This window comes from Pseudomonas sp. PS02290, from assembly GCF_029960075.1.
In the GTDB taxonomy this organism is placed as follows: domain Bacteria; phylum Pseudomonadota; class Gammaproteobacteria; order Pseudomonadales; family Pseudomonadaceae; genus Aquipseudomonas.
Genome location: NZ_JASCOY010000005.1, coordinates 57179 through 147965, shown reverse-complemented (window position 1 = coordinate 147965; position 90787 = coordinate 57179). Strand labels below are relative to the sequence as shown.

The following is a 90787-nucleotide window of genomic DNA, read 5'->3' as shown; positions in this document are numbered from 1 at the left end:
TCACTCCGGTCTCGCTCCGTGGGCCCGCGCCGAACGGACATCCATGTCCTGACGGCGCTCTCGCCGCATCCATGCGGCTCGGCCCACTGCGCGAGACCTGCGTTCAGCCTGCACCCAAGTCGCGATTGGCAGTGAGTGGGCTTTCTGTGTACGAAGATCAAAAACTGATCAAGGGCTTCCCGGCTGAAGCCGGTCCTACAGTCGGAGCCGATTCTAAGGGGGGCTGATCGTTCCCGCGCTCTGCATGGGCATGCATCCCGTGACGCTCCGCGTCACCTGAGCCCGGTCCCGCTGAATGCACCCGCTGCTTTTAGTGGGACCGGCTTTAGCCGGGAAGGGGCCGGTCGGCGCGCTGACGGAGTGTGAGCCGATCACTGCCTCTCGATCCCCACCCCATAAAAAACCGGCCACTTGGGCCGGTTCTTCAATCGCGCAGCAGCATCGACTTAGTCGTTGAAGTCGTGCCAGCCGCCCATTTCTTTCCACCGGTTGACGATGCCGCAGAACAGCTCGGCAGTCTTCTCGGTGTCGTAACGGGCCGAATGGGCTTCGCGGCCATCGAAATCGATGTCCGCCGACTGGCAGGCTTTCGCCAGGACAGTCTGACCGTACGCCAGGCCCGCCAGGGTCGCGGTGTCAAAGCTGGAGAACGGGTGGAACGGATTACGCTTCATGTCGAGCCGCGCAACCGCTGCGTTGAGAAAGCCCAGGTCGAAGCTGGCATTGTGGCCCACCAGAATCGCGCGCTTGCAGCCATTGGCCTTTAGCGCTTTGCGGATGCCGCGGAAGATGTCGGTCAGCGCCGTTTCTTCGCTCACGGCCATGCGCAGCGGGTGATCCAGTTTGATGCCGGTGAACTCCAGCGCCGCGGCTTCAACGTTGGCACCTTCGAAGGGTTCGACGCGGAAGAAATAGGTGTGGTCCGGAAAGACAAAGCCTTTCTCGTCCATGCCAATCGTCGTGGCGGCGATTTCCAGCAATGCATCGGTGGCGCAATTGAAACCGCCAGTTTCTACGTCAACGACAACGGGCAGGTAACCGCGAAAACGGGCAGCCATCGGGTGCCGGGACCCTGTACCGCCACCGGAGCCTTCTTGCTCGTCTTCGTAATGTTCTTCACTCACGCGTGTTCCTCCAGCAGGCGCCAGCGCAGTTTTTCACCGGCGCGCAGCGGGATAACAGAAAGCTCGCCAAACGGCAGGCTGGCGGGGGCCGTCCACTCGTCACGAACCAGGGTAATGGTGTCGGTGTTGGCCGGCAGGCCATAAAAGGCCGGGCCGTGGAGACTGGCGAAACCTTCCAGCTTGTCCAGCGCATTGCGTGACTCGAATGCCTCGGCATAAAGCTCGATGGCGGCGAACGCGGTGTAGCAGCCGGCACAACCGCATGCCGCTTCTTTGGCGTGCTGCGCGTGGGGCGCGGAGTCCGTTCCGAGGAAGAACTTGCTGCTGCCGCTGGTGGCCGCATCGAGCAGGGCGACCTGGTGGGTGTTGCGCTTGAGGATCGGCAGGCAATAGAAGTGGGGACGGATGCCGCCCACCAGCATGTGATTGCGGTTGTACAGCAAATGGTGCGCAGTGATGGTCGCGCCGACATTGGCTGACGCTTCAGTGACGAACTGCACGGCGTCGGTGGTGGTGATGTGTTCGAACACCACTTTCAACGTCGGGAAACGCTCGACGACACGGCGCATATGTTCATCGATGAAAATTTTCTCGCGGTCGAACACGTCGATGTCGCCGCGGGTCACCTCGCCGTGGATCAACAGCGGCAGTCCCACTTCGGCCATCGCCTCGAGCACCGGGAAGATCTTGTCGACGCTGGTCACGCCCGAATCGGAGTTGGTGGTGGCGCCTGCCGGGTACAACTTGGCGGCGTAGACGAAACCACTGGCCTTCGCGGCGCGAATCTCTTCGGGCTGCGTCAGGTCGGTCAGGTAAAGCACCATCAGCGGCTCGAAGCGACTGCCTTGCGGGCGCGCAGCGAGGATGCGCTGACGATAAGCGTCCGCTTGCTCGGCGTTGCGTACCGGCGGCACGAGGTTCGGCATGATGATCGCGCGGCCAAAAGTGCGCGCTACGTCGGCGACGGTGTGGGGCAAAACAGCGCCATCTCGAAGATGGATGTGCCAGTCGTCGGGGCGCAGGAGGGTCAGGCGTTCGGACATTGGGGATTCCAGGCGGGTCAAACTCGCTGGGAATGCTACCGGAAAAGACTCCTCCAGGCACTCGCTATCAAGTTTTGCGGGAAGTTACCGATAGCCACGTGTAAGTCATAAATCCTGTTACACGTAAATTCAGTGGAGCCTCCCGTGCGCCAGCGATATCTAGCTCTGCTCAGCGCGTTTGCCAGCCTGCCGGCCATGGCGCTCACCTTCCAGACCCGTCTGGAGAATATTGAGTGGAAGGTGGAAGGCGACCAGTTCGAGTGCAGGCTGACGCAGCCGATCACCGATTTCGGTGCCGGAGAGTTCGTGCGTCGCGCGGGTGAGCAGCCGACGTTTCGCTTGAAAGCCAATGGCTACAGTCTGGCGTCCGGTTCGGCCATGTTGATTGCCGCCGCGGCGCCGTGGCAGCCGGGTCGCAGTGACCTCAATCTTGGCGCGGTGAGAGTCAGCGGCGGCGAGATTCCTTTCAATACCAACCAGGCCCAGGCCACACGCCTGATCGCGGGCTTGATGGAAGGGCGCAGCCCGGTGTTTCGTCATTCTCTGCGCGATGGCGGCGGCGCGATGGAAGTCCGTCTGTTGCCAGTCAAATTCAGCAAGGCCTACGGCGAGTTTCAAGTGTGTACGGCGAAGCTGTTGCCGATGAATTTCGAGCAAGTGCGTCAGTCCGAGATCGGCTTCCCTGGCGGCGGCATCGAGCTGGACGCCAAGGCCAAACGCCAGCTGGACACCGTGCTGGCTTATATGAAGGCTGATCCGACGGTCAATCACGTCGAACTCGATGGTCACTCTGACAACAGTGGTAACCGATTGACCAACCGCGATCTGTCGCGGCGTCGTGCGCTGTCGGTCATGGACTACCTTAAAGCCCAAGGCATCCCGGAAGAGCAGATAACCCTGCGCTTCCACGGCGAACAGTACCCACTGGCGCCCAACACCAACAACGCCAATCGCGCGCGCAACCGCCGGGTCAACATTCACCTGGAGCGTGTGGCGCAGCAGACTCCGGCCATACCGCCCGCTGCTGCACCCGCTCCGACGCCGGCTCCATTGCCCGGGCCTGCCGCAACGCCAACGCCGGGCGCCGCGCCTGTTACAGCAGCCGGTGCGACCCCCGCCAAGGCGTCTTGATGATGCGCGCCCAGGTCGTCTGACTGACAGAATCTGTCGCTTTGTCGTCAGAAGCTGTCGCGACACTGTAAATTCCTGCGCGTGATCGGTAAACTCGTCGGTTTTCCGTACAACGCGTTGGAGTGATGGCATGGCGGACGTAAACAAGGTAGTTCTCGCGTATTCCGGTGGCCTGGATACTTCGGTAATCCTCAAGTGGCTGCAAGATACGTACAACTGCGAAGTGGTGACCTTTACCGCTGACCTGGGTCAGGGCGAAGAAGTCGAGCCGGCACGCGCCAAGGCACAAGCCATGGGCGTCAAAGAAATCTACATCGACGATCTGCGCGAAGAATTCGTGCGTGATTTTGTGTTCCCGATGTTCCGCGCCAACACCGTCTATGAAGGCGAGTACCTGCTGGGTACTTCCATCGCGCGCCCCCTGATCGCCAAGCGCCTCATCGAAATCGCCAACGAAACCGGCGCCGACGCCATTTCCCACGGCGCTACCGGTAAAGGCAACGACCAGGTCCGCTTTGAACTGGGCGCCTATGCGCTCAAGCCTGGTGTAAAAGTCATTGCGCCATGGCGCGAGTGGGACCTGCTGTCCCGCGAGAAGCTCATGGACTATGCCGAGAAGCACGCGATCCCGATCGAGCGCCACGGCAAGAAAAAATCCCCGTACTCGATGGACGCCAACCTGTTGCACATCTCCTATGAAGGCGGCGTGCTGGAAGACACCTGGACCGAGCACGAAGAAGACATGTGGCGGTGGACAGTGTCCCCGGAAAACGCGCCGGACAAGCCGCAGTACCTGGAGCTGACCTACCGCAATGGCGACATCGTGGCACTGGACGGCGTTGAAATGACTCCGGCCACCGTCCTTGCCACCTTGAACCGCATTGGCGGCGAGCACGGCATCGGTCGTCTGGACATCGTCGAAAACCGCTATGTCGGCATGAAGTCCCGCGGCTGCTACGAGACCCCGGGCGGCACCATCATGCTGCGCGCTCACCGTGCGATCGAGTCGATCACCCTGGACCGCGAAGTCGCTCACCTTAAAGACGAGCTGATGCCGAAATACGCCAGCCTGATCTACACCGGCTACTGGTGGAGCCCTGAGCGTCTTATGCTGCAGCAGATGATCGATGCGTCGCAGGCCCACGTGAATGGTGTCGTGCGCCTGAAGCTGTATAAAGGCAACGTCATCGTGACCGGTCGCAAGTCCGACGAGTCGCTGTTCGATGCCAACATCGCGACGTTTGAAGAAGACGGCGGCGCCTACAACCAGGCAGACGCTGCGGGCTTTATCAAGCTCAATGCATTGCGCATGCGGATTGCAGCGAACAAAGGCCGCAAGTTGTTCTGATCGTTGTCGTGATTGATGTGCAGCCCTTGTTCAGGGCTGCACTCATTACACCTGTCCTCCGTATGCCGCTGCCGCTTCACCTGCAACCTTTACTGATCCGACACCGGCCGGTTGTTGCCGTCGTTCAAGAGCAGTAATAGAAGCTCTTGCGCTGTGCGTTATCTCCTGCCTCAATCTGGCAAATCTGTCTCTCCGCCAGCGGCTTTCTCAGCCGTACCCCCCTGCGAAGTTGTACGAAACTCAAAACGATAGGCTTTGCCGATGTCCCAGATATCGCGTACGCCGACACCCAGTAGTTGAGCGATCTCCGGAACGGTGTAACCCAGCGCCGAGTAATGCATGGCATGCCCGGCAATGGCGTCGTCCAGGGTAACCGGCTCTCGTTGCCGGGATGCGCGTGACCGGCGAACAGGCTGGCAGTAGCGGATTTTCAGGCCGTTCTCGCTGGCCAAACGCTTGATGTCCTTTTGGTTCATGCGCAGCGAGTATTGCAGCGCGGCGACACCAGCTCCCTTGGCCACAAGGCCCTTGAGCAGGTCGACCTTGGTGCACAGCTCGGCTTCCGGATCGGCCTCTCGGGTTTGCCTCGACGCTTCCGTCTCCCGCGACTCTCCTTCTGCAATGACGTTAATGACGCCGCCCTGAGAAACATAGCGCTCTACCGCCTCCGCCAGTTTGATAGGGTCACTGATTGCGCCAATGGAGTATTTTATTTTCTTGGTCATGGTAGGTTCCTTTGAACATATCAACTAAACAGCCTTCACCGCCGGGACGTTCACGCTTAAGAGCGTTTAAACACTGAATGGCTTATTCAAGCCGAAGAGCGGCCTGCGCACGGATTACTGTCATATAGAAGCGCCAGTATTTATGTGTGCAATAATCTTATATTGTGATAAGAGCCACTAACTATTAGTGGGCTGAACCATTCGCTCATCAAAAAGTAACGACTGGTAATAGGTTTGGCAAGTAAAAAGCCAAAAAATAGGGGGTTTGTTTTTTAATTCCTTTCGGTGAAGTTCTTTGCGGTAATAATAATCCGTTAGTTATGTAGTATTTTTCTGGAATGGCCTGAGGGTGCTGGATGTTATCGTCTGAATGGTATTACGTGAGAGGCGGGCCAGCCCCTCGTTTTAATAGGGGGTGATGTGAGGCGGTCGTTATAAGTTGGGTAACCCGGTTCGAGGGGTAACTATCTGGCCCCCTCCCGGTACCCCGTATCAAGGCGGGACCAGTTGAAAGTTAATCCGGACTGTTCAGAAATTTCTGAACACGCTGTAGGTCCTTTCGAGTATTTAAGATGTAATCAAACTCTTCGAGTTTGCCTGTGTCATTTAACCAAATGTGTGCGGTCGCATACGGTTCCCATGGCCCGCAATATTTTATGATTTTTGTTTGCTGGCGGCCCGGCAATATGGGCATATGCTGAAGCCATACGCCCAAGGTGAATGGGCTTAAACCCATTGGCCTGAGCCAGTCCTCACAGAGATAACCATTTTTCCCGAGCGTCCAGGAAAGCCCTGGATTTCCGCGTATTCAAACCCGTCGGCGGAGCAGGCGGTTCGCCGACCTGCCTTAGGACAAATCGCGCTATCAACCCGGATTCATATAGTGAGAACTGCTCAGCGTATTCAGGATTCAAAAATTACCACTTGCGGTCTCGGACATTATGCGGTCACGTACTGAGACGGGATTGAACATCGTAAAAAATAGAGCGGATAGGGCAGGTTTTGTAGGATTTTTCTGTTGGTTGAGTGAGAAAGGTCTTTGCCTGCTGATCTGCAGGGAGGAGCGCCATGCAAAGCACTAAACGACTAAGCTATTGTGCGGGCTCTGAAAATTCGAACAGCGAAGAATGGACTGCTCATGAATAAAGTGTTGATCGTGGATGATCACCCTGTCATCAGGCTCGCCGTACGCATGTTGATGGAACGCCATGGCTACGAAGTCATTGCCGAGACGGATAACGGCGTGGATGCGTTACAACTGGCGCGCGAGCACTTGCCGGACATTGTCATTCTGGACATCGGTATCCCCAAGCTCGATGGCCTTGAGGTTATCGCCCGATTGTCGGCGATGACGCTGGCCTTCAAGGTGCTGATCCTGACTTCCCAGGCACCGGGGCATTTTTCAATGCGCTGCATGCAGGCGGGTGCTGCAGGTTATGTCTGCAAGCAGCAGGATCTGACCGAGTTGCTCAGCGCCATCAAGGCGGTGTTGTCCGGCTACAGTTATTTCCCCAACCAGGCGTTGCACACAGTGCGCTCCAGTCTCGGCAATGCCAGTGAGGCGGAGATGGTGGATCGTCTGTCGGGAAGGGAAATGATGGTGTTGCAGCAGTTGGCCCGTGGCAAGACCAACAAGGAAATCGCCGACGGCATGTTCCTGAGCAACAAAACCGTCAGCACGTACAAGACGCGCCTGCTGCTCAAGCTCAATGCGCATTCGCTGGTCGACTTGATCGAGCTCGCGCAACGAAACGGGTTGGTCTGATGGCCGTGAGAGGACGGTGTTTGAGGGCGGCGTCATCAGCTGATGCCGCCAAGCCTCTCTGTCGGGAGAGGCCTGCTGCTCGAGTGCCGTCCAGGCCGGCTCAGAAATCGAAGTCGTAATCCGCAAGCTGACGTTGCAGGCGACGCTCTTCCAGAAGGTTGTCGATCGTGCGGCGCTTGCTGAGGTTGGTCTTGGCGGTTTCTACCGGCGCGGGCGGGACTTCGTCCGGGTCCTCGATCACGAAGTCGTCGTCAACTTCGACTTCGATGGTGTCTTTTTCATCGCTCATGATTCAGCCTCAGGCGTGAACGGTCGTTGGCGCTCCTTATAACGACAAACCCTGCGCGGGTAAAAAAGATTTTTTTAATCGATCAAAGCCTTGAGACGCTATTGTTCAATCGTCAGAGGTCTTGGCCTTGTACTCGCACAGGTCTTCGATCCGACAACTGCCACACCGGGGCTTGCGCGCAATACACACGTAACGCCCGTGAAGGATCAGCCAATGGTGCGCATCCATGAGGTAATCCCTTGGCACGAATTTCATCAGCTTGTTTTCAACTTCCACCACGTTCTTCCCTGGCGCGATGCCGGTACGGTTGCTGACGCGGAAGATGTGCGTGTCGACTGCCATCGCCAACTGGCGGAACGCGGTGTTCAGGACCACATTCGCGGTCTTGCGGCCCACGCCGGGAAGGGCTTCGAGTGCCTCTCGGGTCTGCGGCACCTCGCCGCCGTGCAATTCAATCAGCAAACGGCACGTTTCGATCACGTTTCGGGCCTTGCTGTTGTACAGGCCAATGGTCCTGATATAGGCAGACAAACCCTCGACACCCAGCGCGTAAATCGCCTCAGGCGTATTGGCGACCGGGTAGAGACGCGCCGTGGCCTTGTTGACGCTGACATCGGTGGCCTGTGCCGAGAGAATCACGGCGATCAGCAGCTCGAACGGCGTGGTGTAGGCCAGTTCGGTTTTGGGATCGGGATTGTCTTCGTGCAAGCGACGAAAGATCTCAAGGCGTTTGGCGGCGTTCATGGGGTGGGCTTTTCCTGAAAAGACGGTGCTGCGGGCGCCGGGTTCTGCAATTGGGCCAGCGCATGCTCTGCCTCGTCGAGGCCACGCTGCAGTTGCACGAGTTGCGCAGCTTGTTCGGCAATCGGCGGGTGACCAAAGGCTTTCAACGACTTCAGCAGTTGAGCTCTGCTCATGGCGACCTGGGCGCGTGCCTGTTTCAACGCCGCGTCACTGCCTGTCGACGGTTTTGAGCGAATCCGCGCCAGGGCGGCTTGCGCCGGATCTGGCTGGAGAACGGCCGGCGTGACGGTCCGTAACGGGCGAGCCTGGCGTCGCTGCTCATCGCGCTGCAGGCGGGCCGAGCGCGCATCAAAGCGTTGCCGCGCACGACTGCGTTTGACGGCCCTGACGGATCGCTGCTCTTCATCCATCGGGCAATCACCAATGAACGGCACGGAGGTCACTGGCAACGGCAGCATGTCGATGCAGTCGACCGGGCAGGGCGCAACGCACAGATCACAGCCGGTGCATTCCTGAACGATGACGGTGTGCATCAGCTTGGCGGCGCCAACGATGGCGTCCACGGGGCAGGCTTGAATGCATTTGGTGCAACCGATGCATTCGGCCTCGCGAATGAACGCGACTTGCGCCGGCGCGCGGCCTCGTTCGATGTCCAGTTGCAGCACCGGCACTTTCAGCAGTCGAGCCAGTGCTGCGATGGTCTCGTCGCCGCCGGGTGGACATTTGTTGATGGCTTCGCCGCTCGCAATGCCTTCGGCGTAGGGCTGGCAGCCTGGATGGCCGCACTTCCCACACTGGGTTTGCGGCAGCAAGGCGTCGATGCGCTGAATCAGGCTCATGCTTGGACCAGATCGACGACCCGAGCGGGCCGTCGATAACGTGCAGAATGTTACGGTTCGGGTCGGGTTACTTGATGCGCTGACCGGGCTTGGCGCCGCTGTCAGGGCTCAGCAGGTAAATCTCTTCACCGCCAGGACCCGCTGCCATCACCATTCCTTCCGAGATACCAAAGCGCATTTTTCGCGGCTTCAGGTTGGCGATCATCATGGTCAACCGACCCTCCAGCTCCGCCGGGTTCGGGTAGGCACTCTTGATGCCGGAGAAGACGTTGCGCTTCTCGTCGCCTATATCCAGCGTCAGGCGCAGCAGCTTGTCGGCGCCTTCGACGTGCTCGGCTTTCTCGATGAGCGCGACGCGAAGGTCAATCGCCGCAAAGGCGTCGAAGTCGATCTCCGGAGAGAGCGGGTCTTTCGTCAGCTCGCCATTGCCCTGCGGTGCCGCACCTGTGTCGGTGGCGCTGGCGGCCAGGTCTTCTTTCGATGCGTCGGTCATGGCTTCCACTTTTACGGGGTCGATGCGGGTCATCAGCGGCTGGAACGGGTTGAGCTGATGATTGCTCAGCAGCGTCTGGTGGTCGTTCCAGGTCAGTGGCGCGACGTTGAGGAACTGCTCGGCGTCTGCGGCCAGATTCGGCAGCACAGGCTTGAGGAAGATCACCAACTGACGGAACAGATTGATGCCCAGGGCGCAGATCGCCTGAACCTCGTCCTGTTTGCCTTCCTGCTTGGCCAGCGACCACGGCGCCTTTTCGGCAATCCAGGCGTTGGCGCGGTCGGCCAGCGCCATGATTTCGCGCATCGCGCGGGCAAAGTCACGCGCCTCGTAGGCGTCGGCAATGCTCGGCGCTGCGGTGCGGAAAGCGTCCGTCAACTCGGGCTCGGCATTGCCGGCCACCAGCAGACCTGCGTTGCCTTTCTGAATGAATCCCGCGCAACGGCTGGCAATGTTCACCACCTTGCCGATCAGGTCAGAGTTGACCTTCTGCACGAAGTCTTCAAGGTTCAGGTCGAGATCATCGACGCCACGGCCCAGCTTGGCCGCGTAGTAGTAACGCAGGTATTCCGGCGACAAATGTTCGAGGTAGGTGCGTGCCTTGATGAAGGTACCGCGGGATTTCGACATCTTCTGGCCATTGACGGTCAGGTAGCCGTGGACGTTGATGCCGGTAGGCTTGCGGAATCCCGAACCCTCGAGCATTGCTGGCCAGAACAGCGCGTGGAAGTTGACGATGTCTTTGCCGATGAAGTGGTAAAGCTCGGTGGTCGAATCCTTGCGCCAGAACGCGTCGAAGTCCAGCTCCGGACGGCGCGCGCACAGATTCTTGAAGCTCGCCATGTAGCCGATCGGCGCATCCAGCCATACGTAGAAATATTTGCCCGGCTCGTCGGGGATCTCGAAACCGAAATACGGCGCATCGCGGGAGATGTCCCACTGCTGCAGGCCGGAATCCAGCCACTCGGCGATCTTGTTCGCCACGGCGTCCTGCAACGTGCCGCTTCGCGTCCAGCTCTTGAGCATGGCGTCAAACGCAGGCAGGTCGAAGAAGAAATGCTTGGAGTCTCGGAGCACCGGGGTTGCACCGGAAATCGCGGACTTGGGGTCTTTCAGGTCAGTCGGGGCGTAGGTGGCACCGCACTTCTCGCAGTTGTCACCGTACTGGTCTTCAGTGCCGCATTTCGGGCAGGTGCCTTTGATGAAGCGGTCGGCCAGGAACATTTTCTTTTCCGGGTCGAAATACTGCGTCACGGAGCGCGTGGCAATGTGGCCGGCGTCGCGAAGACGTTTGTAGATCTCGCTCGACAGCTCGCGGTTTTCTTCGGCGTGGGTCGAGTGGAAGTTGTCGAAATCCACCAGGAAGTCAGCGAAGTCGGCGCTGTGCTCGGCCTGCACGTTGGCGATCAGTTGCTCGGGCGTGATGCCTTCTTTTTCGGCGCGCAGCATGATGGCCGAACCATGGGCGTCGTCCGCGCACACATAAATGCACTGGTTGCCGCGGTGCTTTTGAAAGCGCACCCACATGTCGGTCTGGATGTACTCGAGCATGTGGCCAAGGTGAATGGAACCATTGGCATAGGGCAGGGCGCTGGTGACGAGAATCTTGCGTGGCTCGGACATTGGGCTCGGCTACTTGAAGTGAAACGGAGGTCGGCCACTATAAAGGCCTGAGCGTTTTTTTTCATCCCGCGCTGCATGTGGGAATCTGCCGATGTGCTTGAAAGAAAAACGTCGCTGCGCTCTTTATCGGGCATACAAGGTAGGATGGCCGCCTGTTTTACTCAGTCTTTAAGGAGTCACCCATGAGCGCTGTCAATCGCGCAACGGTGGAAGCCGTCCTTCGCCAGTACATCGATCCGTACTTGAATCAGGACCCGGTCAGTGCCGGGTGTGTCCGCGCCATCGAGATCGACGGGAGTCGCGTGAGCGTCCAGCTGGAGTTGGGGTACGCGGCCGCGCTGTTCAAGAACGGCTGGGCGCAGATGCTGCAGATGGCGATTGAAGGGCTGGATGGCGTCGCCTCGGCGAGCGTCCAGATCACGTCGGTGATTCACCCTCACAAAGCCCTCGGCCAGATCCCTGGCCTGGCCAGCGTGAAGAACATCGTGGCGGTTGCGTCGGGAAAAGGCGGCGTCGGTAAATCCACGACCGCGGCCAACCTGGCGTTGGCGCTGTCCCGGGAAGGTGCGCGTGTGGGCATTCTCGATGCCGATATTTACGGCCCGAGCCAGGGCGTCATGTTTGGCATTGCCGAAGGCACCCGTCCGAAGATCAAGGATCAGAAGTGGTTCGTGCCCATTGAGGCCCACGGCATTGAAGTGATGTCCATGGCGTTTCTGACCGATGACAACACACCGATGGTCTGGAGAGGGCCGATGGTTTCGGGAGCGCTGCTGCAGCTGGTGACCCAGACCGCCTGGAATGACCTGGATTATCTGGTCATCGACATGCCGCCTGGCACCGGCGATATCCAGCTGACCCTCGCGCAGAAGGTGCCGGTCGCTGGCGCCGTCATTGTCACGACCCCGCAGGACCTTGCATTGCTGGACGCGAAGAAAGGCGTGGAGATGTTCCGCAAGGTCAACATCCCGGTGCTGGGTGTCGTTGAAAACATGGCCGTTCACATCTGTTCGAACTGCGGCCATGCCGAGCATTTGTTCGGCGAAGGCGGAGGGGAGAAGCTGGCGACCCAGTATGGCGTCGAGCTGCTGGCCTCGCTGCCACTGTCCATGTTGATTCGAGAACAGGCCGATGGCGGCAAGCCCACGGCGATTGCCGAGCCTGAGAGTCAGATCGCAATGGTGTATCAGGAGCTGGCGCGTCATGTGGGCGCGCGGATCGTGCTGCAGGAAGCTGCCACGGCGGAGATGCCGAGCATTTCTGTCAGCGACGATTGAGGCATTAAGCCGGTAGGCGAGATGCGCGATGTGTCGGATGCTCGGCATGTCGCGCTGATGGGGTTTCAGGTGGAGGTTGCAGGCGGGATGGGCAGAAGTGCTTTTTTGACAGGCATAAAAAAACCCCGCTTTTGAGGGCGGGGTCTTTTAAGCGAATCAGTACAAGTTAGATAACTTGAACTTCTTCAGCTTGCATGCCTTTCTGACCGCGGGTAGCGATGAAAGAGACCTGTTGGCCTTCTTTCAGGCTTTTGAAGCCGTCGGATTGGATAGCTTTGAAGTGAACGAACAGGTCGTCACCGGATTGTGGAGTGATGAAGCCGAAGCCTTTTTCATCGTTGAACCACTTAACGGTACCAGTTTGGCGATTAGACATGGTGTATCTCCTTGGACAAAGTTAACTGCGACTCAGGAAATGCCCTGGCCGAGACTGAGTGCAAAGAGCAGGAAAAATTCTTGGAGATGGTTGGATCGAAATTCAACATCGTGTAGATATTCTCAGTGACACAAGCAACACAGTGGAGCCACCTTACCCCACTTTTTCAGATGTGCAAAGGGGCTGTCTGCGATTTTTTCTTGAGGTGGCTCAACGCCCTTAATGCACACGGCGCGCAATCTTTGAACCCGGAGCGTTCGACCGGTAAGATGCCGGACATCTTTTTCACCTCGCTATTCAGGACACCGCCATGAGCATCAAATCGGACAAGTGGATTCGCCGCATGGCGCAGGAACACGGCATGATCGAGCCGTTTGTGGAGCGTCAGGTGCGCGGCGAAGGCGCTGATCGAGTGATCTCTTTCGGTGTCTCCAGCTACGGCTACGACGTGCGCTGCGCCGACGAATTCAAGGTGTTCACCAACATCAATTCGGCGACGGTGGACCCGAAAAATTTCGATGAAAAAAGTTTTGTCGATATTAAAAGCGATGTCTGCATCATCCCGCCTAACTCGTTTGCACTGGCGCGCACCGTCGAATATTTCCGCATTCCGCGTAACGTGCTGACCATCTGTCTGGGCAAAAGCACTTACGCGCGCTGCGGCATCATCGTCAACGTGACCCCCCTTGAGCCTGAATGGGAAGGCCACGTGACGCTGGAGTTCTCCAACACCACCACGCTGCCGGCGAAGATTTACGCCAATGAAGGCGTCGCACAGATGCTTTTCCTGGAATCCGACGAAGAGTGTGAAGTCTCCTACAAGGACCGTGGCGGCAAGTACCAGGGCCAGCGCGGTGTGACGCTGCCGCGTACCTGATAGCGCCATTTGTCAGCCAGTCAGTGAATTTGTCTCGGAATTCGCACTCTATTGACTGAACTGTTCCCATCCGCACCATGCGAATGGGACCAACGCTCAGGAGTGCCCTATGAAGAGACACATCAACACCAGCAGCAAGGAACCCGACCCGAGTGCCAATCAGGTTGGTTTGCTGGCTTGGTCGCTGTTAGCGCATCCACACCTCAATAATATGGTCGCCGGGGGCATTCCCGGGCAGCCAGATCCGGACAGTCCAAACGAGTACCCCCAGCCTGACGAAGGCGGCGTGCCGACAATCCCGGACGAGCCGCCACCCGCGCCGGTTGCCTGATTCATGTCCCGTCGGTGCCGCGGCATCGGCGGGCATAATTTGTCCCCGGTTTGGTCGTCAGCTAATGACCAGTGGTGGCTCGACGCACGTCGACCCGCGATCTCGAACTGCCCGCTTTTCTCAAACCGCCTCCCACACCGCGCCATCTCCTACCACATAGATCTTGCTGTTCTCAGCCCGATCAATATTCATTCCCCCCGTGAACGCGCCGAATGCTGGCAGCAGGCTCACCCGTGGCAGCACGTAGAAGCACGGCAGCCGCAATCGCTGGCGTCCCCGTCCATATAGCCTGTACGCCGGGTGAACATGGCCCGCCAGTACGTGAAAGTCAGGGTGTGGGTCAGGTTCATGCTGTAGCGCGTATGGTCCCAGAAACATCGGCTCCTCGACGACGTCCATGCGCAACGCCGGTGGCGGGTCCCCTGCACGCTTGTCATGGTTCCCCCGAATCAGGGTGATTGCCAGATCGTGGTGTTTGTCGCGCCATGCCTGAATGGCCGCCAGCGTGCCAGCCGCATGGGACTCCGGAGCATGAAGAAAATCCCCCAGAAAGATCAACCGATCGCAGTCGTAGCTCGCCAGCAGTGCATCCAGGCGCTGAAGGTTATCGTCGGTGGTGCCATGGGGCACTGGCTGGCCCAGCCTTCGGTAGGCAGCGGCCTTGCCAAAGTGGGCGTCGGCGATCAATAGCGCGCGCTCCGCCGGGTAATAAATGGCTTTGTCCGCCAGTAACCACAACTCCGCACCTGCCAGTTGAATCGAAAGATACGGCCTCACGTCATGACCTCAGGTCCGGCGGCTTTTTCCAGATCGCTGACCATGCGTGCGATGCGGTCGGAGAGTTTTTCGGTGCTGAGGCTTTCGCGCATGCGTTCGACCAGCAGCGGAAAGGCCATCGGGGTGGGGCGTTTGATCACGTGCAAATCCAGGGTCCGGTTGTTGATGCGGCTGAGGGTTTGTTCGAGACGGGCCACGTCCAGCTCCTGTCGCAGTACTTCCTCCTGCGCTTGGGTCAGCAGCAGGTTGCTGGCGTCGTACTGTTTGAACACTTCGAAAAACAAGCCGCTGGAGGCCTGCAGTTGTCGGTTGCTTTTGGGGGCGCCGGGGTAGCCGGAGAACACCAGCCCGGCGATGCGGGCAATCTCGCGGAAGCGGCGCAAGGCCAGTTCACCGGCGTTCAGGCTGGCAATGATATCGGCGAGAAGCTCGTCTTCGGAAAACAGCTGAGTCGTCAGACGCTCGTTCCAGTCGATCGGGGTGGCGCTGAGCAGCTCGAAGCCATAGTCATTCACGGCGATGGAAAAAGTCAGTGGCGTGTCCCGGCTCAGCCGCCACGCCAGCAAGCTTGCCAGTCCCAGGTGAACATGCCGTCCGGCGAAGGGATACAGAAACAAATGCCAGCCTTCCCGGGACTTCAGGACTTCCGCGAGCAGCGTGTCCTTGCGCGGCAACGCTGACCATTGCCGCTGCACCTCGAGCAACGGGCTGACGATGTGCATCTCGGGACTGCTGAAATCACCCCGGGCAGCCGCATCGAATTTCTCGACAACGGCATCGGCTAATTCGTTTGAGAGCGGCATCCGTCCGCCATTCCAGCGTGGGACGGCGGCTTTTTTGCTCGTCGCCTTTTTCACGTACGCGGTCATGTTCTCAACGCGCACCAGTTCCAGCAGGCGACCGCTGAACAAAAAGCCGTCTCCGGGTTTCAATCGGGCGATGAAGCCTTCTTCGACGCTCCCTAGGGATCCGCCTCCGCCGCCCTTGCTCCAATACTTCACATTGATGCTGGCGTCGCTGACGATGGTGCCCACGCTCATGCGGTGGCGGCGGGCAAGGCGCGCATCGGGGACGCGCCAGATGCCGTCTTCGTCCGGCTCGACGCGTCGATAATCAGGGTAGGCCGTCAGCGACAAGCCGCCGTAGCGCACGAACGCCAGCGCCCATTCCCATTCTTCGTCGGTCAGGTCCCGGTAGGCCCATGCGGTGCGAACTTCGGCGAGTAACGCGTCGGGGGTAAAGCCGCCACCGAGGGCCATGCTCACTAAATGTTGTACGAGGACATCCAGCGGTTTGTGGGGTGATTCGCGGGGTTCGATCAGGCGGGCGTCGACGGCGGCGCGGGCAGCGGCGGCCTCCACCAGCTCCAGGCTATGAGTCGGCACCAGCGTGACCCGTGACGGGCGGCCTGGCGCGTGGCCCGAGCGTCCTGCACGCTGCATCAACCGCGCGACGCCTTTGGCCGAGCCGATCTGCAGCACCCGCTCGACTGGCAGAAAGTCCACGCCCAAATCGAGGCTGGAGGTGCAGACCACGGCTTTCAGGTGGCCTTCTTTAAGGGCGCGTTCAACCCAGTCACGAACCTCGCGGGACAGCGAGCCGTGGTGCAGCGCGATCAGCCCGGCCCAGTCAGGACGCGCTTCCAGCAGCGCCTGATACCAGACTTCCGACTGCGCCCGGGTATTGGTGAACAGCAGGCAACTGGAACTGCTGTCCACTTCGGCCAGCACCTGCGGGAGCATGCGCAAGCCCATGTGCCCGGCCCAGGGGAAGCGCTCGATGGAGGGCGGCAGCAGCGTGTCGACGATCAGTTCCTTGACCACTTTGCCGTGAACGGTGGTGCCGTGGTCGCCCACCAGCACCTGTTGCGCATGATCTTGATTGCCGAGGGTTGCGGAAAGGCCCCAGATGACCAGCTCGGGATTCCACTGGCGCAGCCTGGCCAGCGCCAGTTGCAACTGGATGCCGCGCTTGTTGCCAATCAGCTCGTGCCATTCATCGACGACGACCATCTTCAGCGTCGACATCGTCGCCTGAGCATCGGCGCGGGTCAGCAGCAGTGTCAGGCTCTCCGGCGTGGTGATCAGCGCGGAGGGCAGGCGCCGGCCCTGTTTGGCGCGTTCGCTGCTGCTGGTGTCGCCGGTGCGCAGGCCGACGCTCCAGGGAATCTGCAAATCCTGCAGCGGGCCTTCCAGCGCGCGGGCGGTGTCAGCGGCGAGGGCACGCATGGGCGTGATCCACAGCACGCTGAGGGGCGCGGCGACCGGCTTGCGTTTGCGCGGCTTCTGCTCCGTGGGCTCGGGCGCAGGTCTGGCGAACTGGTTGAGTGCGGCAAACCACACAGAGTAGGTTTTGCCCGCGCCGGTGCTGGCGTGCAGCAGCCCCGACTCGCCGCGAGCGACGGCGGCCCAGACTTCCTTCTGGAAGGGGAATGGTTTCCAGCCACGCTCGGCAAACCAGCGCTTGGCGAAATTGACGGCTTTTGGCATGCGCAGGCTCTGGGAGGGGTTAAGTCAGAGACCGCTGGGAGGGTGGATTAGTTTGATGGAATATCCGTTTGGATCGATTGTTGTCGGGCAGAGATGTACCGGCTGTATCGGGCATTGTGGGAGCGAGCTTGCTCGCGAATTCGGCGGGTCAGCAACAGGTAGGCTGACTGACAGAATGCCTTCGCGAGCAAGGTGGAACGCCACCCCGGTCGCTCCCACAGGTTACGCGTGCGCTGAACCAGAGTGGGGTGTCAGCCCCGTATCTCTACAGCAAGTGACTATTTCAAATTTCCACTCAAAAACTGCTGCAAGCGCTCGCTCTTCGGGCTGCCCAGCACGTCGTCCGGGTGGCCCATTTCTTCGATCTGGCCTTGGTGCAGGAACACCACCTGATTGGCAACCTTGCGGGCGAAACCCATTTCGTGGGTCACCAGAATCATGGTCCGGCCTTCTTCTGCGAGGCCTTGAATCACCTTCAACACTTCGCCGACCAATTCAGGGTCGAGCGCCGATGTAGGCTCGTCGAACAGCATGATTTCCGGTTCCATCGCCAGGGCGCGGGCGATGGCCACACGCTGCTGCTGGCCGCCGGACAGAAACGCCGGGTATTGATCGGCGACGCGCGCGGGCAGCCCGACCTTGTCCAGGTATTTATGCGCGCGGGCCTCGGCCTCGGCTTTTGACACCCCCAGCACCCGGCGCGGGGCCATGGTGATGTTTTCCAGCACCGTCATGTGGCTCCACAGGTTGAAATGCTGGAACACCATCGCCAGCCGCGTACGAATCCGCTGCAGCTCGGCCGGATCGGCAACGCGCATACCGCCGGCGTCGCTGACCATGCGCACGGGCTGGCCGTCCAGGCTCATGGCGCCGTCATTGGGTTGTTCGAGAAAATTGATGCAGCGCAGGAAGGTGCTCTTGCCCGAGCCGCTGGCGCCGATCAGGCAAATCACGTCGCCAACGCTGGCCTTGAGCGACACCCCTTTGAGCACCTCGTGGTCACCGTAGCTTTTGTGCAGGCCATCGATGGTCAGTTTGTACATGAAGGGCAGTCCTCAAGGAGAAAGTAAGTAGCCGCTGCGGTAGGCTTCGGTGCCGGCGACATGGGCGATGACCATGCCGGCGGTCGCCATGCGTCGCAATGAGCGGGCGTACATAAGGCCAGCGTTGGCCGTGTGGATCGGGGTCACCGTGTCGCTGATCGGGTCGATGACCTCAGCGATCAGTTGCCCCGCCTCGACGTATTCGCCGGGCAGTGTGCAGAACACCAGCAGACCGCCGACCGGCGTGGCAACAGGTTCGACGCCCGCCAGCGGAGTCGCCGGGTAAATCAGTTCAGGGGGCGCAACCGGCTCGCCGGCAATGGCGCCATGGTGCATCAGGTAGCTGATGATCGCCTGACAGTCGCGGCTGGCGAGAGCGTGATTGACATCCCCCTGGCCGCGCAACTCCAGGGTCACGGAAAAACTGCCCAGCGGGATCGGGAAGCGCTTGGCAAACCGCTGCTGCAGTTGCCACCAGACCAGCGTGAAACATTCGTCGAATGACTGCCCGCCAGAGTCGGTCGCCAGCAGGCTCGCCTGGGCGCCGAGATAACGCGACAGCGCTTCGACCTGCGGCCAGGCCTCGGGCGTGGTGTACAGGTGCTCGACGGATTCGAAATCACAATGCAGGTCCAGCACCACATCAGCGTCACAGGCCAGCCGTTGCAACGTCAGGCGCTGGGACTCCAGTTGGGTGCTGCCGACGCAGTTATTCAGTGCGGCCAGCAGGGTTTTGCGAATCAGCGTGACGTTGCCCTTGGGGTCATCGGTCAGCAGCGCTTCGACTTCATCCCCCACTTGCTGGCCGAGGTCGACGAAGCGGCGATTGAAATTCTGCCCGCTCTCAAGCTCGTAACGGCCCAGCGGCATGTCCATCAGGACCTGTTCCAGGCCGACCGGGTTGGCCACCGGAACGACCACCACCTCGCCGAGCAACTGGCCGGCGTTTTCAAGCTCGGCCAGTCGCTGCTTCAAGTACCAGGACACCAGCATGCCCGGCAGTTCGTCGGCGTGCAGGGACGACTGGATGTAAACCTTGCAGGCGCCGTTTTCCGGGCCGTAGTGAAAGCTGTGGATCTGCCGCGCGGTGCCGGGCACCGGGGCCAGCAGATCATGGGTCTGGTGTCGCATGCAGGGTTCCTAGTGAGTCGGGCCGAGGAAGGCCAGCCAGCGGCGTTCAGCCAGTCGGAACAGGCCTACCAGAATGAACGTGACCGTGAGGTAGATCAGCGCCGCGATGCCAAACGACTGGAACGTCAGGAAGGTGGCCGAGTTGGCGTCACGTGCGACCTTGAGGATGTCCGGCACGGTGGCGGTGAAAGCCACGGTGGTCGAGTGCAGCATCAGGATCACTTCGTTGCTGTAATAAGGCAGCGAACGGCGCAGCGCCGACGGCATGATCACGTAGGCGTACAAGCGCCAGCCGGTCAGGCCATAAGCTTTGGCCGCCTCGACTTCACCGTGGTTCATGCTGCGAATGGCGCCAGCGAAGATTTCGGTGGTGTAGGCGCAGGTGTTCAGCGCGAAGGCGAGGATGGTGCAGTTCATCGCGTCACGGAAGAACGCGCCGAGCATTGGCTGCTCCCTTACGGCGGCGATGCTGTAGATCCCGGTGTAGCAAATCAGCAACTGGATATACAGCGGCGTTCCGCGGAACAGGTAGGTGTAGAACTGCACCGGCCAGCGCACCAGCGGATTGCGCGATACGCGGGCGATGGACAGAGGAATCGAAACGACAAAGCCAATGGCGATGGAGGCACTGAGCAGCCACATCGTCATGGCCAGGCCGGTGATGTTCTGACCGTCCGTATAAAGGAAGGCGCGCCAGTATTCCTGCAGCAACTCGATCATCGTTGAGCCTCCCGGCTGCCAGCGGCATAACGCCGTTCGGCCCAGCGCAGGGCGAAGTTGGACACGCTGGTGATGACCAGATAGATCAGCGCGGCGAGTACCAGGAAGTAAAACAGCTGATACGTGCTTTTACCCGCGTCCTGCGCGGCCTTGACCAGATCGGCCAGACCGATGATCGACACCAGCGCCGTGGCCTTGAGCACCACTTGCCAGTTGTTGCCGATGCCGGGCAGGGCGAAGCGCATCATCTGCGGGAACACCACCATGCGAAACCGTTGCGAACGGCTGAGCCCGTAAGCCGTAGCGGCTTCGACCTGACCGCGCGGTACGGCGAGGATCGCGCCGCGGAAGGTCTCGGTGAAATACGCGCCATAGATGAAGCCCAACGTGATGACGCCGGCAGAGAAAGGGTCGATCTCGATGTAATCCCATTCCATCGCTTCGGTAAGCGTGGTCAGCCAGGTTTGCAGGCTGTAGAAGATCAGCAGCATCAGCACCAGGTCCGGTATACCCCGGATCAGCGTGGTGTAGATCTGGGCCGGAACCCGCAGCACGGCGGCTTTTGACAGTTTGGCACTGGCGCCCAGCAGGCCGAGCACAATGGCCAGCAGCAGCGACATTACCGATAATTTGACGGTCATCCAGGTGCCTTGCAGCAACAGCGGGCCGAAGCCTTTCAGGCTGAATGCTGACAGTCCCAGGTTTTGCAGGAGAGTTTCGAACATGTGCAACCTATACAGTCAATAAAAACGCCCGTTAACTTCAGCAGCGGATTCTGGCTGAAATCAACGGGCGTCTGTTGGCTTATTTACCGCTGTACAGATTCAGATCGCCGAAGTGCTTCTTCTGGATCTCGGCGTACTTGCCGTCATCGTGTAACGCTTTGATACCTTTGTCCAAAAGCGCTTTCAGGTCCTTGTTACCTTTCGAGATGCCGACGGCCGTTTTGGCTGGCAGCAGGGGATCGTCGATTGGCTTGCTGACTTCGTAGTCAGCGCCTTGTGGCGACTTCAGGAAGCCCAGCTCGGCTTGCAGCATGTCTTGAACCGAGGCGTCCAGACGACCCGAAACGAGGTCGGCATACACCTGATCCTGGTTGGCATAGGCCTGGGTTTTCACGCCCGCCTTGTCCAGAACGGCCTTGGCGTAGGCTTCCTGGATGGTGCCCTGCTCGTAACCCACGGTTTTGCCTTTGAGCGACGCAGTGTCAGCGGTCAGGCCGGAACCTTTTTTGTAGACCAGCGAGGTAGGGCCGGAGAACAGTTCGCTGGAGAAGTCGATGACTTTCTCGCGGGCCGGGGTCACGGTCATGGAGGAGATCACACCGTCGAACTTGTTGGCTTTCAGGCCCGGGATCATGCCGTCGAAATCGCTTTCGACCCACTTGCACTTGACCTTCAGTTCAGCACAGATCGCGTTGCCCAGATCGATATCGAAGCCCACCAGGCTGCCATCGGCGGCTTTGGATTCGAATGGCGCGTAGGAAGGATCGACGCCGAAACGCAGCTCCTTGTATTCCTTGGCCATTGCGTTACCGGCGGCCAGACAGATGGCGAGTGCGGAAAGGGTCAGCCATGCTTTTTTCATCGTTCAGTCCTTAAAACCAAATTGAGCGTTGGGAACACGCGAAGGCTTGCTACCGGCAAAAGCCAGACCGTAAATAGACAGCAATTTCCGAACCAAACAAACGAACGCGCGTTTTAAATGTACGGAGTTGTCGCAATGATGACTTAGAGCCATCTTTTGTCTTTTTTTGAGGCCCCGCAGGCACCGGCAGAGTAGCCGCATCCCGTTGAGAGTGGGCGAAAAAGTTGCAGCCTCAAAGGTCTGCAGCGGTGCTTTTAACAGCTGAGGGGAGATTCGAAACGCCTTGTGGGGCGTGCCGTTGAGAGACTGGGGCTTGCAGTGCGCCCTATTTCAGCGCATTCGACACGGGCGCGAGCCGGCCTCGCGCACCGCGACGGTGCTCAGGCCAGCAGGTCCTGAAGCGTCGCCAGGCTGTCGGCTTCGGCAACGGGTTTGTCGAGGCGCCACCGCAGCATCCTCGGGAACCTGACGGCGATGCCGCTTTTGTGCCGTTTCGACAGGGCGATGCCTTCGAAGCCCAGCTCGAATACCAGGGTCGGGGTAACACTTCGGACCGGGCCGAACTTGTCGACGGTGGTCTTGCGGATGATCGCATCGACTTTGCGCATCTCTTCGTCGGTCAGGCCTGAATACGCTTTGGCGAAGGGCACCAATGTCCGTTCGCTGGATTCCGGCGGGCCGTCCCAGACCGCAAATGTGTAGTCGCTATACAGACTGGCGCGGCGGCCGTGCCCGCGTTGGGCGTAGATCAGCACGGCGTCGACGCTGAACGGGTCCATTTTCCACTTCCACCATACGCCCATGTCCTTGGTGCGCCCGACGCCGTACAGCGAATCCCGCGCCTTGAGCATCATGCCTTCCACGCCAAGACTGCGTGACGCCTCTCGCTGGCGGCCGAGGTCGAGCCAGTCTGTGCCGGTCAACACCGGGGATGGCATCAGCACCGGGCTCTGGGCAGTGGCGATGACCTTTTCCAGTTGCGTCCGCCGTTCGTGTTGCGGGCGACTGCGCCAGTCATGGCCTTCCCATTCCAGCAGGTCGTAAGCCAGCACGACGACCGGCACGTCTTCCAGAATCTTCTTGCCGAGGGTTTTGCGGCCGATCCGCTGTTGCAGCAGGGCGAAGGGCTGCACCGACGGCGTCGCTTCGCCGGGCGTGCCTGGGGCAGGGGTGTCCAGAGCGAATTCGCCTTCCTCGGCCTTCTCCGGAGCCGCGGCTTTCCAGACCACGATCTCGCCGTCGATCACCGTGCCGTCGGGCAGGCATTGGGTCAGGCTGTGCAGTTCGGGGAAGCGATCCGTGACCAGTTCTTCGCCCCGCGACCAGATCCACAGTCGACCTTCGCGCTTGACCACCTGGGCGCGAATGCCGTCCCACTTCCATTCCACCTGCCAGTTTTCGGCGGCGCCCAGCAGGTTCTCGAACTGATCGACCGGTTGCTGCAGCGCGTGGGCGAGGAAGAAGGGGTAGGGCTGGCCACCTCGTTGTGCGTGTTCGTCGGCCGATTCTTCGGCGATAAGCTTTAGATAGCCCTCGGCGCTGGGGCGATGGGAAAGATCGGTGTAACCCACCAGCCGCTGGGCAACGCGCTTGCTGTCGATATCGGCCAGCGCGGCGAGGGCGCGGGTCACCAGCAGCTTCGAAACACCGACGCGGAAACTGCCGGTGATCAGCTTCAGGCAGACCATCAGGCTTTGCGGGTCCAGTTGCGACCAGAACGTCGGCAGGCGCTCGAGCAATTCTTCCGGAGGCAGGCCTCGTAGAGGCAGCAGATGGTTTTCCATCCAGCTGGCCAGGCCTTCCTCTGAGCTGTGCTCGGCTTTAGGGAGCAACAGCGACAGGGTTTCCGCCAGATCGCCTACCGCCTGGTAACTCTCCTCGAACAGCCATTCCGGCAGTCCGGACAGCAACAGCGCCTGCTGACGCAACATGCGCGTCGGCACCAGTTGCCGTGGGCGTCCGCCGGACAGGAAGTACACCGCCCACGCGGCGTCTTCGGGGGCGGCATTGCTGAAATAAGCTTTCATGGCCGCCAGTTTGGCGTTGCTGGAGGTGGTGGCGTCCAGGTCGGAATACAGCTCGGCGAAGGCCTTCATGACGAGGCCTCGCCTGTCGATGCAGGTTCGGGTGCGGGTTCGGTCTTGGCCGCTGCGCCGTCCTCTTCGTCGCCGTATTCGGTGGAAAAGCCTTGGGCGTCGAGGCCCAGTTCCCGCAGGTAGCGCACCAGCACGGCCACCGAGCCGTGGGTGACCATCACTCGCTCAGCGCCGGTGTTTTCGATGGCCCAGAGCAAGCCGGGCCAGTCGGCATGGTCCGAGAGGGCGAAGCCGCGATCGACGCCGCGCCGACGTCGGGTGCCGCGCAGCATCATCCAGCCGCTGGCGAAGGCGTCGCTGAATTCGCCGAATCGGCGCATCCAGGTGCTGCCGCCGGCGGATGGCGGTGCGACGATCAGGGCGCTGCGCAAGGCGGGATCGGTTTTTTTGAAGTCACCGGCGTAGTGGGTTTCCGGGATGCGCACGCCGGCTTCGCGGTAGACGCGGTTCAGCGGTTCGACGGCGCCATGGACGAGGATCGGGCCGATGCTGGGGTCGATGCCGTGGAGGATGCGTTGGGCTTTGCCGAATGAATAGGCGAAGAGGACGCTGGCTTTGCCGGCGGCGGCGTTGGCGCGCCACCATTCGTTGATGCCGGCGAAGATTTCCGATTGGGGCTGCCAGCGGTAGATCGGCAGGCCGAATGTGGATTCGGTGATGAAGGTGTGGCAGCGCACGGGTTCGAAGGGTTCGCAGGTGCCGTCGGGTTCGACTTTGTAGTCGCCTGAGGCGACCCAGATTTCGCCCTGGTATTCGAGGCGGACCTGGGCGGAACCGAGGACGTGGCCGGCCGGGTGAAAGCTGAGTTTGACGCCGTGGTGGGTGATGCTTTCGCCGTAGGCGAGGGTCTGAAGGTTGATGTCCTGGCCCAGTCGGGAGCGCAGTATGCCTTCGCCGGGTGCGGCGGCGAGGTAGTGTTCATTGCCGGTGCGGGCGTGGTCGCCGTGGGCGTGGGTGATGACGGAGCGTTCGACCGGGCGCCACGGATCGATGTAGAAATCACCGGGCGGGCAGTAGAGGCCTTCGGGGCGGGCAATGACGAGATCCATGGTTTGACCGGGTTTGGGGACTTGTCAGGTAGAGCGGTGGCGGGGCGCAGAAGTTCGGGGTTTTGAAGCAAGATCAGGATCAAGATCAAGATCAAGAGCGTCGGCCTAACGGCTCGACTGTTTCGCCTTCGGCGAGTTACTTGGAAAAGCACCCCAAGTAACCAAGGGTGCTTGCTCTCGGTTTGGCCCTTCGTTCCTCAGGGTTCCTTCACTCCGGTCTCGCTCCGTGGGCCCGCCGTCATCCGCCATCCATGGCGGGGGGCGGCTCTCGCGGCATCCATGCCGCTCGGCCCACTCCGCGAGACCTGCGTTCAGCCTGCACCAAAGTCGCGATTTGTGGTGTCTGGACTTTTTGCGTACGAAGATCAAAAGCGGATCAAAAGCAGATCAAAAGCTTCCCGGCTGAAGCCGGTCCTACGGCGCCGCAGGTCCTGCTGACCACACGTGCTGCTTTTCGTAGGACCGGCTTTAGCCGGGAAGGGGCCATTTCAGGCGCCACTTCTTTGATCGTTCCCACGCTCTGCGTGGGAATGCATCCCGAGACGCTCCGCGTCATCCCGGATCGCTCGACCATTTACTTTCCGGGCGTCAGCGTCAGGCGTTGTTTGCCGTAGGCTTTTTCGAAGTTTTCCGGTTGCATCGGCACGGACATGTACAGGCCTTTCATCCAGGGGGCGATGCCGTTGGCGTTGTATGGGCTCGCGGGGTTGCCGGATTGGCCCGCGGCGTTTTGCGCCATCATCGGTTCTTGTTGGGCGAAGTCGACGATGATGCGCATGGCCGGGACAACAGCGGCGTTGAAGTCCTGGCCCCAGTGGAAGCCCGAGGCGTTGAGCGTGGTGTGGTCGCCGCCGGTGGCGATCGGGCCTTTGGTCACGCTTGCCTTGCTGCCGCCCAGCGCAGCGCTGAGTTGGGCGCTTTGGGCGGTCCAGGTGGTCTGGTGCAACTTGCCCCACTGCCAGGCCTTGTGATCGGCGCCCAGCTGGCTTTCGCCAACGGTGATGGCGGCGGCCAGGCTGCGGGCGAGGATGGCGGGTTTGTCTTCTTTTTGCGGCGTTTTGACGTCGTCCCAATACGGACTGTCTTCGCGGCCCAGCAGGTGATCGGCCTGGGGCGAGTAGGACAGGTCCGCGCTTTGCACCAGCGCTTTCCAGGCAGGGCTGGTTTCCGGGCCGAGTTCATCGAGGAAGGTCTGGCGTGCGCTTTCTTGCAGGAACAGTTCGTAAATCGCCGCATCTGCCGAACCGGGCGACAGTCTGCCGTCGAACGCCATCAGGCGGTTCAACGCTTCGCGGGCTTTGTCGCGCTCTGGCGCGGGCAGGGCGTCGATGGCCTGTTTCAGCGGCGCTGACATGCCGGGCTCGGAGAACATTTTCTTCAGTTTGGCGGCGAAGGTCGTGGTCTGGTCGTATTGCATGGCGACGGTGCTGCGGGTGTCCTGCTTGCCGGCATTGGCCAGTTCGGCGATGCGTTCGGCGCGCTCCGGGTAGTCCCAGGAATTGGACAGCTGCATGCCATAGCCTTTTGGCACGGTGCGCTGGTTGGCAGTGACGATCCAGCCTTGCTGCGAATCCTGATCGTACGGGTGCAGCATCGCGTCGGCATAGCCGTCCCAGTCGAACCGGCCATCCCAGCCCGGCGAAGGAATCAGACCGAGTCCGTCGCGGCGGTTCGGGTATTTGCCGGTCACTTGCCAACCGGTGTTCGACGCATCGGCGAACACCATGTTCAGGGTGATGGCGCGGATTTCCCGAGTGGTGTCGAAGGCTCGCTGCACGTTTTGCGCCCGGGTCAGATCGAAGAGGGCGTCGAGGGTTTTGTCGTCCTTGGCATCCGGCGTCTGCAGTGCGATGCCCAGGCCGCTGGCCAGTTGCGCGGAACTCGCGTTGAGCAGCGGGCCATGACGGGTTTCGTAGGCGGGCTCGCGCACCGGGCTCTGGCCTTTGACGAAGTAGGTTTCCTCATGGGCGCCCGCCGCGACCCATTTGCCGTCGGCCATGACCATCAGGCGATTGTTTTCGCGCTTGAGCTTCTCCAGAAACAGGTCCTGGTTGTCGCCCATCGCCGGGCCCATGCCCCAGGCCAGTTTGCTGTTGAAGCCGGACAAAACCAGCGGCAAGCCCGCAACGGTCGCGCCTGCAGCCTGGTATTTCGGCGAGCGGATCTGCACGAAACTCCACATCGACGGCAGTGTCGGCGCCAACTGGCTGTCGGTGGCCAGCAGGCTCTTGCCGGCGCGGGCGCGCTGAGGCGAGATCACCCAGTTGTTCGACGCCGAAACGCCCAGCAGGTTGAGGTCCGAAAGCTGCAGCGCCGCTTTGTCCAGATCGCTCAGCCCCGGCAGTTGGCTGCCCAGGTTCAGGCCTTTGAGCTTGTCGGCTTCAGCGAACGGCAACGCTTCGTCGGGGTAGGTCGGCAGCAGCCAGGCCAGCTTGTCCGCGCCGACTTTCTGCGCCAGCACCAGCGAGGAAATCTCCTCCTGCAGGTTCACCGACAGGCTGAAGTTGAGCAGGCTGAAGATCAGCGCCGAGTCTTCGGGCTTCCAGTATTCAGGCTTGTAACCCGAATCAGCGAGGTCAGTCGGCAGTTTGTCGCGGTAGCGGAACAGGTAAGCGTTGACGCCGCGCGCGTACACCTCGAAGAAGCGTTTCAGGCGCGGCGACGAAGCGGCATACAACTGGCCGGCGGTCTGCTTGAGGCTGGCGGCGCGCATCATGCGGTCGAGATCGAGGGCGCCCGGCCCTGCGATTTCCGACAGTCGGCCCTGGGCGAGCAGGCGCATTTGCATCATTTGCGTAATCCGATCGCTGGCGTGGACATACCCGAGGGTAAACAGCGCGTCATGGAACGTACTGCTTTCTATCAGCGGCATGCCCAGATTGTTGCGGCGAATGGAAACGTTCTGCGCAAGCCCTTTAATGGCAAACACCCCGCTGGCAGGCGGCAGGCTGTCGCGGTCTTCACCGCCCAGCTGGCAACCGGCCAGGCTCAAAAGTCCAATCATGGCAGCGGCCGCGCTCATGCGCGTCTTCAAAGTTGAAAGGGCTGGCGAGGCCATGATGGAGCTCCTGCGGGGGTGGACGTAGAAAAGGCGCTACGTTAGAGAGCAGGCGGGCGTCACGCAAGCAGGGGGAGGGAGTTTATTTTCGGGTTTCAGAGGGGACATCAGCGCGTCCCCCTGAACACTGTCGACCCTGGGATTACGGCTTCGGGGGATTGATCTTGTCCACCAGTGCGTAGGCCCGCTTCACCGCATCGCGATTGGCCACCGCGTCAAACCAGCGCTTCAAGTGCGGGAAGTCATCCAGGTTCTGCTCCTGAAACGTATGAGGCACGATCCACGGGTAAATCGCCATGTCTGCGATGCCGTAGTCCTCGCCCGCAACGAATGTGCGATCGGCCAGACGCTCGTTCAACACGCCGTACAAGCGCGCGGTTTCGTCGACGTAGCGCTTGATCGCGTACGGAATCTTCTCTTTAGCGAACCGGTTGAAATGGTGATTCTGGCCGGCCATCGGTCCCAGGCCACCCATTTGCCAGAACAGCCATTGCAGGGTTTCCTGCCGGCCGCGCAGGTCTGTCGCAATGAACCGGCCGGTCTTCTCGGCCAGGTACAGCAGGATCGCGCCGGACTCGAACAGGCTCAGCGGTCCGCCGCCGTCAGCAGGCTGGTGGTCGACGATGGCTGGAATTTTGTTGTTGGGGGATATCTTCAGAAAATCGGATTCGAACTGCTCGTTCGCGCCGATGTTGACCGGGAAAATGGTGTACGGCAGGCCCGCTTCTTCGAGGAAAATCGAAACTTTGTGGCCGTTGGGGGTGGTCCAGTAGTGCAGATCGATCATTGCGCGCTCCAGGTGAAGTCATCACGACTGCCATTAAGGCTGCACCTGTTTTACGCCTTCAAACGTCCGCCGCACAAATGAAAACGGCCTGAAGATCAGGCCGTGGAAGGAGCCGGGTGCGTTACGCGCCGTGGCACTTCTTGAATTTTTTCTCGCTGCCGCACGGGCAAGGGTCGTTGCGGCCGACATCCTTGAGCGTGTTGCGGACCGGCTCTTGAGGTGCGTGGCCGCAATGCGGGCCGTGCACGTGGCCATGGTCATGATGGTGATCGTGATGGTCGTGATCGTGGTCACAATCGGGACCGTGCACGTGGGCTTGCTGGTTCATGGGGTTACTCCGGAATCAAATCGCCGGGGATTATGTCGCCATTGCGCCCGATGCGCACGCTGTGTCCGAATAAAAATCCGGTCTTGAGCTTGCCTTCCAACCGGTAATGCACCGGCTGATTGGCTTTGCCGAGCACCTTGGAGATGTCCTTGAGGTGCTCCCACAGATTGGTGCGGATCGGCACGGAGAAGTTTTTGTGGCTGTTAGCTTTGACGATGAACCAGTCGCTGTAGACGCCTTCGCTGAGCAACATGTCGTTGAGCAGGATCTTGTAGCGCAGGCCGCGGACCAGCAGGCTGGAATCGTTGGGGTTGTCGACCCGAAAGCGCAGCTTGAAGTCCTGACGCAGCAACTTGGCCTTGACCACCTCAACTTTGAGCAGCTTGACGTCGGGGTCTTCGAAGCCGCCGGTTATCCAGGTTGAGCAGCCCGACAGCGCCAGGAGCGCGAAGAGGCCTGCGATTCTGAGGACGTGTGCTGCAAACATCATGGGTCGCTCCCTTTGTGTCCGGTCTGATAGGCCCGGTCTGACCGCCACTGCACGTGACTCGCCGTTCTCCACAGCCTGCGCCATACTCGCGCCATGTGTCGAAGGAGTATTGACCATGAAACTCTACGAAATCGTGTTTTCCGGCCAACTGGTGCCCGGCGCGCAGCCGGATCTGGTCAAGGCCAACCTGGCAAAGCTGTTCCAGGCGGACGCTCAGCGCATCGCGTTATTGTTCTCCGGCCGTCGGCTGGTCCTGAAAAACAACCTCGATGAGACGGCCGCCGAAAAGTACCGCTCGACCCTCGAACGTGCCGGAGCCATGGCCCAGGTCGTGCCCATGGCGCACGTCGTGGAGGCCCCTGTTGCAGAAGCGCCGGCCCAGGTTGAAGTAGAAGAGGTCGAACTGGCTCCGCCGCCGGACGAGCCGAGCTGGACCCGCAAGCCCTCAAGCCTGACGGCTCCGCCCAACGACGCCACGCCGACGCGCAAAGCCAGTGTCAAGCCGCGTGATGTTTACATGGCTGCGTTTGTGGACGTCGAGGCGCCTGACTACACGCTCTCCGAGCCGGGCGAGGACGTGCAGGATCCGAGAATGCCGACGCGTGCGCCGCAGTTGGACCTGTCCGGCTTGAGCCTGGCCCCGGCGGGCGCTGATCTGTGTCAGGACAAGCCGGTTGAGCACGTGCTGGTGCCGGACGTTTCCCACATCCGCCTGGCCTGAGGACTGCCTGTCACAGAGGTTACTGGCGTTGCCGCTGACAGGTCAGGCGAGATAAGCCGAACAGCACTTCTTGAATTTTTGCCGGCTGCCGCAGGGGCAGGCGTCGTTACGACCGGCTTTGAGCGAGACCGTCGGGTCGATGAAATACCAGCGTCCCTCATGCTGCACGAACGCCGAGCGCTCGCGATGACAATGCTCGCCCTCGGCATCGTGCCAGCGGGCGCTAAAGGTCACGAACGCGTGTTCTGGCTGGCCGCCGATCAACTCGGCGCCTTCCACTTCCAGGCCCAGCCAAGTGCTCTGGGCGCTCCACTGGCTGATGGCATCTCGGTTCAGCCCGGGCTGCTGCGCCGGCAATGTGGTGTCCAACAGATAGTCCACCAATCCCAGCACATAAGCGCTGTAGCGCGAACGCATCAGCGCTTCGGCGCAAGGGGCAGGCTGACCGGCGTGATAGCGGCCGCAGCAACCGTCGAGAAGATTGCCGCTGCCGCAGGGGCAAATTGCGCTGCTCATGATGCGTCTCTCACCACCAGTACTTGCCGTAATTCTCCGGATTGGCCCAGAACTTCGCGTTCAGCCAGTCCGGCACCTGTTTGTATTCCCGCAGATCGTAGGTGAACAGCGTGAGCACTTGTTCATCCCGGGAAAACCGTTCACTGGCCTGGAGTGCCAGCGAGTAGAAATCAGTGGATTGCCAGCCGCAGGCATCAAGGTCGGCCAGCACGGCGATCCGGCTGGCATTGAGGTTGCGGATTCCGCCTAACAGCTCCAGCCCCGCACGCTTGGGTATGTGCTCCAGACAGTCCACCACCAGCGCCAGATCAAAACGCTGCCCGGCCAGATCGGCGGGCAAAAGGCCCGGTGCCGCCTGGGCCAGTTCGGTTTGCGGATGCGCTTCGCGAAAAGCCTGCAACGCCGGAAATTCCCCGGCGCCCACCAGCAGCAAACGCTTCGGCGCATAAAGGTCGAGCAGGGCGGCGAGGGCCTGTTGCGGCGTGCGGCTGGAGAAGCGATCAGTCATTGGAGTTCCTCGGTCAGGCGGGCAAGGGTAGCGCGCTGAACTTCGATGGCCTAGTGCTTGAACTTTTTCATTTCGCGATATGACAAAGCGTACGGAGTGAAGGCAAAAGGCTATTCCCCAAAGAAGAGTCCGAATTGTGCGGTGAAATCCCGTAAACCCCTGAAATGGGGGTGGCGAACGGCCCCACACGCGTCTTTACTGCATTTCAGTCGGTTTTAGCCGATACCAAAGGAGAAGAACTGTATGAGCATGATTCGGACAGCGTTACCTCTGATTTTGGTTACCAGTGTATTGACGGGCTGTGCGGGCCTGCAAAAGACCGACTGGCCACTGTGTGCGGCCGGCGGCGCGCTGACTGGCGCGGCGATCGGCGCCTTCCAGACCGCCTCGGTGGCGGCAGGCTTCGGTGGTGCGGTGGGCGTGATGGCCGGCGCGTATTGCTGGGCTCACGGGGATGGTGATGATGACGGCGACGGCGTCCTCAACAGCAAGGACAAATGCCCGAACACGCCGAAAGGCACCCCGGTCGATGCGACCGGTTGCCTGATCGTGACACCTGCGCCTGAGCCAGTTGCTGCTCCGGTGGTGCTGCCGAAAGAAGAAATCATCACCATTCGTGACGTGCACTTCGAGTTCAACAAAGCCACGCTGACACCGGGTGACAAACAGCAGCTGGACATGGTTGCGACCAAACTCAAAACCGAAGCCCCGAACGTGCAACTCCACGTCAGCGGCCACACCGACAGCGTAGGCAGCGATGCGTACAACCAGAAACTGTCGCAAAAACGCGCGCAATCGGTGACCGACTACCTCGTCAGCGCCGGCATCCCGCGTGCCTCGTTCGTGTCCGTTGAAGGTGATGGCGAAGCGCGCCCTGTGGCCGACAACAAAACCGCCGACGGCCGAGCGCTGAACCGCCGCGTCGAGATCAAAATCAACCGTTGAGACAAGGTTGATGCTTCGAAGGAAGCCCCGGTGTGAAAGCCGGGGCTTTTCTATTTCTTGAATTCGGTTTCATGTTCAAAAAAACATTGTCCAGACCGGCCCCTTCCCGGCTAAAGCCGGTCCCACTAACAGCCGCGCGTGCATTCAGTGGGACCGGCTTCAGCCGGGAAGCCTTTGATCCGCTCTTGATCTGCTTTTTGATCTTCATACACAAAAGGCTCAAACACTGCAGAACGCGACTTGGGTGCAGGCTGAACGCGAGCAACTTTTGAAACCTGCCTCTGGCATAGTCCCCCGCCTCACCGTACTGTGCGCAAACCGTTTTCACCGCACAAAACCAAAAACAGCAGAGGCACCACATGAGTGTGATTTGGGGAACAGGGAAAGTACTGACAACAGCATTCTGGCTACTGATAATCACCAGCCTCACCATCGCCATGCCACACCCCTTCGACCTGCTGTTCAAACTGGCTGGCGGCCTATTGCTGCTCACCCACATCATCGAACTGATCAGCTACAACGCCAGCCTGCGCGGCCGCCCCCATCCCTGGCGCGATCGCCTCCAGATTCTGCTCTTCGGCCTATTTCACCTGAACACATTCAAACGCCCACGGGCGGAGGTACACCATGCGTAACGCGATGCTGATGACGGCAGGCCTGCTGTCCGCCCTGACCAGCCCCTGGATCATGGCCCAGACCATCTCCGTCGAAACCCACTCGCTCATGCGCCTGCCCTCCAAAACCAGCGTATTGCAACTGGACCGACTCGAAGTCGCCGACTACGGCACCCTGCTGATCCCGGCCGGCCTTACCGAAGTCAACGTCGGCCAACTTGTCATGGGCCATGAATCACGCATCGCCATCGTCCCGAGCGGCGAGGCGTTCAGCCTGCAGGTCAAACAGGCCGACCTCGGCAGCGGCGCCGAAATCACCGCGCGGGGCGCCCCGGGCACCTTCGAAAAACCGCCGACCCCAGGCCGCAACCTCAACCTGCGGATCGAACAACTCAACGCTGACCAGCTCTTCGTCGACGCACGCGGTGGTGCGGGCTCGCCCGGTTACGTCGGCCTTGACGGCGGCAACGGCATCGATCCGGGCTGCACATGGGGTTCCGCCAGTCGCGGGATCGACGGCGACAATGGCGGCAACGGCCGTGACGGCGCGCCGGGTGCGCTCGTTCGTCTAGAGCTGCCAGCGACCTTCGGCAATGACCGCATCAAGGTCAACGTCCAGGGCGGTGCCGGTGGTATCGGCGGAGACGGCGGTCGCGGCGGTAAAGGCGGCGCGTCCAAAGGCTGCGTGGTCTATCGCGCTGACGGCGCCAAGTCCGGCAAGAACGGCGACAAGGGCCAGTCCGGCGCAGCAGGGCCAACGGGCGCTATCGTGGTTCGTAACTTATAAGCCCAATAGCCCACAGGCGTTATATACCGTCCAGACGGCTCTCTTTCGTGGAGCCGACACGGTTCATGTGGGAGTGAGCTTGCTCACGAAGACGGCCTTTCAGCCGCCGGATATCCAGCGGGTGGACCGCCTTTTCGCGAGCAGCTCTTCCCCAACTCTCAAAGCATTGGCCTGATGGCAGCGATCGCCACAACGGCCACCCCCACCATCAGATTGATCCCCATCAGACGCCGCATCCCGCCCAGCGCAGCGGCACCCTCAGCCCATTGCTCGGCGAGCACAGCCTTGCGCAACTGCGGCAGGTTCAGCGTCGAAACGCGCAGAAACAGCGCCACCATCACCACATACAGACCCATCATCACCTGCACATAGCGTGGCGCGGTCTGAAAGCCGCTGAAGTTGACGTTGATCATGCCAATGCCGGTCACCGCAAGCATGATCACCGCGCACCAGACCCATACGAAGAATCGCGGCAGCACCTGCAGCCACAGCTTCAACCGGGCCGGGCCTTCAAGGGCCGCGATGACCGCCGGTCGAAGAATCATCCAGGCGAAAAACATGCCTCCTACCCACACAATCGCTGCTAACACATGCAAGGCGTAGACAAAGGCTACAGGTGACATCGAGAACTCCGATCTGCGCAGAAAGAATTAGCGCGGTATGATAGCCGCCCGCTGCGACTACTGAAGATATATCCAGCGGTTTTCGTGTTTTCATTCAGCACCCGTGACGCCGAGCCAACGACCCAGCCCATGATCAGCACCGAACTCAAATCCCAGATTCAGGGCGCCTACTCGCGTTTCCTCGAAGCCAAGAGCCTCAAGCCTCGTTACGGCCAGCGCCTGATGATCGCTGAAGTGGCGAAGGTGCTGGGCGACGTCGACACCGACGAAGAAGGCCGCCGTTCGGGTGATCCCGCCGTGGTAGCGGTCGAGGCGGGGACGGGCACCGGCAAGACCGTGGCCTACGCCATCGCGGCCATTCCGACCGCCAAGGCCGCTGGCAAGCGCCTGGTCATCGCCACCGCGACCGTCGCGCTGCAAGAACAGATCGTCTACAAAGACCTGCCCGACCTGATGCGCAACAGCGGCTTGAACTTCACGTTCGCGCTGGCCAAGGGCCGTGGCCGCTACATGTGCCTGTCCAAGCTCGACATGCTGCTGCAGGAAGGCGACGCCCAGAGCGCGACCGCGCAGCTGTTCGAAGAAGAAGGCTTCAAGATCGAAGTGGATGAGGCCAGCCAGAAGCTCTTCACGACCATGATCGAAAAGCTCGCCGGCAACAAATGGGACGGCGACCGCGACAGCTGGCCCCAGGAACTGGCCGATCAGGACTGGGCGCGCCTGACCACCGATCACAGCCAGTGCACCAACCGCCATTGCCCGAACTTCCAGCAGTGCGCCTTTTACAAAGCCCGCGAGGGCATGGGCAAAGTCGACGTCATCGTCACCAACCACGACATGGTCCTGGCCGACCTGGCGCTGGGCGGCGGTGCGGTCCTGCCCGATCCTCGCGACACTCTGTATGTCTTCGACGAAGGCCATCACCTGCCAGACAAGGCGATCGGCCACTTTGCCCATTTCAGTCGCCTGCGCTCCACCGCTGACTGGCTGGAGCAAACCGCCAAGAACCTCACCAAATTGCTCGCCCAGCACCCGCTGCCGGGCGACTTGGGCAAACTGATCGAACAGGTCCCCGAGCTGGCCCGGGAGATCAAGACCCAGCAGCAATTCATGTTCACCGCGTGCGAGCAACTGGCCGACTTCAAGCAAGGCGAAGACATGGAAGGCCGCGAGCGTCCGCGCCATCGCTTCGTCGGCGGCGTGGTCCCCGAACACATGCGCGAGATGGGCATCGAGCTGAAAAAAGGCTTCGCCCGGCTCGACGACTTGTTCACGCGCCTGACCGAGCTGCTTAAAGAGGGCATGGACGGCGAGGTCAACATCGGCATCGCCAGCCATCAGGCGGAAGAGTGGTACCCGCTGTTCGGCAGCTTGCTGGCCCGCGCCCATGGCAACTGGGAATTGTGGACCGCCTTCACCGCTGAAGACCCGGAAAACAGCCCGCCCATGGCGCGCTGGCTGACCCTGGCCGACAGCGGCTCGCTGTTCGACATCGAGGTCAACGCCAGCCCGATCCTCGCCGCCGAAATGTTGCGCCGCAACCTGTGGAATGTGGCCTACGGCGCGCTGGTGACCTCGGCCACCCTGACCGCGCTGGGCAAGTTCGACCGTTTCCGCATGCGCGCCGGGTTGCCAAAAGACGCCGTTACTGCGGTGGTGCCGAGTCCGTTCCACCATGCCGACGCCGGCGTGTTGCGCGTGCCGGACCTCAAGGCCGACCCTCGCAACGCGGCCGAACATACGGCGGCCATCATCCGTGAACTGCCGAATCTCGTCGAAGGCTCCAAAGGCACGCTGGTGCTGTTCTCGTCGCGCAAACAGATGCAGGAAGTGTTCGACGGGCTGGAGCGGGACTGGCGCAAGCGGGTGTTCATCCAGGGCAACCTGTCCAAGCAGGAAACCCTGAACAAGCACAAGGCGCGGGTCGACGGTGGCGATGAAAGCGTTCTGTTCGGGCTGGCCAGCTTCGCTGAAGGGGTCGACCTTCCCGGCGCTTACTGCGAGCACGTCGTCATCGCCAAAATTCCCTTCGCCGTGCCGGATGATCCGGTCGAAGCCGCACTGGCGGAGTGGATCGAAGCGCGAGGCGGCAATCCGTTCATGGAAATCGCCGTTCCCGACGCCTCGCTGCGCCTGATCCAGGCCTGCGGTCGTCTGCTGCGCACCGAACAGGACCGCGGCATCATCACGCTGCTGGATCGCCGGGTCGTAACCCAGCGCTATGGCAAAGCCATCCTCAATGCACTGCCGCCATTCCGGCGCGAAATTTCCTGAACCCGTGTTGCAAATGAAACACGGTTGACCGGGTCTTATTCCTGGTCCGTCCGGATGCGCGCGACCTCTGTCGTGCTCCGGGCCTCAGATGATCAAGGAGCTTCCGATCACATGATTCGCCGTTCACTGTCCGCCATCATTGCCACGCTGTGCGCCGGCATGGCCCACGCCGCGCCTGACGTGCAGCAGACGCTGTTCAATTTCGTGCGGCCCGCCGACGTGGTGAAGGTCACGACCCAGGATGCCGGGTTTCCCCAGGCGAACGCCGAACAGACCGCCGAAGGCGAAGTGCTGCGCCGGGTGGTCTTCAATCCGGTCGCAAAACCCAGCCTGCAACTGACCCCGCAGACCGGCGTCTGGGACTGGAGCCACGACAGCGCCATGACCTTGCGCCTGCAAAGCGCGATGGATTGGGCGTTGACGGTGTACGTGCAGATCGAAAGCCGCGACGGCAAAATCCTCACCAGCCGCATCGACCTGCCGGCCGGCCCGGCGCAAACCCTGGTGCTGCCGCTCAAGGCCAGTTCGCCGATGACCCAGGGTATGCGCGCCGGCCCACCGATGCCATGGATGTACGAAGGGCAGCGCGTGTTGCTGGCCAACACCGAAGGTGAGCTGAACAGCGCTGAAGTTTCGTCGGTCACCGTGTCGATGTCTCAACCCAATGTTGCCCAGTCCGTCTTGATCGAGAAGTTCGGCGTGCAAGAGGGCGACGCGCTGCAAACCGCGGCCTACAGCAACCTGGTCGACGGCTACGGTCAGTTCACCCGGGGCAAGTGGCCGGAGAAGGTCACCAGCGACGACCAGCTCAAGACATTGGCGGCCAAGGAACAGCAACAGCTGCAAACCTGGCTGAAAGACCGCCCGGCCCACGACAAATACGGTGGTTTGCTCAGCGGCCCGTCCTTCGAAGCGAAGGGCTTTTTCCGCACCGAGAAGCGCGACGATCGCTGGTATCTGGTGACGCCGGAAGGCCATCCGTTCTACTCGCTGGGGGTAAACGCCGTCTCCGCTGACGACAGCCAGACCTACGTCGAAGGCCGCGAAGCCATGTTCACCGGCCTGCCCGGCAGTGACGATCCGCTCGCCGTGTTCTACGGCAAGGGCGATGACAACCGCGAGACGGGGGCCAACCGCAACCGTCAATTCGATCAGGGCCGCTGGTTCGATTTCTATGGCGCCAACCTGCAACGCACGTACGGCGTGCCCAAGTGCGTGGAAGTCTCAAAGCCGGTCGAGCCGGCTGACGACGAAGACGAAAGCCCGGCTGCCACTCCTGCAACGACCGTATCCACTGGCGACAGCTCTGCCGAGCAGAGCGCGCCGGCGCCTCAGCCGGAAAAGCCCGCTACGCCCGCGCCTGCCATTGAATGCAAGCCGGTGATCGTGGACAGCAAACGCTGGGTTGATCACACCCTGCAACGCTTGCAGGCCTGGGGCTTCAACACCGTTGGCAACTGGAGCGATTCGTCGCTGCAGAACCTGGAAAGCAGTAAAAAAGACCGCGTGCCCTACACGCTGCCGCTGTCCATCGTGGGCGACTACGTGAGCATCAGCACCGGTCTGGATTGGTGGGGCGGCATGCCTGACCCGTTCGATCCGCGCTTCGCCATGGCCACCGAACGGGCCGTTGCCATCGCTGCACGCGACCATCGCGATGATCCGTACCTGATCGGTTACTTCGCGGATAACGAATTGGCCTGGGCGGCGCCGGGCAACGATCCGAAGGATCGCTACGCATTGGCCTACGGCACGCTGAAGTTGACCACCGATGTGCCAGCCAAGCGCGCGTTTCTCAAGCAGTTGCGCGACAAGTACCGCAACGAAGAAGGGCTGTCCAAGGCGTGGGGCATCCATCTTGCCGCGTGGGAGTTGATGGAAGACCCGGGGTTCGAGCCGCCGGTGCCCAGCGCAGAGCACCCGGAGATCGAAAACGACTTCCGGTATTTCCAGCGCGTGTTCGCCGAGACCTATTTCAAGACCATTTCCGACGCGCTCAAGTGGCATGCGCCCAACCATCTGCTGCTTGGTGGCCGCTTTGGCGTCACCAGTCCCGAGGCGGTTGAAGCCTGCGCCAAGTTCTGCGACGTGCTGAGCTTCAACGTCTACACCCTTAAACCCCAGGACGGCGTGGACTTCGCGAAACTGCGCGTGCTCGACAAGCCTGTGATGGTCACCGAGTTTCACTTCGGCTCCCGTGATCGCGGGCCGTTCTGGGGCGGGGTGCTCGAAGTGCCCCGTGAGGAAGATCGCGGCCCGGCGTACGCCAATTTCCTGAAGAGCGCGCTGGCCGAGCCGTCCACCATCGGCGTGCACTGGTTCCAGTATCTGGATCAGCCTGTCACCGGCCGCTTGCTCGATGGCGAGAACGGCCATCTCGGGCTGGTGGGCATCACCGACGTGCCGTACCAGGGCTTTGTCGACGCGGTGCGCAAGGCCAACGGACAGGTCGTGGATGTGATCGGCAAGCGCCCTTAACCGGGCGGTTCCCAAAGCGTTCAATCGCTGGAACAATGTTCGCCATTTTTGCAGCCCGACCGGAGAGCCAGACCGTGCAGATTCAAGGCCATTTCGAGCTTCAGTTTGAGGCCGTACGCGAGGCGTTCGCCGCGCTGTTCGACGACCCGCAGGAGCGTGGTTCAGCGCTGTGCGTGCAGATTGGCGGCGAGACGGTGCTGGATCTGTGGGCGGGCACGGCAGACAAGGATGGCAGCGAAGTCTGGCACAGCGACACCATTGCCAATCTCTTCTCCTGCACCAAGACTTTTACGGCGGTCACGGCCTTGCAGTTGGTGGGCGAGGGCAAGCTGAATCTGGATGAGCCTGTCGCCCGTCTCTGGCCCGAGTTTGCGGCCAACGGCAAACAGTCCGTCACGCTGCGCCAGTTGCTGTGTCATCAGGCCGGGCTCCCGGCGATCCGTGAAATATTGCCGGCCGAAGCACTTTACGACTGGCAGGCCATGACTCGCGTACTGGCTGCCGAGGAACCCTGGTGGACACCGGGTCAGGGCCATGGGTATGCCGCGATCACTTACGGCTGGCTGGTGGGCGAGATGATTCGTCGCGCCGACGGACGCGGGCCGGGTGAGTCCATCGCTGCGCGTATTTCACGTCCGCTGGGCCTGGACTTCCACGTCGGTCTTGCCGACGAGGAGTTTCACCGCGTCGCCCACATTGCCAGAGGCAAGGGCAATGCCGGTGATGAGGCCGCGCAGCGACTGCTGCAGACCACGATGCGCGAACCTGCGTCCATGACGGCGAGGGCGTTCACCAACCCGCCGTCGATCATGACCAGCACCAACAAGCCGGAATGGCGGCGCATGCAGCAACCTGCCGCCAATGGCCATGGCAACGCACGCAGTCTGGCCGGCTTCTATAGCGGCTTGCTCGACGGCAGCCTGCTGGACGGCGACATGCTCAACGAGCTCACGCGCGAGCACAGCATCGGCCAAGACAAGACGCTGCTGACCCAGACCCGCTTCGGGCTGGGTTGCATGCTCGATCAACCCGCGGTGCCTAACGCGACGTTCGGGCTGGGTGCCAAGTCATTTGGCCATCCCGGCGCAGGTGGCTCGGTTGGCTTCGCCGATCCCAAGCGCGATGTAGCGTTTGGGTTCGTGACGAACACCCTTGGTCCTTACGTGCTGATGGATCCGCGGGCTCAGGGTCTGGTGCGCGTGCTTGGTGAGTGTTTGCAATAACTATCGCCGTTAAGTGCTTGTTCTACCGACTGTCAGTTAAATCTGGATAACCGAGCCGTAGGGCGGTTTCTTTTTCCAAAACGGTCTTTATGCGTGTTATATGAGCGCTGCTTCGTTCATTTTCTGATCAATTATTCATGTGGGTCACCCATGTCAGCTAACAAAAGCCTCGCATTCGCCATCTGCATCGCCGTCACCGGCTGTGCGCAAACCCCTCAGGATCAGTCGGCCAGCAATGACCACTGGTGGTCGTTCGGTTCAGGCAAGGGCGCTGATGCAGCGCCTGCAGCCCCAGCGCCAAACCCGGCGGCTGCCCAAGTGGCAAAGGTCCAGGCCGAGACCGGTACACGTTGGTACTGGCCGTTTGGTTCTGACCACGGCGAAACCGAGAAGAAGCCAGAAGTAGCCGCCACTCAACCGGCGGCTGCGCCGGCGGTTGCCCAGGCCGGCGACGCCAACAAGTGGTGGTGGCCGTTCGGCGCAACCGAAGCCAAAAAAGACGCCGCGCCGGCTGTTCCCAAAGTCGACCCGAAGGTGACCCAGGCCTGGCTGGATCTGAACGAGCCAAAAATTCGCGAAGCGATCAAGGACAGCCAGTTCCAGCTCGAGCGCCGTGACGACATCCTCGTGGTCACCGCGCCGGTCGACAGCACCTTCAACCCGAAGCGTCCGGAAATGCTCCTGCCGACCAACCTCGGCCCGATCAGCCGCATGGCCAAGATCGTTGAAGTCGACCAGCGCGCCGCCGTTCTGGTGTTGGGCCACAGCGACGTCTCCAGTGATGCCGATCTCAAGATCAGCCAGCAGCGCGCCCAATCGGTTGCGGCGATCTTCCGCCTCAGCGGCCTGCAGCGTAACCGTCTGAACCTGCGTGGCATGGGCGCCGACATGCCCCGTGCGGCCGGTGACAGCGCGCCGGGTCGCGCACTCAACCGTCGCGTGGAAATCATCCTGACGCCGCAGGACACAATGGTTGCCGAAATGGCCAAGTACAACCTGCCACCAGCGCCGACCCTGCTGGCCGTGCAAACCGCCAACGCGCCGGCGCCGGCACCGGTTGCTGCGCCGACCAAGGCTGCTGCGCCTGCCAAATCGGCTGCACCGGCCAAGAAAGCCGTTGCTACCAAGGCTTCCGCAGCCAAGGCGCCTGCGGCCAAGAAAGCACCTGTGAAGAAAGCAGCGCCGGTGAAAGCCAAGGCAGCGCCTGCGAAAGCAGCGGCCAAAAAACCTGCCCCGGATGCTCAAGCCAGCAACTGAGGTTAAGATCGGGATTCTGTTCACGAATCTCGATTAAGGAAGGCAGTGATGAGCCAGCGTCTGGCCGATATGCGTCGCAACTATGCCCGCGAAGGGTTGACCGAAGCCCAGGCTCCGGGAGAGCCCTTCGCACTGTTCCATCGCTGGTTCAACGAAGCGGTCGAAACCGAGCAAGCGCCGGTCGAGGCCAACGCCATGACGCTGGCGACCGTCGACGCTGACGGTCGCCCCCACTGCCGCGTCCTGCTGCTCAAAGGCCTGGACGCTCAGGGCTTCACGTTTTTTTCCAACTACGAGAGCGCCAAAGGCCAGCAGCTGAGCGCCCGTCCTTTTGCCGCCATGACGTTTTTCTGGCCCTCGCTGGAACGTCAGGTGCGCATCGAAGGCCGCGTATCCAGGGTCAGCCACGAAGAATCCGACGCCTATTTTCAGCTACGCCCCCTCGGCAGCCGCCTGGGTGCCTGGGCATCCCCGCAAAGTCGGGTGATCGCCAACCGTGAAGAGCTCGAAGGTTTGCTCAAAGCCACCGAGGCGCGTTTCATGGACACCCAGCCTGACTGTCCTAATCACTGGGGCGGCTATCGTCTGGTGCCGGATCGCATCGAATTCTGGCAGGGGCGTCCAAGCCGTCTGCATGACCGCCTGAACTATCGTCTGCTGGAAGATGAGTGGCAGCGCGAGCGCCTCGCGCCCTGAGTGCGGGTCTTCGGACCTCCGTGCTGCCAGCACCAGGGTCTCTGTCACACTTTTCTTTGAATCAATTTCCGGCGCCGTCGTCCACTGAAGTAGACGTCGGCGGGTTGCTGTATCACGCCTGAATAAACGTAAATTATCGGTACAGGACCGTGACATCGATTGGCGTCGCAGAGTCTAATGGCTACCTGTACCTCTGGAGATAACTGTTATGCGTAAGTCTGTTCTGTTGGTTGCTTCGTTCACCGCCATGGCGCTGACGCTGGGCGGCTGTACTTCAAGCCTCACCGGCGACTCGTACTCGCGCGACGAAGCTCGTCAGGTGCAGACCGTACGGCTGGGCACGATCGAATCGTTGCGTCCGGTGAAGATTGAAGGCACCAAAACCCCGATCGGCGCAGGCGCCGGTGCCATTGTCGGTGGTGTGGGTGGCAGCGCCATCGGTGGCGGTCGCGGCAGCATCGTGACGGCCGTGATCGGTGCGGTCGCTGGTGGTCTGCTGGGTTCGGCAGCGGAAGGCGGCCTGACCCGTGCTCAAGGCGTCGAGATCACCGTGCGTGAAGACGACGGCACCATGCGTGCTTATGTGCAGGAAGTTCAGGAAAACGAGATCTTCCGTGTGGGTGAGCGCGTTCGCATCATGACCGTCAACGGCACCAGTCGCGTCAGCCACTAAGCCGCGCGGCATGTCTCGAAGCTGGGCGTAAAATGTCCGCTTGCGAAAACGCCCCGATCATTCGGGGCGTTTTGCATTTCAGCGTTTCATTTCAACGCTGCTGAGCGCGTGCTGCGACTGGCCATTGCGGTGATGCCGTAGCCGATCAGCGCGGCAAGAACAGACCCCGTCAAAATCCCCATTCGATCCATCCCGGCAAACTCGCTTTGTCCCGGCACGAACGCCAGTGAGCCGACAAACAGGCTCATGGTGAAGCCGATCCCGCACAGCATCGAAACCCCCAGCACCTGCCCCCAGTTTGCGCCGGTCGGCAGTGATGCGAGACCCGTCTTGATGGCCAGCCACGTCAGGCCAAACACACCGATGACTTTGCCCAGCAGCAGACTAAGGGCGATGCCGAGTGGTACGGGATGGGTGAAGCTCTCCAGCGTCACGCCGGCCAAAGGGACGCCGGCGTTGGCGAACGCGAACAGCGGCAGAATGAAATACGCCACCCAGGGATGCAGGGCGTGTTCGAGTTGCTGCAGGGGGGAGGCGACGTCTTTGGGCGTCCGCAGCGGAATGCAGAACGCCAGCACAACGCCGGCCAGCGTGGCGTGGACGCCGCTCTTCAGCACGCAGACCCACAAGACGGTGCCGATCAGCAAGTAGGGCGCGAGTCTGGTCACGCCCAGGCGGTTCATGGTGATCAGCCCGGCAATCGACGCGGCTGCCAGCGCCAATGCCAGGCTGGACAGTTCGCCGGAGTAGAACAGCGCGATGACAATGATCGCGCCCAGATCATCGATGATCGCCAGGGTCATGAGAAACAGCTTGAGCGACACCGGCACCCGTTTGCCCAGCAACGCCAGCACGCCGAGGGCGAAGGCGATGTCGGTGGCCATGGGAATCGCCCAGCCACTCACGGCGGCGGGATTGTCTGAGTTAAGCGCCCGGAAGAGCAGGGCAGGGATGAGCATGCCGCCGATGGCCGCCGCGCCCGGCAGGACAATTTGGGAGGGCCGCGAGAGGTGTCCTTGCAGGACCTCGCGCTTGACCTCCAGCCCGATCAGCAGGAAGAACAACGCCATCAGGCCGTCGTTGATCCACAGCAGCAACGGTTTGGCGATGTGCAACGCGCCGATCTGGGCAACGACCGGCGTTTCCAGCCAGCCGTTATACAGCCAGGACAGGGGAGAATTGTTGATGATCATGGCGAGGGCCGCGGCGGCGATCAGCAGCAAGCCACCGGCGGCTTCCAGCTGGAAGAAACGTCTGAATGTATTGCGTACGGGCAAGGTGACGCTCCAAGGGCAGCCTGAAAAGGAGCGCCACCCTAACGCGCGTTCTGGTGTCTGAAAACAGGATCTGAAGCCGAATTTGTAATCAAAAATAACGCCCTACAGACACCGCTCACGAATCCTATGGATTCGTTTCGGAGTGCTGTAGGGCGATGCCTTTAAGTGGTTTATTCAGTGATGCCCAGGATATTTCGGGCCAACGCTTCGGCGATGCGGATCCCGTCGACGCCGGCCGACAGGATGCCGCCGGCATAGCCTGCGCCTTCGCCTGCCGGGAACAGGCCTTTGACGTTGAGGCTCTGCAGGTCCTCGCCACGGGTGATGCGCAGGGGCGAGGAGGTACGCGTTTCAATGCCGGTGAGGATCGCGTCGTGCTGCGAAAATCCTCTGATCTGCTTCTCGAACGCCGGCAGCGCCTCACGAATGGCTTCGATGGCGAAGGCGGGCAATGCGTCGGCAAGGTCGGTCAGCTTGACGCCCGGCTTGTAGGAAGGTTCTACGCCGCCCAACGCCGTTGACGCCTTGCCCGCGATGAAATCGCCTACCAGTTGCGCCGGAGCCTCGTAGGTTTCGCCGCCCATGATGTAGGCGTGGGACTCCAGTCGCTCCTGCAGTTCGATGCCGGCCAGCGGGCTGCCCGGATAATCCTGCTCAGGGGTGATGCCGACGACGATGCCGGAGTTGGCGTTGCGCTCGTTGCGCGAGTACTGGCTCATGCCGTTGGTGACCACGCGGTTGGGCTCAGAGGTTGCCGCCACCACGGTGCCGCCGGGGCACATGCAGAAGCTGTACACCGAACGGCCGTTCTTGGCGTGGTGCACCAGCTTGTAATCGGCAGCGCCAAGCTTGGGGTGACCGGCGTACTTGCCCAGGCGCGCGCGGTCGATCAGACCTTGCGGGTGTTCGATGCGGAAGCCGACCGAAAACGGCTTGGCCTCCATGAACACGCCGCGCCCGTGGAGCATGCGGAAGGTGTCCCGGGCGCTGTGGCCCAGCGCCAGAATGACGTGCCGCGAGTCGATGCGCTCGCCGCTATCGAGCACGACGCCCTGCATCTGGCCGTCTTCGATCAGTACATCGGTGACCCGCTGCTGGAAACGCACTTCGCCGCCCAGCGCTTCGATCTGATGACGCATGTTCTCGACCACGCCGGTCAACCGGAAGGTGCCGATGTGTGGCTTGCTGACGTAGAGAATCTCTTCCGGCGCACCGGCTTTGACGAATTCGTGCAAGACCTTGCGACCGATGAATTTCGGGTCTTTGATCTGACTGTAGAGCTTGCCGTCGGAGAACGTCCCCGCGCCGCCCTCACCGAACTGCACGTTGGACTCCGGGTTGAGCACGTTCTTGCGCCACAGCCCCCAGGTGTCCTTGGTGCGCTGACGGACTTCGGTGCCGCGTTCGAGGATGATTGGCTTGAAGCCCATCTGCGCCAGCAACAGGCCGGCGAAAATCCCGCACGGGCCGAAGCCGACTACCAACGGACGCTGGCTCAGATCGGCAGGGGCGTGGCCGACCACTTTGTAACTGACGTCTGGCGCCGGGCCGATGTGTTTGTCGTGGCTCAGGCGCTGGAGCAGGGCGGCTTCGTCGCGCACCTGGAAGTCGATGGTGTAAATGAACTGCAGCTCGGTGGATTTCTTGCGCGCATCATAGCTGCGCTTGAACAGGGTGAAATCCAGAAGCTCATCGCTGCCGATGGCCAGGCGTTGCAGAAGTGCAGGGCGCAGTTCGTCGTCCGCGTGGTCCAGCGGCAGTTTGAATTCGGTGATTCGTAACATTGAAAGATCCGGTTTCGGGCCGCAGGATCGGCCCGGCAGCACTACAAGAGCGCGCGATTATAAGCCACATTGAGCAGGGAGCGGTGGCCCGAGCGACGACATCCGCCACGCAGCCGCCGTTTAGCTTTGCACCGAGTCAGCTGGGAAAACTTGATCTCAAGGCTAATGGGGAATATGTGGGAGCGAGCTTGCTCGCGAAAGCGTCTTATCAGACAGCGCTGTGAGCGCCTGACCTACCGCATTCGCGAGCAAGCTCACTCCCACCAGTGTTGCGCCTGTACAGATTCAGGTTTGAGGTTTCAGCTTCAGCGTAAGGCTATCAATCGTTACGCATCGCCCCGAAGTACGCGCAACCGCGCTGAACCTGGCCGTTGACCCGGAGTTCGGCGGTCAGGTGCTGCACCGAGCCGTTCGACGGGTCCACACAGCGCAGCGGCGCGACGTAGAGCTCGACGTGCTGATTGTTGGCGTCGGTGATCAGGTTGAAGCGGCCCTCGGGCATCTGCTCTTCCATGTACGGCACGGCGAACGGCTCCTGGCCTTCGCGCTCAAGCACCAGACCCTTGCCGCTGGCGTTGAGGTTCCATTTCGGGCCGTTGCCGCTGGCATGAATCGTCAGGCGCTTGAAATTGGGGTCCTCGCAGGCACCGCTCGGGCGCTCGACGCGGTAGAGCTGGTAGATGTCGGCCTGACCGTCACTGCCCTGTGCCTTGCTCGCGACGAAGTTGCCACGTACATCGGCGAACGCCTTGCCGTTCTTGTCCACCACCGAAGCGGCTTCCTGCAGGACGCCGGTGTTGCCCTTGTCGGTCACTGCATAGCGGCGCTGTTCGTTGCACGGGGCGAAGAACAGCTTGCCGCCGTCACCGCTGAGGGTGCCCTGCATGCGGATCATGCCAGCGGTCGACACCTTGCTGTCACTGGACGACATGGGCATCAACTGGCAGCCGGCAAACAGGGGCAACAAGGCGAACATCAGAGCGGAACGAGCAGCGGACATGGGGCGGTCTCCAGACAAGTGCCGCCACGTTACTCAGCCTGCTCGCTCATCACAAGGGGCGATTAGCCAACGCGATACGTCTGTCCGGTTTGTAGCCCTTCGACACTTTTTGCGTACGCCAATGCTACATCCGCTGCGGGGACCGGCTTGAAGCCGCGAAAGTACGGCGCGTAGCTGCCCATGGCTTCGACCAGCACGTTGGGGCTGACCGAATTGACCCGCATGCCCCGCGGCATCTCGATGGCGGCGGCGCGCACGAAGGCGTCGATGGCGCCGTTGACCAAACTGGCTGACGCTCCGGTGCGAATCGGATCGACGCTGGTAATGCCGGTGGTGAAGGTGAAGGACGCACCGTCGTTGGCGAATTCCCGACCGATCAGCAGCAGATTGACCTGACCCATCAGCTTGTCCCGAAGGCCCAGGGCGAAAGAGTCGGCGGTCATCTCGCCCAGCGGCGCGAAGGTGACATTGCCGGCCGCGCAAATCAATGCGTCGAAAGGGCCTGTCCGTTCGAATAGTTTGCGGATCGAGTCGCTGTCACTAATATCGACGTGCTCGTCTGCGCCGGTTCTGCCGATGCGAACGATCTCGTGGCGTGGCGCCAACTCTTTCTCGATCGCCGAGCCAATGGTGCCACTGGCGCCAATCAATAGAATTTTCATGATGCGATTTTCCCCTGGTATGGATCAGGCGCTCAGTGTGAGTTGCCTTTTCCCACCGAAACAGGGGCTAAACGGCAATCCCGGTTTGTCAGAAAGGAAACAATCATGAGCGAAATGGACGACCTGGCCGCGTTCGCGATGCTGGTGGAGGCCAACAGCTTCACCCTGGCCGCGCAATGGCTGGACACCAGTACCAGCCAACTGTCCAAGCGCATCAGCAAACTGGAAAAGAATTTCGGCGTTACGCTGCTCCATCGCACCACCCGCAGCCTGACGCTGACCTCGGCGGGCGCCATTCTCCTGCCCGAAGCCCGCGCGCTACTGGCCCAACGCGACCGCGTTCGCGACGCCATGGCCTACCTGAGCGAAAGCCTGATCGGCACCGTACGCCTGACCGTGCCGGTGTCGTTGGGCGAAACCTTCTTCGAAGGCCTGCTCACCGAATTCGCCCACACCTACCCCGACGTTCAGGTGGAACTCGACCTCAACAACCACTTCCGCGACATGCGCCGTGATGGCTTCGACCTGGGCATACGTTCCAGCGTGGGGATCGACGAACGCCTGGTGGCCAAGCCGTTGCTGTCGCTACAGGAGCTGACCTGCGCCAGCCCGGACTACCTCGCCAGACACGGCACCCCGCAAACCCCGGAAGAACTGCGCGTCCATCGATGCCTGCTCAACAGCCATCACGCCGGCCGCGAATCCTGGGGCTACCACCAGAAACATGAACTGACCCGCGTCAACGTCCGCGGCACCTTCGCCAGCAACCACTACGGCCTCCTGAAAAAAGCCGCCCTCGTCGGCGCCGGCATCGCCCGCCTGCCGTCGTACATGGTCCATGAGGAACTGAAAGAAGGACGGTTGCACTGGTTGCTGCGTGATTACCAGACGCCGGTTTCGTCCCTTTACCTAGTCCACCCCTTTGAAGGACGGCTGCCGAGGCGGGTGCAAGTCATGGCGGATTATTTGAGTGAATGGTTCGAGCGCAGCACTGCGGCGCTGGAACAGCTCTGACTTCTGGGGTTATCAAATCGAGCGGGGACAGATTAATTTACGGTGAAGCGCTGTAAATAAATCAGTCCCTTGTAAACAGAAATCAAAATTGATGTCGCAGCCACTGGCCTATTCCCGGCTAAAGCCGGTCCTACAAAAAGCAACGCGTGCAGCCAGTGGCACCGACGGCGACTCCTGTAGGACCGGCTTCAGCCGGGAAGCCTTTGACCTGCTTTTGATCTTCAAACGCAAAAAGCCCAAACACCGCCAATCGCGACTTGGGTGCAGGCTGAACGCAGGTCTCGTGGAGTGGGCCGAGCCGCAGGGATGCGGCGAGAGCGCCGTCAGGACATGGATGTCCGTTCGGCGCGGGCCCACGGAGCGAGACCGGAGTGAAGGAACCCTGACGAAGGAAGGGCCCAACCAGGAGCACTAAGCCCTTGGTTACTTGGGGCTTTATCAAGTAACTCGCCGAAGGCGAAACGTCTGCCCTCAGGCAGACGCTCTTGATCTTCAGGCTTTCCAAGGACAACCCGCCGAAGGCGAGCAGCTATCCGCCTAAATAAGCATCCCGCACTTTCGGATCGACCAGCAACTCCGCCCCCGACCCCTGCATCACCACCCGGCCATTCTCCAGAACATACGCACGATCAGCGATCTTCAACGCCTGATTCGCATTCTGCTCCACCAGAAACACCGTCACCCCATCCCGCCGCAACTGCTCAACAATCTCGAAAATCTGCTGAATAATTATCGGCGCCAGACCCAGCGAAGGCTCATCCAGCAACAACAGCTTCGGCTTGCTCATCAACGCACGCCCGATCGCCAGCATCTGCTGCTCACCGCCGGACATCGTGCCGCCGCGCTGATTGAAGCGCTCCTTCAGACGCGGGAACAACTCAAGCACCTTCTCCATCTGCACCTGATAATCGGCCTTGTCCGTGAAGAACCCGCCCATCGCCAGATTCTCCTCCACCGTCAGACGGGCGAACACACGACGGCCCTCCGGCACCACCGCAATACTCTTGCGCATGATCACCGACGACTCCAGACCGACCAGTTCCTCACCCATATAGCGGATGCTGCCACTGTGCGCGCGCGGCGAACCGCACAGCGTCATCAACAGCGTCGACTTGCCCGCGCCATTGGCGCCGATCAACGTGACAATCTCGCCCTGCTGCACATCGATGCTGACACCGTGCAATGCCTGGATCTTGCCGTAGAACGTGGAAACGTTATCAAACTGCAGCATTTACGCTTCCCCCAGATAGGCTTTGATCACTTCAGGATTGTCACGGATCTGCTCGGGCGTGCCATCGGCCAGCGGCGTGCCCTGATTGATCACCACGATATGGTCGGAAATGCTCATGACCAGCTTCATGTCGTGCTCGATCAGCAACACCGTCGCGTTGTGCTCGTTACGCAACACGCCGATCAACGCTTTCAGGTCTTCGGTTTCTTTCGGGTTCAGACCGGCCGCCGGCTCGTCGAGCATCAGAATGCGCGGGCGCGTCATCATGCAGCGGGCAATTTCCAGACGGCGTTGCTGACCGTAGGCCAGCGTGCCGGCAGGACGGTTGGCGAATTCCTTCAGGTCAACCGCTTCGAGCCAATGCTCGGCATATTCCATCGCCTCGCGCTCGCTTTTGCGATACGCCGGGGTCTTGAACAGGCCGGACAGGAAATTCGTGTTGAGGTGGCGATGCTGGGCCACCAGCAGGTTTTCCACCGCGGTCATTTCCTTGAACAGGCGCACGTTCTGGAACGTTCGCACCACGCCTTTACGGGCGATCTCATGGCCGGCCAGGCCCTGAATCGGCTCGCCATCCAGCAGAATCGTGCCGGAGGTGGGTTTGTAGAAGCCGGTCAGGCAGTTGAAAACGGTGGTCTTGCCGGCGCCGTTCGGGCCGATCATCGACACGACCTGCTTCTCGTTGACGGTCAGACCGACGCCGTTGACGGCCAACAGACCGCCAAAGCGCATGCACAAGCCGGACGCTTGCAGAAGTGGACGGCTCATCAGCGCTCCCCCTTGAGTTTCATGACGGGACGCTGCATCGGCAGGAAGCCCTGAGGACGCCAGATCATCATCAGCACCATCAAGGCGCCGAAGCCGAGCATCCGGTATTCGCTGAATTCGCGAAGCAGTTCAGGCAACAGAATCATCACGACCGCGGCGAGGATCACGCCCAGCTGCGAGCCCATGCCGCCCAGGACCACGATGGCGAGGATGATCGCCGACTCCAGAAAGGTGAACGACTCCGGGGTGATCAACCCCTGACGCGCGGCGAAGAAACTGCCGGCGAAACCGGCGAATGCAGCGCCGAGGGTAAAGGCCGACAGCTTGATGATGGTCGGATTCAGGCCCAGCGCGCGGCAGGCGATTTCGTCTTCACGCAGGGCTTCCCAGGCGCGGCCGATGGGCATGCGCAACAGCCGGTTGATCACGAACAGCGCCAACAGCGCCAGCAGCAGGGCGATCAGGTAGAGAAAGATCACCTTGTTGATGGAGTTGTATTCCAGACCGAAGTATTCGTGGAACGTCTGCATGCCTTCTGCAGCCTTGCGCTCGAACGTCAGGCCGAACAGCGTCGGTTTTTCGATGTTGCTGATGCCGTTCGGGCCGCCGGTGATGTCGGTCAGGTTACGCAGGAACAGGCGAATGATTTCACCGAAACCCAGCGTCACGATGGCCAGATAGTCGCCACGCAAACGCAGGACCGGGAAGCCCAGCAGGAAGCCGAACGTCGCCGACGCCAGGCCGGCCAGCGGCAGGCAGATCCAGAAACCGAAGCCGAAGTAGTGCTGCAGCAGGGCGTAGGTGTACGCGCCCACGGCGTAAAAGCCGACGTAACCGAGGTCAAGCAGACCCGCCAGACCGACGACGATGTTCAGGCCCAGGCCGAGCATCACGTAGATCAGGATCAAGGTCGCGATGTCCACCGCGCCGCGCGAGCCGAAGAATGGCCACACCAGCGCAGCAATCACCAGCGCGCCGAGGAACCAGCGTTGGGTCGACGGCAGGGTCAGAAAGTTGCTGGTCTTGTCCGACATCAGCTGTTTCTGCGGACGCGAACGCCACATCGCGCTGATCTGTTCGTTGAACAGCACGCGCAGGAACATCAGCAACGCCGCGGCAAAAATCAGCAGCACGGTGGTGGTGCTGGCGCCGACCACCGCGAGATTGATCCCGACGATGTCCAGTTTGAGCCCGAGGATCGGGTAAGCGACGGCCAGCACCAGCACTGCGCTGAAGAGGGCCGATTTGAGATTCCTGGTCATACTTTTTCAACCTCCGGACGGCCGAGCAGGCCGGTTGGCCGGAACAACAACACCAATACGAGAAGACCGAACGCCACCACATCCTTGTACTGGTCGCCAAAGATGTCGGCGCCAAAGGCTTCGGCGATGCCCAGCACCAGACCGCCGAGCATCGCGCCCGGGATACTGCCGATACCGCCCAGTACTGCGGCGGTAAAGGCTTTGATGCCGACGAGGAACCCTGCGTTGGGGTTGATCACGCCGTACTGCATGCTCAGCAGCACCGCAGCGACCGCCGCCAGGGCGGCACCGATGACGAAGGTCAGGGCGATGATGTTGTTGGTGTTGATCCCCAGCAGGTTGGCCATCTTGATGTCTTCGGCGCAGGCACGGCAGGCGCGACCCAGGCGAGAGCGGGAGATGAACCATGTCAGACCGAGCATGGCCACCAGCGTGACGATGAAGATGAGGATCTGCATGTAGGAGATCACCACTTCATGGGTGCTGCCGGGGCCGAAAACGAAGTTGCCGGGAATGAGGTTAGGGATCGATTTGTCTTTCGAGTCCTGCGACAACAGCACGGTGTTCTGCAGGAAAATCGACATGCCGATGGCGGAAATCAGAGGGATCAAACGGTTGCTGCCGCGCAACGGGCGATAGGCAACTCGCTCGATGGCGTAACCGTAGGCGCTGGTCACCACAATACTGGCGACGAAAGCTGCGGTAATCAGCAGGGGCAGGCTGTCCAGGCCAAGCATGGTCAGACCGGCCAGGGCGATAAACGCCACATACGAGCCGATCATGTACACCTCGCCGTGGGCGAAGTTGATCATGCCGATGATGCCGTAAACCATGGTGTAGCCAATGGCAATCAAGGCGTAAGTGCTGCCAATGGTCATCCCATTAACCAGCTGTTGAAGAAAGTGATAGAGATCTATCGGCATTGCTGAGTGCTCCTAAAAACCTGCCTGGTGTTTCACTGGTGGTGTCTTTTTCCCGCTCGCGCGTCGTGATCTACGTCCGCGTCCGGCACGAGCCCAGTGGTTCACTGGTGCGGTTTCAAGATGTTCAGGGATCGGAATTCTTGTGAAATTCGCTGCCCAGCTAAAACAAAGCCCACTGCGGTTGCAGTGGGCTTCGGGTAAGCATGAAGGCTGCGTTATTTCACAGGGGCTTCAGTCTTGGTGCCATCTTTGTGCCAGGTGTAAACGACGAATTTGAAGTCTTTCAAGTCACCCTTGGCGTCGAAGCTCAGATCGCCGGTAGGGGTCTTGAACGTACCGGCGTGAATGGCGGCTGCCACTTTCGCGGTGTCTTCGGACTTGGCGGTCTTGATCGCTTCAGCAATCACTTCCACAGCCGCGTAGGCCGGGAACACGAACGGACCGCTTGGGTCTTCTTTCTTCGCCTTGAACGCGGCGACCAGTTCATTGTTGGCCGGGTCCTGATCGAAGGATTTCGGCAGGGTCACCAGCAGACCTTCGGACGCGTCCTGAGCGATCTGCGAGATGGAGGCGTTGCCCACGCCTTCCGGACCCATGAAGCCGGCTTTCAGGCCTTTTTCCTGTGCCTGACGCAGGATCAGACCCAGCTCAGGGTGGTAGCCGCCGTAGTAGACGAAGTCGACGTTGGCTTGCTTCATCTTGGCGATCAGCGAGGAGAAGTCCTTGTCGCCGGCATTGATACCTTCGAACAGGGCGACTTTCACGCCGTCTTTTTCAAGGGTCTGCTTGACGGCAGTAGCGATGCCTTCACCGTATTGCTGTTTGTCGTGGATGACCGCAACGATCTTCGGCTTGATCTGCTTGGCGATGTAGTCGCCGGCAGCCGGGCCCTGTGCACTGTCCAGGCCGATGGTGCGGAAGATCATTTTGTAACCGCGGGCGGTGATTTCCGGGCTTGTGGCCGCCGGGGTCACCATGATGATGCCTTCGTCTTCGTAGATGTCCGAAGCAGGCTGAGTGGAGCTGGAGCAGAGGTGACCGACCACGAACTTGACGCCGTCGTTGACCACTTTGTTGGCGATGGCGACCGCTTGTTTAGGGTCACAGGCATCATCGTAATCAACCGCTTCAAGCTTCTTGCCGTCGATGCCGCCTTTGGCGTTGATCTGGTCGATGGCCATCTTGGCGCCGCTGAACTGCATGTCGCCGTACTGGGCCACAGCACCGGTTTTAGGGCCGGCAATGCCGATCTTGATTGTGTCAGCTGCGAACGAGTGACTGGCAACCCCCGCCAGAACCAGTGCGGCAAACAGCTTGGAAATCTGATTAATACCCTTAGTCATGATGCTCCACTCTTGCGTTGTCGTTTTTATAATCCTGACGGCCAAAGCTGCAGGACCGGATTGAATTTCCAGGCCGCACCCCCAGCAACTGTACCGGAACAGTTTAGAGCGCCGGTCGATCGCTTGAATAGCTGGCTGCGGGGGACAAAACCTGTGGATGTCGCTTAATCGACAGAAAGATACACAATCAAGCCGGCTCTATAACCCTGTCGGGCAACGAACCGGTCGGCTTGGGCGAACTTCCCTGCAATCAATCACTTGAATCCGGGTTTGTCGGTACGGAGGGCGGCGCTATCATTGCGCCGATTTTCCAATACGGTGAAAACCCATGACGCAAGAACCTAGCACCCTCTATGCCAAACTGCTTGGCGAAACGGCTTCGATTACGTGGAATGAATTGCAACCATTTTTTGCGAAGGGTGCCCTGTTGTGGGTCGAGCCCAGCCTGGATTTGATCGCCGTGGCCCAGGCATTTGCCGAGAACAGTGAGGCGCAAGTGGCGGCGTGGCTCAAGAGTGGGGACGTCGGCAAGGTCTCTGAATCAAAGGCTCTGGATCTTTTCGAGCGCAATCCGCCCCTCTGGGCAGTGGTTGTCGCGCCGTGGGTGTTGATCCACGAAAGGGCGTGACGCTGGTCACTGCTCAAAAATGGTGCGTCGGATGATGGCAAAGTGGGTAATGCGGTAACTGCCGGTGTGTCGTCGGTAGCGGAATGTCTCACCGGATCGATGCTTCATTTTGGGAAAACCATCAGGGTCGCTCCGGGATTTCTGGCGGACGTTCAATGGATGGGTATCAGCGGGGCGAATGTTCACAGACAGAGTGCCAAGGCGTGACTAGATTTCAGGCAAACCGGAGGCGTCAGCCGGGATAGCCTCCTATAACAAGAAAGAGAGCGCCCCATGGATCAATCGACTCAGGCAAGGAACGCTTGGCGCGTTCTGTTTCTGCTGTTTCTGGCCAACCTGTTCAATTTCTTCGACCGCACGATTCCCGCGATCATCATCGAGCCCATCCGCAAGGAATGGTCGCTGAGCGACTTTCAGCTCGGCATCATCGGCACCGCCTTCACCCTGGTGTACGCAGTGGCGGGTCTGCCGTTGGGGCGCATGGCCGACAACGGTTCGCGTCGCAAGTTGATGGGCTGGGGCCTGGCGGTGTGGAGCGGGCTGACGGCAGTGAACGGTCTGGTCGGCAACTTCTGGGCGTTTCTGCTGGTGCGCATGGGCGTCGGGATCGGAGAGGCGAGCTATGCGCCAGCGGCCAATTCATTGATCGGCGACCTGTTCCCCGCCCACCGCCGCGCCCGGGCCATGGGCATCTTTATGCTGGGATTGCCCCTGGGGCTGCTGCTGGCGTTCTTTACCATCGGCGCGATGGTGCAGGCGTTCGGCAGCTGGCGCGCGCCGTTCTTCATCGCCGCGGTGCCGGGGCTGGTGCTGGCGGTGTTCATGTTCTTCATTCGCGAGCCGGCCCGGGGCGCCGCTGAAAGCGTGGCCATTTCCCAGGAGAAAATCGACCGGCCGATCCGCCGCGTGCTGTCGATTCCTACGTTCCGCTGGCTGGTGCTCGCCGGTCTGGCGTTCAACTTCGCCACCTACGCGTGCAACTCGTTCATGGTGTCGATGCTGCAGCGCTACTTCTTACTGCCCTTGCAGGAAGCCGCGATGGCCACCGGCATGATCGTCGGCGTGACCGGTCTCATTGGCCTGACCGTCGGCGGCTGGGTGGCGGACAAGCTGCATCAACGCTGGAGCAACGGCCGCCTGATGTTTGCCGCGATCAGCATGGTGGTTGCGACGCTGTGCACCGGTTATGCGCTGCACGCCGGGCGCATCGAGATCGGCGTGTTCGTTGGCGTCTTCAGCTTGGGCTGGCTGTTTTCCTACAACTTCTACACCTGCGTTTACACCGCGATTCAGGACGTGGTGCAGCCCCGGCTGCGCGCCACGGCCATGGCGCTGTTCTTTGCCGGTCTGTATCTGCTGGGCGGCGGGTTGGGGCCGGTGGTGGTGGGGCTGTTGTCGGACCATTTCGCTCACTCGGCCATGTACGCCGCGCAGGTCGAGCAGATGACCGAACCGTTCAAGGCGGTGGGGCTGCACGATGCGATGTATTTGATACCGGTGGCGTTGTTTTTCGTGTTGGTGTTTCTGGTGCGCGCGTCGAAGTGCTTCAGCGCCGACGCGCAGCGGATGCGCGAGGGGATGGTGGCGGATGAGCCGGTGGGGCAGGGGGTGAAGCCGTCGGTGGCGTAAATGTCCCGGTCACTCCCACACCACAGCGGCCTACTTTAAAGTAAGTGCACATGCGCTCTGTGGGGTCTAGAAGATCCCGAGCCGAGCGCTATCCCGTGGGAGCGAGCTTGCTCGCGAAGGCTTAAGTTCAGTCAGTAAAGAAAATGGCTGAACGTCCCGGCCCCTTCGTGAGCAAGCTCACTCCCACATTTCCTGCGGCGAACCTGATTAGCCCGCCACCAACACCCGAATCGCTTCCAGGCGCAGCGCGGCTTTTTCCAGCATGGCCAGGCCTTGCTCACGTTGTTCACGCAATGCCGCCAGTTCGCTGTCGCGCACGGTCGGGTTGACCGCTTGCAACGCGGTCAAACGCGCCAGCTCTTCTTCGGTGTCTGCCGCGAGACGTCGCTGGGCTTCCGCGACACGTTCAGCGTGCTTCGGCGCGATCTTGCTCTCGGCGGCGTTGATCTGCGGGTTGAGCACGTCGCGCTGTGCCTGAATGAACTTGTTGGCGCTGGCCCGGGGCACGCTCTCCAGCTGATCGTTCAGGGTGGTGAAGGACACGCGGCCCGACAGGTCGTTGCCGTTGCCGTCCAGCAGGCAACGCAGCGCGGCCGGCGGCAGGTAGCGGCCCAGTTGCAGCGAGCGCGGCGCGACCACCTCACTGACGTAGAGCAATTCCAGCAACACGGTGCCGGGTTTCAGCGCCTTGTTCTTGATGAGTGCCACGGCGGTGTTGCCCATCGAGCCGGACAGCACCAGATCCATGCCGCCCTGCACCATCGGGTGTTCCCAGGTAATGAACTGCATGTCCTCGCGGGCCAGCGCCTGATTACGGTCGTAGGTGATGGTCACGCCCTCGTCGTCGCCCAGCGGGAAGCTGGCGTCGAGCATCTTCTCGCTCGGCCGCAGGATCAGCGCGTTCTCCGAGTGATCTTCACTGTCGATGCCGAACGCGTCGAACAGGGTTTCCATGTAAATCGGCAGGGTGAACTGATCGTCCTGCTCAAGGATGGCTTCCACCAGCGCTTCGCCTTCGCCCGCGCCGCCGGAATTCAGCTCCAGCAGACGGTCGCGGCCGGTGTGCAGTTCGCTTTCCAGACGCACGCGCTCGTTGCGCGCCTCGGTCACCAGGGCCTGCCAGTCGTCCTCGTCGCCGCCTTCCAGCTGCGGCAACAGGCGCGGACCGAACGTATGTTGCAGTGCGTTGCCGGTCGGGCAAGTGTTGAGGAATGCGTTGAGCGCCTCGTGATACCACTGGAACAGCCGCTCTTGCGGGCTGGTTTCCAGATACGGCACGTGCAGCTCGATGATGTGCTTCTGGCCGATCCGGTCCAGACGGCCGATCCGCTGCTCCAGCAGGTCCGGGTGCGCAGGCAGGTCGAACAGCACCAGGTGGTGTGAAAACTGGAAGTTGCGGCCTTCACTGCCGATTTCCGAACAGATCAGCACCTGGGCGCCGAACTCTTCGTCGGCGAAGTACGCCGCCGCGCGGTCACGCTCGAGGATGTTCATGCCTTCGTGGAAGACCGTGGCCGGGATGCCGGAGCGCACGCGCAGGGCGTCTTCCAGGTCCATCGCGGTTTCGGCGTGGGCGCAGATGACCAGCACCTTCACGCGCTTGAGCATTTTCAGGGTGTCGATCAGCCAGTCAACGCGCGGATCGAAACGCCACCAGCGCTCTTCTTCGCTGAGCTCGCTTTGGGCCTGGAAGCTGACTTCCGGGTACAGGTCGGCGTGTTCGCCAATCGGCAGTTCCAGGTATTCAGCCGGGCAGGGCAGGGGATACGGGTGCAGCTTGCGTTCCGGGAACCCTTGCACGGCGGCGCGGGTGTTGCGGAACAGCACGCGGCCGGTGCCGTGACGGTCAAGCAGTTCGCGGATCAGGCGGGCACTGGCTTCGGCGTCGCCGGCGGCAACAGCGGTCAGCAGCGCTTCGGCTTCGGCGCCGAGGAAACCGCGAATGGTCTCGTTGGCCTTGGGCGACAGCGTGCCTTTGTCCAGCAGCTCCTGAACGGCTTCGGCGACCGGGCGATAGTTTTCGCTCTCGGCGCGGAAGGCGTGCAGGTCATGGAAACGGTTCGGGTCCAACAGGCGCAGGCGGGCGAAGTGGCTGTCCTGACCGAGCTGCTCGGGGGTTGCGGTCAGCAGCAGCACGCCGGGAATGACCTCGGCCAGTTGCTCGACCAGCGAGTATTCACGGCTGGCCTTTTCTTCGTGCCAGACCAGGTGGTGGGCCTCGTCGACGACCAGTAGGTCCCAGCCCGCCGCGAACAGCGCATCCTGGGCCTTCTCGTCCTCAACCAGCCATTCCAGCGACACCAGCGCCAGTTGCGTGTCTTCGAACGGGTTGCTGGCATCGCTTTCGATGAAGCGTTCGGCGTCGAACAGCGCGACCTGCAGGTTGAAGCGACGGCGCATTTCCACCAGCCACTGGTGCTGCAGGTTTTCCGGTACCAGGATCAGCACCCGGTTAGCGCGGCCCGAGAGCAACTGGCGGTGGATGACCAGACCGGCTTCGATGGTTTTACCCAGCCCCACTTCGTCCGCCAGCAAAACCCGCGGCGCGATACGGTCGGCGACTTCACGGGCGATGTGCAACTGGTGAGCGATCGGTTGTGCGCGCACGCCGCCCAGGCCCCACAGCGAGGATTGCAGCTGGCGGCTGGTGTGTTCGAGGGTGTGATAACGCAGGGAGAACCACGGGAGTGGGTCGATCTGCCCGGCAAACAGGCGGTCAGTGGCCAGACGGAACTGGATGAAGTTCGACAGCTGGGTTTCCGGCAGGGTCACGGGCTGGTTCTGCGCGTTGAGGCCGTGGTAGACCAGCAGGCCGTCGACGTCGTCGACTTCGCGGACGGTCATCTTCCAGTTTTCGAAGTGGGTGATGGTGTCACCCGGCGAGAAGCGCACCCGCGTCAGCGGCGCATTGCGCAAAGCATACTGGCGCGTGTCGCCAGTGGCCGGATAGAGCACGGTCAGCAAGCGGCCGTCCTGAGCCAGAACGGTGCCCAAACCCAGCTCGGCTTCGCTGTCGCTAATCCAGCGTTGCCCCGGTTGATACTGCTGCGACATGCTGCCTGACTCCCGCCTTGAAAAAGCCGACTATGTTAACGGAACAAGGCGCCCAGGCCAAAGCCACATTGTAAAAACGCCCGGATATATTGGGTGGCGCGCCTGAGGCGGGCACTTGCTGCGAAAAACATAGTCGAAACTCGCGCTTGAATCGGCTCAAGTCGACGAAACGGCAGCCGACAGCTTGATAACAGGAGACCATTACCATGCTGCCACCGCTGATCCCACTGAGCGCGGCCCCCGTGACTTCGCAGCTGGACCCGGTCAAACCCACCCCGGACATCCCGCCGGTAACGCCGATTCAAAAGAGTTCGAGCGAAACCAACATCGACCTGGGCGAACGTGACCGCGAGCAGGCCGAATTGCTGCTGCGCGAAGAACAACGTCGCCACCAACGCCGCCGCAGCGACCGGCGCGTGGCCGACCGTCACCCTGATCTTCAAGAAGGCCCGGCCATTCCCGGGGATTTCCTCAATGCCGACGACACCGTGCCGGTGGTGCCGATCATTGACGACGAGCCGCGCCAGGGCCTGTGGGTCGACCTGAAGGTCTGAGGCGCTGGTCAGCGCCGCCTCGATTGCGCATTATTGGCGGCAACAGCTATTCACGAGCGATACGCCATGAGCGATGACGGAAAACTGGTAGACCTGAGCGCCGAGCGCGCCAAGCGTGTTCACGACCTCAATGACAAACGCCTGAACGAAGTCCGCAGCGCTTTCGAGCAGGCTATGCCGCTGGGCAAGGGCAAGAAGAAAGCCAAGAGCAAACCAAAAAAACGCTGACCCGCCTTCCGTTCGTCCCCCGTCTGCCGGCTGCTGTTTGTGATTCACGCCGGCATTGACCTGAGTCAATTCCTCTCGTCACCCCACTGATTACTCTGCGCCCATCAAACAGCCTCGGGCAGAAGGAGTGCGCATGTTTCTTGACCACGCAGTGATAGCCGGCGTCATGACGGTGGGGCTGGCGATGGTGATTTATTCAAGCGTCGGACTGTTCATCTGGAAAGACTCACCCCGGCGCGGAAGACGCTGAGTCTTCTACACAAAGAGCACGCAAGGCATTTTGGGCAACTTCGGTTGCCCATTTTTTTTGCGTTATGGCTGTGCGTGCTGATTGCTATGCCGGGAGGATGCTGGCGTCGGCTCAGCCCACGGTGATAGGCGGCAGGTCAGCCAGGGTCACGGTCTGCAGCTTGCGTGGCGCGAGGATTTCGGCCTCGCCATCCACCACCAGTTCATCGTTCTGGTTGAACACGCGAGTGGCGATGCGCACGCGGAATTTCGGCAGTTTCTCGAGGATTTCCAGGCGCACGGTCAGGGTGTCGCCGATCTTCACCGGCTTCTGGAAGGTCATCTGCTGACCCAGGTAAATCGTGCCCGGGCCAGGCAGTTCGCAAGCCACCGCCGCGCTGATCAATGCGCCGCTGAACATGCCGTGGGCGATGCGATCCTTGAACATGCTTTTGGCCGCAAATTCAGCGTCCAGGTGCACCGGGTTGCGGTCGCCGGACATCTCGGCAAACAGCTGGATATGACGCTCTTCAACGGTTTTGCTGTAGCTGGCAGTCTGACCGACTTCAAGGGCTTCGTACGGCGTGTTGGTGACTTGGGTCATGGGGTGTCCTGTGACAAATAAGAAAGATGAACCACTGACGTCATTCGCTGCGGCGCGGCCTTGGCTGCTGCAGCGCCTGTTCAAGCCAGGCGAGCAGATCCCGGGTGACTTCTTCGCGATTGGTCTCGATGAGGATCTCGTGACGCGCCTGCGGATAGACCTTCAGCGTAACAAACGGGTGGTCGGTGCCGCTCAGAGCGTCGGCCAGATGCGTGAGACGCTTGCCATCGCTCACCGGATCACATTCGCCACCGATAATCAGGATCGGCAGTCCGGGATCGATCTGCGCCAGGTTCGAACGCTTGCTGATCTGCTGCAGGCCCCCGAGCAGGTCCATCCACAGTTGATTGGTGCAGCGGAAGCCGCACAGCGGGTCGTTGCTGTAGGCGTCAACCTCGGCCGGGTCGCGATTGAGCCAGTCATAGCAGGTGCGCGCAGGCTTGAAGCGTTTGTTGAAGGAGCCGAACGACAAGTGTTCGATCAGCGCACTGCGCCCGGTCGGGCCTTTCCGCCAGCGTTCAACACGGGCTACCAGCGCCGCCGAGCGATAGAAGGTGACGGGATGGTAATTCGAACCGCTGAGAATCACGCCCTGCAAACTGGCGCTGTGGTGCAGCAAATAACCTTGGGCGATGTAACTGCCCATGCTGTGACCCAGCAGGAACACCGGCACCCCCGGATGACGCACCGCAATCGACGCTTTCAGCGTGGCGAGGTCGCCGACCACTTTGTTCCAGCCGTCCTGATCGGCGTAATGGCCCAGGGTGCCATAGGTGGCCGAATGGCCGTGGCCACGCTGATCGGCGCCATACAGGGCGAAACCTGCCCGCATCAATGCCTTGCCCAATCTGTCATAGCGCCCGGCGTGCTCAGCCATGCCGTGGGAAAAAAGGACCACCGCCCGGGCATTGCCCATCGGTCTCCAGGCATGCACATAGAGGCGACTGTGATCTTGAGCGTCCAGCCAAAAAGCTTCGTGTTCCATCGCGGTTCCCTGGCCCCTGTAAAAAGTTGTCTCAAAAAACGCAGTGGCGAGCGCTTCGCTTGAGTGTATAGCGGTAGCCGGATGGCAGGCTGGTTACCCGCAAGATTCACACCGGTGATGACGCGGCGACGACTATTTGCCTTCTATGCCATAGCTGCTAACGTCCGGCAAACGCCCGTTTAAATTCCACGGGGCCAGCACACTCAGGTAAGAGGATAAAAACAACATGCAACCTGACTTCTGGAACGACAAGCGCCCCGCTGGCGTTCTTTCTGAGGTGGACCTTCAGGCGTATAACTCGGTGGTCGAGGTCTTCGAGCGCAGTTGCCGCAAATACGCCGATCGCCCAGCCTACAGCAACATGGGTGTCACCCTGAGCTACGCAGAGCTTGAACGCCAATCGGCGGCGTTCGCCGGTTACCTGCAACAGCAGACCGACCTCAAACCCGGCGACCGCATCGCCGTGCAGATGCCCAACCTGATCCAGTACCCCATCGCCGTGTTCGGTGCCATGCGCGCCGGCCTGATCGTCGTCAACACCAACCCGCTGTACACCGCCCGGGAGATGCGCCACCAGTTCAAGGATTCCGGCGCGCGCGCACTGGTCTACCTCAACGTCTTCGGCAAGAACGTGCAGGAAGTGCTGCCGGACACCGATATTCAGTACCTCATCGAAGTGAAAATGGGCGACATGCAGTCGGCGGCCAAAGGCTGGCTGATCAACACGGTGGTCGAGAAGGTCAAGAAGCTGGTGCCGGCGTATCATTTGCCCCAGGCGATCCCGTTCAAACGTGTGCTCAAGCTCGGCAAGGGCGATCGTCTGCAGCAAGTGCCGCTGGCGCTGAAAGACGTTGCTGTATTGCAGTACACCGGCGGCACCACCGGTTCGCCGAAAGGCGCGATGCTGACCCACGGCAATCTGGTCGCCAACATGCAGCAGGTCTATGCCTGCATGCAGCAGCATGGGCCGGACGGGCAGCCGATCTTCAAGCAGGGCAGCGAGATCATGGTGGCGCCGCTGCCGCTTTATCACATCTATGCATTCACCTGTAATTGCATGTGCATGATGGTCAGCGGCAATCAAAACCTGCTGATCACCAACCCGCGGGACATCGGCGGCTTCATCAAGGAACTGAAGAAGTCGAAGTTCTCGGCGATGCTCGGCCTGAACACGCTGTTCGTGGCGCTGATGGACCATCCCGAATTCAAGAACCTCGATTTTTCCACCCTGCGCCTGACCAACTCCGGTGGCACCGCGTTGGTTAAAGCCACCGCCGAGCGCTGGCTGCAGCTGACCGGCTGCCCGATCGTCGAAGGCTACGGCCTGACTGAAACCTCTCCCGTCGCCACCGCCAATCCTTATGGCAATCAGTCCAGGCTAGGGACGGTAGGCATGCCGGTGCCGGGCACTACGGCGAAGGTCATCAGCGACGACGGGATCGAAATGCCCGTCGGTGAGCGCGGCGAGCTGTGCCTCAAGGGGCCGCAGATCATGCGCGGTTACTGGAACAAACCGGAGGCGACCGCCGAGGTGCTGGACAGCGAAGGCTGGCTGAAAACCGGCGATGTCGCGGTGATCGACCCGGACGGTTTCATCCGCATCGTCGATCGCAAGAAGGACCTGATCATCGTTTCGGGCTTCAATGTCTACCCGAACGAGATCGAGGACGTGGTTTCGCGGCATCCGAAAGTGGCGAACTGTGCGGTGATCGGCGTTCCCGACGACCGTTCGGGCGAAGCTGTGAAGCTGTTCGTGGTGCCGAGGGATGCAACGCTGACCAGCGAGGAGTTGAAGGCATACTGCAAGGAGAACTTCACCGGCTACAAGATCCCCAAGCAGATCGTGCTGCGTGAGTCGTTGCCGATGACGCCGGTGGGGAAAATTCTGCGGCGGGAGTTGCGGGATATCGCCTGAGGTTGCGGCGATTGCTCATCAGCTTCTAACCCAGGAAAAACGGCGTGTTGATCACGCCGTTTTTTTTGCCTGGTACTTTCCTGCTGAGTTTAATCGGAGTGCGTAAATGAACATCGACGTAGGACATTTCCGACATTTAGGTTCATTGCTCTAAACGTGACCGTCGCATATTCAAGAGTCAGATATGTGACTGGAGAGCCCGCTTTTGGCTCTAGGCGGCCTCTGGCAAAGCTGATACGCTCGCCCCGCTTTTTGTGCCATCGGTCAACAAAAAGCGGTGACTACAAAATTCCAAACACAAGAAATCATCGCATCAAGCGGTGTGTAGAAACGCTGTCGCTGAGGAGTCGGCTTTTATGCTCGAAAACTTCTGGAAGGATAAATATCCGACAGGTATCGCCGCCGATATCGATCCGGATCAGTATCCGAACGTACAGGCCGTATTGAAACAGTCCTGCGAGCGTTTCGCCAACAAACCTGCGTTCAGCAATCTGGGCAAGACCCTCACCTACGGCGAAATGTACACGCTGTCCGGTGCCTTCGCTGCGTATCTGCAACAGCACACCGACCTGCAACCCGGCGACCGCATCGCCGTGCAGTTGCCCAATGTGCTGCAGTACCCGGTCGCGGTGTTCGGCGCTATTCGTGCCGGGCTCATCGTGGTCAACACCAACCCGCTGTACACCGCGCGGGAAATGGAACACCAATTCAACGACTCCGGCGCCAAGGCGCTGATCTGCCTGGCGAACATGGCGCACTTGGCCGAGAAGGTCGTGCCCAAGACCGGCGTCAAGCACATCATCGTCACCGAAGTTGCCGACCTGCTGCCGCCGCTCAAGCGCCTGCTGGTGAACAGCGTCATCAAGTACGTGAAGAAGATGGTCCCGCCGTTCCACTTGCCCAAGGCGGTCAAGTTCAACGACGTGCTGGCCAAGGGTCACGGCCAGCCGGTGCAGGATGTTTCGCCGAACGGTAACGACGTCGCGGTGCTGCAATACACAGGCGGCACCACCGGCGTGGCCAAGGGCGCGATGCTCACCCACCGCAACCTGATCGCCAACATGCTGCAATGCCGGGCGCTGATGGCGGCCAATCTCAACGAAGGCACGGAGATTCTGATCACGCCGTTGCCGCTGTACCACATCTATGCGTTCACCTTTCACTGCATGGCCATGATGCTGAGCGGCAACCACAACGTGCTGATCAGCAATCCGCGTGATCTGTCGGCGATGGTGAAAGAGCTGTCGAAGTGGAAGTTTTCCGGCTTCGTCGGGCTCAACACGCTGTTCGTTGCGCTGTGCAACAACGCCGACTTCCGCCACCTGGATTTCTCCTCTCTGAAGCTCACCCTTTCGGGCGGCATGGCCCTGCAAACCGCTGCGGCCGAGCGCTGGAAAGAAGTGACCGGTTGCTCGATCTGCGAAGGTTACGGCATGACCGAAACCAGCCCGGTGGCGTCGGTCAACCCGTTCCAGAAAATCCAGATGGGCACCATCGGCATCCCCGTGCCCTCGACCCTGTGCAAGACCATCAATGACGCTGGCGAAGAGCTGCCGTTGGGCGAAGTGGGCGAGTTGTGCATCAAGGGCCCGCAGGTCATGAAAGGCTACTGGCAGCGTCAGGACGCCACCGACGAGATGCTGGATGCCGACGGTTGGTTGAAGACCGGCGACATCGCGATCATTCAGCCGGACGGCTACATGCGCATCGTTGATCGCAAGAAAGACATGATTCTGGTCTCCGGCTTCAACGTGTACCCGAATGAACTGGAAGACGTGCTGGCGACCCTGCCGGGTGTTCTGCAGTGCGCGGCCATCGGTATTCCGGACGAGAAATCCGGCGAGGCGATCAAGCTGTTCGTGGTGTGCAAACCGGGCACGACCCTGAGCAAGGATCAGGTCATGGAGCACATGCGCGCCAACGTCACCGCTTATAAAGTGCCGCGCAGCGTGGAATTCCGCGACGCCCTGCCGACCACCAACGTCGGCAAGATCCTGCGCCGCGAACTGCGTGACGAAGAGCTGAAAAAGCTGGCGCTGAAGAAGCCGGCGTAAGTCAGCCGTTACACCCACAGACCCCGCCAGCGTGCGGGGTTTGTTGTTTAAGGCGGGCATGGATTGTCACGGCGGTATCGCTGAATGCCCTGGCCCCTTCGTGAGCAAGCTCACTCCCACAGGTCCAGCGGCCTTCCCGAGGCTGAGTCCATCCCCATCCTGTGGGTTGGTAAAAGACCTCGAATTGGCTGCGATCCTGTGGGAGCGGGCTTGCTCGCGAAGGCTTAGTTTCATTCACTAGAGAAAGTGGCTGAACGCCCCCGGCCCCTTCGTGAGCTCACTCCCACAAGGTTCGCGTTGTCCCACATTGGGTGGCCTGCCACATGATCTATGAGGGCGTAGATATGCAGACCTGCCTCCACCCCACCAAATCTGCGACAATCCGCGCCCTGCATTCAGATAGAAAGATTCCGCGCCCTGATGACCGACGATTCGACTTCCATCGACCAACTCTTCAAAAACCTCGACCACGCGATGATCAGCGATCGTCATCGCTTGCGCCGGCAATTGCATGAGCTGCGCAAGAAACCGGACGAGACGAAGCGGGCGCAATGGGTCGAGCGCGTGCAGGCATCGTGCGCCCGTGTGCTGAGTCGCGCCCAAAGCGTGCCGACGATGCGCTACGACGAAAACCTGCCCATCGCCGCCAAGCGCGACGAGATCAAGAAAGCGATTCTTGAACATCAGGTGTTGATCATCGCAGGCGAAACCGGCTCGGGCAAAACCACTCAGTTGCCGAAAATCTGCCTGGAAATCGGTCGCGGTCAGCACGGCCTTATCGGCCATACCCAGCCGCGTCGAATCGCAGCCCGCAGCGTTGGCAGCCGGGTCGCCGAAGAAATCGGCACGCCGCTGGGCGGTCTGGTGGGTTATCAGGTGCGCTTCGAAGATCAGAGCGATGAAAACACCCTGATCAAGCTGATGACCGACGGCATCCTGCTCGCCGAAACCCAGCACGACCGCTATCTTGAGCGCTACGACACGATCATCGTCGACGAAGCCCACGAACGCAGTCTGAACATCGACTTCCTCCTCGGTTACCTGAAAACCCTGCTGCCCCGTCGCCCGGACCTGAAAGTCATCATCACCTCGGCGACCATCGACCTCGAACGCTTCTCCGAGCATTTCGACAAGGCGCCGGTCATCGAAGTCTCGGGTCGGACCTTTCCGGTGGAGACCTGGTACCGGCCGATGACCGCCCAGCAGGATGAAGAGGGCAACAGCATCGAGGAGGACCTGACCGTCGATCAGGCGATTCTCGCCGCGCTGGACGAGCTGGCCGCCTTCGAACGCAGCGAGCGCAAGTCCCCTGGCGATGTGCTGGTGTTTCTGCCCGGCGAGCGGGAAATCCGTGACGCCGCCGAGATGCTGCGCAAGGCGCAACTCAAGCACACCGAAATCCTGCCGCTGTACGCGCGCCTGTCGCCGGCCGAACAGCAGCGTATTTTCCAGTCTCACCCGGGCCGTCGCGTGGTCCTGGCTACAAACGTTGCCGAAACCTCGCTGACCGTACCGGGTATTCGCTACGTCATCGACACCGGCACCGCGCGCATCAGCCGCTACAGCTACCGCGCCAAAGTGCAGCGCCTGCCCATCGAAGCGATTTCCCAGGCCAGCGCCAACCAGCGCAAGGGCCGTTGCGGTCGGGTCGAGCCGGGCCTGTGCGTGCGCCTGTACAGCGAAGAAGATTTCCTCTCGCGGCCTGAATTCACCGATCCGGAAATCCTGCGCACCAACCTCGCGGCGGTCATCCTGCAGATGCTGCATCTGCGACTGGGCCAGATCACCGATTTCCCCTTCATCGAGCCACCGGACGGCAAGGCAATCAGCGACGGTTTCAACCTGTTGCAGGAGCTGTCGGCGGTCGACCGCGAGAACAACCTGACGCCGATGGGCCGACAACTGGCGCGCCTGCCGGTGGACCCACGCATGGGCCGCATGTTGCTGGAAGCGGCGAAGCAAGGCAGCTTGCAGGAAGTGTTGATTGTCGCCAGCGCGATGTCGATTCAGGACCCGCGCGAGCGTCCGCCGGAGCGTCAGCAGGCCGCCGATCAAGCCCACGCGCAATGGAAAGATCAAGACTCCGACTTTGCCGGGCTGGTCAATCTGTGGCGTGGCTTCGAAGAACAGCGCCAGGCCCTGACCGCCAGTCCGCTGCGTAACTGGTGTCGCCGCAACTTCCTCAACTACCTGCGTCTGCGGGAATGGCGTGACTCCCATCGTCAATTGAGCCTGATCTGTCGCGACCTGCAGCTGACCGTCAACAAAGAGCCCGCCGATTTTCCGAAATTCCACAAGGCGGTGCTGTCGGGCCTGCTCAGCCAGATCGGTCAGAAGACCGAAGACGGCGATTACATGGGCGCCCGCCAGCGGCGGTTCTGGGTGCATCCGTCGTCGGGGCTGGGCCGCAAGCGCCCGCAATGGATCATGGCTGCCGAGCTGGTGGAAACCACCAAGCTGTATGCGCGCATGGTGGCGAAGATCGAGCCTGACTGGATCGAACCCCTCGCCGGGCACCTGATCAAGAAAAACCACTTCGAACCCCATTGGGAAAAGAAGCGCGGCCAGGTCGTCGCCTTCGAGCAGATCACGCTGTTCGGCCTCATCGTCGTGGGGCGTCGGCCGGTGCATTTCGGGCCGATCGACCCGGTGGTGTCCCGCGAGTTCTTCATTCGCGAAGGGCTGGTGCGCGGCGAGATCCAGTCCCGGGCCAAATGCCTCACGGCCAACACCAAGCTGCTGGAGCAGCTCGACGAACTGGAAGCCAAGGCGCGGCGCCGCGACATCCTGGCTGACGAAGAAACCCTGTATCGGTATTACGACGAACGCCTGCCGGCGGAGATTCACCAGACCGCGACGTTCGACGCCTGGTACCGGATGGAAAGCCAGAAGAACCCGCAGCTGCTGATCATGCGCGAGGAAGATGTGCTCGCCCGTGAAGCCAGCGAGGTCACGGCCAATCAGTACCCGGACACCTTGCGTCTCGGCGAACTGACCTTGCCGCTGACTTACCATTTCGAGCCGAACCATCCGCGCGACGGCGTGACCCTGCGCGTGCCGGCGCCGCTGTTGCTGTCGTTGCCGGCCGAGCGCCTGGAATGGCTGGTGCCGGGGCTGCTGGAAACCAAATGCGTGGCGCTGGTGCGCAATCTGCCCAAGGCGCTGCGCAAGAATTTCGTGCCGGTGCCTGACTTCGTCAAAGCCGCGTTGCAACGGATGGTCTTCGCCGAAGGCTCGTTGCCCCAGGCGTTGGGCCGTGAGCTGTTGCGCATGACCGGCGTGCGAGTGACCGACGAAGCCTGGGCCGAAGCGGCACAACAGGTGGAAAGCCACCTGAAAATGAACCTTGAAGTGGTCGACGCCAACGGCAAGTTCCTCGGTGAAGGCCGTGAGCTGGATGAGCTGACCGCCCGTTTCGCCGAGGCCGGACAAGCCGCGTTGGCGGTGCCTCAATCGGCGAAAGGTCAGCAGCCGGTCGAGGCCAAGGGCTTTGCGGCAGTGGCCGAGAAGACGCAACAGCAGATTGCCGGGCTGTCGATGACGGTGTATCCGGCGCTGGTGGAAGAGGGCGGCACGGTCAAGGAAGGGCGTTTCTCGACTCAGGCCGAAGCCGAATATCAACACCGTCGAGCCCTGCAGCGGCTGTTGTTGCAGCAACTGGCTGAGCCGACCAAGTTCCTGCGCAGCAAGTTGCCGGGACAGACCGAGCTGGCCTTGCTGTACCGCGACCTGGGTCGGGTCGATGCATTGATCGAAGACATCCTGCTGGCGAGCCTCGACAGCTGCATTCTTGAAGGCGAAACGACGTTGCCCCGAGACGGCGCCGGCCTGCTGTCCCTGGCCGAGCGCAAGCGTGGCGGTCTGACCGAGCATGCCGAGCGGCTGGCGAGGCTGACGCTGGAAATCCTCAAGCTCTGGCACGGCCTGCAAAAGCGCTTCAAGGGCAAGATCGATCTGGCCCAGGCCGTGGCGCTGAATGACATCAAAGGTCAGCTGAGCAAGCTGGTCTACCCCAGTTTCGTCCGCGAGACGCCGGCGGTGTGGCTCAAGGAACTGCCGCGTTACCTCAAGGCCATAGAAATCCGTCTTGAGAAGCTCGGCAGCCAGGCGCAGAAGGACCGGGTATGGAGCATCGAACTGGGCAATCTCTGGGCGCAGTACCAGACCCGCGCCGACAAACACGCTCAGGAAGGCAAGCGCGACCCGGAACTGGTGGTGTATCGCTGGTGGCTGGAGGAATACCGCGTGTCGCTGTTTGCCCAGCAACTGGGGACCAAAGTACCGATCTCGGACAAGCGCCTGAACAAGCAATGGACCCAGGTCGAGGGTTGATCCCCTCGGCCCGCAGTCCCGATTACATTACCCGATAGCGCGAAATGGCAGCCGTTATGGCAAACTTCGCGGCTAAACTTCATAGCGTCACAAACATCCGTCGTCCGCCAAGCGGGTTGCTGCCTCGTTGCATTGGGACTTTCGTCCCAGAACCACCGACGCCCCGCTTGTGCTGGCTGTTCAGCTGCTGCCGTCAATGAGCTGCTTTTATCTCGAGAGGAACGACCGTGTACGAAGTCGTGATCAGTGGCACCGGGCTTTTCACCCCCGCCAACAGTATTTCCAACGATGAGCTGGTGCAGTCTTTCAACACCTACGTTGCCCAGTTCAACGCCGAAAATGCCGCCGCGATCGAAGCGGGAGAGGTTCAGGCACTGACGGAATCCAACGCGGCGTTCATCGAAAAAGCCAGCGGCATCAAAAGCCGTTACGTGATGGACAAGGACGGCATTCTCGACCCCCTGCGCATGAAGCCGCGTCTGCCCGAGCGCTCCAATGACGAATGGTCGATTCTCTGCGAGATGGGCGTTGCCGCGGCCAGGCAGGCCCTGCAGCGTGCCGGCAAGACCGCCGCTGACATCGACGGCGTGATCGTCGCCTGTTCCAACCTGCAACGCGCGTACCCGGCGATCTCCATCGAAATCCAGGCGGCGCTGGGCATTCAGGGCTTCGGCTTTGACATGAACGTGGCGTGCTCATCGGCCACCTTCGGCATTCAGACCGCCTGCAACAGCGTCAAGCTGGGCCAGGCCCGGGCGCTGTTGGTCATCAGCCCGGAAATCTGCACCGCGCACCTCAACTTCCGCGACCGCGACAGCCACTTCATCTTTGGCGATGCGGCCACGGCGGTGGTGGTCGAGTGCGCTGACCTGGCGACCTCCGAGCACCAGTTCGACATCGTCGGCACCAAGCTGCTGACCACGTTCTCCAATAACATCCGCAACAATTTTGGTTTCCTCAACCGCACGGCGGAAGAGGGCGAGGGCAAGGCGGACAAACTGTTCGTGCAGGAAGGCCGCAAGGTGTTCCGCGACGTCTGCCCGATGGTCGCCGAACTGGTGGCTGCGCACCTGGACGAGAACCAGCTGAACGTCGGCGACGTGCAGCGTTTCTGGCTGCATCAGGCCAACCTGAGCATGAACCACCTGATCGTGAAGAAACTGCTCGGCCGCGACGCCACGGTCGAGGAAGCCCCGGTGATCCTCGACCGCTACGCCAACACCAGCTCCGCCGGTTCGGTCATCGCATTTCACGAACACCAGGACGACCTGCCAAGCGGCGCGCTGGGCGTGCTCAGTTCGTTCGGCGCGGGGTATTCGATTGGTAGCGTGATTCTGCGCAAGAAGTGATGCGTGCGGGATGACTGCCGGCTAAACATGTGGGAGTGAGCTTGCTCACGAAGAGGCCATGACATCCGCTAAATCTTCAGCGGCTGAAATGCCGCTCTCGTGAGCAAGCTCACTCCCACAAGGACTGTGCCAGCTGCGCGAGAGGGAATCTCTCGTAAAGTTGTAGGATCCGCAGAAGATCCTAGAGTCCACAAAAAAAGCCCGGCGCTGCTCTGTCGGAACGGATGATGGGGATCCGACAGAGCAACGGCGGGCTTGAGGTCTGTAGCGGCTTCAAACGGCAAGAAAACGCCGCTTGAAGCTTTCAGCTTGTCACTTGCAGCTTATAGCTCGTAGCTGCCTTTCTTAGAACTTCGCCAGCACGTCCAGTTGCAGCGTGTTCGCATCCTGATCACGCGGCAGCGCAGAAGTCGCGAAGTCCGCTTTGGTCAGGAAGTACGTCGCGCCGACCGCGAAGTTCTTGTCGATGTCGTAGGAAATGGCCAGCTTGTGACCGCGCGAACCGGTAGTGCCGTTGGCGAAATCGGAATCGGTGAAAGCACCCACTACAGCGTTACGCTGTGTATCGCGGTAGTTGTAGTCCAGACCGAAACCGAACACCTTGGTTTTCACGCCGGCCAGCCAGGCGGTGTCTTCGTCGCTGTTGGTGGCGCTGTTGACCACGTACTGACCGTAAAGGCCGACCGGCACGACAAAGCCGGTCAGGTCCAGTTGACCGAAGCCTTCATACAGACGGAAGTCAGTGGTGTTGTTGCCGTTGATGCTCAAGCCACAGAACGTCGTGCTGGTGCTGGCAGCGGCCGGATTACAGTCGTTGGAGTTCTCGTAGTTGTAGACCGAACCGCCGACCGTCATCTTCACGTTGTCGGTGATGGCGATCCGCGTACCCAACTGAGCGGCGTTCAGGCGCAGGTCGTTCTTGAACTGCGTCCCTTCGCCGCTGATGTTGTCTTTGAGGGTGTAGGTACCGGCGCTGCCGAACAGCTCGAAGCTCTTGTTGATCGGCAGGCTGTAAGTCGCGGCCAGACCTTCAGGGTTGATGTCGTTGTCCCAGATCACGTCGCCTTCGCTGACCCATGGCTGAGCCATCTTGCCGCCGATGACGTGCAGGTTCTGGATCGCGGTTGGGTGGTAGTCGATGAAGCCTTGATCCAGCCACAGGTCTTTCTTGGTGAAGTAGTCGTTCTGGTCAACGTTGGTGGAGTTGGCCTTGTTGTCGCCACCGGTGGCGATACGGATACCGGTGCTGACTTGCGGGTTGATCTCGCTGTAGGCGCCGAGACGCACACGGATGCGCTGACGGTTTTTGTCCTGGCTGTTGTTCTGGTCGTCGATCTTGACCGTCTCTTGCCGAACGCGAACGTCGCCCTTGAATTGAGTCTTCGCTGCCCATGCCACTTTCTGCTCGAAGGCAGACAGTTCGGAGGACTTGGCAGCGGTGGCAGCGGCGATCTGGTCGGAGGTCGCTTTCTGGGCCTGTTGCTGGGCCAGTTGGTCTTTGGTCAGCTCGGTTTGCAGTTCGGCGTACTGGGCAGGTGAGATCGAGCCGTTGGCCTTGAGCATGTCGAGCAGTTTCGCGTCGACTGCGGCGCTGGCCGGAACGCTCATGGCCAGCAGCACACCACCACACAGGGCTGCCGCAGTTTTCGTGGAAGCAAGACGCATATCAATCTCCGTAACTGAGAAGGGATGACCGAATCATCCAGGGATCAACCGACCATTGGCGGGCGGGGAAAGGTCAGAGCGCTTAGAACCTGATGCTCTAAAAACAGGCGCCAGTATTGCGGCCGTTTATGACGAAAGAGTGGCAAGGTGATGGCATGTGGATGACATGTGAAAATTTTGTTGAAGCCGCAGGCTAGAGCGTTCTGTCGACTAAATTCACGTGCAGGCCCTGTGAATAAGTGATACTGCGCAGACGTTAGCGCGACCACACGACTGCACCAGGAGTGGCGAAATGTCGTTACACCGTTTGGATAAATTGTCGGACCTTGCCCCTGAACAGTGGGACGCCCTGATACCTGGCGACTCACCCTTTCTGCGCCATGCCTTTCTCAGTTCGCTGGAAGACAGCGGCAGCCTCGGGCCGCGTTCCGGCTGGCGCGCCGAGCACTTGCTGCACTACGAGGGCGAGCAACTTATTGCTGCGCTGCCGGCCTACCGCAAGTGGCACTCTTACGGCGAGTACGTCTTCGATCACGCCTGGGCGGACGCTTGCCGGCGCGCCGGTCTGGCCTATTACCCCAAGCTGCTGGTGGCTGTGCCGTTCAGTCCGGTCAGCGGGCCGCGCCTATTGGCAAAGACCCCCGAAGATGGCCGCGAACTGCTCGCCTGCCTGCCGGGCTATGCCCAGGGCGAGGAGCTGTCCAGCGTTCACGTCAACTTCACCGACCCGGTCGCCGACGCATTGCTTGCCGAACAGCCCGGCTGGCTGCAACGCATCGGCTGCCAGTACCACTGGCAGAACCGCGGCTATCGGGATTTTCAGGATTTCCTCGATGTCTTGAGCTCACGCAAGCGCAAGCAGATGCGCAAAGAGCGCGAGCAAGTGGCGGGGCAGGGCTTTGATTTCGACTGGCTGGAAGGGCACGAGCTGAGCGAGGCGCACTGGGATTTTGTCTACGCCTGCTATTCCAATACCTACGAAGTGCGTGGGCAAACGCCGTACCTCACGCGGGAATTCTTCAGCCTGGTGGCCGAGCGCATGCCCGACGCGATTCGTGTGGTGCTGGCGCGACAGGGTTCGCGGCCGGTGGCGATGGCGTTCAGCCTGATCGGCGGCGACAGCTTTTACGGCCGCTACTGGGGCTGCCTGGCCGAGTTCGACCGGCTGCACTTCGAGACGTGTTTCTATCAGGGCATGGATTACGCGATCGCTAATGGCTTCAAGCGCTTCGACGCTGGCGCCCAAGGGGAGCACAAGTTGATTCGCGGTTTCGAGCCGGTCATCACCCACTCATGGCACTACCTGGCGCACCCGGGACTGCGAGAAGCGGTGGCGGATTTTCTGACCCAGGAGCGGGCAGGGATTCTGGCGTACGCCGAAGAAGCGCGCGGGGCCTTGCCGTATCGGCAGGTGTAGCTCGATCTGTCTGGGTCCGATCAAGCGTGAACAGCTTTGTTGGCTTCGCCCTGACACCGCTGTCTCGTGGCAAGCTCAACCCTTGTGGGAGTGAGCGTGCTCACGAAGACGGCATCGGAACCTCCCAGGACATCCGCCCCGGGCCTATTTCTTCAAGGGTCAATCCACCCCGACAAACCCACCGGTCTGATGCGCCCACAGCCGGGCATACAACCCTTTGTGCGCCAGCAGCTCGCCATGGGTCCCGCTCTCAGCGATCACGCCGTTTTCCAGCACGATCAGGCGGTCCATCCGTGCGATGGTCGACAGCCGGTGAGCAATCGCAATCACCGTCTTGCCCTGCATCAGCGTTTCCAGACTTTCCTGAATCGCCGCTTCCACTTCCGAATCCAGTGCGGACGTCGCTTCGTCCATGATCAGGATCGGCGCATCCTTGAGCAGCACGCGGGTGATGGCGATGCGCTGACGCTGACCACCGGACAGCTTGACGCCGCGCTCGCCCACATGGGCATCCAGCCCGGTACGACCTTCGGAATCGGTCAGCAGCGGGATAAACTCGTCGGCGCGGGCCTTGCGCATGGCTTCCCACAATTCAGCGTCGGTCGCGTCCGGTTTGCCGTAAAGCAGGTTGTCGCGGATCGAGCGGTGTAACAGCGACGTGTCCTGCGTAATCATGCCGATGTGTGAGCGCAGGCTTTCCTGGGCGACGTGGGAGATGTCCTGATCATCGATCAGGATCCGCCCGCCCTGGACGTCATACAAACGCAGCAGCAGGTTCACCAGCGTGGATTTACCGGCGCCCGACGGCCCGATCAATCCGATCTTCTCGCCCGGCTTGATGTCCAGGTTCAGGCCGTGAATCACGCCCTTGCCCTTGCCGTACTGGAAGTTGAGGTCTTCGAATTTCACTTCGCCACGGCTGACGGTCAGCTTCGGCGCCGCGTCCCGATCGGTGATGCCCACTGGCTGCGCGATGCTCTGCAGCCCGTCCTGGACCATGCCGATGTTTTCGAAAATGCCGTTGACCACCCACATGATCCAGCCAGACATGTTGACGATGCGAATCGCCAGACCGGTCGCCAGCGCAATCGCGCCCACCGAAATCAGCGACTGGGTCCACAGCCACAACGCCAGGCCCGTGGTGGTGACAATCAGAATGCCGTTGAGCGTGGTGATCACGGAGTCCATTTCAGTGATCACGCGGCCGGCCAGCTGGGTCTTCTCGGTTTGTTCGCTGATGGCCTCGCGGGCGTACTGCTGCTCGGAATTGGTGTGGGCAAACAGCTTGAGCGTGGCGATGTTGGTGTAGCCATCGACGATGCGGCCCATCAGTTTGGAGCGCGCATCGGAAGAGATAACGGAGCGCGCTTTCACCCGCGGCACGAAGTACCGGAGGGCGAGGATGAACGCGATGATCCAGCTCAGCAGTGGGATCATCAGGCGCCAGTCGGCTTCGGCGAACAGCACCAGCGCGCTGATCGAATAGATCAGCACGTGCCACAACGCGTCCACCGACTGCACCGCGGAATCACGCAGCGCATTGCCGGTCTGGACGATACGTTGGGCGATGCGCCCGGCGAAGTCGTTCTGGAAGAAATTCAGGCTCTGCTTGAGCACGTAACTGTGGTTCTGCCAGTTGATCATGCTGGTCATGCCCGGGCTGATGGTCTGATGCACCAGCAGGTCGTGCAGCGCAACGAAGATCGGCCGCAGCACCAGCGCGACGACGACCATCCACGTCAGCTCGAACGCATGTTCGCGGAAGAAATTCGGGTTTGGCGTGCCCTGGGCCAGATCGATGATGCGGCTCAGGTAGCTGAACAGCGACACCTCGATCAGCGCGCCGATCAGTCCCACTACCAGCAATGCGGCAAAGCTGGGCCAGACCTGACGCAGGTAATACGCGTAGAACGACGTGACAGTGTTGGGCGGGGCGGCGGTGGGGGCTTCGCGGAAGATATCGATCAGCTGTTCAAAACGGCGATAGAGCATTGGCAATGACGCCCACGCTTGAGCGGGCTCTCCTTTTGGTGGGGATTGAACACAGCGGCTTGAGAGCAGCTCAATGACAGTCTTCGGTTCAGACCGCATGAAAACGCGATTGCTCACGCTGATTCAAGGGCCGGGGCCTGAAAATGCAAAAGCCGGGCAGACGCCCGGCTTTTGCGCTTGCGGCAGGCTTAGTTCACGCGCTTGGCCGTCTTGATCAGGATCGGGTCAACCGGCACGTTCTGCATCCCGCCTTTGTTGCCGGTCTGCACGTTGACGATCTGGTCAACGACGTCCATGCCTTTCACGACCTTGCCGAACACGGCGTAACCGTAGTCACGGGCGCCGTGGTCGAGCATTGCGTTGTCAACGACGTTGATGAAGAACTGGCTGGTGGCCGAATTCACATCCGACGTCCGCGCCATGGCGACGGTGCCGCGCACGTTGTGCAGGCCGTTATCGGCTTCGTTCTTGATCGGGTCGTTGGTGGATTTCTGTTGCATCTGCGCCGTGAAGCCGCCGCCCTGCACCATGAAGCCCGGGATGACGCGGTGGAAAATGGTGTTGTTGTAGAAGCTGCTGTCGACGTACTTGAGGAAGTTCTGGGTGCTGACGGGTGCCTTGTCCTGGTTCAGCTCAATTTCCACATCGCCGAAGCTGGTGGTCAGCACAACGTGAGGCGCCGGAGCGGCCATCAGATTGCCGGCGAACAACACGGCAGCGGCGGAGAGGGCGATTTTCTTCAGCATGGGCAGAGTCCTGAAATTAATGTCGACTGCGAAAAAACTGGACGTAAGGGAAGCACGTTTGCGCGGATTTGGACAGTGGGGGGTGGCGCGCGCTGATTTCAGTGGGACCGGCTTCAGCCGGGAAGGGGCATGCTTTATCACCCTCACTCCTGCGGTGTGACACCCGACGCCTTCCCGGCTAAAGCCAGTCCTACAGGTGCACGCGCTGTTCTTGTGGGACCGGCTTCAGCCGGGAAGAGGCCGGATGGAGCACCCTCATATTTGCGGTGTGACACCCGACGCTTTCCCGGCTAAAGCCGGTCCCACTTACAGCGCGCTTTGTTCAAAGCATCTGCTGCGGCGCCGGGAAGGGCGCGTCCAGCGGCGCGGTGTCGAAGCTCTGGATCAGCTCAATCAGGATCTGCGTCGCTGGCCCGAGCGGTTTGTCCTTGCTGGAATACAGATAGAACGTGGGATGCCGACTGCCGCCTTTATCAAGAGGCAGAATTTTCAGCACGCCCTCCTGGATCTCCCGCTCGATGACGTGGCGCGGCAACCAGGCAAAGCCCAACCCGCTGCTCACAAACGCAGCGGCCGTCGCAAGGCTGCCCACCGTCCAGCGCTGTTCGGCGCCGAGCCAGCCGACGTCGCGCGGTTGATTGCGCCCGGAGTCACGAATCACCACCTGCAACTGGCTTTCCAGATCCTGGAAATTCAACTCACGTTGCAGTTGATGCAAGGCATGGCCGGGATGGGCCACGGCGACGAACTCCACCTTGCTCATCTCATTACCCAGAAAACCGGGGATGCTGAAGCCGCTGATGGCGAGATCGGCTACACCTTCCAGCAACACTTCCTCCACGCCCGACAGCACTTCCTCACGCAGTCGCACCCGACATCCGCGGCTTTGCGGCATAAAAGCTGTCAGCGCTCGCACCAGCCGGGCGTTCGGGTAAGCGGCGTCGACCACCAGACGCACCTCGGCCTCCCAACCCTGTTCCATATGATGGGCAAGGTCTTCCAACTGACTGGCGTTCTTCACCAGCTGCCGCGAGCGTCTCAACAAGACTTCGCCGGCCTCGGTCAGCACGGCTTTGCGTCCGTCAATGCGCAGCAGCGGAACGCCGAGCTGGTCCTGCATCCTGGCGACGGTGTAGCTGACCGAGGACTGCGAACGGTGCAGCGCTTCGGCGGCCTGAGCAAAGCCGCCATGGTCGACAACGGCTTGCAGCGTGCGCCATTGATCAAGGGTCACGCGGGGCGCTTTCATCTCTCGCTCCTGTTGTCCTAAGCTGGCGGTCCCTGAATGGAGACTGCCCCATGAAAAGAATCTGTTGTGTGCTGCTGGCGATGCTGCCGCTGAGCGCGTTTGCCTACCCGATTGACGTCGAGAAAGACATCAAGGGCGTGCAGGTGGACTACAACAGTCATGACGTCGCCTACGACATCGGCAACATCACCCTGAACAACTTCGGCGATGTCCCTGCCAAGTGCAGCGTGGTCTTTCGCAACGGGCCGGAAGCCCCGCGCACGCGCCGGGTTCAGGTCGCGCCGAAAAGCAGCACCGAAGTCACCGCGAAATTCACTCGCGACATCGTCAAACTGCGCATCTCCCTGAGCTGCGAGCCTCTGTAACCCACGCATCAGCGTCGACGGAGCGTACGTCGGCTTCGTCGATAAAACAAATTCTTGGATGGGTTCGGGTCGAAAGCTGGCTTCTTTGATCGATATGCCTGCCGTCGTTACGGCGAGGGGATTGACCTCCGAACGCTGGCGCGGCATCCGCCTGGACGCCTTAATCGCCCGTTAATCCCGCCCCTTGAAGATGCTCGCGTTCATCGACACTCCATTGGCACTCGTTCGCTCCTGAGTGCATTGCCCGATCGACCCGCAGGATTGCGCCGGGTCTATCGGGTTTTTTCTTTCCGGGTCCCGAGTCGCCGCCAACGGTGGCGAGCCGACTGCTTAATAGACAGGGCATGGCCAACCGGCTAAGGTCGCCGCCTTCAAAAAAGGGGCAACCATGGGCTATCTACTTTTTGTGACGCTGATTCAGGCGTTTTCCTTCAGCCTGATCGGCGTCTATCTGGCCGGGCACGTCGACAGCTACTTTGCCGTGCTGCTTCGCGTCGTGCTGGCTGGATTGGTGTTCATCCCGCTGACGCGCTGGCGTCGCGTCGAGCCTCAATTCATGCGTGGCATGCTGTTGATTGGCGCGCTTCAGTTCGGCGTCACCTACGTCTGCCTGTACCTGAGCTTTCGCGTGCTGACGGTCCCCGAAGTGCTGCTGTTTACCATCCTCACGCCGCTCCACGTCACGCTGATCGAAGACGCTCTCAACCGGCGCTTCAATCCGTGGGGCCTATTGGCGGCCATGGTCGCGGTGCTCGGCGCCGTGATCATTCGTTACGATCGGGTTGATCCGGATTTCCTCGGCGGCTTCCTGCTGCTGCAGGTGGCGAATTTCACCTACGCCGCAGGGCAGGTGCTCTACAAGCACCTGGTGGCCCGTCACCCCAGCGATCTGCCCCACTACCGACGCTTCGGCTATTTCTACCTCGGTGCTCTCGCCGTGGCGTTGCCAGCGTTTCTGCTGTTCGGCAATCCGCAGCATCTGCCGGACGCGCCTCAACAGTGGGTGGTGCTGCTGTTCCTCGGCCTGTGTTCAACCGCGCTCGGCATGTATTGGTGGAACAAGGGCGCGTGCCTGGTCAATGGCGCCACACTCGCGGTGATGAATAACCTGCACGTGCCGGTGGGGCTGCTGATCAATCTGTTGATCTGGGGGCAGAACGAGGACCTGGGCAAGCTGTTTTTAGGCGGGCTGGTGATTGTTTCTTCGGTGTGGATCAGTCGGCGCGGTCTTGTTCAACGCCGGGCCATTCTCTGAAACAGCCGGGTTAGACGCCCGCGTCACCGACATCAGCGAGGGTGATGTTAGATATCTTCATGCGTGGTTTTTGATGTTGGGATCAAGCGAATAGATTGGCCCCAACGAAACGACTTAACCCACTTACCAGCAACTACGCGGAGATCTACATCATGAAAAAGTCCATTGCATTCGGTTTCGCATTGTCCATCCTGGCTGCCGGTTCTGCCTTCGCCAGCCCTGAGCACATCCACCAACGCGCCATCGTCGACGCTTCCAGCGCTACCGTTCTGGACAGCAAAGTCGCCAGCAAAGAGGCGGTCAAGCCTTTCGCTACTCAGACTTCCGGCACCGTGACCGTTGCTGAAAACCGCAAAGAGTTCGGTTCGAGCTATCAGCGTTATCAGTAAGTCCCTGGGTGTAACAAGACCCACAATAAAAGCCCGGCAGATGCCGGGCTTTTTGTTGTTTGAATTAAGAGTGTGCTGAATAACCAGATGGGCATGCCAAATCAATTACAACGTTTCTAATTAGAATGGACGTCCAACGGCTGATCTTCCCGTTGTTTTTGAGCAGTCGACAATTCTGCCAACCCCATCCGTAAATCAGCCCCACTCGGCTGTTGATAAACCCCCAGCCCGAACTCCGGCAGCACCGCCAGCAGATAATCGAAGATATCCCCCTGAATCCGCTCGTAGTCACCCCAACTGGTGGTCCGGGTAAAACAGTAGATTTCCAGCGGAACACCCTGAGCTGTGGTCTCCATCTGGCGGACCATGCAGGTCATGTCCGGGTGAATGTCGGCGTGGCTCTTCAGGTACGCCAGGGCGTAGGCCCGGAACGTGCCGATGTTGGTGATGCGGCGGCGGTTGGCCGACATCTCGGCGACGTTGCCCTGGGCTTGATTCCATGCCTTGAGCTCGGCTTTCTTGCGGCCCATGTAGTCGGTCAGCAGGCGGACCTGGGTCAGCTTCTGTTCTTCTTCATCGGAGACGAACCGCACGCCGCTGGCATCGATGAACAGGCTGCGCTTGATCCTGCGCCCGCCGGACTGCTGCATTCCGCGCCAGTTCTTGAACGACTCGGACATCAGGCGCCAGGTCGGGATCGACACGATGGTCTTGTCGAAATTCTGCACCTTGACGGTGTGCAGGGTGATGTCCACCACGTCGCCGTCGGCGCCGACTTGTGGCATTTCGATCCAGTCGCCGACGCGCAGCATGTCGTTGCTGGTCAGTTGCACGCTGGCGACAAAGGACAGCAGGGTGTCTTTGTAGACGAGCAGAATCACCGCTGACATCGCGCCCAGTCCGGAGAGCAGCAGCAACGGCGATCGATCAATCAACGTGGCGACGATGATGATCCCGGAGAACACGTACAGGATCATTTTCGTCAGCTGCACGTAGCCTTTGATCGAGCGGGTGCGGGCGTGTTCGGTGCGCGCGTAGATGTCCAGCAACGCGTTGAGCAGCGCGCCGACGGTGAGCATGAGAAAGAGGATGGTGAACGCCAGCGCGATGTTGCCGAGTACGTGGTTGGCAGCGTTGCTGAGGTTCGGGACCAGATTGAGACCGAACTGGATCACTACCGAGGGCGTGACCTGGGCCAGTCGGTGAAAGACTTTGTTGTGCAGAAAGTCATTGAGCCAGAACAGCGACGGCTGGCGGCTCAGGGCTTTCATGGCGTAGAGGATCATCCATCGCGCCAGCCGCCCGAGCACGAAGGCGGCGATGAGCAGTAACAGCAAGCCGGTGATCGTGCGCAGCATTGGCTGGTTTTCCAGCAGCGTCCAGATTTCCTGGGCGCGTAGCCAAAGCGAATGGGTGTCCATGGGCGCTGGATCTCCTGATCAAAAATGGGGGGCGCGATTAGAGCATTGATAGGGAAGCGAGGGCAGGGTAGGCCAAATCCGGTAACAAAATAGGCCCTTTGAGCTAAAGAGGCTCGGCGAATCCGGCTTAAACCGGTACCCTATGCGACTGTTTTTTTGTATTACGCCGAGGTAACACCCGTGTTCTCCCAATTCGCCCTGCACGAACGCCTGCTAAAAGCCGTGGCCGAACTCAATTTCGTCGAGCCTACGCCTGTGCAAACAGCGGCCATTCCGCTGGCGCTGGAAGGACACGATCTACGGGTGACGGCGCAGACCGGCAGCGGCAAGACTGCCGCGTTCGTGTTACCGATGCTCAATCGCCTGATGGGCCCGGCCAAGGTTCGCGTCGACATCCGCGCGGTGATCCTGCTGCCGACCCGCGAGCTGGCCCAGCAGACGCTCAAGGAAGTGGAGCGTTTCTCCCAGTTCACGTTCATCAAGGCCGGGCTGATCACCGGCGGCGAAGACTTCAAGGTCCAGGCCGCGATGCTGCGCAAGGTCCCGGACATCCTGATCGGTACGCCGGGCCGTCTGTTGGAGCAACTCAACGCGGGCAACCTCGACCTCAAGCAGGTTGAACTGCTGGTCCTCGACGAAGCCGACCGCATGCTCGACATGGGCTTTGCCGAAGATGTCGAGCGTCTGGCCGGCGAATGCGCCAACCGTCAGCAGACCATGCTGTTCTCGGCCACCACCGGTGGTTCGGGCCTGCGCGAAATGATCGGCAAAGTCCTGAAAGACCCGCAGCACCTGCAGGTCAACAGTGTCAGCGAACTGGCTCCGGGCACCCGTCAGCAGATCATCACTGCCGACCACAACGTGCACAAAGAGCAGGTCCTGAACTGGCTGCTGGCCAACGAGACCTACCAGAAAGCAATCATCTTCACCAACACCCGCGCCATGGCCGACCGCATTTACGGTCGTCTCGTGGCGCTCGAGTACAAGGCGTTCGTCCTGCACGGCGATAAAGACCAGAAGGATCGCAAGCTGGCGATCGACCGTCTGAAGCAGGGCGGCGTGAAGATCCTGGTGGCGACCGATGTCGCGGCCCGTGGTCTGGACGTCGACGGCCTGGACATGGTCATCAACTTCGACATGCCGCGCACGGGCGACGACTACGTTCACCGCATTGGCCGCACCGGCCGTGCGGGCGGCGAAGGTTTGGCGATCTCGCTGATCACCCACGGTGACTGGAACCTGATGTCCAGCATCGAGCGCTACCTGAAGCAGAAGTTCGAGCGCCGCACGATCAAGGAAGTCAAAGGCACCTACACCGGGCCGAAGAAGGTCAAGGCGTCGGGCAAGGCGGTCGGCGTGAAGAAGAAAAAAACCGATGGCAAAGGTGACAAGAAGGGCGACAAAAAGAAAGCCGTTGCCAAGGGCCCGACCAAACGCAAATCGGTAAATCGTCCGAAGGCTGAGCCTTTGGTCAGCCAGGACGGGATGGCGCCGCTGAAAAAGCGCGTCACGCGTCCGCCAGTCGCTGAATAACCCCATTCTGCCTCCCGGCCAGCCCGCTGAACGGCTGGCCCTCCACTGGGTCACAACACCTGAGCATCAAGCCCGATGACCGGACGTCACGGGTATTGCCCTGTTGGCCCACTGGAGGATGAAACATGTCTAAACGATACGACTGGGACCTGATCGAGCGTCTGTTGCACCACGTACAAAACAGCGTCGCAATCGCCGATGCATCAGAGGCGTCTGCCGCAGAATTGAGAGCGTTGTTGCTCGAACGTGGGTTCATTGCCGCCCACACGAGTGGTGATGGCGGGAATAGCGAAGGCGCGACCCTTACGCCTCGAGGCGCGAGCTTGCTGGCGATGATCGACAGCAGCATTCCAGGCAACGACCATCCGCGTCAGGTGCTGGATGAACAGGCCGATGCGCTGGATAAGGCGACCTTTGATGAGGTGGCCTCAAAGGCGCAAATCGCCTGATGCTGAAAGCGTCCTGATCAGGACGCTTTTTTTATGCTCTTGTAGCAACTCAAGTCTGTGAAGTCCTTGCGCACATCGGCGATTTTCGCCAGCAACTTCTGCCGTTGATCAGCCGTGCTTTGCGCCATCAGGTCCGCAATCAGAGAAATCGCTGCCTGCTCGGTATGGTCGTAGGTGGCGCGATATTCGGGCGTCCAGAAGGTCTGGCGATCCTGCAACAGACTGGCAATCTTCTGATCAAAATCACCGGCATTGCGCTGTTTCACCGCCGCCAGCAACAGCGACTGCCAGTGCGCGCGGTTGTCGATCCACAGCCGGTTCTGCTCGCCCAGCGAGGTCGACCACTGCATCACGCGAGCCTGTTGGGCTGCATTCAATTTGCCCATCCAGGGCGTCAGACGCTTCTCCATCCGTTGAGCGCGTTCACTGATCTGCTTGTCCAGCGGCTGGTCGACGTACTCGTCCTCATGCTTGCGCAGGTCCTTGGCGAATGCGGCTTCCATCTCGGCCACCTGCTGATCGTCCAGCTGACGCAACAGCTCGACCGCGGAGGGCGTGATTTCTTTGGAGAGGGTGGCGATGGCTTGCCGCGCTTTGGCGGTGCGTGCCTTGAGTTGCTCCTGATTGACCTGGTTGTTTTCGACCATCCCTTGCAGACGGTCCAGCCAGTCGAGGTAACCGGGAATCTGAGTGGTGCAGTGCCAGCTCAAGTGCTCTTTCAAGCGCTCATCGAGCCAGTCTTTCTGCGAAGCGTTCATGTCCAGGTAGTCGTTGAGCGACCAGGGAATGATGAAGTCCAGATGCCGATACGTCAGACCAATCTGACTGCACCCCGCCAACAGCGTCAGGCTCAGCCACAGCGAAATAAAGGTCTTCAACACAATGCCCATGACAGCTCCTTGCCGGTTCGTCTCACCGTTATAGAGCAAGTCAGGTCATGGCGGTTCAACCCATCAGAAAAACGAGCGCACGACCTTAAGGGTAACGGTGCTTTCGCACTGGGTGTTGTGGCCGCTGTAGGCGCTGCAATCGGCGCCGGTCAGGCTCGAGCCGCTGTACATCAGGTTCATGTCCATGCCCAGAACAGGGCGCGACACGTTGAACGACCAGTCGCTGTAGGCGTTGACCACGCCGCCGCCGTCGATGATCGTGGGCGAATCGAGCTGGTGGTTGCCGTACTGCATGCGCAGGTCCAGGCCCAAGGGAATCATGCTGCCCAGGTCGAGAAACACGGTGCTGTCCTGGCGACCGGCGTCGGTGCTGAAGGCAGTGCCGATGCGGCTGTCGAAAATACGGAAACCGGCGTAAAGCTCGTGGCTGTCGAGCTGGTCAGTGTTCGGGTAGCTGTAGCGAATGACGCCAAGCTCGTAACCGAGGGTTTTGTCGAAGGGCTTCTTGAACCCCATGTAGGAGTCGACTTCCAGCGCGGTGTCGGGGGTCAGCCCTGCGCTGGGGGACCATTGCCCGAAGTAGAAACCGCTGTCGTGGGTCAGGTCGAGCCCGCCATGGAACTTCGTATCGGCACCGCTCGGCGTCACCAGGCCCTGAGCCATGGTGCGGCTGGGCGTCGTGCCGAGCTTCAGGCTGAAGTCGCCCAGTTCCCGCTCGATGACCTGAGCGCTGGCGGCGTGATGCATGAGGGCGGCGCAGGTAAACACCGCACCGGTCCAACGGTTGAAACAGCGAGCATAAGGCATGCTTCACTCCTTTCAGGTTTCAGAGGAGTGGGTCGAAGGTTTCTATCCGAAAGCCGAATGGCCTGGCAAGAACCGCGAGCTAGAGCGGTGCAAGGATACCGCCGATTGGCGCCATCTCATGACCATTGGTCGATTCGAGGCAGATGCGCAGCGCTTTCAGATCAGTTCGCGGGGGAAATCAGCTGATTGACGACGATCAAGGCTTGAGGAAAAGACGGATAACCGCTGGTGGCTACGTCCAGTTTTTCGTACTGGGTGCGGTACTTCTGTGCCTTTTCCTGATCGTCCATTCCGGCCCTTTGCGCAAGCAGGGCGATGGCCAGCGGGTAGTTGCGATCTGCAGAATCATTGAGCCTGGCATCGATCAGCTTCGGCTCGGCGTTCTGGCGCAGAAGCAGTATGGCTTGGTAAAACTCGGCTTCGCCGGTTGTGTCTTCGCGTGCTGCCCGTTCAAGAAGCGCGCTGGCGAGTTCGTCGTTTTCGGCGCGGCGTTCGTTGATCAGCAGCTTGGCCTGGAGCATGTCGTTCTGATACAGCAGATAGTCGGCACGGCAGGCGCTGCCTGGCATCGAGGTGTCACATCCGTGGGTCGCACAGCCGGTGAGCCCGAGGCTGAGCAGGGCGCCAATGATCATCCTTTTGTTCATATCGGTTTCCGCAGAGACGTCAGCAGATCAGGGCATCGTCCGCTCTTTTCCATGACCCATGGGTAACAGCATCGAGGAGCAGTCATGTGACGAGAGTAAAGCAGAGCTTTGTACAGCGAGGGAGCGATAGACCTGGCGCTTTGTGATCAAAGCGCCTGGATGTCGACCGCGGAGGCGGGAGAAAATTTACTTTTTGCCGAGGGAGATCTGTTTGGATGGGCCGAAGGTCTGGCCGCTGACACCTTTGGCGATCTGTTGGATCTCGCCACCGGATTTCAGGAAAGCTGCAATTTGTGCGTTGATCGAATCGCTGGTCTCAACGGCAGGAGCTGGCTTGGCTTTCGAATTGGATGCTTTTACACGCATGGCTGCTATTGACCTATATAAATTTAATACGGCCGGCCATCCTATCGGAATTGACCGGAAATTGCTTGGGTATTATCGGACGGGGGGAGGGCTGGCGGTCGTAAGCCACAGCGGAAACATTTCCCGGAAATATCGGCTAAATGACTGTTTTAATTGCGATGTTCAATCTGGGGTTCTGTCGAATCCGGTCAGCATTCAAGGCTGCGGTCAGGCTCGACGACCTGACGAATGGCTTTAGCTCTGCACCGCCTGCGGTGCATGGTTCATCAAGGCGTTGATTTCCAGGGCGGCGATGCCGACGGCAGACGTCGATCCGAAATGCTCACCGGAATGCCCGCCCGAATTCGGGTAGAATGCCGCCCACGTAACGAGGGTATCTGGACATGGCTTTAGTCGGGCGCTACAACAGTTTGCAAGTGGTTAAACACACTAACTTCGGTTTATATCTGGACGGGGCACAAGACGGCGAAATTTTGCTGCCCAACCGATATATTCCCAAAGATATTCCCAGCGAAGATGAAGACTGGCTCAACGTCTTTATTTATCTGGACAGCGATGACAAGTTAATCGCCACCACCGAGAAACCCAAGGTTCAAGTGGGTGAATTTGCCAGCCTCAAAGTGGTTGAAGTCAACAGCATTGGCATCTTTCTGGATTGGGGTCTGCCCAAGGATTTGCTGCTGCCGTACTCGGAAGAGAAGCAGCCGCTAAAGGCCGGTGATTACTGCGTTGTGCATGTCTACCTCGACAAACACACGCGCCGCATCACTGCGACCACGCGTCTGGATCGTTATCTGGACAAGGTGCCGGCCAACTACACCGTGGGGCAGGAAGTGGACTTGCTGGTGGCGGAAGAAACCGCGATGGGTTTCAAGGCGATCATCAACAACAAGCACTGGGGCCTGATTCACAAGAACGAGGTGTTCAAGTTCCTGCGTTCGGGCAAACAGGAAAAAGGCTTCATCAAGGAAGTGCGCAGCGACGGCAACATCAGCCTGAGCCTGCAACCGGTGGGCGAGCAGCTTGCCAGCAGCCTCAACGCGCAGATCCTCGGCAAGTTGCGTGACAACAACGGCGTATTGCCCGTCAGCGACAAGAGCGATCCGCAGGTCATCAGCAACCTGTTTGGCGTCAGCAAAGGCAACTTCAAGAAAGCGATCGGCGCACTGTACAAACAGGGCCAGATCGTCATTCACGCCGACCGTATCGAACTGGTCTGACGTGACACTCGGCTGCAGCGCGGGATGGCCTGCGCTGCGGTCGTCTGATTAGTCTTGCCAGATCACTTCTGTACGAAACTGGCGAAGCTCAGGTTCGCGCCGTTCGGGCGCATGTCCTTCAAGTACGAATCCTTGTCAGCCGAGAGCTCCAGGCTCACGGTGGACTTGCGCTTGCCTTCGTTGCGAACCACCACCGCGTCTTTCTGATCGCGCAGGAACTTGGTGGTCACCTTCAGGTGAATCAACTCATCCGTGCTCGGCGTGTGCAACAGCAGATGCAGCCACTCGTACTGACCCACCGCCAGACGGCTCATGGGCAAATCAAACCACCAGATATTGCGCTTGGGGTCGAGCACGGCGAAGTGCGTGTTATTGGTGCCGAGCACGGCGCCGCCGAGCTGTTCATTACGGCGCGCAATGGCCTGCTGCTTATCGAGTTTCATAACATTCCTGGATCACGGTCTCGTCAACCTGGCCCGACGCCCTGAGCGCCGCCGGTTCGGTCGCGCATTCTCCGGGGTTCTCGGGGAAACATAAAGGCAAAATTGGCCGGCGCGATTCGCGGGCTTTCATGGGGACGCGGAGCGTCCCGAAATGCATTCCCACGCAGAGCGTGGGAACGATCGAACATCAGCGCCTGGACTGGCTTCTTCCCGGCTAAAGCCGGTCCCACTAAAAGCAGCGCGTGCCGTCAGTGCAACCGGAGGCGCCTCGCGTAGGACCGGCTTCAGCCGGGAAGCTTTTGATGTGCCTGCCGCTGGTTATTAGGATGGATTCCGATCCCTCCAGGCGCATGGAAAACCCAGGCTCAAGGCGCCATTTCAATCCATTCGCGAAATAATTGAACCTCTGATTCACCGCTCCTGTCAGTTCTAGTGTCGAGGTAATGACAACCTATTCTCACCCTGGAGTTAACCCTATGAGCAGCACCGGCGATAAAGTCAAAGGCTTGGCCAACGAAGCGGTAGGCAACGTCAAGCAGGGCGTCGGCAAAGTGACCGACAACGACAAACTGCGTGCCGAAGGCAAAGCGCAGGAAATCAAAGGCGAAGCGCAACAAACCGTTGGCGACGCAAAAGATGCTGTGAAAAAAGGCGTCGACAAGGTCTAAATCCCTTGCGGCCGGGGCTGTCATGCTCCCGGCGAGCTGATTTGCATCACCGTAACGGCCATCCTTCGATGGCCGTTATCGTTTGCGCCCTCGACCGCCTGAAACACATCAAATGTAGCCAATACCCCGGGCACCCTGTAAAAAGCCAGCCCGTTCGGGCAACTGACGGAATTTCAACGCAATTGCCCGCTCGTATGCATACCGCTTGTAGAAACGCCTGAATCAATAACCGTGCTTCGGCTACATCTGTGTCGCGAAGGAGACGCCATGATATTCCCGGACTTGCGCCAGCTCAGCATCAAGACAGTGTTGGTCAGAACGGTCAAAGAGTTTCTCGATGACGAGATGTCGACCTATGCCTCGGCACTGGCCTACCAGATGCTGTTTTCGCTGTTCCCGTTCCTGCTCTTCCTGATTGCCCTGATCGGCTTCCTGCACCTGCCGGACTTTTTCAGCTGGTTGCGGCTGCAATCCGAACTGGTCCTGCCGCCCCAGGCCCTCGACCAGGTCAATCCGGTCATTGACCAGTTGCAACAATCCAAAGGCGGCTTGCTGTCGATCGGTATCGTCATCGCACTCTGGACCGCCTCGGCTGGCGTGCGCCTGATGATGAGCGCCATGAACGCCGCGTACGACGTAGTCGAAGCGCGCCCGGCCTGGAAACGCATTCCGCTGTCGGTGTTCTACACCATCGGTATCGCCGGCATGCTGTTAACGGTTGCCGCGCTGATGGTCACCGGCCCGGTGGTCATGAACTGGCTCGCCGCGCAGATTGGCATGGAAGATTTCATCGTCACGTTATGGACGGTTCTGCGCTGGCCGCTGATCATCATCCTGCTCATGGTGGCGGTGGCGATCATGTACTACGTCATGCCCGACGTTAAACAGAGCTTCCGCTTCATCACGCCGGGCTCAGTGCTTGCGGTCGTGGTGTGGATTGTCGCTTCACTGGGCTTTGCCTACTACGTGAAAACCTTCGCTGACTACAACGCGATGTACGGCAGCATCGGCGCGATCATCGTGTTGCTGCTGTATTTCTACATCTCGGCAGCGGTGTTGTTGCTGGGCGCCGAGATGAACGCGGTGATCGAGCACATGTCAGCCGAGGGCAAAGAGAAAGGCGAGAAGGAAGAAGGTGAGCGCGATGGCACGGCCGATTTCAATACGGTGCACCTCAAGCAGCACGTCTCGGGTCTCGGCCGCGATCACAGCCATGACCACGATTACACCCCAACGCCGCCGGTGCTGAAGACCGACAAATTCTGATCACGCTCTAGGTAGACGGCGCCAGCTTGTGGCGCCTCTGCCCGTTGCAGAGGGTCCGCAATGATTCGCGAAATTCTGAAAATGGGCGACGAGCGCTTGCTGCGCATCGCGCCACCTGTCCCCGAGTCGATGTTCGGTTCGCAAGAGCTGGAGACTCTCATCCAGGACATGTTCGAGACCATGGAAAGCGTCGGCGGTGTCGGCCTGGCAGCGCCGCAGATTGGCATTGATCTCCAACTGGTGATCTTCGGTTTCGAGAGCAGCGATCGTTATCCGGATGCGGAGGCCGTTCCCCAGACCATCCTGCTCAATCCGTTGAT

Annotated in this window: 81 protein-coding genes and 1 pseudogene (1 of these 82 only partly in view); 36 read left to right on the top strand and 46 right to left on the bottom strand. The window is 60.5% G+C overall.

The annotated features are described in order from the left end of the window. Positions 1-446 precede the first annotated feature (446 nt). Together rnt and pyrC are read right to left on the bottom strand one after the other, a co-directional pair. Positions 447-1124, bottom strand: a complete 678-nt coding sequence (gene rnt, locus QMX88_RS05065; RefSeq protein WP_122536107.1) for a ribonuclease T — start codon at positions 1122-1124, stop codon at positions 447-449. After that, positions 1121-2167, bottom strand: coding sequence for a dihydroorotase (gene pyrC, locus QMX88_RS05060; RefSeq protein WP_282366908.1), 1047 nt, complete (start codon positions 2165-2167; stop codon positions 1121-1123). Before pyrC ends, rnt begins: the two co-directional genes overlap by 4 nt. A 144-nt stretch (positions 2168-2311) precedes the next feature. Here pyrC and QMX88_RS05055 point away from each other — a divergent pair, with 144 nt between their 5' ends. Together QMX88_RS05055 and QMX88_RS05050 are read left to right on the top strand one after the other, a co-directional pair. Beyond that, entirely contained in the window at positions 2312-3298 is a 987-nt protein-coding gene (locus tag QMX88_RS05055) for a flagellar protein MotY (protein ID WP_282366906.1), read from the top strand. Between the two features lie 130 nt (positions 3299-3428). Next, positions 3429-4646, top strand: coding sequence for an argininosuccinate synthase (locus QMX88_RS05050; RefSeq protein WP_007938916.1), 1218 nt, complete (start codon positions 3429-3431; stop codon positions 4644-4646). Between the two features lie 170 nt (positions 4647-4816). Here QMX88_RS05050 and QMX88_RS05045 read toward each other — a convergent pair whose 3' ends face one another. After that, positions 4817-5371: a hypothetical protein gene (locus tag QMX88_RS05045; RefSeq protein ID WP_282366896.1), complete on the bottom strand. Its 555-nt coding sequence runs from the start codon at positions 5369-5371 to the stop codon at positions 4817-4819. Positions 5372-6509: 1138 nt separating this feature from the next. Between QMX88_RS05045 and QMX88_RS05040 the strand changes: the two genes are divergently transcribed. Then, the gene (locus QMX88_RS05040; protein ID WP_037012286.1) at positions 6510-7136 is read left to right on the top strand and encodes a response regulator transcription factor; all 627 of its coding nucleotides are present in this window, start codon (positions 6510-6512) and stop codon (positions 7134-7136) included. A 100-nt stretch (positions 7137-7236) separates the two neighbouring features. Here the strand turns inward: QMX88_RS05040 and QMX88_RS05035 are convergent, their stop codons facing one another. The 4 genes and pseudogenes from QMX88_RS05035 to metG form a co-directional block, all read right to left on the bottom strand. Continuing rightward, on the bottom strand, positions 7237-7425 hold the full coding sequence (locus tag QMX88_RS05035) for a PA3496 family putative envelope integrity protein (protein WP_192171584.1): 189 nt from the start codon (positions 7423-7425) through the stop codon (positions 7237-7239). A 105-nt stretch (positions 7426-7530) separates the two neighbouring features. Beyond that, a complete protein-coding gene (gene nth / locus QMX88_RS05030) occupies positions 7531-8169 on the bottom strand; it encodes an endonuclease III (protein ID WP_108122181.1) in 639 nt (212 codons plus the stop codon). Positions 8170-8189: 20 nt separating this feature from the next. Further along, a pseudogene (rsxB, locus tag QMX88_RS05025) lies at positions 8190-9113 on the bottom strand (electron transport complex subunit RsxB); the annotation flags it as partial. Then, positions 9076-11124 carry a methionine--tRNA ligase gene (metG, locus tag QMX88_RS05020; protein ID WP_282366885.1) on the bottom strand — a complete coding sequence of 683 codons (2049 nt, stop codon included), beginning with the start codon at positions 11122-11124 and terminating at the stop codon, positions 9076-9078. The gene metG and the pseudogene rsxB, both read right to left, overlap by 38 nt. A 182-nt stretch (positions 11125-11306) precedes the next feature. On the opposite strand from metG, the gene apbC reads away from it, so the two are divergent. Continuing rightward, positions 11307-12401: an iron-sulfur cluster carrier protein ApbC gene (gene apbC, locus QMX88_RS05015; RefSeq protein ID WP_282366883.1), complete on the top strand. Its 1095-nt coding sequence runs from the start codon at positions 11307-11309 to the stop codon at positions 12399-12401. Positions 12402-12567: 166 nt separating this feature from the next. Here apbC and QMX88_RS05010 read toward each other — a convergent pair whose 3' ends face one another. Then, positions 12568-12777, bottom strand: a complete 210-nt coding sequence (locus QMX88_RS05010) for a cold-shock protein (protein WP_002554837.1) — start codon at positions 12775-12777, stop codon at positions 12568-12570. Between the two features lie 310 nt (positions 12778-13087). Between QMX88_RS05010 and dcd the strand changes: the two genes are divergently transcribed. Then, complete coding sequence (gene dcd / locus QMX88_RS05005; RefSeq protein ID WP_002554836.1) at positions 13088-13654, top strand: dCTP deaminase; 567 nt, start codon at positions 13088-13090, stop codon at positions 13652-13654. Between the two features lie 109 nt (positions 13655-13763). Continuing rightward, positions 13764-13985 carry a hypothetical protein gene (locus QMX88_RS05000; protein ID WP_074889014.1) on the top strand — a complete coding sequence of 74 codons (222 nt, stop codon included), beginning with the start codon at positions 13764-13766 and terminating at the stop codon, positions 13983-13985. Positions 13986-14105: 120 nt separating this feature from the next. Here QMX88_RS05000 and pdeM read toward each other — a convergent pair whose 3' ends face one another. The 13 genes from pdeM to QMX88_RS04935 form a co-directional block, all read right to left on the bottom strand. Further along, the gene (gene pdeM, locus QMX88_RS04995; protein WP_192171580.1) at positions 14106-14762 is read right to left on the bottom strand and encodes a ligase-associated DNA damage response endonuclease PdeM; all 657 of its coding nucleotides are present in this window, start codon (positions 14760-14762) and stop codon (positions 14106-14108) included. Beyond that, positions 14759-17251 (bottom strand): ligase-associated DNA damage response DEXH box helicase, encoded by a 2493-nt coding sequence (locus QMX88_RS04990; protein ID WP_282366879.1) that lies wholly within the window; start codon positions 17249-17251, stop codon positions 14759-14761. Before QMX88_RS04990 ends, pdeM begins: the two co-directional genes overlap by 4 nt. 278 nt (positions 17252-17529) lie before the next feature. After that, positions 17530-18294 (bottom strand): ABC transporter ATP-binding protein, encoded by a 765-nt coding sequence (locus tag QMX88_RS04985; RefSeq protein ID WP_192171578.1) that lies wholly within the window; start codon positions 18292-18294, stop codon positions 17530-17532. A gap of 12 nt (positions 18295-18306) precedes the next feature. Then, a complete protein-coding gene (locus QMX88_RS04980) occupies positions 18307-19425 on the bottom strand; it encodes a succinylglutamate desuccinylase/aspartoacylase family protein (RefSeq protein WP_282366878.1) in 1119 nt (372 codons plus the stop codon). Between the two features lie 9 nt (positions 19426-19434). Further along, the gene (locus tag QMX88_RS04975; RefSeq protein ID WP_192171576.1) at positions 19435-20145 is read right to left on the bottom strand and encodes an ABC transporter permease; all 711 of its coding nucleotides are present in this window, start codon (positions 20143-20145) and stop codon (positions 19435-19437) included. Beyond that, positions 20142-20870 carry an ABC transporter permease gene (locus tag QMX88_RS04970; RefSeq protein ID WP_172609418.1) on the bottom strand — a complete coding sequence of 243 codons (729 nt, stop codon included), beginning with the start codon at positions 20868-20870 and terminating at the stop codon, positions 20142-20144. The genes QMX88_RS04975 and QMX88_RS04970 overlap by 4 nt, the downstream gene beginning before the upstream one ends. A 79-nt stretch (positions 20871-20949) precedes the next feature. After that, on the bottom strand, positions 20950-21732 hold the full coding sequence (locus QMX88_RS04965) for a transporter substrate-binding domain-containing protein (protein WP_282366877.1): 783 nt from the start codon (positions 21730-21732) through the stop codon (positions 20950-20952). A 380-nt stretch (positions 21733-22112) separates the two neighbouring features. Further along, positions 22113-23828, bottom strand: a complete 1716-nt coding sequence (locus QMX88_RS04960) for an ATP-dependent DNA ligase (RefSeq protein ID WP_282366875.1) — start codon at positions 23826-23828, stop codon at positions 22113-22115. Next, positions 23825-24877, bottom strand: coding sequence for a ligase-associated DNA damage response exonuclease (locus QMX88_RS04955; protein ID WP_282366873.1), 1053 nt, complete (start codon positions 24875-24877; stop codon positions 23825-23827). The genes QMX88_RS04960 and QMX88_RS04955 overlap by 4 nt, the downstream gene beginning before the upstream one ends. A gap of 574 nt (positions 24878-25451) precedes the next feature. After that, positions 25452-27935, bottom strand: coding sequence for a penicillin acylase family protein (locus tag QMX88_RS04950; RefSeq protein ID WP_282366871.1), 2484 nt, complete (start codon positions 27933-27935; stop codon positions 25452-25454). Between the two features lie 142 nt (positions 27936-28077). Then, on the bottom strand, positions 28078-28722 hold the full coding sequence (locus QMX88_RS04945; protein ID WP_282366869.1) for a glutathione binding-like protein: 645 nt from the start codon (positions 28720-28722) through the stop codon (positions 28078-28080). Positions 28723-28843: 121 nt separating this feature from the next. Continuing rightward, a complete protein-coding gene (locus QMX88_RS04940; RefSeq protein ID WP_065992586.1) occupies positions 28844-29050 on the bottom strand; it encodes an SEC-C metal-binding domain-containing protein in 207 nt (68 codons plus the stop codon). A 4-nt stretch (positions 29051-29054) separates the two neighbouring features. Beyond that, positions 29055-29540 (bottom strand): LEA type 2 family protein, encoded by a 486-nt coding sequence (locus QMX88_RS04935; protein WP_065992587.1) that lies wholly within the window; start codon positions 29538-29540, stop codon positions 29055-29057. Positions 29541-29655: 115 nt separating this feature from the next. On the opposite strand from QMX88_RS04935, the gene QMX88_RS04930 reads away from it, so the two are divergent. After that, positions 29656-30261 carry a hypothetical protein gene (locus QMX88_RS04930; RefSeq protein ID WP_282366863.1) on the top strand — a complete coding sequence of 202 codons (606 nt, stop codon included), beginning with the start codon at positions 29656-29658 and terminating at the stop codon, positions 30259-30261. A gap of 42 nt (positions 30262-30303) precedes the next feature. Here QMX88_RS04930 and QMX88_RS04925 read toward each other — a convergent pair whose 3' ends face one another. Next, positions 30304-30777 carry a YchJ family protein gene (locus tag QMX88_RS04925; protein WP_282366862.1) on the bottom strand — a complete coding sequence of 158 codons (474 nt, stop codon included), beginning with the start codon at positions 30775-30777 and terminating at the stop codon, positions 30304-30306. A gap of 10 nt (positions 30778-30787) precedes the next feature. Then, the gene (locus tag QMX88_RS04920; protein WP_282366861.1) at positions 30788-31285 is read right to left on the bottom strand and encodes a DUF6231 family protein; all 498 of its coding nucleotides are present in this window, start codon (positions 31283-31285) and stop codon (positions 30788-30790) included. Positions 31286-31528: 243 nt separating this feature from the next. Between QMX88_RS04920 and QMX88_RS04915 the strand changes: the two genes are divergently transcribed. From QMX88_RS04915 to QMX88_RS04905, 3 genes are all read left to right on the top strand, one after another. Beyond that, a complete protein-coding gene (locus tag QMX88_RS04915) occupies positions 31529-32230 on the top strand; it encodes an OmpA family protein (protein ID WP_282366860.1) in 702 nt (233 codons plus the stop codon). Between the two features lie 359 nt (positions 32231-32589). After that, positions 32590-32865 (top strand): DUF1145 domain-containing protein, encoded by a 276-nt coding sequence (locus QMX88_RS04910; protein WP_282366859.1) that lies wholly within the window; start codon positions 32590-32592, stop codon positions 32863-32865. Beyond that, positions 32858-33631, top strand: coding sequence for a collagen-like protein (locus QMX88_RS04905; protein ID WP_282366857.1), 774 nt, complete (start codon positions 32858-32860; stop codon positions 33629-33631). Before QMX88_RS04910 ends, QMX88_RS04905 begins: the two co-directional genes overlap by 8 nt. A 158-nt stretch (positions 33632-33789) precedes the next feature. On the opposite strand, the gene QMX88_RS04900 is transcribed toward QMX88_RS04905, so the two are convergent. Beyond that, complete coding sequence (locus QMX88_RS04900; protein WP_192171564.1) at positions 33790-34254, bottom strand: CopD family protein; 465 nt, start codon at positions 34252-34254, stop codon at positions 33790-33792. 129 nt (positions 34255-34383) lie between these two features. On the opposite strand from QMX88_RS04900, the gene dinG reads away from it, so the two are divergent. The 6 genes from dinG (at position 34384) to QMX88_RS04870 (ending at position 42855) form a co-directional block, all read left to right on the top strand. Next, a complete protein-coding gene (gene dinG / locus QMX88_RS04895) occupies positions 34384-36528 on the top strand; it encodes an ATP-dependent DNA helicase DinG (protein ID WP_065992603.1) in 2145 nt (714 codons plus the stop codon). Between the two features lie 111 nt (positions 36529-36639). After that, positions 36640-39006 (top strand): beta-galactosidase, encoded by a 2367-nt coding sequence (locus tag QMX88_RS04890; protein ID WP_282366853.1) that lies wholly within the window; start codon positions 36640-36642, stop codon positions 39004-39006. A 74-nt stretch (positions 39007-39080) separates the two neighbouring features. Next, positions 39081-40229, top strand: a complete 1149-nt coding sequence (locus QMX88_RS04885; protein WP_282366916.1) for a serine hydrolase domain-containing protein — start codon at positions 39081-39083, stop codon at positions 40227-40229. Positions 40230-40379: 150 nt separating this feature from the next. Then, positions 40380-41486, top strand: a complete 1107-nt coding sequence (locus tag QMX88_RS04880; RefSeq protein ID WP_282366851.1) for an OmpA family protein — start codon at positions 40380-40382, stop codon at positions 41484-41486. A gap of 48 nt (positions 41487-41534) precedes the next feature. Then, entirely contained in the window at positions 41535-42182 is a 648-nt protein-coding gene (gene pdxH, locus QMX88_RS04875) for a pyridoxamine 5'-phosphate oxidase (RefSeq protein WP_282366849.1), read from the top strand. Positions 42183-42390: 208 nt separating this feature from the next. Continuing rightward, positions 42391-42855: a glycine zipper 2TM domain-containing protein gene (locus tag QMX88_RS04870; protein WP_037012225.1), complete on the top strand. Its 465-nt coding sequence runs from the start codon at positions 42391-42393 to the stop codon at positions 42853-42855. 86 nt (positions 42856-42941) lie between these two features. On the opposite strand, the gene nhaA is transcribed toward QMX88_RS04870, so the two are convergent. The 4 genes from nhaA to QMX88_RS04850 all read right to left on the bottom strand — a co-directional run bounded on the left by nhaA (position 42942) and on the right by QMX88_RS04850 (position 47578). After that, positions 42942-44132 carry a Na+/H+ antiporter NhaA gene (nhaA, locus tag QMX88_RS04865; protein ID WP_282366844.1) on the bottom strand — a complete coding sequence of 397 codons (1191 nt, stop codon included), beginning with the start codon at positions 44130-44132 and terminating at the stop codon, positions 42942-42944. Positions 44133-44302: 170 nt separating this feature from the next. Then, complete coding sequence (locus QMX88_RS04860) at positions 44303-45916, bottom strand: NAD(P)/FAD-dependent oxidoreductase (RefSeq protein ID WP_192171559.1); 1614 nt, start codon at positions 45914-45916, stop codon at positions 44303-44305. A 319-nt stretch (positions 45917-46235) separates the two neighbouring features. Next, entirely contained in the window at positions 46236-46916 is a 681-nt protein-coding gene (locus QMX88_RS04855; RefSeq protein ID WP_192171558.1) for a hypothetical protein, read from the bottom strand. A 62-nt stretch (positions 46917-46978) separates the two neighbouring features. Continuing rightward, positions 46979-47578, bottom strand: a complete 600-nt coding sequence (locus QMX88_RS04850) for a short chain dehydrogenase (RefSeq protein WP_192171557.1) — start codon at positions 47576-47578, stop codon at positions 46979-46981. Between the two features lie 105 nt (positions 47579-47683). Between QMX88_RS04850 and QMX88_RS04845 the strand changes: the two genes are divergently transcribed. Continuing rightward, a complete protein-coding gene (locus tag QMX88_RS04845) occupies positions 47684-48592 on the top strand; it encodes a LysR family transcriptional regulator (protein ID WP_282366840.1) in 909 nt (302 codons plus the stop codon). A gap of 529 nt (positions 48593-49121) precedes the next feature. Here QMX88_RS04845 and QMX88_RS04840 read toward each other — a convergent pair. The 5 genes from QMX88_RS04840 to QMX88_RS04820 all read right to left on the bottom strand — a co-directional run bounded on the left by QMX88_RS04840 (position 49122) and on the right by QMX88_RS04820 (position 54119). After that, a complete protein-coding gene (locus QMX88_RS04840; protein ID WP_282366839.1) occupies positions 49122-49823 on the bottom strand; it encodes an ABC transporter ATP-binding protein in 702 nt (233 codons plus the stop codon). Next, positions 49824-50591, bottom strand: a complete 768-nt coding sequence (livG, locus tag QMX88_RS04835; RefSeq protein WP_122536637.1) for a high-affinity branched-chain amino acid ABC transporter ATP-binding protein LivG — start codon at positions 50589-50591, stop codon at positions 49824-49826. It lies immediately after the preceding gene. Continuing rightward, the gene (locus tag QMX88_RS04830) at positions 50591-51853 is read right to left on the bottom strand and encodes a high-affinity branched-chain amino acid ABC transporter permease LivM (RefSeq protein WP_192171554.1); all 1263 of its coding nucleotides are present in this window, start codon (positions 51851-51853) and stop codon (positions 50591-50593) included. Before QMX88_RS04830 ends, livG begins: the two co-directional genes overlap by 1 nt. Then, complete coding sequence (gene livH, locus QMX88_RS04825) at positions 51850-52776, bottom strand: high-affinity branched-chain amino acid ABC transporter permease LivH (RefSeq protein WP_172609396.1); 927 nt, start codon at positions 52774-52776, stop codon at positions 51850-51852. Before livH ends, QMX88_RS04830 begins: the two co-directional genes overlap by 4 nt. A 215-nt stretch (positions 52777-52991) precedes the next feature. Next, positions 52992-54119 carry a branched-chain amino acid ABC transporter substrate-binding protein gene (locus QMX88_RS04820; RefSeq protein ID WP_282366827.1) on the bottom strand — a complete coding sequence of 376 codons (1128 nt, stop codon included), beginning with the start codon at positions 54117-54119 and terminating at the stop codon, positions 52992-52994. A 328-nt stretch (positions 54120-54447) separates the two neighbouring features. Between QMX88_RS04820 and QMX88_RS04815 the strand changes: the two genes are divergently transcribed. Continuing rightward, the gene (locus QMX88_RS04815) at positions 54448-54747 is read left to right on the top strand and encodes a DUF2288 domain-containing protein (protein WP_192171552.1); all 300 of its coding nucleotides are present in this window, start codon (positions 54448-54450) and stop codon (positions 54745-54747) included. 273 nt (positions 54748-55020) lie between these two features. Further along, positions 55021-56376 carry a spinster family MFS transporter gene (locus tag QMX88_RS04810; RefSeq protein ID WP_282366825.1) on the top strand — a complete coding sequence of 452 codons (1356 nt, stop codon included), beginning with the start codon at positions 55021-55023 and terminating at the stop codon, positions 56374-56376. 207 nt (positions 56377-56583) lie between these two features. Here QMX88_RS04810 and rapA read toward each other — a convergent pair whose 3' ends face one another. After that, positions 56584-59430, bottom strand: a complete 2847-nt coding sequence (gene rapA / locus QMX88_RS04805) for an RNA polymerase-associated protein RapA (RefSeq protein ID WP_192171550.1) — start codon at positions 59428-59430, stop codon at positions 56584-56586. 206 nt (positions 59431-59636) lie between these two features. Here rapA and QMX88_RS04800 point away from each other — a divergent pair, with 206 nt between their 5' ends. The 3 genes from QMX88_RS04800 to ccoM all read left to right on the top strand — a co-directional run bounded on the left by QMX88_RS04800 (position 59637) and on the right by ccoM (position 60462). Continuing rightward, positions 59637-59984 (top strand): aspartate-semialdehyde dehydrogenase, encoded by a 348-nt coding sequence (locus QMX88_RS04800; RefSeq protein WP_192171549.1) that lies wholly within the window; start codon positions 59637-59639, stop codon positions 59982-59984. A 66-nt stretch (positions 59985-60050) separates the two neighbouring features. Beyond that, positions 60051-60212: a hypothetical protein gene (locus tag QMX88_RS04795; protein ID WP_192171548.1), complete on the top strand. Its 162-nt coding sequence runs from the start codon at positions 60051-60053 to the stop codon at positions 60210-60212. A gap of 133 nt (positions 60213-60345) precedes the next feature. Next, complete coding sequence (gene ccoM / locus QMX88_RS04790) at positions 60346-60462, top strand: cytochrome c oxidase subunit CcoM (RefSeq protein WP_282366821.1); 117 nt, start codon at positions 60346-60348, stop codon at positions 60460-60462. Positions 60463-60573: 111 nt separating this feature from the next. Here the strand turns inward: ccoM and QMX88_RS04785 are convergent, their stop codons facing one another. Both QMX88_RS04785 and QMX88_RS04780 read right to left on the bottom strand, forming a co-directional pair. Next, positions 60574-61044, bottom strand: a complete 471-nt coding sequence (locus QMX88_RS04785; protein WP_192171547.1) for a MaoC family dehydratase — start codon at positions 61042-61044, stop codon at positions 60574-60576. Positions 61045-61084: 40 nt separating this feature from the next. Beyond that, positions 61085-62029: an alpha/beta hydrolase gene (locus QMX88_RS04780; RefSeq protein WP_282366818.1), complete on the bottom strand. Its 945-nt coding sequence runs from the start codon at positions 62027-62029 to the stop codon at positions 61085-61087. A 226-nt stretch (positions 62030-62255) separates the two neighbouring features. Here QMX88_RS04780 and fadD2 point away from each other — a divergent pair, with 226 nt between their 5' ends. From fadD2 to QMX88_RS04760, 4 genes are all read left to right on the top strand, one after another. Continuing rightward, positions 62256-63944 carry a long-chain-fatty-acid--CoA ligase FadD2 gene (gene fadD2 / locus QMX88_RS04775; protein WP_282366817.1) on the top strand — a complete coding sequence of 563 codons (1689 nt, stop codon included), beginning with the start codon at positions 62256-62258 and terminating at the stop codon, positions 63942-63944. A gap of 356 nt (positions 63945-64300) precedes the next feature. Further along, a complete protein-coding gene (gene fadD1, locus QMX88_RS04770) occupies positions 64301-65998 on the top strand; it encodes a long-chain-fatty-acid--CoA ligase FadD1 (RefSeq protein WP_192171544.1) in 1698 nt (565 codons plus the stop codon). A 420-nt stretch (positions 65999-66418) separates the two neighbouring features. After that, positions 66419-70330 carry an ATP-dependent RNA helicase HrpA gene (hrpA, locus tag QMX88_RS04765; RefSeq protein WP_282366816.1) on the top strand — a complete coding sequence of 1304 codons (3912 nt, stop codon included), beginning with the start codon at positions 66419-66421 and terminating at the stop codon, positions 70328-70330. 227 nt (positions 70331-70557) lie between these two features. Further along, positions 70558-71679, top strand: a complete 1122-nt coding sequence (locus QMX88_RS04760; protein WP_282366815.1) for a beta-ketoacyl-ACP synthase III — start codon at positions 70558-70560, stop codon at positions 71677-71679. Between the two features lie 345 nt (positions 71680-72024). On the opposite strand, the gene QMX88_RS04755 is transcribed toward QMX88_RS04760, so the two are convergent. Further along, positions 72025-73344: a putative porin gene (locus QMX88_RS04755; RefSeq protein ID WP_282366814.1), complete on the bottom strand. Its 1320-nt coding sequence runs from the start codon at positions 73342-73344 to the stop codon at positions 72025-72027. A 292-nt stretch (positions 73345-73636) separates the two neighbouring features. On the opposite strand from QMX88_RS04755, the gene QMX88_RS04750 reads away from it, so the two are divergent. Next, positions 73637-74761 (top strand): GNAT family N-acetyltransferase, encoded by a 1125-nt coding sequence (locus tag QMX88_RS04750; protein WP_282366813.1) that lies wholly within the window; start codon positions 73637-73639, stop codon positions 74759-74761. Between the two features lie 159 nt (positions 74762-74920). Here QMX88_RS04750 and QMX88_RS04745 read toward each other — a convergent pair whose 3' ends face one another. The 3 genes from QMX88_RS04745 to QMX88_RS04735 all read right to left on the bottom strand — a co-directional run bounded on the left by QMX88_RS04745 (position 74921) and on the right by QMX88_RS04735 (position 78748). Beyond that, positions 74921-76753: an ABC transporter ATP-binding protein gene (locus QMX88_RS04745; RefSeq protein ID WP_282366812.1), complete on the bottom strand. Its 1833-nt coding sequence runs from the start codon at positions 76751-76753 to the stop codon at positions 74921-74923. Positions 76754-76941: 188 nt separating this feature from the next. Further along, the gene (locus tag QMX88_RS04740) at positions 76942-77499 is read right to left on the bottom strand and encodes a peptidylprolyl isomerase (RefSeq protein ID WP_282366811.1); all 558 of its coding nucleotides are present in this window, start codon (positions 77497-77499) and stop codon (positions 76942-76944) included. Positions 77500-77821: 322 nt separating this feature from the next. Further along, positions 77822-78748, bottom strand: a complete 927-nt coding sequence (locus QMX88_RS04735) for a LysR family transcriptional regulator (RefSeq protein WP_282366810.1) — start codon at positions 78746-78748, stop codon at positions 77822-77824. Positions 78749-78798: 50 nt separating this feature from the next. Here QMX88_RS04735 and QMX88_RS04730 point away from each other — a divergent pair, with 50 nt between their 5' ends. The 3 genes from QMX88_RS04730 (at position 78799) to QMX88_RS04720 (ending at position 80757) form a co-directional block, all read left to right on the top strand. Then, on the top strand, positions 78799-79113 hold the full coding sequence (locus tag QMX88_RS04730; protein ID WP_065992674.1) for a 3-phosphoglycerate kinase: 315 nt from the start codon (positions 78799-78801) through the stop codon (positions 79111-79113). Positions 79114-79501: 388 nt separating this feature from the next. After that, positions 79502-80368, top strand: a complete 867-nt coding sequence (locus QMX88_RS04725) for a carboxylate/amino acid/amine transporter (RefSeq protein WP_282366809.1) — start codon at positions 79502-79504, stop codon at positions 80366-80368. 152 nt (positions 80369-80520) lie between these two features. After that, positions 80521-80757, top strand: a complete 237-nt coding sequence (locus QMX88_RS04720; RefSeq protein WP_282366808.1) for a hypothetical protein — start codon at positions 80521-80523, stop codon at positions 80755-80757. A 116-nt stretch (positions 80758-80873) separates the two neighbouring features. Here the strand turns inward: QMX88_RS04720 and QMX88_RS04715 are convergent, their stop codons facing one another. Next, positions 80874-82178, bottom strand: a complete 1305-nt coding sequence (locus QMX88_RS04715) for a mechanosensitive ion channel family protein (protein ID WP_282366807.1) — start codon at positions 82176-82178, stop codon at positions 80874-80876. A 180-nt stretch (positions 82179-82358) separates the two neighbouring features. On the opposite strand from QMX88_RS04715, the gene QMX88_RS04710 reads away from it, so the two are divergent. Then, positions 82359-83711: a DEAD/DEAH box helicase gene (locus QMX88_RS04710; RefSeq protein WP_074891698.1), complete on the top strand. Its 1353-nt coding sequence runs from the start codon at positions 82359-82361 to the stop codon at positions 83709-83711. Positions 83712-83836: 125 nt separating this feature from the next. Next, on the top strand, positions 83837-84160 hold the full coding sequence (locus QMX88_RS04705; RefSeq protein ID WP_282366806.1) for a transcriptional regulator: 324 nt from the start codon (positions 83837-83839) through the stop codon (positions 84158-84160). A 17-nt stretch (positions 84161-84177) separates the two neighbouring features. Here the strand turns inward: QMX88_RS04705 and QMX88_RS04700 are convergent, their stop codons facing one another. The 4 genes from QMX88_RS04700 to QMX88_RS04685 all read right to left on the bottom strand — a co-directional run bounded on the left by QMX88_RS04700 (position 84178) and on the right by QMX88_RS04685 (position 86870). Next, a complete protein-coding gene (locus tag QMX88_RS04700; RefSeq protein ID WP_282366805.1) occupies positions 84178-85050 on the bottom strand; it encodes a DUF6279 family lipoprotein in 873 nt (290 codons plus the stop codon). A gap of 63 nt (positions 85051-85113) precedes the next feature. Then, positions 85114-85857 (bottom strand): TorF family putative porin, encoded by a 744-nt coding sequence (locus QMX88_RS04695; protein ID WP_192171527.1) that lies wholly within the window; start codon positions 85855-85857, stop codon positions 85114-85116. A gap of 161 nt (positions 85858-86018) precedes the next feature. Then, a complete protein-coding gene (locus QMX88_RS04690; protein WP_282366803.1) occupies positions 86019-86504 on the bottom strand; it encodes a hypothetical protein in 486 nt (161 codons plus the stop codon). A 186-nt stretch (positions 86505-86690) separates the two neighbouring features. Next, the gene (locus QMX88_RS04685) at positions 86691-86870 is read right to left on the bottom strand and encodes a hypothetical protein (RefSeq protein ID WP_037012170.1); all 180 of its coding nucleotides are present in this window, start codon (positions 86868-86870) and stop codon (positions 86691-86693) included. Between the two features lie 383 nt (positions 86871-87253). Between QMX88_RS04685 and QMX88_RS04680 the strand changes: the two genes are divergently transcribed. Then, the gene (locus QMX88_RS04680) at positions 87254-88090 is read left to right on the top strand and encodes a CvfB family protein (protein WP_192171524.1); all 837 of its coding nucleotides are present in this window, start codon (positions 87254-87256) and stop codon (positions 88088-88090) included. Between the two features lie 62 nt (positions 88091-88152). Here QMX88_RS04680 and QMX88_RS04675 read toward each other — a convergent pair whose 3' ends face one another. Next, positions 88153-88533: a hypothetical protein gene (locus QMX88_RS04675; protein WP_065992698.1), complete on the bottom strand. Its 381-nt coding sequence runs from the start codon at positions 88531-88533 to the stop codon at positions 88153-88155. Between the two features lie 476 nt (positions 88534-89009). Here QMX88_RS04675 and QMX88_RS04670 point away from each other — a divergent pair, with 476 nt between their 5' ends. The 3 genes from QMX88_RS04670 to def form a co-directional block, all read left to right on the top strand. Further along, entirely contained in the window at positions 89010-89201 is a 192-nt protein-coding gene (locus QMX88_RS04670) for a CsbD family protein (RefSeq protein ID WP_192171522.1), read from the top strand. A gap of 267 nt (positions 89202-89468) precedes the next feature. After that, on the top strand, positions 89469-90467 hold the full coding sequence (locus QMX88_RS04665) for a YihY/virulence factor BrkB family protein (protein WP_192171521.1): 999 nt from the start codon (positions 89469-89471) through the stop codon (positions 90465-90467). Positions 90468-90527: 60 nt separating this feature from the next. Next, a protein-coding gene (gene def / locus QMX88_RS04660) for a peptide deformylase (protein WP_282366788.1) crosses the window boundary here: on the top strand, positions 90528-90787 show its 5' portion. Its footprint extends 280 nt past the window's final position; the window shows 260 of its 540 coding nt (coding positions 1-260); it begins with the start codon at positions 90528-90530; its stop codon lies beyond the right edge, outside the window.

What these genes read in the sequence shown, in the direction of transcription:
- pyrC (WP_282366908.1), bottom strand. Translation starts at nt 2,167, where the DNA reads ATGTCCGAACGCCTGACCCTCCTGCGCCCCGACGACTGGCACATCCAT.
- QMX88_RS05050 (WP_007938916.1), top strand. Translation starts at nt 3,429, where the DNA reads ATGGCGGACGTAAACAAGGTAGTTCTCGCGTATTCCGGTGGCCTGGAT.
- QMX88_RS05045 (WP_282366896.1), bottom strand. Translation starts at nt 5,371, where the DNA reads ATGACCAAGAAAATAAAATACTCCATTGGCGCAATCAGTGACCCTATC.
- QMX88_RS05040 (WP_037012286.1), top strand. Translation starts at nt 6,510, where the DNA reads ATGAATAAAGTGTTGATCGTGGATGATCACCCTGTCATCAGGCTCGCC.
- QMX88_RS05035 (WP_192171584.1), bottom strand. Translation starts at nt 7,425, where the DNA reads ATGAGCGATGAAAAAGACACCATCGAAGTCGAAGTTGACGACGACTTC.
- nth (WP_108122181.1), bottom strand. Translation starts at nt 8,169, where the DNA reads ATGAACGCCGCCAAACGCCTTGAGATCTTTCGTCGCTTGCACGAAGAC.
- metG (WP_282366885.1), bottom strand. Translation starts at nt 11,124, where the DNA reads ATGTCCGAGCCACGCAAGATTCTCGTCACCAGCGCCCTGCCCTATGCC.
- apbC (WP_282366883.1), top strand. Translation starts at nt 11,307, where the DNA reads ATGAGCGCTGTCAATCGCGCAACGGTGGAAGCCGTCCTTCGCCAGTAC.
- QMX88_RS05010 (WP_002554837.1), bottom strand. Translation starts at nt 12,777, where the DNA reads ATGTCTAATCGCCAAACTGGTACCGTTAAGTGGTTCAACGATGAAAAA.
- dcd (WP_002554836.1), top strand. Translation starts at nt 13,088, where the DNA reads ATGAGCATCAAATCGGACAAGTGGATTCGCCGCATGGCGCAGGAACAC.
- QMX88_RS05000 (WP_074889014.1), top strand. Translation starts at nt 13,764, where the DNA reads ATGAAGAGACACATCAACACCAGCAGCAAGGAACCCGACCCGAGTGCC.
- QMX88_RS04990 (WP_282366879.1), bottom strand. Translation starts at nt 17,251, where the DNA reads ATGCCAAAAGCCGTCAATTTCGCCAAGCGCTGGTTTGCCGAGCGTGGC.
- QMX88_RS04985 (WP_192171578.1), bottom strand. Translation starts at nt 18,294, where the DNA reads ATGTACAAACTGACCATCGATGGCCTGCACAAAAGCTACGGTGACCAC.
- QMX88_RS04980 (WP_282366878.1), bottom strand. Translation starts at nt 19,425, where the DNA reads ATGCGACACCAGACCCATGATCTGCTGGCCCCGGTGCCCGGCACCGCG.
- QMX88_RS04975 (WP_192171576.1), bottom strand. Translation starts at nt 20,145, where the DNA reads ATGATCGAGTTGCTGCAGGAATACTGGCGCGCCTTCCTTTATACGGAC.
- QMX88_RS04970 (WP_172609418.1), bottom strand. Translation starts at nt 20,870, where the DNA reads ATGTTCGAAACTCTCCTGCAAAACCTGGGACTGTCAGCATTCAGCCTG.
- QMX88_RS04965 (WP_282366877.1), bottom strand. Translation starts at nt 21,732, where the DNA reads ATGAAAAAAGCATGGCTGACCCTTTCCGCACTCGCCATCTGTCTGGCC.
- QMX88_RS04960 (WP_282366875.1), bottom strand. Translation starts at nt 23,828, where the DNA reads ATGAAGGCCTTCGCCGAGCTGTATTCCGACCTGGACGCCACCACCTCC.
- QMX88_RS04955 (WP_282366873.1), bottom strand. Translation starts at nt 24,877, where the DNA reads ATGGATCTCGTCATTGCCCGCCCCGAAGGCCTCTACTGCCCGCCCGGT.
- QMX88_RS04950 (WP_282366871.1), bottom strand. Translation starts at nt 27,935, where the DNA reads ATGGCCTCGCCAGCCCTTTCAACTTTGAAGACGCGCATGAGCGCGGCC.
- QMX88_RS04945 (WP_282366869.1), bottom strand. Translation starts at nt 28,722, where the DNA reads ATGATCGATCTGCACTACTGGACCACCCCCAACGGCCACAAAGTTTCG.
- QMX88_RS04940 (WP_065992586.1), bottom strand. Translation starts at nt 29,050, where the DNA reads ATGAACCAGCAAGCCCACGTGCACGGTCCCGATTGTGACCACGATCAC.
- QMX88_RS04935 (WP_065992587.1), bottom strand. Translation starts at nt 29,540, where the DNA reads ATGATGTTTGCAGCACACGTCCTCAGAATCGCAGGCCTCTTCGCGCTC.
- QMX88_RS04930 (WP_282366863.1), top strand. Translation starts at nt 29,656, where the DNA reads ATGAAACTCTACGAAATCGTGTTTTCCGGCCAACTGGTGCCCGGCGCG.
- QMX88_RS04925 (WP_282366862.1), bottom strand. Translation starts at nt 30,777, where the DNA reads ATGAGCAGCGCAATTTGCCCCTGCGGCAGCGGCAATCTTCTCGACGGT.
- QMX88_RS04920 (WP_282366861.1), bottom strand. Translation starts at nt 31,285, where the DNA reads ATGACTGATCGCTTCTCCAGCCGCACGCCGCAACAGGCCCTCGCCGCC.
- QMX88_RS04915 (WP_282366860.1), top strand. Translation starts at nt 31,529, where the DNA reads ATGAGCATGATTCGGACAGCGTTACCTCTGATTTTGGTTACCAGTGTA.
- QMX88_RS04910 (WP_282366859.1), top strand. Translation starts at nt 32,590, where the DNA reads ATGAGTGTGATTTGGGGAACAGGGAAAGTACTGACAACAGCATTCTGG.
- QMX88_RS04905 (WP_282366857.1), top strand. Translation starts at nt 32,858, where the DNA reads ATGCGTAACGCGATGCTGATGACGGCAGGCCTGCTGTCCGCCCTGACC.
- QMX88_RS04900 (WP_192171564.1), bottom strand. Translation starts at nt 34,254, where the DNA reads ATGTCACCTGTAGCCTTTGTCTACGCCTTGCATGTGTTAGCAGCGATT.
- dinG (WP_065992603.1), top strand. Translation starts at nt 34,384, where the DNA reads ATGATCAGCACCGAACTCAAATCCCAGATTCAGGGCGCCTACTCGCGT.
- QMX88_RS04890 (WP_282366853.1), top strand. Translation starts at nt 36,640, where the DNA reads ATGATTCGCCGTTCACTGTCCGCCATCATTGCCACGCTGTGCGCCGGC.
- QMX88_RS04880 (WP_282366851.1), top strand. Translation starts at nt 40,380, where the DNA reads ATGTCAGCTAACAAAAGCCTCGCATTCGCCATCTGCATCGCCGTCACC.
- pdxH (WP_282366849.1), top strand. Translation starts at nt 41,535, where the DNA reads ATGAGCCAGCGTCTGGCCGATATGCGTCGCAACTATGCCCGCGAAGGG.
- QMX88_RS04870 (WP_037012225.1), top strand. Translation starts at nt 42,391, where the DNA reads ATGCGTAAGTCTGTTCTGTTGGTTGCTTCGTTCACCGCCATGGCGCTG.
- QMX88_RS04860 (WP_192171559.1), bottom strand. Translation starts at nt 45,916, where the DNA reads ATGTTACGAATCACCGAATTCAAACTGCCGCTGGACCACGCGGACGAC.
- QMX88_RS04855 (WP_192171558.1), bottom strand. Translation starts at nt 46,916, where the DNA reads ATGTCCGCTGCTCGTTCCGCTCTGATGTTCGCCTTGTTGCCCCTGTTT.
- QMX88_RS04850 (WP_192171557.1), bottom strand. Translation starts at nt 47,578, where the DNA reads ATGAAAATTCTATTGATTGGCGCCAGTGGCACCATTGGCTCGGCGATC.
- QMX88_RS04845 (WP_282366840.1), top strand. Translation starts at nt 47,684, where the DNA reads ATGAGCGAAATGGACGACCTGGCCGCGTTCGCGATGCTGGTGGAGGCC.
- QMX88_RS04840 (WP_282366839.1), bottom strand. Translation starts at nt 49,823, where the DNA reads ATGCTGCAGTTTGATAACGTTTCCACGTTCTACGGCAAGATCCAGGCA.
- livG (WP_122536637.1), bottom strand. Translation starts at nt 50,591, where the DNA reads ATGAGCCGTCCACTTCTGCAAGCGTCCGGCTTGTGCATGCGCTTTGGC.
- QMX88_RS04830 (WP_192171554.1), bottom strand. Translation starts at nt 51,853, where the DNA reads ATGACCAGGAATCTCAAATCGGCCCTCTTCAGCGCAGTGCTGGTGCTG.
- livH (WP_172609396.1), bottom strand. Translation starts at nt 52,776, where the DNA reads ATGCCGATAGATCTCTATCACTTTCTTCAACAGCTGGTTAATGGGATG.
- QMX88_RS04820 (WP_282366827.1), bottom strand. Translation starts at nt 54,119, where the DNA reads ATGACTAAGGGTATTAATCAGATTTCCAAGCTGTTTGCCGCACTGGTT.
- QMX88_RS04815 (WP_192171552.1), top strand. Translation starts at nt 54,448, where the DNA reads ATGACGCAAGAACCTAGCACCCTCTATGCCAAACTGCTTGGCGAAACG.
- QMX88_RS04810 (WP_282366825.1), top strand. Translation starts at nt 55,021, where the DNA reads ATGGATCAATCGACTCAGGCAAGGAACGCTTGGCGCGTTCTGTTTCTG.
- rapA (WP_192171550.1), bottom strand. Translation starts at nt 59,430, where the DNA reads ATGTCGCAGCAGTATCAACCGGGGCAACGCTGGATTAGCGACAGCGAA.
- QMX88_RS04800 (WP_192171549.1), top strand. Translation starts at nt 59,637, where the DNA reads ATGCTGCCACCGCTGATCCCACTGAGCGCGGCCCCCGTGACTTCGCAG.
- QMX88_RS04795 (WP_192171548.1), top strand. Translation starts at nt 60,051, where the DNA reads ATGAGCGATGACGGAAAACTGGTAGACCTGAGCGCCGAGCGCGCCAAG.
- ccoM (WP_282366821.1), top strand. Translation starts at nt 60,346, where the DNA reads ATGTTTCTTGACCACGCAGTGATAGCCGGCGTCATGACGGTGGGGCTG.
- QMX88_RS04785 (WP_192171547.1), bottom strand. Translation starts at nt 61,044, where the DNA reads ATGACCCAAGTCACCAACACGCCGTACGAAGCCCTTGAAGTCGGTCAG.
- QMX88_RS04780 (WP_282366818.1), bottom strand. Translation starts at nt 62,029, where the DNA reads ATGGAACACGAAGCTTTTTGGCTGGACGCTCAAGATCACAGTCGCCTC.
- fadD2 (WP_282366817.1), top strand. Translation starts at nt 62,256, where the DNA reads ATGCAACCTGACTTCTGGAACGACAAGCGCCCCGCTGGCGTTCTTTCT.
- fadD1 (WP_192171544.1), top strand. Translation starts at nt 64,301, where the DNA reads ATGCTCGAAAACTTCTGGAAGGATAAATATCCGACAGGTATCGCCGCC.
- hrpA (WP_282366816.1), top strand. Translation starts at nt 66,419, where the DNA reads ATGACCGACGATTCGACTTCCATCGACCAACTCTTCAAAAACCTCGAC.
- QMX88_RS04755 (WP_282366814.1), bottom strand. Translation starts at nt 73,344, where the DNA reads ATGCGTCTTGCTTCCACGAAAACTGCGGCAGCCCTGTGTGGTGGTGTG.
- QMX88_RS04750 (WP_282366813.1), top strand. Translation starts at nt 73,637, where the DNA reads ATGTCGTTACACCGTTTGGATAAATTGTCGGACCTTGCCCCTGAACAG.
- QMX88_RS04745 (WP_282366812.1), bottom strand. Translation starts at nt 76,753, where the DNA reads ATGCTCTATCGCCGTTTTGAACAGCTGATCGATATCTTCCGCGAAGCC.
- QMX88_RS04740 (WP_282366811.1), bottom strand. Translation starts at nt 77,499, where the DNA reads ATGCTGAAGAAAATCGCCCTCTCCGCCGCTGCCGTGTTGTTCGCCGGC.
- QMX88_RS04735 (WP_282366810.1), bottom strand. Translation starts at nt 78,748, where the DNA reads ATGAAAGCGCCCCGCGTGACCCTTGATCAATGGCGCACGCTGCAAGCC.
- QMX88_RS04730 (WP_065992674.1), top strand. Translation starts at nt 78,799, where the DNA reads ATGAAAAGAATCTGTTGTGTGCTGCTGGCGATGCTGCCGCTGAGCGCG.
- QMX88_RS04725 (WP_282366809.1), top strand. Translation starts at nt 79,502, where the DNA reads ATGGGCTATCTACTTTTTGTGACGCTGATTCAGGCGTTTTCCTTCAGC.
- QMX88_RS04720 (WP_282366808.1), top strand. Translation starts at nt 80,521, where the DNA reads ATGAAAAAGTCCATTGCATTCGGTTTCGCATTGTCCATCCTGGCTGCC.
- QMX88_RS04715 (WP_282366807.1), bottom strand. Translation starts at nt 82,178, where the DNA reads ATGGACACCCATTCGCTTTGGCTACGCGCCCAGGAAATCTGGACGCTG.
- QMX88_RS04705 (WP_282366806.1), top strand. Translation starts at nt 83,837, where the DNA reads ATGTCTAAACGATACGACTGGGACCTGATCGAGCGTCTGTTGCACCAC.
- QMX88_RS04700 (WP_282366805.1), bottom strand. Translation starts at nt 85,050, where the DNA reads ATGGGCATTGTGTTGAAGACCTTTATTTCGCTGTGGCTGAGCCTGACG.
- QMX88_RS04695 (WP_192171527.1), bottom strand. Translation starts at nt 85,857, where the DNA reads ATGCCTTATGCTCGCTGTTTCAACCGTTGGACCGGTGCGGTGTTTACC.
- QMX88_RS04690 (WP_282366803.1), bottom strand. Translation starts at nt 86,504, where the DNA reads ATGAACAAAAGGATGATCATTGGCGCCCTGCTCAGCCTCGGGCTCACC.
- QMX88_RS04685 (WP_037012170.1), bottom strand. Translation starts at nt 86,870, where the DNA reads ATGCGTGTAAAAGCATCCAATTCGAAAGCCAAGCCAGCTCCTGCCGTT.
- QMX88_RS04680 (WP_192171524.1), top strand. Translation starts at nt 87,254, where the DNA reads ATGGCTTTAGTCGGGCGCTACAACAGTTTGCAAGTGGTTAAACACACT.
- QMX88_RS04675 (WP_065992698.1), bottom strand. Translation starts at nt 88,533, where the DNA reads ATGAAACTCGATAAGCAGCAGGCCATTGCGCGCCGTAATGAACAGCTC.
- QMX88_RS04670 (WP_192171522.1), top strand. Translation starts at nt 89,010, where the DNA reads ATGAGCAGCACCGGCGATAAAGTCAAAGGCTTGGCCAACGAAGCGGTA.
- QMX88_RS04665 (WP_192171521.1), top strand. Translation starts at nt 89,469, where the DNA reads ATGATATTCCCGGACTTGCGCCAGCTCAGCATCAAGACAGTGTTGGTC.